This window comes from Pseudonocardia sp. DSM 110487, from assembly GCF_019468565.1.
Lineage (GTDB): Bacteria > Actinomycetota > Actinomycetes > Mycobacteriales > Pseudonocardiaceae > Pseudonocardia.
Map to the genome: position 1 here is coordinate 4932424 of NZ_CP080521.1, position 113346 is coordinate 5045769.

Below are 113346 nucleotides of genomic sequence, written 5' to 3' on the forward strand. Positions count from 1 at the left end.
CGAACCGTTGGCACATCTCCACGACCCTGCGGGCGCCGGTGCGGCACGCGGCGACGAGGCCGTCGAGGTCGGCGCGGTTCCAGTCCGGCGTCCGCACCTGGTTGAGGATGATCCGCAGGGCGTCGGTGTTGAGCTCGCCGCCCCGGTAGAGCTTGAACGGCGGGATCACCACGCCCTCTTCGTAGATGGTGCGGGCGTCGGTGGGCATCGAACACGGCGTCTTGCCGCCCACGTCGGTCATGTGGCCGAACATCGAGGCCCAGCCGACCACGCGGCCCTCGTGGTAGATCGGCATCACGAGGAGCCAGTCGTTGGCGTGGCTGATCGCGGCAGCGCAGGCGTACGGGTCCGAGGTGAGCAGCACGTCGCCCTCGCCGACGGTGTCGCCGAAGCCGGCGAGGAAGTCGGGGACGGACAGGCCGAACTGGCCGACCACCATCTTCCCGCTCGGGTCGGCGATCAGCGGGAACTCGTCGTGCTGCTCGCGGATCCCCGGGGAGAGCGCGGTGCGCAGCAGCACGCCGTCCATCTCGTATCGGGCGTTGCGGAGGCCGTTCTCGATCAGGTCGAGGGTGACCGGGTCGACCTCGACCCGGTCGACGTGGCCAGTGGCGGTCTCGATGATGCGGGCCATGGCTCACCCCTGCGCGGACGGGCGGATGAGGAGGCTCCCGGAGAGGTGCACGGTGGCGGTGTGCCGGGGCGGCAACAGGGTGGTGGAGTCCATCTCGGTGACGATGGCCGGCCCGGGCACCACGTCGCCCGCGCGCAGCTTCGCCCGGTCGTAGACCAGCGCCTCCACCCATTCCCCGAGAACGTGGATGGCGTGCGCGCCGACGACGGCGCCGGCCGGATCGCCGTCTCCCTCCGGCACTTCCACCGGCGTGACGGACGGGCGCGGGCCGGTGACGGTGGCCCGGGCGTTGACCAGCTCGTGGTCCACGGCCGGCAGGAACGAGAAGAGGCGTTCGTGTTCGGCGTCGAACGTCGCGGCCAGCCGGTCCAGCACCGAGTCCGGCTCGTCCAGCCATGTGGGGTCCAGGTCGACGGCGATCTCGTAGCCCTGCCCGTGATAGCGCACGTCGACCTGATAGCCGACGACCTGTTGATCGCGAGGGAGTCCCTGCCCGGCCAGCCGCGTGCCGGCCTCGTCGGCCAGCTGGCCCACGATGGTGGCCAGATCGCCGCCGGAGAGGTCGACGAACCGGCGCAGCACCGTGCGTGCGGCCTCGTCGCGCAGGCTCGTGGTCGCGTCCCCCAGCGCGGACAGCACGCCGGGCGATGGCGGCACGACCACGGGCCACGCCCCGGTGAGCCCGGCGAGAGTCGTGGCGTGCAACGGACCGGCGCCGCCGAACGCGACGAGCGCGAACCCGCGCGGGTCGAAGCCCTGCTGCACCGAGACCAGCCGCAGCCCGCCCAACATGTTCTCGTTGACGATGTCGACGATGCCGGCCGCGGCCGCCTCCACCGAGTCCAGTCCCATCGCCTCGGCGACCCGTCCGACGGCCGCCCGCGCGGCCTCCACGTCCAGGGTGATCTCACCGCCCGCCAGGGTGGCCGGAAGGTAGCCGAGCACCAGGTCGGCGTCGGTCACGGTGGGTTGCGTGCCGCCTCTGCCGTAGGCGGCGGGGCCCGGGTCGGCGCCGGCCGACTGCGGCCCGACGCGCAGCGCCCTCGTCAGCTCCGGCACGTGTGCGATCGAGCCGCCGCCCGCGCCGACCGTGCGGACGTCCACGCTGGAGGCGCGCACGGTGAGGTCGCCGACCGTGGTCTCGCGACCGATCCGTGGGCGTCGGCCGCGCACGAGGGCCACGTCCGTGGACGTCCCACCCATGTCGAAGCTGATGAAGTCGGAGATGCCGCACTGCTCGGCCACCCACAGCGCCCCGGTCACCCCGCCGGCCGGCCCGGACAGCAGGAGGGTCACCGGCGCGGCGATCGCGGCCCCTGCGGCGGACAGCCCGCCGTCGCTGCGCAGCACGGCCAGCTCACCTGCCGCCCCTTCGGCGCGCAGGCGGCGATCCAGCGCCTCCACGTAGGACTTGACCTGCGGTTGCACGTACGCGTTTGCCACCGTGGTCAACGTGCGCTCGTACTCGCGAAGCTCGGGAAGCACCTGCGAGGAGAGCGACACCGGTATCCCGGGCAGCTTCTCGGCGGCGATCTCGGCGACCCGCCGTTCGTGACCCGGGTCGGCGAAGGAGTTGATCAGCGACACGGCCATGGCCTCGATGCCGCGCCCGGACAGGCGTGCGACCTGCGTGCGCGCGTCCTGCTCGTCGAGCGGCCGGATCTCGCGGCCGTCCGACCCGATCCGCTCCTCGACCTCCACGGTGTGCTCGAGCGCGGCGAGCGGCTCCGGCTTGGGCCAGATGATCCACCCCGCGAGCCCGCCGGGAACGAAGGAGCGGGCGATCTGCAGGACCTGCCGAAAGCCCCTCGTGGTGACCAGCCCGACAGTGGCCCCCTTGCCTTCCAGGATCGCGTTGGCGGCCACCGTGGTCCCGTGCAAGACCTGATCCACCTGGGCAAGGTCGATGTTCGCCTCGGCGCAGATCCGACCGATGCCGGTCAGCACCCCGATGGCCTGATCGGCGGGCGTGGATGCGGTCTTGGCCCGCCAGGTCCGGCCGGTGGCCCGGTCGACCAGCAGAAGGTCGGTGAAGGTGCCGCCGACGTCCACGCCGAGCCGGTAGCCGGCCGGCCCGGTGACCGGTGTGCTCACGTCGCCTCCAGCTGGCGGTAAGCGAAGGGTTTCGCAACGTAGCGACGAGCAGTGCATCCGACAAGGCTCGGGCGCGTGCGGGTCTCCACGGCCGCGACTTCGGAATAGGCTGACGGGGTCGGCCGGCCGGTCCGAGCCCGCCCAGTCGGATGGGCGGCGAGGACCTACGGAGAGCGGAGGCCGTCATGGCGGCTCGCAGGCCCGCTCGGCGGCGCACTCCGCGGGGTCAGGCCCTGTGGACGATGTCGCTCCCCGCGTCGATCGCGGTGTCGATCGCGGCGGCGAGCGGGCTGGTCGTCCGTGAGCGGGCGAGGCGGGAGCTGCGGGGCTTCGCGGCCGAGCAGGCCGCGCTGCGCCGGGTGGCGACGCTGGTCGCAAGGGCCGCCCGGCCGGAGGAGGTCTTCGGTGCGGTCGTCTCGGAGGTCGGGCAACTTCTCGCCGCCCCACTGTCACAGCTGAACCGGTACGACCCGGACGGCTCGGCCACCACGGTCGTGGGTGCGTGGGCCAGCCCGGGCTCCGTCGTGGCCTTTCCGGTCGGAACCCGGTGGCATCTCGGCGGGCGGAACGTGTCCACACTCGTGAGGGAGACCGGCCGGACGGCGCGGATCGACGACTACGGCGACGCCGCAGGCGAGCCCGCCGACGCCGCCCGCGTGCGCGGCGTCCGTTCGTCCGTCGGGGTGCCGATCACGGTCGAGGGCCGGTTGTGGGGCCACATGAGCGTGGCCTCCACGCAGGAGCAGCGCTTCCCGGCGAATACCGAGGCGCGGCTGGGCAACTTCGCCGAGTTGGTCGCCACTGCGATCGCCAATGCCGAGAGCCAGGCGCAGCTGACCGCGTCGCGGGCGCGAATCGTGGCCGCCGCCGACAACACCCGGCGCCGCATCGAGCGAGACCTGCACGACGGCGCCCAGCAGCGGCTGGTCGCGCTCGCGATGCAGCTGCGCGCGGTGCAGGCCGCGGCGCCGCCTGACGCCGACGGCCTGCGCGGACAGCTCGACGATCTGGTCGACCAGGCGACCGCCGCGGTGGACGAGCTGCGCGAGCTCGCCAGGGGAATCCACCCGGCGGTCCTCGCCGAGGGCGGGCTGCGCCCGGTGCTCAGGGCGCTCGCCCGCCGCTCGACCGTCCCCGTGCGCCTCGACGTGCGGGGCGAGGGCCGGCTTCCCGAGCAGGTCGAGATCGCCGCCTACTACGTCGTCTCCGAGGCGTTGACCAACGCCGCGAAACACGCCGCCGCGTCGGTCGTCGACGTGTCGGTCGAGGTCTCGGGGGACGTGCGCAACGGGACCCTGCACCTTCGGATCTGCGACGACGGCAGGGGCGGGGCCGACCTCTCGGGCGGGTCCGGCCTCGTGGGGCTCAAGGATCGGGTCGAGGCGCTGTCCGGGCGGCTCTCGGTGCGGACGGCCATCGACTCGGGCACGTGCGTGGAGGTCGACCTCCCGCTGGATCTCCGCTCCGGCTTCGGCTGACTCCGATCTACGGCCGGAGCTAGTGCTCCCCACTAGCGCAGCAGCTCCGGCGTCTGCCAGTCCTTCCCGAGGACGTGGTGGTCGAGGAACGCGGTGACGGTCTCGTACCAGACGGCCGCGTTCTGCGGCGTGAGGACCCAGTGGTTCTCGTCCGGGAAGAGCAGGAACCGGTGCGGCAGGTCGGCGGGGTCACCGGTGTGCCGCGCCACGAGGTCCCACCACAGCCGCAGCGCCTCCCCGACGGGAACGCGGTAGTCGCGGTCGCCGTGGATCACGAGCATCGGGGTGGCGATCGCGTCGGCGAAGCGGTGCGGGCTGTTGCGCTCGGCCATCTCCGGGGTCATCTCGCGCAGCCAGTAGGACGGCATGTCGGTGGTGGGGCCGAACTGGTCGAGCGCCCAGAGGCTCGCGTGCGTGACGATCGCGCGGAAGCGGCCGGTGTGGCCGGCGATCCAGTTGGCCATGTAGCCGCCGAACGAACCACCCATCGCGGCGGTGCGCCCGGCGTCCAGATCGGGCCGCGCGAGCGCCGCGTCCGTGATCGCCATCAGGTCGGTGTAGGGCGCTGCGCCCCACTCACCCCAGCCCCTTGCCACGAAGTCCAGCCCGTAGCCGGTGGACAGGGCCGGGTCGGGGAGCAGCACGGCGTACCCGCGGGCCGCGAGCAGCCACGGGTTCCACCGCCAGTGCCACGAGTTCCAGCTGGACAGCGGCCCACCGTGCACCCAGAGCAGGAGCGGCGCCTGCGAGTCGGCGGATGCCCCGGCGGGCAATACGAGCCACGCGCGCAGCGGCGTGCCGTCGGCCGCGGACGCGTGCACCTCGGTGAGCGAGCCCGGAAGGGCGGGCTCCGGTGCGGGGCCGGGTAGCGCGACCGGTTGCTGGCCGGGGGTCGCCGGGTCCAGCCGGACCGGGGCGGGCGGGGCGTCCACGCTGCTGCGCAGCGCGTAGACCGCCTGCCCGTCCGGAGCGACGGCGAGATCGCTGTACGCGGCGTCGTCGCCGGTGAGCCGGGTGACGCCACCGTCGGCGACCTCGACACGGAAGACCGGGGCGCGGCCGCCGTCGTCGGCGACCACGAGCAGGGCGCCACCGTCGGGCGTCCATCGGGGTCCGCCGGCCCAGCGATCCCAGCCCGGGGCGACCTCGCGCGCCTCTCCGCCCGCGAGCGGGAGCACGACCAGCCGGATGTCCGTCGGTGACGTCGGCGTGGACAGCGACTCCCGCCAGCACACCACCCGTGTGCCGTCCGGGCTCACGACCGGCCCGCCGAACTCGTACCCGGGGTCGTCGGCGAGGACCCGCCGCTCGCCCGTGGCCACGTCGATCGCGACGAGGACGCCGCGGGTTGCGCCGCGCGGCTCGGCCACCCGCCAGCCGGTGACGACCGTGCGGCCGTCCGGGGTGATGTCGTGGTCGGTCTCGACCAGCGCGTCGCCGGGGGCCGGGGTGAGGTCGCGCCACTCCGCGGGACCGTCCGGTGGCAGGTCGGCCGCCACCAGCCGAGGCTCGTCCGGGCCGATGTCGGCGTCCCAGAACCGCACCGGGTGGCCGGCGTGCAGGATCCCGCTGACCTTGCGGTCGCGGCGGGCCTTGCGCCGCTCGGCGTCTTCGTCTCCCGATGCCGCCCCGGGCAGGGTCATCGACGTGGCGACCACCGTGCCCGCGCCGCGGGCGACGGCGGGCGCCGCGAGCCCGCCCGGCCGGGTGCCTGCCACCTTGGCCTCACCGGCCGCTGGCAGCCGCCACAGCGCCGCCGGGGCGTCCGGCGGCGGCTCCTTGCCCTCGGGATCGGGTCGGGCGGAGGCGAACAGCAGGTCACCGTCCGAGGTGAAGACGGGCGCGGACTCGCCCGCCGCGCCGCGGGTGAGCCGGCGTGCGGGCCGGGCCCCGGCCGGGTCGATCTCCCACAGCGCGGTGCGAAGTCGGCTGCGCTCCGGGTCGAGGGTCGCGACGGTGGTGACGAGGCGGGTGCCGTCGGGGGAGAGAACCAGGCCGCGGAGCCGGGGGAGGGCCAGGAAGTCCTGCAGGTCGTGGAACGGCGTGCCGGTCACGGGATCAGCAGCAGCTTGCCCGTGGTGCGCCTGGCCTGCAGGTCCTCGTGGGCGGCGCGGGCCTCGCCGAGTGGGTAGCGCCGGCCGATCCGCACGTCGAGCGTTCCGTCGGCCACCGCGGAGTAGACGGCCGCCGCGCGGGCCGTCAGCTCCTCGCGGGTGGCGACGTAGTCGAACAGCTTGGGACGCGTGAGGTACACCGAGCCCGCCGCGTTGAGCCGCTGCGGATCGACCGGCGGCACGGGGCCGCTGCTCGCCCCACAGAGCACGAGCATCCCGCGGCGGCGCAGCGAGGCGAGGCTCGCGTCGAACGTGGTGGCTCCGACGCTGTCGTAGACCACGTGCACGCCCGCGCCGCCGGTGAGCTCCCGGACGGCGGCGGCGAGATCGTCCACCTCCGTGTAGCGGATGACGTCGGCGGCGCCTGCCCCGCGGGCCAGCTCCTCCTTCTCCGGCGTGGACACCGTGCCGATCACGCGGGCGCCACGGCCCACGGCGATCTGGGTGAGCATCAGCCCGAGGCCGCCCGCGGCGGCGTGCACGAGCACGTCCTCACCGGCCTGCACCGCGTGCGTCTCGGTCGCGAACGAATGGGCGGTCATTCCCTGCAGCAGCGCGGCCGCCGCCACCTCGTCGGACAGTGCGTCGGGCACGGGCACGGCCTTGTCGGCGGCGACGGCCACCAGCTCGGCGTAGCTGCCGAGGTTCTCCGACCACGCCACGCGGTCGCCCACCGCGAACTCGGTGACGCCCTCGCCGACCGCCCTTACCCGGCCCGCGCCCTCCAGGCCGGGCACGTAGGGCAGGGACATCGGGTAGATGCCCTCGCGCTGGTAGGTGTCGATGTAGTTGACGCCGGCCGCCGCCACCTCAACGAGGAGCGTGCCGGGCCCCGCCTGCGGGTCGGGCAGCTCTGCCTGCGTCAGGACGTCGGGGCCACCTGCCGAGCTGATCTGGATCGCGCGCACGGCCCGATCATGCCCCGCGATCGGCCAGTGCGGGCGCGCGGGCCGGGGTGGGCGCGGGGAGCGCGGTCCGCTCGGTGAGCGAGGCCCAGAGCGCGGCCGCGGCCACCGTGACGAGCGCGGCGCCGAGCACGTGCAGCGAGACGAGGACCTCCGGCACGCCGAGCGCGTACTGGATGCCGCCGAGCAGCCCCTGCGCGAGCACGACCGCCACCAGCACGGCGTACCGGCGCAGCACCCGGGCCGGGGCGGCGACGGCGCGCAGTGCGAAGCCCAGCCCGACGAGCAGGCCGAGGTAGCCGACCAGTAGCTCGGAGTGCACCTGCGCCACGGTCTCGACGCTCAGCTGGAGCCGCGGGGTCTGCGCGTCGCCTGCGTGGGGACCCGCCGCCGTGACGAACGATCCGGCAACGAGCACCGCGGCGAGGACGGCGGTGCTCGTGGCGGCGAGCCCGCGGACGGGGCCCGGCACCAGCCTGCGCGGGGGGCCCGCACCGTCGGATGCGGCCGCCACCAGCTGCATCGCGAGCCAGACCAGGATCATCGAGACGAGCAGGTGCACGCTGACGCTCCACCACACCAGGCCGAGCAGCACCACACCGCCGCCGATCACGGCCTGGGCGATCACGCCGAGCGGCTGCACGAGGGCGAGCCGGGTGAGCCGGGCCCGCCGCGGCCGGGTGGCCAGCGCGGCGAGGAGGCATGCGCCGGCCACCAGCACGACGACGCCGGTGAGCATCCGGTTGCCGAACTCGATCCACTGGGTGAGGGGTTCGACCTCGGGGTGCGGGGTGGGGACCAGGCTGCCGGGGAAGCACTCCGGCCACGTCGGGCAGCCCAGCCCGGAGCCGGTGACCCGCACGACCGACCCCGTGACCGCGATACCGGCCTGCGCCACGACGGCGGCGATCGCGAGCGCTCGCATCACCGGAGGGCTGACGGCCGGCAGGCGGTCGAGCAGGGTGGAGCGGGTCATCGACACATCGTAGAAGACGGGTGCGGAAGATCGGCGTGGACGGTGCATGGGGCGGTGCTCGGCCGGGCACCCGTCGATCGGGGGGCTGACAGGCCGGTCGCCGGGTCCTACCGTCGTTCCTGCAGCCCACCGTGGGGAGGCACCGATGACCGCCGTCGAGCCGAAACCGATCACGCCGCCGTATCCGGCCCGCAAAGTGCCGAAGGGCGCGACCTTCGCGAAGATGCTGCGCACGACGGACCCGAAGGACATCGCGATCCTGTACCTGGTCACGTCGTTCGGGTTCTTCATGGTCGGTGGGGCGATGGCGCTGCTGATCCGCGGTGAGCTGGCGGTGCCGGGCCTGCAGTTCCTGTCGAACGAGCAGTACAACCAGCTGTTCACCATGCACGGCACGATCATGCTGCTGCTGTACGCGACGCCGATCCTCTTCGGTTTCGCGAACTACATCGTGCCGCTGCAGATCGGCGCCCCCGACGTGGCGTTCCCCAGGCTGAACGCGTTCTCGTACTGGCTGTTCCTGTTCGGCGGGCTCATCGTGATGTCCGGGTTCCTCACCCCGGGCGGGGCGGCCGACTTCGGCTGGTTCGCCTACGCACCCCTGCACAACGAGTCCTTCTCACCGGGCAGCGGCGGCGACCTCTGGGCCGTCGGGCTGATCGTCTCCGGGCTCGGCACCATCCTCGGCGCGGTCAACTTCACCACGACGATCATCTGCATGCGGGCGCCCGGGATGACGATGTTCCGGATGCCGATCTTCTGCTGGAACATCCTCGCGACCGCGATCCTGATCCTGATCGCGTTCCCGGTGCTGACGGCCGGGCTGTTCGGGATACTGGCCGACCGGCACCTCGGCACCCACGTGTTCGACCCGGCCAACGGCGGCGCGATCCTCTGGCAGCACCTGTTCTGGTACTTCGGCCACCCCGAGGTCTACATCGTCGCGCTGCCGTTCTTCGGGATCGTCACCGAGGTCATCCCGGTGTTCAGCCGCAAGCCGCTCTTCGGCTACAACGGCATGGTCTTCGCGACGATCGCGATCACCGCCTTGTCCTCCGTGGTGTGGGCCCACCACATGTTCGCCACCGGCGCCGTGCTGCTCGCGTTCTTCTCGCTCACCACGTTCCTCATCGCCGTGCCGACGGGCATCAAGTTCGTCAACTGGATCGGCACGATATGGCGCGGGCGGGTCACGTTCGAGACGCCGATGCTGTTCAGCGTCGGCTTCCTCGCCACCTTCCTGTTCGGCGGGCTGACCGGCATCCTGCTGGCCTCGCCGCCGCTGGACTTCCACGTGTCCGACACCTACTTCGTGGTGGCGCACTTCCACTACGTGCTGTTCGGCACGATCGTGTTCGCCACGTACGCCGGCATCTACTTCTGGTTCCCGAAGATGACCGGCCGATTCCTCGACGAGACGTGGGGCAAGGTCCACTTCTGGCTCACGTTCGTCGGCTTCCACCTGACGTTCCTGGTGCAGCACTGGCTCGGCAACGAGGGCTTCCCCCGCCGCTACGCGGACTACCTGCCGATCGACGGCTTCGGCGTGCTGAACGCGATCTCCTCGATCGGCGCGTTCGTGCTGGGCGCGTCGGTGCTGCCGTTCGTCTGGAACGTCTTCCGCAGCTACCGCTTCGGCCGCGTGGTCACGGTCGACGACCCGTGGGGCTTCGGCAACTCCCTGGAGTGGGCGACGTCCTGCCCGCCGCCGCGGCACAACTTCACCGAGCTGCCGCGGATCCGGTCGGAGCGCCCAGCGTTCGAGCTGCACTACCCGCATCTCGTCGAGCGCTACCGGGGGGAGGCCCACATCGGATGGCGGCCTGCCCCATCCGAGGAACTCGCCCACTCCGTCGCTCGGGAGACGCACCCGGACGAGGACCCGCGGTCGCGTTGACCTGAGACCGCTCTGCCGACACGGCGCTACCGGAGGCGGACTATGCGGACGGCGAGCGCGCTCGCGGCCGCCGTCCATACGAGCAGCACCAGCACCGTGGCGGCGGCCGGGGGCGCGCCGGTGGCGAGGGTGTCGCGCAGGCCATCGGCCAGCGCGCCGGACGGCAGGGCCGCCGCCACGACGGCGAGCGGGCCCGGCAGCTGGTCGACGGGGATCACGATGCCGCCCGCGAGCAGCAGCACGAACCACACCAGGTTGGCCACGGCAAGGGTGATCTCGGCGCGCAGCGTCCCGCCGAGCAGGATCCCGAGCGCGGCGAAGGCGGCGCAGCCCAGCAGCACGAGCAGCAACCCCCAGCCGACGCCCGCAGGCGCGGGGCGCCAGCCCAGCGCGGCGGCGATCGCCCCGAGCACGACGATCTGCACCGCGACCACGCCGAGCACGGCGACGAGCCGCCCGGCCACGAGCAGCCAGCGGGGGAGCGCCGTGGCGGCGAGCCTGCGCACCACCCCGTAGCGGCGGTCGAAACCGAGTGCGATCGCCTGCCCGGTGAACGCGGTGGACATCACGGCGAGCGCGAGCACCCCCGGCGCCACGGCGTCGATCCGCGGCTCCGGCAGCGGCACCACGGCCAGCAGGGTGAGCCCCACCAGCAGGACGATCGGGATCAGCACCGTGAGCAGCACCTGCTCGCCGTGGCGCAGCGCGAGCCGCAGCTCGGTGGCCGACTGGGCGGCGAGCATCCGCAGTGGTGACCCGGGCCCTGGCCGGGGCGTGAACGTGCCCGCGGGGAACAAAGGTGGCGTCATGAGCGCAGCTCCCGCCCGGTGAGCTCGAGGAACACGTCTTCGAGGCTGCGGCGCGCGACCTGCACGTCGTCGGCGAGTGCGCCGTGTGTGGCGCACCATGACGTGATGGTGGACAGCACGTGCGGGTCGATGCGGCCCTGCACGACGTAGCGCCCTGCGACCGGCTCGTCGGCGCCGTACCCGGCGGGGAGCGCCGCGGCGAGCTCGGCGACGTCCATGCCGGGCCGGGCGCGGAAGCGCAGCTCCTGCTGGCCACCGGTGGCGGTGAGCGCGGCGGGGGAGCCCTGCGCCACGACCCGCCCGGCGTCGACGATCACGACGTGATCGGCGAGCGCCTCCGCCTCCTCCATCAGGTGCGTGGTGAGCAGCACGGACACGCCGTCGCGGCGCAGCGCGCGGATCAGTTCCCAGACCAGCCTGCGGCCCTGCGGGTCCATCCCGGCTGTCGGCTCGTCGAGGAATACCAGCTCGGGCCGGCCGACGATGGCGCAGGCCAGTGCGAGGCGCTGCTGCTGCCCGCCGGACAGCCGTTTGTACGGGGTGCGTGCGCAGGAGTCGAGCCCGAGCACTGCGGTGAGCCAGCCGACCTCGAGGGGGTGTGCGGAGCATGCGGCGACGAGGCGGAGCATCTCGGCGGCGTGCACGCCCGGGTAGGCACCGCCGCCCTGCGGCATCACGCCGATGCGGGCGCGCAGGGCGTCGGGGGCGCCCGCGGGGTCGACGCCCAGCACGCGCACCTCGCCCGCGTCGGCGCGCAGGAATCCCTCGCAGACCTCGACGGTGGTGGTCTTGCCCGCGCCGTTGGGTCCGAGCAGCGCGAGGACGGACCCGGTGCCCAGCTCGAGGTCGAGGCCGTCGACCGCGGTGGTGCGGCCGTAGCGTTTCACCAGGCCCCGAACCGTCACGGCGGGCGGCCCGGCAGTCGACCGCACGGTACTCACGATCGACGAGCTTAAGGCGTGGTCTCGCGCACGGGGACAGGGGCGGGAACGGGGGCCCGGCCGGGCAGCACGTCGATGTCGTGGCCGCTCTGGCCGGCGAGGTGGCGGCGCAGCACGAGCAGGAAGACCAGCAGGATCCCGATCCCGGCGATGATCGACATCGGGAGCTGGAACGCGCGGAACTGGAAGTCGGCGCCGGTGGGCGGTACCAGTACGGCGAGGACGGCCGACGCGGCGAGCGCGGCGCGCCGGTAGCGGGGCAGCCCGCGGGTGGCGGCGAGCGGGATGGCGGCCCAAAGCAGGTACCAGGGGTGCACGACCGGGCCGAGCAGCACCACGGCGCCGAGCGCCGTGCCCATGCCGGTGATCGGCTCGACGCGGCCGCGCAGGACGGCGAAGAGCAGCACGACGAGGAGCACGGCCGACGCCGCAAGGCCGATGTTGCGGGACACGGCGAGCACGGCGTCGGTGTGGTCGCCCAGCCGTGCCAGGATGCCGACCTGCCCGCCGATCATGCCGAGGTCGGTGGTGACCGACATCCAGCTCCGGATGAGCTGGGGGATGTCGAGCGTCGTCAGCCAGCCGATCCCGACGCCCATGCCCACCGACATCGGGAGGTAGCAGGCCACGGCGAGGAGGCCGAAAAGCCCGGCGACGGGGACGACGTGCGTGATCCGCCCGCCCCGACGGCGGGCCCACTCCATGCCGAGGAAGCCCAGCGCGAGGATGGCCGGCAGCTTGATCGCCGAGGCCGCGATGATGAGCAGCGCGCCTGCCAGCAGGTTGCGGTCGAGCAGCCGGTCGCCCGCGCGCAGCCCGATCTCGAAGCCGGCGAGCATCAGGCCGACCATGAGCGCCTCGTTGTGGATGCCGCTCACGAGGTGGAACAGGACGAGGGGGTTGGCGAGGCCGAGCCACATCGCGAGGCCGGTGTCGAGCCCGCAGCGCCGGGCCAGCTTCGGCAGCGCCCACACCATGAGGCCGAGGCCGGCGAACGCGAGCAGCCGGTACTCGAAGATGCCGAGCACGATGTCGTTGCCCGACAGGGCCGTGATCCCGCGGCCCATGATCAGGAACAGCGGCCCGTACGGCGCGGGGGTGTCGCGCCAGATCGTGGGGATGCTGCGGGTGAGCGGGTCGTCGACGCCGAGCGCCTCGGCCGGCCCGAGCACGTACGGGTCGAGGCCGCGGGCGAGGGTGGCGCTCTGCGCGAGGTAGCTGTAGACGTCGCGGGAGAAGAGCGGCGGGGCCAGCGCGAGCGGCACGGCCCACATCACGGCGGTGCGGGCGAGCTGTGCCGGAGTGGGCGCGGGCGCTACGGCGCCGCGTGCGCGCAGCATCTTGCCGACCCACAGCCACGCGAGCACCAGCAGGCAGATGCCGGTGTAGGTGACGGCGATCGCGATGGTGGTGTTGCGGCTGGGCAGGCCGAGCAGCCGCAGCCCGAACAGGGGGTTGGGCACCGGCAGCGCACCGGCCCCGAGCCCGCCGATCGCCATGAGGAGGGTGCCGGTGAGCCCGACCAGTCGCGGCATCCGGCTGGGGTCGCGAACGCGCGACGGAGCGGGCACCGCTGCAGTTTCTGCGGTGTCGAGCTCCCGGGCGACCATGGAGGGCAGCGTATCCAGTGCCGCACGCGGGTTGGTCACCCCGTGTCCGAACGGGTGTGACGGGTCAGACACCCGGCAGGGTGAGGAAGTTGTACTCCCAGGCCACTGCCAGGAAGGCGACGCCCGCGAGCGCGACCGCCGTGTAGTGCAGGCGGGCCGGCGCCGACCACCACCGGTGCCGCCACGCGAGCGCGGCCGACACCAGCACCCCGAGCGCGCAGACGGCGGCGAGGAAAGGCAGGGCCTGCAGCACCGTGAGGGCAGGAGTGCCGCCGATGAGCGCGTCGATGAACCGGTCGAGCGGCATCGCCAGCCACGCCGCGAAGCCGAGGAACGCCACGATCAGCACGGCCATCGCCCCGGCGAGCCACCTAGTGTCCCGAACCGGAAGTCCACCACATAACTCGACGGCCCAGCTTCCCGCTGGGCGCACCGGCGAACCGGCCGAGTACGCCCGGTACGAGGCCGGCCCGCCGGCGCACCCAGCGGAAACCTGGATCCGCCGATTTATGCACCGGACTTCCGGTTCGGGACACTAGCGAGTCGCGCGGCGCCCACCGGCACCCGCCGACGGCGGACGAGCGCAGCGGCAGGCCACGCCAGCGTCGACAGCAGCCCGGCCGTCGCGGCGAGGGCGAGCCCGAGGTGCAATGTGGTGTCCTGCCACCACGACACGCGTTCCCACGCCACGGTGGCGTCGTCACCGGTGGCGAGGTAACTGCCGTCCGCGCCGAACGTGAGCAGCTCCGTGCGGCTGTCCGCCCGGTAGAGCCGTTCCCCGACGGGCACCCAGCGGACGCGGTCCGGGAGGTCGTGGAGCACCGGGCCGACGGTGGTGAGCGAACCGTCGGGGCCCGGCTCCACCCGCACGTCGGTCAGCGCCTTCGCGAGCAGGCGGGACGGGTCGGACGTGCTGATTCGGGTGTAGCGGTAGAGGCCGGCCGCCTCGGTGGCGGGCGCGGCGGCCACTACCGGATACGTCGAATGGCCGATCGGGCCTGGCGGGAGGAGCTCGTCGGCGAACCGCCGGAGCAGTTCGTGGAGCCCCGCGGCGCCACCGACGTCGATGCCGTCCCCGTTCACCGCCGCGAACACCCCCACCCCGAGCGTGGGGAACAAGGCCATCACGCTGTGCGAGCCGAGGCCGTCGCCGTCGTGCCCGACCGTCGGGTGCCCGCCGAGCACGCCGCGCTGGAACGCGTAGCCCATGCCGGGCAGCCGGGGGTCGACCGCGAACTGCCGGTCCTGCATCGCGCGGAGCGCGCCGTCGTCCAGTAGCCGGGCGTCGCCCTGCAGTTCGGCGAGCATGAACCGGGCCATGTCGGCGGCCGGTGCGATGGCCGAACCGGACGGGAACATGAAGTCGTACGACGGTGGGACCGGGGCTTGGACGACCGACGAGCCGTCGCCGTCCGGCCGGTGGTTGCGGGCCACATCGGCCCGCAGCGGGTGCGTGGCGGACTGGTCGAACGTGCTGCCGGCCATGTCGAGGGAGCGGAAGACGTGCTCCTCGACGTAGCGCTCGAACGGCACGCCGGCGCGCAGTTCCACGATGTGACCGGCCAGTGCGATGCCGTAGTTGGAGTAGGAGGGCAGCTGGCCGGGCGGGCGGACCCGGGCGGGCTGGTGTGCGGCGAGGTACTCGCCGAGCGGCCTGCGGGTGGCACCCGTGTTGCCCGCGTTGCGCTCCTCGAATCCCGCGGTGTGCGTGAGCAGGTGCGCCAGTGTGACCGGCCGGCCGGGAAAGGTGTCCGGCACCTCGAACCCGGTCAGGTAGCCGTTCACGTCGCTGTGCAGGTCGAGCTCGCCGCGGGCGACGAGCTGCATCGCCGCCGTGGCCGCGAACAGCTTGCTGATCGAGTCGAGGTGGACGGGGGTGCGGTCGTCGAGCGGACGGCCCGTGTCGAGGTCGGCGACGCCGTAGCCCCCGGCGAACACCTGCCGCCCGCCCGCCACGACGGCGACCGAAGCCCCGGGCAGCCGCAGCCGGTGCAGCTGCTCGGGCACGACGCGGTCCATGAACGCCCTGACCGCGCCGGGATCGAGCGCGTTGGGGGGCGCGGCCCACGCACTGCCGGCCGTCCCGACCCCGCCGACGAGCAGACCGAGGACCACTGCGAAGACAACCCGGATTCGCACGTGAGCAGCGTCACGATCAGGGTCTGGAACGATCAATCCGGCCAGCCGCCGGGAGTGCGGGGGGTCAACCCCCCTTCCGACCTGCGGCGACCCCGACCGCGCGCCGGGCGTGAGTGTCCTCACCTGGGGTGGGGGCGGCTTTGCCCTGGCGGGGGATATACGCAAGACTGGTGTTGTGAAAAGCGCCCGGCCTGCCGTGCCGGTCGACGTCCGCCCGCTGGAGGGTGCGTCGACCGGTGAGGGCCGCACGCGCGAGGCCGTTTCCCGGCTGCTGATGGAGCAGGGCCCGATCACGGCGGCGGCCGTCGCCGCGGAGCTGGAGCTGTCGGCCGCTGCCGTGCGGCGCCACCTCGACGCGCTGCTCGCCGACGGGGAGGCCGAGGTACGCGAGGCGCCCCGGCGGGGCCCGCGGGGGCGAGGCCGCCCGGCGCGGGAGTACCTGCTCACCGATGCTGGCCGGGCCCGGTTCGGCCACGGGTACGACGAGCTGGCCGTAGCCGCGCTGCATTACCTCGCGGAGCACGGTGGCGAGTCCGCGGTGCGCGGGTTCGCCCGCAGCCGGGTGGACGCGCTGCTCGCGTCCGGTGCGCAGCAGGTCACGGCGGCGGCCCGGCCGGACGAGCGGGCAGAGGCCCTCGCCGCGCTGCTCACCGCGCGCGGCTACGCGGCGCAGGCCCGCGAGTCGCGCACCGGCGTGCAGCTGTGCCAGCACCACTGCCCGGTGGCCCACGTCGCGGCCGCGTTTCCCGAACTGTGCGAGGCCGAGACCCAGGCGTTCGCTGCCCTGCTCGGCACCCACGTGCAGCGATTGGCCACCATTGCCCGCGGCGACTCCGCGTGCACCACCCACGTTCCGCTGGACTCTCCCGACGTCCGGCGGAAGCTCGATCCCACCACCGTCCCCGCAGGGAGGCAGCCCGAATGACCACCGCTCCTGAGGCACTCACCCAGGAGGAGACGCTCGCGACGCTCGGCCGATACGCATTCGGTTGGGCGGACTCCGACGTCGCTGGCGCCTCCGCCCGTCGTGGCCTCTCGGCCGACGTCGTGGCCGACATCTCCCAGATGAAGAACGAGCCGAAGTGGATGCTCGACTTCCGGCTCAAGGCCCTCGACCTGTTCGAGCGCAAGCCGATGCCGCGCTGGGGCGCCGACCTGTCGGACATCGACTTCGACAACATCAAGTACTTCGTGCGGTCCACGGAAAAGCAGGCCACCTCCTGGGAGGAGCTGCCCGAGGACATCAAGAATACCTACGACAGGCTGGGCATCCCAGAGGCGGAGAAGGCCCGGCTGGTGGCGGGTGTCGCGGCGCAGTACGAGTCCGAGGTCGTCTACCACCAGATCCGCGAGGACCTGGAGCAGCAGGGCGTCATCTTCCTGGACACCGACACCGGGCTGCGCGAGCACCCGGAGCTGTTCAAGGAGTACTTCGGCTCGGTCATCCCGGCGGGCGACAACAAGTTCTCCGCGCTGAACTCGGCGGTGTGGTCAGGCGGGTCGTTCATCTACGTGCCGCCTGGCGTGCACGTCGACATCCCGCTGCAGGCCTACTTCCGGATCAACACCGAGAACATGGGCCAGTTCGAGCGGACGCTGATCATCGTCGACGAAGGTGCCTACGTGCACTACGTCGAGGGCTGCACCGCGCCGATCTACAAGACCGACTCGCTGCACTCCGCGGTCGTCGAGATCATCGTGAAGAAGGGCGGCCGCTGCCGCTACACGACCATCCAGAACTGGTCGAACAACGTCTACAACCTGGTGACGAAGCGGGCCAAGGCCGAAGAGGGCGCCACCATGGAGTGGGTCGACGGCAACCTGGGCTCCAAGGTCACCATGAAGTACCCAGCCGTCTGGCTGATGGGTGAGCACGCCAAGGGCGAGGTGCTCTCGATCGCGTTCGCGGGCGAGGGCCAGCACCAGGACGCCGGGGCGAAGATGGTGCACCTTGCGCCGCACACGTCCTCGACGATCATCTCGAAGTCGGTGGCGCGCGGCGGTGGCCGCACCTCCTACCGCGGCCTCGTGCAGGTCAACCCGCGGGCCCACCACAGCCGGTCCACGGTGAAGTGCGACGCGCTGCTGGTCGACACGATCTCGCGGTCCGACACCTACCCGTACGTCGACGTGCGCAACGACAACGTCACGATGGGCCACGAGGCCACGGTCTCGAAGGTGAGCGACGACCAGCTCTTCTACCTGATGAGCCGCGGCCTCACCGAGGACGAGGCCATGGCCATGGTCGTGCGCGGGTTCGTCGAGCCCATCGCGCGCGAGCTCCCCATGGAGTACGCGCTGGAGCTGAACCGGCTGATCGAGCTGCAGATGGAGGGCGCTGTCGGATGACGGCTCCAGAAGTTGCCGGCCTCGCACCCGAGCTGAAGGGCGCGAAGAAGGGCCAGGGAGAGTCGCCGATCGCGTCGGCGATCGATCGCTTCACGTCCTACGACGTCGAGGCGTTCGAGGTCCCCGGCGGTCGCGAGGAGAACTGGCGGTTCACCCCGCTGCGCCGGCTGCGCGGCCTGCACGACGGGTCGGCGTCCCTCGACGCCTCGACGAAGGTCGAGGTCTCGGCTGGGGACGGCGTCACCGTGGAGACCGTCGGCCGCGACGACCAGCGCCTCGGTGCGGGCGGTGTCCCGGCCGACCGGGTCGCCGCCGCCGCGTGGTCGGCCTTCCGCGAGGCCACCGTCGTCACCCTCGACGGCACGCCAGGGCCCGTCACGATCACGGTCACCGGACCGGGGGAGGGGCGCAGCGCCTCGGGCCACCTGCAGCTGCGCACCACCCTGCACACCGAGGCCACGGTCGTGGTCGAGCATCGCGGTTCGGGCACCGTCGCCGACAACCTCGAGGTCGTGCTCGCCGAGGGCTCGCGCCTGGAGCTCGTGGTCACCGAGGAGTGGGCCGACGACGCCGTGCACTTGGGCGCCCGCCACCTGTCGGTGGGGCGCGACGCCACCCTGCGTTCCACGGTCGTGTTCCTCGGCGGCGACCTGGTACGGGTCGGCGAGACCGTCAGCTACACCGGCCCCGGCGGCGACGCCGAGCTGCGTGGGCTCGGCTACGCCGACGCCGGCCAGCACCTGGAGCAGCGGCTGCTCGTCGACCACTCGGTGCCGCACTGCCGCTCGGACGTGCTCTACAAGAACGCGCTGCAGGGCGACGGGGCGCACACCGTCTGGATCGGTGACGTGGTGATCCGGGCCGCCGCCGAGGCCACCGAGACGTTCGAGTTCAACCGCAACCTGGTGCTCACCGAACGCGCCCGTGCCGACTCGGTGCCCAACCTGGAGATCGAGACCGGCGAGATCACCGGCGCCGGCCACGCCAGCGCCACCGGCCGGTTCGACGACGAGCAGCTGTTCTACCTGCAGAGCCGCGGCATCCCCGAGGACGTGGCCCGCAGGCTCGTCGTCCGCGGCTTCTTCGGCGAGATCCTGTCCAAGATCACCCTGCCCGAGCTTCGCGAGCGCCTCGAAGCGGCCGTCGAGGCCGAGCTCGCAGTGACCGGCGTCTGACCCCACCACCACGGAGCATCCACAGAACATGTCCACCCTGGAGATCAAGGACCTGCACGTCTCGGTCGCGACCGACGACGGTGCCAAGGAGATCCTGAAGGGCGTCGACCTCAGGGTCAGCACCGGCGAGACGCACGCGATCATGGGACCCAACGGGTCCGGCAAGTCCACGCTCGCCTACGCCATCGCCGGCCACCCGAAGTACGAGATCACCTCGGGCACCGTCACGCTCGACGGTCAGGACCTATTGGCCCTCACCGTCGACGAGCGCGCCCGCGCGGGCCTCTTCCTCGCCATGCAGTACCCGGTCGAGGTGCCCGGCGTGTCGATGTCCAACTTCCTGCGGTCGGCCGCCACCGCCGTCCGCGGCGAGGCGCCGAAGCTGCGCACCTGGGTCAAGGAGGTCAAGGGCGCGATGAGCGACCTCGACATCGACCCGGACTTCGCCGAGCGCTCGGTCAACGAGGGCTTCTCCGGCGGCGAGAAGAAGCGCCACGAGGTGCTGCAGCTCGCGCTGCTGAAGCCGAAGTTCGCCATCCTCGACGAGACCGACTCCGGCCTCGACGTCGACGCGCTGCGCGTCGTGTCCGAGGGCGTGAACCGCTACAGCGAGGGCAGCGACACCGGCGTGCTGCTGATCACGCACTACACCCGGATCCTGCAGCACATCCGCCCCGACCGCGTGCACGTGTTCGCAGGCGGCCGGGTCGTCGAGTCCGGCGGCCCCGAGCTCGCCGACGAGCTCGAGCGCAGCGGGTACGTGCGGTTCACGGGCGGGAAGGCCGAGGCGGCGGTCTGATGACCGCTCTCGAGGCCCCCGATCTGGCGGGGCTGGACATCGGGAAGATCCGGGCGGACTTCCCGATCCTCACCCGCACCGTCCGCGACGGGAGGCCACTGGTCTACCTCGACTCGGGGGCCACCTCGCAGCGGCCGCGACAGGTGCTCGACGCCGAGCGGGCGTTCCTCGAGCAGCACAACGCGGCCGTCCACCGTGGCGCCCACCAGCTCGCCGAGGAGGCCACCGACGCCTACGAGTCGGCGAGGGCGCGGATCGCCGCGTTCGTCGGCGCCGACCCAGGCGAGGTGGTGTTCACCAAGAACGCCACCGAGGCGATCAACCTCGTCGCCTACGCGATGAGCAACTCGTCGGTGCGCACCGGGCTCGGCCCCGAGACCGAGCGGTTCGCGCTCGGCCCCGGCGACGAGATCGTGATCACCGAGCTGGAGCACCACGCCAACCTGGTGCCGTGGCAGGAGCTCTGCCGCCGCACCGGTGCCACGCTGCGGTGGTACGCGGTCGACGACGATGGCAGGCTCGACCTCGACTCGATCGAGCTGTCCGAGCGCACGAAGCTGGTGGCGTTCGCCCACCAGTCCAACGTGCTCGGCACGATCCTGCCGGTGGCGGAGCTGGTGCGGCGGGCGCAGGCGGTCGGTGCGCTCACTCTGCTCGACGCGTGCCAGTCCGTGCCGCACATGCCGGTGCACCTGACGAACCTGGGCATCGACTTCGCCGCCTTCTCCGGGCACAAGATGCTCGGCCCGTCCGGCATCGGCGTGCTGTACGGCCGCGCGGAGCTCCTTGCCGCGATGCCGCCATTCCTCACCGGCGGGTCGATGATCGAGCTGGTGCGGATGGAGGGCTCCACCTACGCGCCGCCGCCGCAGCGGTTCGAGGCGGGCGTGCCGATGACGTCGCAGGCCGTGGGCCTGGGTGCCGCGGTGGACTACCTGTCGGGCATCGGCATGGGCCGGATGCACGCCCACGAGTTGCAGCTCGCCCAGGCCGCCCTCGACGGCCTCGCCGAGGTGCCCGGCGTGCGGATCATCGGGCCCCGGTCGCTGGAACAGCGCGGCGGCACCGTGGCGTTCGTCGTCGAGGGGGTGCACGCCCACGACGCCGGCCAGGTGCTCGACGACCGCGGGGTCGCCGTCCGGGTGGGACACCACTGCGCGTGGCCGCTGCACCGGCGCTTCGGCGTGGCGGCCACCGTGCGGGCGTCGTTCGCGGTGTACAACACCCCCGATGAGGTCGGCGCGCTGATCGACGGCGTGCGCGCGGCCCGCGAGTTCTTCGGGGTGAGCTGACGCTATGCAGCTGGAACAGATGTACCAGGAGATCATCCTGGACCATTACCGGTCACCGCACGGTGCCGGCCTGCGCGAACCGTTCGACGCCGAGTCGTTCCAGATCAACCCGACCTGCGGCGACGAGATCACGCTTCGGGTCAAGCTGGACGGCGAGAAGATCGCCGACGTCTCGTACGAGACCCTCGGCTGCTCGATCAGCCAGGCCTCGGCGTCGGTGCTCACCGACCTCGTGGTCGGCCGGTCGGTCGAGGAGTCCCGCGACGTGCTCGCCGCGTTCCAGGAGATGGCGCAGGGCCGCGGCCAGGTCGAGCCCGACGAGGACGTGCTCGGCGACGGCGTCGCGTTCGCAGGCGTGGCCCGCTACCCGGCGCGCGTGAAGTGCGCGCTGCTCGGGTGGATGGCGTTCAAGGACGCAGTCGCCCGTGCCGAGACCGGTCCCGCGAACGGCACGGCGGGTACCGTCGTGGCGGAGGAGGCAACCACATGAGCGAGACGGAAGAGGTCGTGCGTGGCGCGGCCGGGATGCCCGAGCCGCCCCCGTCGTCGGACGCGGTGTCGATCGACGACCTGGAGGAGGCCATGAAGGACGTGGTCGACCCCGAGCTCGGCATCAATGTCGTCGACCTCGGGCTCGTCTACGGCATCCAGGCCGAGAACGGCGTCGCCACCATCGACATGACGCTCACGTCGGCGGCCTGCCCGCTGACCGACGTCATCGAGGAGCAGGCAAGGGGCGCTCTCATCGGGCCCGGCCTCGTGGACGACATCAAGATCAACTGGGTCTGGATGCCGCCATGGGGCCCCGACAAGATCACCGACGAGGGCCGGGAACAACTCCGCGCCCTGGGTTTCCGGGTATAGGCGTCAACTTCACACACGCAGTCCCCGCTTCACACAGGGCCGGCCCTGTGTGAAGCGGGGACTCGGTGTGTGAAGTCGGGCTGATCATGCTGCCAGGGCGCGCTCGGCGGCCGCCAGGGCGTGGGTTCGGGCCGTCGCGATCAGCGGCACCTTGGCGGTCATGACCGCCAGCTCCAGTTCCGTGCATGCCAAGGCCACTGCCTGCGCCCCGTCTGCGGCGAGACCTTCCACGGCGGCCAGCAGCTCGGCCTGGGACTCCGGGCGCACCTCGCCCACCGTGAGCTCGTCGAAGATGATCTCGTCGAGCCGCGCCCTGGTGGGCGCGTCGGGCACGACCGTGCCGATGCCGTGGCGGGCCAGCCGCTCGGTGTAGAAGCCGTCCGTCAGGACCGGGCTCGCGCCGAGCAGGCCGATCTGCCGCGCGCCCAGCCGCGTCGCCTCATGGCCCACCGCGTCGGCGATGTGCAGGAACGGGACCGGTATCGCGTCCTCGATCGCGCCCGCCGCCTTGTGCATGAGGTTGGTGGCGAGCACCACCAGCTGCGCGCCCGCCCCGGCGAGGCCCGCCGCGCTCGTCGCCATGATCTTCCCGGCCCGCTCCCAGTCGCCGTCGATCTGGCACTGCCGGATCTCGGCGAAGTCGAGCGAGTGCACCAGCAGGTCGGCGCTGTGGTGCCCGCCCAGCCGCTCCTGCACCCGCTCGTTGATCACCCGGTAGTACTCGGCCGTCGAGTACCAGCTCATCCCGCCTATCACGCCGATTCGTCGCATGCGCTCATCGTGCGGCGGCGGGCACGCCATAGGAAGCCGTGTTCTCCTTGGAGCATCCATCGGCCATGCTTATGGCGTGGATCCCAGGCGATTGCTCACCTTCCGTGCGGTCGTACGCGTGGGCTCGATCAGCGCGGGTGCCCGTGAGCTGGGCTGGACGCAGCCCGCGGTGAGCCAGCAGCTCGCCGCGCTCGAGCGCGAGGCGGGCACGCCGCTCCTGGTGCGCGGTCCGACCGGCGTCGTCCCGACCGAGGCGGGGGCGGCCGTGCTCCGGCACGCGGACGCGGTGGACGCGGCCCTGCGGTCGGCCCGCGAGGAGGTCGATGAGCTGGTCGGGCTGGGTGTGGGGACGGTCCGGATGGCGGCGTTTCCCTCCGCTGGAGCGGTCGTCGTGCCCGCAATCGCCGCTGAGTTGCGCGCATGCGCTCCTGGCGTACAGCTGCGTGTGGAGGAGGCCGAGCCGCCGGAGGCCGCCGCGCTCGTGCGATCCAACGCGGTGCATCTCGCGCTCGCATTCCGCTACCCGGGGCAGGCCGCGGAGCCGGATCTCGCGTGGCATCCGCTCGGGACGGACCCGGTGCGGATCGTGCTCCCCGCCGCCCATCCCGGCGTCGAGAACCTCGCCGCGCTACGCGACGAGGTGTGGGTCGCCGGGTGCGAGCGCTGCCGCGCGAACCTCCTCGCGGCCAGCGCGGCCGCCGGCTTCACCCCGGACATCCGGCACGTCACCGACGACTACGTCGCGGTGCAGGCGCTCGTCGCCCGCGGGGTGGCCGTGTCACTCCTGCCGGAGATGGCGCTGCGCGCCGCCACCGTCGACGGCGTGCGCGCCCACTCCGACCCCGCGCTCGCCCCGCGGACGGTGGGCGTGCTCCACCGCCCGGGGGTCGAGTGGGTGCCCGCGGTCGCGGCGGTGCTGGCGGCGCTCCGGTGAGCTGTCCGGGCGGCCTCTCGTGGGGCGACGGGCGCTCAGGGTTCCGGCGACCGCGGAGGTCGGGCGCCAGCGGTGGGGCAGATCATGAGCCATGCGAGGGCTGGGACGGGGTAGAGCAGCAAGAACAGGTTCGGGGCCCACCACGTGATGTCGAACTCCCCGCGCAACGCCCAGTACGCGAGCGCCATCAGCCCGGCCGTCGCGGTGAGGGTGAGCGAGACGAGCATCAACGGGTGCCACGCCCGTGAGCCGCACCGCCGGAGCGCGACAGCGGCGATCCCGGTGGCGCTGACCAGGAGGTCGAGCGGGAGGAACGACCAGTTCCAGGCGATCACCCGTGGATCGTGGTGGTCGGCGAAGAGCACCTCGTCCGGCAGGAGCCGCAGGGCCGTGACCGTCCAGTAGGCGAGGAACCCGAGGTCGGTGACGATCATCGCAGTCTCGATGGCCCGCAGCGGTGCCGGCGTGCGGGCCCGGTGGGGATGCCGTGCTCGAAGGGCCGTCGGGCGAGTCACGGAGCGTCGCAGGCTCGTTTTTGCATCACAGCTGTGATGTTACCGGGAGTGGCCGTATTGTCGGACCGTGCCTCGAGTCGTGGACCACGCGCAGCGCCGCACCGACCTGGCGCGCGCCGCGTGCGCGGTGATCGCCAGGAGTGGCGTGGACGGAGCCACGATGCGCGCGGTCGCCGCGGAGGCGGGGTGCACCACAGGCATGGTGAGGCACTACTACGCGGATCGGCAGGAGCTCGTCGTCGCAGCGCTCGACGCCGCCACCGCGGCGGCGGGAGAACGGATCCTGCTCCGGGAGCAGGACTCTCCTGACGACCTGCGCGGCGCGCTGGCGGAGTCACTACCCCTCGACACGCGACGCCAGGAGGAGTGGCGGGTGTGGACGGCGTTCTGGGGCGCCGCGATGGGGGACGCGCGCCTTGGCGACGAACACCGGCGCCGCTACGACGCATGGCGCGCGGTGCTCGTCAGGCTGCTTCGACGGCGCGGGATCGCGCATGGGGCGGAGGTTGCGGAGTCGCTGATGGCAGGGGTCGACGGGATCGGCCTGCACGCGGCCCTCGACCCGCAGGCCTGGCCGGCCGAGCGCCAGCTCGCGCACCTCGACCGGCTGCTCGAGGCCGCGTTGACGCCCGGCCGGCCGGACCTCACGGGCCCGGCCACTTCTCACCCCTTGACGGCGCCCCCGAACGCGAAGGCCCCGCCGAGGCGGCGCGACAGCATCAGGTACAGCAGCAGCGCAGGCAGCGAGTAGATCACCGAGTACGCCGCGAGCTGGCCGTAGACGACCTGGCCGTACTGGCTGAAGAACGAGAAGATGCTGACCGACGCCGGCAGGTTGTCGTTGGACTGCAGCAGGATGAAGGGCACGAAGAAGTTGCCCCACAGGTGGATGAACGTGTAGATCGCCACCACCGACATCCCCGGCCACATCAGCGGCAGCACGATCCGCCGTAGCGCCTGCATCGGGGCGGCGCCGTCGGTCCAGGCGGCCTCCTCCAGCTCGATCGGCACGGCGTCCATGAAGTTCTTCGTCAGCCAGATCGCGATCGGCAGCGAGGTGGTCGCCATGAACAGGATCGTGCCCATGTACGTGTCGATCAGGTCGACCTGCACGAACATGCCGTACACCGGCACCATGATCGCGGTGATCGGGAGGCCGGTCGTGAACAGGATCGTGAGCAGGAACGGCCGCTTGTACCGGGACTGGTAGCGCGAGAGCGGGTACGCCGCCAGCACCGAGGCCGCGATCGTGACGAGGGTGGCGGTGCCGCACAGGATGAACCCGTTGAGCATCGGCCGGAACGTCGTGTCCTCGTCGAGGACGGCCCCGAAGTTGCCGAGCGACCAGGGATCCGGCCAAGTCACCGACAGGGTCGCCGACTCGTTGAACGCGGCCAGCACCACCCACAGCAGCGGCACCACGAAGCAGGCCGCGATCAGCAGCAGGACGAGGTTGACGGTCAGCTTGCTCACCACGTGCGACGAGCGACGGCGGCGCACGACCCGGTGCGCGCCGGCGCGGGCAGCCGCCGGGGGAGCGGTGAGCTCCGGGGTATCGGTGGTCACGACATGGACTCCCCGAGTCGCAGGGCACGCAGGTAGACCAGCGAGAAGACCCCGCCGATGAGCAGCAGGACCAGAGCCAGCGCGGTGCCGTAGCCGAGGTCGCCGAACTGGAACGCCTGCTGGTAGGCGTAGATCGGGAGCGTGGCGCTCTGGTTGCTCGGCCCGCCCCGGGTCATCGTCCAGATCAGGCCGAACACCGACAGCGTCTGCAGCGTGATGAGCATGAGGTTGGTCGCGATGGACCGCCGCACCATCGGCAGCGTCACCGAGAACAGCCGTCGCCACGTGCCGGCCCCGTCGACCCTCGCGGCTTCCTCGATCTCCTTCGGCACCTCCGAGAGTGCGGCCGAGTACACGAGCATGGAGAACGCGGTGCCGCGCCAGATGTTGGCAATCGAGACCGCGAGGATCGGCGCCGTGAAGAGCCAGTTCTGGGCCGGCAGGCCGACCGCGGTGAGCAGTCCGTTGAGCGATCCGCCGTCGCCGAGCAGCGCCGTCCACAGGTAACCAGCCACCACCTCGGGCAGCACCCACGCCCCGATCACGATCGCGCTGACGATCGCGCGCACCACCCGGTGCCCGGAGCGCATGAGCAGCGCGAGCACCATCCCGAGCACGTTCTGCCCGATGATCGCCGACATCACCGTGAACGCCACGGTGAGCAGCGCCGACTGGTGGAATTCGGCGCTGGTGAACGCCCGGGTGAAGTTGTCGAACCCGACGAACTCGTACCCCGAGGCGCCGGTCAGCTTCATGTCCGTGAAGGCCGTCCAGATGCAGTACACCACCGGGTAGCCGAGGAACAGCACGAGCAGGACGACGGCCGGCGCCAGCGGCAGGCCACGCAGCAGGGACGCAGGCGCCGGGGCGCGGCGAGCGCCGCGCCCCGTGCCTGCGGTGAGCGTGCTCACGACCCGGATGCCACGATCACCGCGTCGCCGGCGATCGCCCGTACCTGGTCGTCGTAGCGCTGCGCCGCGCCGGCCGCATCGGCGTTGCCGGTGATGACCGACTCCGAGGCGACCTGGATCTCCTTGGACACGCGCGGGTACTGCGCGTACGCCGGCCGGTAGGTCGTGATCGGCACGAGCGAGGCGAAGAACTCGTTCGACGGGTTCGCTGCGGCGTACGTCGGGTCGGCGGCGACGTCCTTGCGCACCGGGATCTGCACCTCGTCGATCGCGAACTTCAGCTGGTGCGCCTTGTCGTTCAGCATCTTGCTGAACTCCCACGCCAGGTCCGGGTTGTCGGCGTTCTGCGGGATGGCCCATGTCCAGCCGCCGGACATGCTGACCTTCCCGGGAGCCTGGCCGTTCTGCGTCGGCATGGCCGTCCAGCCCATCACCGTGCTCCACTGCGGCCAGGGGTTCGCGCCGCCCTCCCCCCACTTGTTGGACAGCCACGAGCCCTCGACGGCGATCGCGACCTTGCCCTGCGGGATCTGCTCCTGGCCGACGGTGTTGTTCCAGTCCGTCGTGAGGACCTGCTGCGGCGTCGCGCCGAGGCCCTCGGAGTAGACGGTCTGGATGAACTGAAGGGCGTCGCGGAAGCCCTGGCTGCCCACCACCCACTTCTGCGCGCCGTGGTCGTAGAGGGTGTCGCCGGTGCCGTAGAGCAGCATCTCGAAGCCCTGCATCGACGATGCCTCACCCAGGGTCGCGCCGGCGTAGATGCTGAGCGGGATGACGCCCGGCACGGTGGCCTTGATCGTGCGGGCGGCCGTCAGCAGGTCGTTCCAGTTCGCGGGCTGCCAGTCGGCGGGCAGGCCGGCCTTGGCGAGGATCTCCTTGTTGAACCAGACGCCCCGGGTGTCGGTCCCGGTCGGGATGCCGTACGTCTTGCCGTCGAGGGCCCGGCCCGCGTTCTTGGCGGTGTCCTCGAAGTTGGTCCAGTCCGGCCACGCGGCGATGTAGTCGTCGAGCGGGCGCAGGTAGCCGGCCTCGATGTCGGAGTTGATGAGGAAGGTGTCCTCGTAGACCAGGTCGGGCGACGTGCGCGGCGAGCGCATCTGCAGCTGCAGCTTCGTGGGGTAGTCGTCGTTCGAGGCGATGATGGGCTGCAGGTCGATGGTGGTGCCCGGACGGGCCTGCTCGAACTCGGCCTTGGCCGCCTTGAGGAAGTTCTCCTGCACGTGGTCGTCGCCGAACTGGCGGAAGGTGACGGTCACGGTCGACGCGTCAGCCTCGTCCCCACCGCCGCACGCGGCGAGGGTCACCGCCATGAGTCCCGCCGCGGCGAGCGCGCCCGCCCTCCGCCATCGCTGCCCTGCACTCGTTCCCAGCACTGCGCTACCTCCGTCTTCCCGCCGTTGGTGAAGTCGTCCGGGCGTCACTGCTGATCCCCGCCCGGGAGGGAGAACCTCAGGGTTACGACCTGGAACGGTCGCACGGTGAGCTCGAGCGTGTCGCCGTCGAGCGGGATATCGCCCGCGAGCGGCCGCTCGAGCAGGTCGGTCTCGGTGCAGGTGGTGGCGGCGAAGCCGAGCGCCAGCCGCACGGTCGCCCGCGCGCCGAGGGCCTCGTACAGGCGCACGACCACGTCGCCCGACCCGTCGTCGGCGAGCTTCACCGCCGAGATCACGACGCCGTCGCGATCCGTGCGCACGAGCGGTTCCACGTCGGCATCGCCCGGCACGCGCCGCTCGCGCAGGTTGATCCGGTAGCCCTCGCGCGTGGCGTCGGTGAGGTCGGCGCCCGGGACGAGCGCGAAACGCATCCGGTGCACGCCCTGGTCGGTCTCCGGGTCCGGGAACCGCGGCGCGCGCAACAGCGACAGGCGCACGGTGGTGGTCGTGCCGCCGTCGCGACGCACGGTGCGGGTGACGTCGTGGCCGTAGGTCGAGTCGTTCACCAGCGCGACGCCGAAGCCGGGCTCGGTGACGTGCAGGTACCGGTGCGCGCAGATCTCGTACTTGGCGGCCTCCCAGCTCGTGTTGGTGTCGGTCGCCCGGTACACGTAGCCGAACTGGGTCTCCGCCGCCGAGCGCTCCGCGCGCACGTCGAGCGGGAACGCCGCCTTGAGGAACGTCTCGGTCTCGTGCCAGTCGACGTCGGTGGCGATGTCGACGCGGCAGGCCCCCGGAGGCAGGGAGATCACCTGCGTCACCCGGGAGCGGCCGAACGCCCTGACCACGCGCACGGCCGCATCCGCCACGGGCTCCACGGCCTCGACGTCGGTCAGGTCGGTGACGGTGCGGCGGTACGCGTGGTCGACGTCCCACGCGTCGTACTTCGCGGGCAGGTCGGGGTGCAGCTGCAACAGGTTGGCCGGGCTGCCGGGGGCGATGGCCTCCCGCCCGGTCGCCAGGTCGACGACGGACACGAGCAGCCCGCGCGCATCGACGACGGCCCGGACGAGGCCGTTGTCCAGCACGTAGCCGCCGTCCGCCGCGCTGCGGGTGGCGGGCGCGGGTGCGTGCGGCACGCGGATCGCCCCGCGGGCGGGAACCCCGCCGCGCGCATGCGGGGCCGCGTTGAACACGACCTCGCCGCCGGACGCCCGGCCTGGTTCCGGGTCCCCGGCGAGCGCCCGCTGCGCTGCGGTGATGATCGCCTCGAGCTCGGCGGTCAGTCGCGCGTAGGTCTCGCGGCTCTCGCGGTGCACCCACGCGATCGACGAGCCGGGCAGGATGTCGTGGAACTGGTGCAGCAGGACCGACTTCCAGATGCGGTCCAGGTCCTCGTAGGGGTACGGGTGCCCGGCGCGCACGGCGGCCGTGGCCGCCCACAGCTCGGCCTCGTACAGCAGGTGCTCGCTGCGGCGGTTGCCCTGCTTGTTCCCGGCCTGGCTGGTGTAGGTGCCGCGGTGGGTCTCCAGGTAGAGCTCCCCGACCCACACCGGTGGCTGCGGGTAGTCCGCGTATGCCTTCGCGAAGAACCGGGCGGGCGTCTCGACCTCGACCCGCGCCGATCCCTCCAGGTCGCGCAACCGCGCGGCCCGCGCGAGCATCTCGCGGGTGGGCCCGCCGCCGCCGTCGCCGTGGCCGAACGGCACGAGCGAGCGGTTGGCCACGCCCTTGTCGGAGAAGTTGCGCACCAGGTGGGCCATCTCGGCGCCCGAGAGGGTCGCGTTGTAGGTGTCCACCGGCGGGAAGTGGGTGAAGACGCGGGTGCCGTCGAGGCCTTCCCACCAGAACGTGTGGTGCGGGAATCGGTTGAACTGGCTCCACGAGATCTTCTGCGTGAGGAACCAGCGGGAGCCCGACAGGCGCACGAGCTGGGGGAGTGCTGCGGTGTAGCCGAAGGAGTCGGGCAGCCACACCTCCTCGGTCTCCACGCCGAGCTTGTCGAGGAAGAACCGCTTGCCGTGCACGAGCTGGCGGGCCAGCGCCTCCCCGCTCGGCATGTTGGTGTCTGACTCCACCCACATGCCGCCGACCGGCACCAGCTGGCCGTCGGCGACCTTCTTGCGCATCCGCTCCCACACGTCGGGGCGGTGCTCTTCCATCCACGCCCACTGCTGTGCCGACGACATCGCGAAGACGAAGTCCTCGTCGTCGTCCATGAGCGTCAGGACGTTGGACGCCGTGCGTGCCACCTTGCGGACGGTCTCGCGCAGCGGCCACAGCCACGCGGAGTCGATGTGGGCGTGCCCGATGGCGCTCACCCGGTGGGCGCTCGCGGCGGCGGGGACGGCGAGGGCGGGCGCGAGCGCCGCCCGGACCGCGGCCGCGCTGCCGGGGACGTCCTGGAGGTCAAGGGCGTCGAAGGCGTGCTGGAGAGCGCGCAGGATGTTCCAGCGTCGCGGGTCGTCCACGGACAGCTCGTGCATGAGCTCGCCGAGCACCTCGACGTCCTGCACGAGCTCCCACACCTGCTCGTCGAACACCGCGAGGACGACGCTGCGCACGTGGTAGAGCGGGTCCCGGCCGGCCGTGCCGACCTCGCCCAGCGGCGTGCCCACGCCCTCGACGAGCGGGTTGGCCGCGGCCTCGACGTAGAGGTCGACGGGCTCCCCGCCCTCGGCGCGATCGGCGATGCGCAGCCATGTGTTCGTCGGGTTGAGGCCCTTGAGAGCCGTGCCGTCGGCGCGGTGGACGAGCGCCTCGGCGGAGAAGCCGGGGCGGTCGGTCGCGAAGCCGAGATCGATCACGGCCTCCACCGGGCGACCGGCCCATGCAGCCGGGACCGATCCGGTGAGGTGGAACCAGCTCGTGCCCCATGCCGGGCCCCACGCCTCGCCGGCCGGCGCAGGGCGGTAGGCCGCCTGCAGCGCCTCGCCGACCGCGACCGGCTCGCCAGGGGCGTGCCAGACCTCGACCGTGAGGGGGACGTCCGCGCCGTGCACCGCGGGTCGCAGCCGCTCGCGCAGGATGCGCTCGATGCGCCGCTCGATCAGGACACGGTCGTCGTGCATGCAGTGACTCCTCGGCGAGCCTTTAGTCCATCGTTTGGAGCAAGAACCTAGATTCAACGCTTTAATGCGTCAATACTGTGGCGCAACCGGGTCGACGGGGACGAGGAGGACGTGCACTCCGATGGCATCTGGGACGGACGGGCCGCCTTCGGGCGTCGCGTTGTTCGCGTGGGTCAAGCAGGAGCTGCTCGACTCCATCGGGCGTGGAGAGTTCTCCTCCGACGAGCCGTTCATCACGCAGCGCGAGATCGTCGAACGCTTCGGGGTGTCCACGACCACCGCCGTCCGGGCGCTGAACGAGCTGGTGGCGGACGGTGTGGTGGTCCGGCGTCGCGGCCGTGGGACGTTCGTCGCGGAGCGCGCCACCGCCCGCCGGGAGACCGCGTCCGGCACCCCCGTGCTCGCCTACGTCAGCCCGGACCGGCGAGCCGGCATGCACGATGCGGAGCTGCTCTCGGGCCTCTCCGTCGAGGCTGCCGCGCTGGGTTACCAGCTCACGGTCGCGCACACCCGTAGCCGGGCCCACGAGGAGCAGGTCCTGCGCGCGATCGCGGCCGGTTGGGCGCAGGCGGTGGTGCTCTTCGCGCACGACCGGTCCAGCGCGGCGGGGGTGGTGGAGGAGCTGCAACGCGCAGGCGTGGTGACGGTGCTCGTCGACCGGTACCTGCCCGGCGTCCCCACCGACTCGGTCCTCTTCGACGACTTCGCCGTCGGCTACGACGTGACCACCGCGATGATCGACCGGGGGCACCGCTCCATGGCGGTGCTGTGGAGCGAGACGGAGGTGACGAGCGTGCGGGACCGGCTCGCGGGCCACCGCCGCGCGCTGCGCGACCGCGGGTTGCCCGAGCTGCCCGAGCGGTCGGCCCTGCTCCCCTTCTCGCGCCTCGATCCCCCTGGCCGGCAGCGCCGGTTGCGCGCACTGCTCGCGTCCGGCGAACCGCTCACGGCCCTGCTGTTCGGCAACGCACCCACGCTCGCGATCGCCGTGTCGGACCTACTGGCCATGGACGTCGACGTACCGGGCTCGATGGAGCTGGCGAGCATGGACCAGTCCAGCCCGGACGGCGTCGGGCCGCTCTCGGTGGTCTCGGCGCGGTTGCCGGTCCGGGAGATGGGGCGGCGGGCCGCGCGGCTGGTGCACGAGCGCCTCGAGGTCGCAGGCGGTCCGGCCCGCCACGTGGTGCTGCCGGCCGAGGTGCAGGTGGCGGCGCCGGGGCGCAAGACGCTCGTCGTCAGTGCCACACCACCCGGCTGACGTCGTGAAGCTCCGCTCCGGGCGACGGCGTCATGGCAGAAGGTCGTCGCGGGCGAGCAGCGGTGCGACCGCCTCGCGCATCACGGCGGTGGGGTCGGCGAGGCCGGTCCACCGGACCCACGCCGTCGCCGCCTGCGCGACGAGCATGCGGTCGCCGTTCGCGGCGTGCATGCCGCGGGCGCGGGCGCGGCGCACCAGCTCGGTCTCGGCCGGGATGTAGACGACGTCGAACACGGCGGCGGACGGGTTGAGCAGCTCGACGTCCACGACCGGGCCCGGCGACAGCATGCCGACCGAGGTCGCGTTCACGAAGACGTCCGCCGCGGCGAGCCGCTTCTCGACCGCGGGCTCCCCGAGCGCGAGGGGTTCGATCGAGGCGATGTCGGCGAACTCCTCGGCCAGCCGCCGCGGCATGGCAACGTCCAGGTCGAGCACGGTGAGGTTGCCGACCTGGGCGGTCGCGAGCCCGTACGCCACGGCGTGGCCCACCCCGCCGGAGCCGGCGACCACGACCGAGCGCCCGGCCAGGTCGCCCGGGTGGCACGAGCGCAAGCCGGCCAGGAATCCCAGGACGTCGGTGTTGAAGCCGACGAGCCGACCGTCCGCGTCGGCGACGACGCTGTTGACCGCGCCGATGCGCCGGGCGTCCGCTTCGACCTCGTCGAGCAGGCCCATCACGCGCTGCTTGTGCGGGGCGGTGATCTGGAAGCCCATCCAGCCGTCGCGCCGGGCCTCATCCACCTGGGCGACGAGCCCCGCCTCGTCGACCTCGCGCAGCTCGTACCGGGCGTCGACCCCGGTGGCGGCGAACGCGGCGTTGTGCATCACGACCGAGTGCTGCCTGCGCAGGGGGTTGCCGAAGAGGGCGACTGTTCTCATCTGTCCGTCCTGGATCTCGTGGTTCAGCGACCGGTGAACCGGGGGGTCCGCTTGCCGAGGAACGCCCGTGCGCCCTCGAGGACGTCGTCGGTGGCGAACACGACCTCGGACCCGTCCGTCTCGAGCGCCAACCCCTCGTCGAGGGTGGTCTCGGTGGCGGCGTCGAGCAGTTTCTTCGCGATGCGCACGGCCACCGGGCCGCGCTCGGCGAGCGTGGCCGCCATCTCCCGCGCGGCCGCCACGGCCCCGCCGGGGTCGACGACCCGCGTGACGAGCCCGAACGACAGTGCCGTGGCGGCATCGAGGGGCTCTCCGAGCAGGATGATCTCCTTGGCCCGTGCCGGGCCGACGATGCGGGGGAGCCGCTGGGTGCCGCCGCTGCCGGGGGTGACGCCGAGCTTCAGCTCCGGCATGCCGAGCTTGGACCGGGTGGTGGCGATGCGGAAGTCGCAGCACAGCGCGAGCTCGAGCCCGCCGCCGAGGGCGTGGCCCTCGATCGCCGCGATCGTGGGTACCGGCAGCTGCGCGAGCTGGCGGTAGACCAGCTTCTCCAGCAGGAGCTTGCCCTCGGCGGCGCGTCCGTGCAGCGACTCGAACTCCCCGATGTCCGAACCGGCGCAGAACGCCCGCCCACCGGCGCCGGACACGACCACCGCGCGGACCTCCTCGTCCGCCGCGATCCTCCGCAGCGCCGAGCGCAGCTGGGCCGTCAGCTCGGTCGTGACGACGTTCATCGGCGGGTTGTCCAGGACGATCTCGGCGCAGGCGCCACGGGTCAGGTGCACCAGCTCGGTCACGGCGTGGCCCCCGCGAAATCGGCGGCCAGCCCCATCGGCCCGGCCGCGAACAGCCGCGGATCCATCACCGCGAGCGACGCGCTCACGGCGGGCTTCAGGTCCATGTGGGCCAAGACGTCCCGCTCGACGTCGATGCCGGGGGCCACCTCGATCAGCTCCAGGCCGTCGGGGGTCAGCTCGAAGACGGCCCGCTCGGTCACGTAGCGCACCGACTGGCCCTTCCGGACCGCCAGCTCGCCGTTGAAGCTGATCTCGGTGACCGCGTCGACGAACTTGCGGTTGCGCCCCTCCCGCACGATGGTCAGTACGCCGTCGTCGACGGACACCTGCAGGCCACCCGCCGTGAACGTGCCCACGAAGCAGAGCCGCTTCGTGCGGGTGCTGATGTTGATGAAGCCGCCCGGCCCGCGGGGGTGCTCGTCGAAGGCGTGCACGTTCACGTTGCCGGCGCGGTCGACCTGAGCGAACGACAGGCTGGCGATGTCCAGCCCGCCGCCGTCGTAGAAGTCGAACATCGACGGCTGCTCGAGCCGCGCCTGGTAGCCGTACCCGGCGCCGCCATCCGCGCCGAACGCGGGGACGCCGCCGAAGATCCCCTGCTCCACGGTCAGCGTCAGCGCTCCGGCCACCCCTTCCTCGGCCGCGATCGAGCCGATCTGCTGGGAGATGCCGAAGCCGAGGTTGCAGATGTCGCCGCGGCGGAACTCCAGCAGCGAGCGGCGTGCGATGACCTTGCGGACGTCCAGCGGAGTCCGCGCCAGCCCGGTCGAGGGCGCCCGCAGCTCGCCGGAGTAGTACGGCGAGTACCGGGTGGCGTAGGTCTGGCGTTGCGCGGCGTCGACGTAGACGAGGTCGACCAGTGCGCCGGGGATGCGGACGTCGCGCGGGCGCAGCGACCCGCGGGCGGCCATGCGCTCGACCTGGACGATCACCCGGCCGCCGTTGTTGTGCGCCGCCATGGCGAGCGCCAGCGAGTCGCCGAGGATCGGCTCGTGCTCGAACGTCAGGTTGCCGTCCTCGTCGGCTGTGGTCGCGCGGATGACGGCGACGTCGATCGGCGGCGGGTGGTAGAGCAGCCACTCCCGCCCGGCCAGCTCGACGACCTCGACGATGTCCTCGGTCGTGCGGTCGTTCTGCCGTCCCCCGGTCTGGCGCGGGTCGACGTACGTGCCCAGCCCGACGTGCGTCACGTGGCCGGGCCGGCCCGCCGCCATGTCGCGGCACAGCCCGGACAGGACGCCCTGGGGCAGCGAGTAGGCCTCGAGGGCGCCCGCGCGGACGAGGGCACCGAGGCGCGGCTCGTTGCCGATGTTGCTGCCGATGGTGCGTCGGGCGAGCCCGGGCAGCGCCAGCTGGGAGAACCCGACGTCGCCGAAGTCCCCGATCCCGACGACGCGCACCGTGGTCAGGTCGCGAGGTCGGCCTACGCGCTCGAACGTCGCCGCCAGCTCGTCGATGAAGGCCTGCGGGACGCCGTGGCCGGCGCCGGAGCCGCCGACCCAGACGGCCGCGCCGTCCTGGACGAGCGCCACGGCGTCCTCGACGGTGCCGATCATCATGGCATCAGCCCGCCGCTGTTGGGGTTGAGTGTTTGCCCGAGCAGCAGCGACGACGCGTCCGACAGCAGGAACACGACGCAGTCGGCGACCTCGTCGGGCTCGCCGAAGCGCCCCAGCGGGAGCTCGGCCATCCGCCTGCGGCCGACCTCGCCCTCCATGACGGTGCGGCCCATGTCGGTGTTGGTGACGCCGGGAGCCACGCAGTTGGCCCGGATGCCGCGCTGGCCGAACTCCCGGGAGATCGACTTCGCGAGCGCGACCAGGCCCGCCTTGGCGCTCGCGTAGTGGGCAACCCCCGGCCAGCCGACGAGCCCGAGCCGGGACGCGATGTTGACGATCGTGCCGCCGCCGCGCGCGAGCATGCCGGGAAGGACGGCCTGGCTGGCGTGGAACGCGCTGGTCAGGTTGGTCGTGATGACCCGATCCCACTCCTCGGGCGCCATCTCGAGGAACGGTGACGTCGGCATGATCCCGGCGTTGTTGACCAGGCCGTCGAGGCGCCCGAACCGCTTTTCCGTGTCCCGGACGAAGGAGAAGATCTGCTCCCGGTCGGTGACGTCGCATGCGAACGTCTCGGCCTCGTGGCCGTACCCGCGCACCAGGTCCGCGACCGCCTTCGCGCCCGTCTCGCTGTCGCGGTAGGCCAGCGCGACGCGCGCCCCCTTCGCCGCGGCGGCCAGTGCGACGGCGCGGCCGATCCCTCTCCCGCCCCCGGTCACCGCGATGACGCGGCCGCTGAGCGAGCCCGTCAGATCCCGTTCGGCCATGCCACTCCTCTGTAAGCGCTTTCAATTTCTGCGTATGCTCGCACACCATGACGGACACCTCAAGGCGCGATCCGGGAGCGCGCGTCGTCGACGTCCACGCGCACGGCGTCCCGCGCGAGCTGCTCACCGCGCTGCGGTCGGCTCCCGGCTCGTCGTCGCTGCCCGAGCTCGGACCGGACCGGCGACTCCGCTTCGGCGTCCGATGGACGTCACCAGCGCCGGAGGCCCTCACCGACGTGCCCGCGCGGCTCGCGGAGATGGACCGCACGGGCGTCGACGTGCAGGTGGTCTCGCCATGGATCGAGCTGAGCCCGGACGAGCTCGAGCCCGCCGCGCGGGCGGCGTTCCTGCGCCTGCTCAACGACGGGATGGCGGAGCTGGCGGCCGACCACCCCGACCGGCTGCGGGCCCTCGCGCTCGTCGACCGGCACGACCCCGCGTCGGCCGCGGCAGAGCTGGTGCGCACGGCCGCTCGTCCCGGTGTCGTCGGCGTCGAGCTCGCCGCAGGCGGGTCCGCGGCGCCGCTGCACGACCCGGCATGGGACCGGCTCTGGGCTGCGGCGTCGGAGTGCGGGTCGTTCGTCCTGCTGCACCCGTGGCGGGCCGGGTCGCCCGCCGGGATCTCCGGACTCCGCCTCGGCGACATCGTGGACAACCCGGCGCAGTCCACAGCGGTGGTGGGCGCGATGGTCCTCGCGAGCGTCTTCGACCGGTTCCCCGACCTGCGGCTCTGCGTCGTGCACGGCGGCGGGTTCCTGCCGTACCAGGCAGGCCGGTTCGACGCCATCGCGCGCCTGGAGGGTGAGCGGTCTCCTGGCTCTGTGCTGCGCCGCCTCTACTACGACTCGCTGACCCACTCGCCCGAGGCGCTGTCCTGGCTGGTCGGTTTCGCCGGGAGCGACCGCGTGCTCCTCGGCAGCGACTTCCCCTTCGCCACCGGCGACCCCGCGGCCGTCCGCGCCGTCGAGCGCGCCCCGCTGACCGCGGCCGCCCGCGCCGCCGTGCTCGGCGCCAACGCGTGCCGGCTGCTCGGTTGCTGAGCGCGCTCCTTGACACTCCGAGAAGCGCCACAGTAGAAAGCGCTTACAGAAAACTGGAGGGTTGGACATGGATCAAGTTCGCGTCGGGATCATCATGAACGGCGTCACCGGCCGGATGGGGACGCGCCAGCACCTGGACCGCTCGATCGTGGCGATCCGCGATCAGGGTGGCATCGCGCTGAAGGACGGGCGGCGGCTCGTGGTCGACCCGATCCTCGTCGGGCGCAACCCGGCGAAGCTCCAGGACCTCGCCGAGCGCTACGGCATCGACCGGTGGACGACGAGCCTCGACGAGGCCCTCGACGGCGCCGACGACAGCATCTACTTCGACGCGCAGACCACCAAGGAACGCGCCGGCTCGATCCGGAAGGCCATCGCAGCGGGCAAGCACATCTTCTGCGAGAAGCCGACCGCCACGTCCCTGCAGGACGCGCTCGAGCTCGCGCGCATGGCCACTGCGGCTGGGGTCAAGAACGGCGTCGTACAGGACAAGCTCTTCCTCCCCGGAATGCGCAAGCTCAAGCGGCTCATCGACGCCGACTTCTTCGGCACCCTGCTCAGCTTCCGGCTGAACTTCGGCTACTGGGTCTTCGAGGGCGACTGGCAGCACCTGAACCGTCCGTCGTGGAACTACCGCAGCGAGGACGGCGGCGGGCTGATCCTCGACATGTACCCGCACTGGCGGTACCTGATCGACAACGTCGTCGCGCCGATCAGGTCCGTGCTCTGCCACGCCGAGATCCACATCCCGAAGCGGTGGGACGAGAACGGCAACGCGTACACCTCGACCGCCGAGGACGCGGCGTACGGCATGTTCAAGCTGGACAACGGCGTGCTCGCGCAGTTCACGACCTCGTGGGCCACCCGGCCCTACCGCGACGAGATCGGCGAGTGGCAGCTGGACGGGACGAGGGGCAGCGCGATCGCAGGGCTGCGGGACTGTCGCACCCAGGAGCGGGCCAACACGCCGATGCCGGTGTGGAATCCCGACATCCCGAACCCGCTCGACTTCCGTGCGGGCTGGAGCGAGGTGCCCGACAACGAGGAGTTCGGGAACGCGTTCCGCATCCAGTGGGAGATGTTCCTCCGCCACGTCGTGGAGGACGCCCCGTTCACCTGGGACCTGCTGGAGGGCGCCAAGGGCGTGCAGCTCGCCGAGCTCGCCCTGCAGTCGTCGCGGGAACGGCGCTGGATCGACGTCCCCGAGCTGACGCTCGAGCCCGCATGAACACCCGGCTGTCGATCAACCAGATCACCGTGAAGAGCTGGACCTTCGAGGAGACGGTCCGGGGCCTTGCCCGGCACGGGATCGGCTGGCTGGGGGCCTGGCTCGGCCCCGTGCAGGACTACGGCGTCGAGCGCGCGGCGAAACTGCTGCGCGAGCACGACGTCCGGGTCTCGAGCGTCTGCCGGGCCGGCTTCTTCACCGGCAAGAACCCCGACGGGGGAGGGCTCGACCCCGCTGCCAACGAGCGCGCCGTCGACGTGACGGCCGCGCTCGGTGGCGACGTGCTGTACCTGGTGGCAGGCGGGGTACGGGACGACCTCGACCTCGCGAGGTCGCGGCAGGCCGTGGTCGACGGCATCGCCGACCTGGTGCCGTACGCCGCGGCGGCGGGGGTGCGCCTGGCGGTCGAGCCGCTGCACCCGACGATGTGCGCGGAGCGCTCCGTCGTCGTCACGCTCGACCATGCGCTGGACATCGTGGAGCGGTTCGACCCGGCCCACGTCGGACTGGCGGTCGACACGTACAACGTGTGGTGGGACCCGAACCTGCACGCGGCGCTCGACCGTGCAGGCGACCGCGTGATCAGCTACCAGGTGTGCGACTGGCTTGTGCCGCAGCCGCACCCGCTGTTCGGCCGCGGCATCCCGGGGGAGGGCTCGATCGACATCCCGGAGATCACGCGGGCCATCGACGCCGCCGGGTACGGCGGCCCGATCGAGATCGAGATCTTCAACGAGGCCGTGTGGGCGGCCGACCCCGAGGACGTCCTGCACTCGATCACCGCCGGCTTCGAACGATCGGTGCTGGGCTGAACAGGCGGATCAGCGCAGCGCCGCGACGCTGTCGCGCCGCACGACGGTGCCCTCGACCTCCACGACATGGCGCGGGGAGGCGGGCTTGAGCGCGAGCTCCATCGCGTTCTCGCCCACCTTCCCGAGCGGCAGCTCCACCGTGGTGAGCGAGGGCACCGCGTCGATCGCGGCGGGTATCCCGCCGAACCCGGTGACCGACACGTCGCCGGGGACGCTGATCCCGTTCGCGCGGAGCCAGGACAGCGCGCCGACGGCGACGACGTCGGCGACGGCCAGCAGGCATCGGGGCGGCTCCCGCCTGCTCATGAGCGCCTGCGCGCCGACCAGTCCGCCATCGCGCGACACGTCCCCGTAGACGACATCGTCGCGGCCGAGCGTGATGCCGTGGTCCTTGAGGCCCAGCTTGATGCCCTGCAGCCGGTCGCGCACCGCGAGCAGCCGCTGCGGGCCTGCGAGCACGCCGAAGGAGGTGTGGCCCAGCCCCACCACGTCGTGCACGAGCTTGCGCATGCCTCCGACGTTGTCGATGTCGACCACGTGACCGACCGTCCGCCCCCTGGTCACGGACACCACCGATCCGCCGGACCGCTGGTACGCGTCGAGCTCGGCGTGCATCGCCGCGTTGTGGGCGCTGTCGCGGACCGGGCTACCGGCCAGGACGATGGCGCGCACGCGCTGATCGGCCAGCCGCTTGACGTACTCCAGCTCGCGGCGGGGGTCGCGATAGGTGCACACGATGGTGACCAGCAGGTCGTGCCGCTCCGCCACGGTGATGACGCCTCCGCTGAGGGTTGCGAAGTACGCGTCGCGGACGTCGTGGATCACCAGCCCGACGTTCATCGAGGTGGCCGTGGCGAGGGCACGGGCATACGGGTTGGGCCGGTACCCCAGCTCGGCGGCCGCGGCGAGGACGCGTTCGCGCAGGGCCGCCCGGCCGCCGTACTCCGGGTCGCTGAGCATCCGGGAAGCCGTGGCCAGCGACACCCCGGCGTGCTCGGCGACGTCCTGCAGGCGCACGGGGGGCCGTTCCGCCATGTGTGAATCTCCCGTCGGTCCGATCGATGCGGGGATTGTAAGCGCTTGCAACCTGGCGCCTTGACGCCTGTGCGCTCCTCTCGTAGCTTGGCCGAGCCGGCAAACTGAAAGCGCTTACTGTTAGGAACGGCTTGATCACTACAAGGGCGCGCGACCGCCCGGTGCGCAGCGGTGAGCACCGTGCACCCGCTCGCGCGCTGAAGAGGAGGAGGCCATGCACATCTGGACGCGGCACATCTGGACGCGTACGAGACGACTCACCGCCATCGCGCTCCTGTCCGCCCTGACCGCGACGGCATGTGGTGGCGGGGGCGTCGAGACCAACGCGGACGGGACGCTCTCGTTCACCGTGGCGGTCATCGAGCCGGACATCACGGCCGTGCCGATACTGGCGGCCGTCGACGCCGTCCGCCAGGCGGGCCACCAGGTCGAGGTCGTCGAACTGGCGGAGCCGGAGCTGGCCATCGAAGGCCTGGCGAAGGGCGACTACGCGATCTCGGCCGAGGCGACGAGCGCAGCGTTGATCGCCATCCAGCAGGGTGCGCCCATCAAGATCATCGCCGATGTCATCGGCAACCAGTGGGCCATCTACGGCAAGCCCGGCATCTCGTCCTGCGACGACCTGAGCGGGCGTCCGTTCGGGATCTTCAGCGAGGGCGCGGTGGCGACGGCCATCACGAAGGACTGGGTGGACAGCACGTGTGCTGACGGCAAGCAGCCCGACTACCTGACGATCGGCGGCTCGGACGTGCGCGCTCAAGCCCTCCTCACCGGTCAGATCGACGCGACGCCGCTGGAGCTGTCGGACGTGGTCACCCTGGAGTCGTCCGGCACCTCGGGGTTCGCCGAGGTCGTGAACTTCGCCGAGAAGATGCCCCACCTGCATCCGCAGACCGTCTACGCGAACGCCGAGTTCCTCACCGAGCACCGGGACGTGGCGCAGGCGTTCGTGACCGCACTGGTGCAGGAGCACGCGAGGATCAACGCCGATCCGCGGCACCTCGCCGACCTGGTCACGAAGTACCTGCCGGAGGAGGACCCGGCCACCGTGGCCCGGATCGCCGAGCGGTACGTCGAGGCGAGGCTCTTCGACGCGGCGGCCCTGACGGAGCAGAACGTCCAGGGCACCATCAACTTCTTCGCACGGGCCGGCGTGATCGAGCAGGGCTTGACCGCGAAGGACGCCGCCGACCTCAGCTTCATCGAGGCCGCCGGATGACGGCCGCGACGACCCCCCGACACTCGCTCGCGCCCACCGTGTCCCGGTCCGGGCCCAGACCCAGGCAGCGCCCCGGGCCGCTGCGCCGGGTTCTCGACGCGAACCTGACCTACCAGCTGCTGACGTTCGTCGTCTTCGCGGTGGCATGGGAGATCTACGCCCGGGAATGGGGCGGCCTGCTCATCCCCACGTTCACCGAGACGGTCATGGCCACCGTCGAGCTGCTGGGCAGCCCCGAGCTGTGGCGGGCGATGTACGTCAGCAACCAGGCGTTGGTGCTCGGGTTCTGCATCGCGGTCGTCGTCGGCGTGCCGGCGGGCATCCTGCTGGGCCGGTTCCGCCGCCTGGAGCGGTTCGCCGACGTCTACCTCAACATCCTGCTGGTCACGCCGATGGCGGCGATCATCCCGCTGCTGGTGATGTCGGTGGGCTTCGGGCTGGCGTCGCGGGTCATCCTCGTCACGATCTTCTCGATCGTGATGGTGGTGGTGAACTGCCGGGCCGGGGTCCGGCAGGTGGATCCGTCGCTGATCGAGATGGCCCGCTCGTTCGGGGCCACCGAGCGGCAGGTCTGGTCCCGGATCCTGCTGCCCGGCGCCCTTCCGGCGATCATGACGGGCATCCGGCTGGGCGTCGGGCGCGCGGTCACCGGCATGGTGCTCGTCGAACTCCTCATGGTCTCCGCGGCGCTCGGCGGGCTGATCCTGGAGTACCGCGGCCTGTTCAAGGCGCCGCTGCTCTACGGCACCATCGTGATCATCTTGGCCGAGGCGCTCCTGCTGATCTCCGCCGCTCGATGGGCCGAACGCAAGCTGACCGGATGGGTTCGGACGAATACGGCAAGGAGCACTCAGTGATCGAGATCCGGGGGATGAGCAAGACCTTCGTCGGCCAGGACGGCGGCTTCGTCGAGGCGCTGCGGGACGTCGACCTCGACGTCCGCGAGAACGAGTTCCTCACCGTTCTCGGGCCGAGCGGATGCGGGAAGACCACCTTGCTGAAGGCCGTTGCCGGGCTCATTCCCTGGGACCGCGGCGACATCCTCATCGACGGCATGCCGGTGCGCGGCCCGGGTCCCGATCGCAGCATGGTCTTCCAGAACTTCGCGCTGCTGCCGTGGGCCACCGTGCTGGACAACGTCGCCTTCGGGCTGCGGATGCGCGGGGTCGGCCGGGCCGAGCGCGAGGAGCGCGCCCGCTCGTTGATCGCGATGGTGGGGCTGTCGGGTTTCGAGACCAAGCGGCCCGGGGAGCTGTCCGGCGGCATGCAGCAACGCGTGGGTATCGCCCGCGCGCTCGCCGTCGAGCCGCAGGTGCTCCTGATGGACGAGCCGTTCGGCGCGGTGGACGAGCAGACCCGGCGCCTGCTGCAGGAGGAGCTGCTGTCGATCTGGGAGGAACACCGGCTGACCGTCGTGTTCATCACCCACAGCATGGAGGAGGCCGTGCTGCTCGGGGACCGCGTCGTGCTGATGAGTGCCCGCCCAGGGCGGATCGCCGAGATCGTGCCGGTCCCGCTGCAACGGCCGCGTTCCAGCGACGTCGGTGCCCTCGAACGCTCCGGGCAGTACGTCGAGATCACGGCATATCTGTGGGACCGGCTCCGGGACATGCACGAGGAGCACCGTCCGGCCGGGGTGTCCGGATGAATGCGCTGACCGTGTCCCGTTCCGGCGGGCAGCCGTCATGGCGGCGGCTGCCGGACGCGCCGCTGAGCCTTGCCGCCGGTGCCGTGGCCTGGGAGCTGGTCGGGCACCTTGCGGGCGTGCCGTTCTTCCCACCGCTGAGCACGGTGCTGGTCCGGCTCGCCGAGATGGCATCGGGCGGGCTGATCTTCAGCAGTCTCGGCGACAGCCTCGTCAACCTGGCGCTCGGGTTCGCCATCTCGCTCGTCGCCGGGCTCGTGACCGGCGTCGCCATGGGCCGTTACCGCAAGGTCGAAGCCGCGCTCGGCGTGTACGTGTACTCGCTGCTCACCGCCCCGTCGCTGGTCTTCGCGCCCATCTTCTTCTCGGTGCTGGGAGCAGGCCGCGGCTCGATCGTCGCGGTGGTCGTGATGTACGCGATGTTCGTGATCATCATCAACACCGCGTCGGCGATCCAGTCCGTGCCCGCCCACCTGGTCGAGATGGCGCGCTCCTACGGCGCGAGCGAGCGCCAGGTGCTGCTGCGGGTCATGCTGCCTGCCGCCGCGCCCATGATCATGGCGGGCGTCCGGCTCGGCGTCGGTCGCGCCGTCACTGGAATGATCAACGGCGAGATGTTCATCGCCGTCGTCGGCCTCGGTCACATCGTCACCGAGGCGAGCGGGCGATTCGACGGCGCGAGCGTACTGGCCGTGCTCCTGATCATCATCGCCGTCGCGCTCGGGGCCGTCGCGCTGGTCCAGGCCGTCGACCGCAGGGTCACCGGCTGGGTTCCGAAGACATCGAGAGGAGAACAGTGAAGGTCGACGCGTACAGCCACATCCTGCCGGCCCCGTACTTCGAGCGCATGCGTGAGCTCGCCGTGGATCCGGGCGCCCTCAAACGATGGCTGGAACTGCCCGCACTGCACGACGTGGACGAGCGGCTGCGGATGATGGACGAGTTCGGCGACGACTACCAGCAGGTGCTCACCCTGTCCTCGCCGCCGATCGAGCTGCTCGCCGGCCCGTCCGAGTCGCCGGCGCTGGCGCGCCTTGCCAACGAGTCGATGCGCGAGCTGTGCGAGAAGCACCCCGACCGGTTCCCCGCGTTCGTCGCCTCGTTGCCCATGAACAACCCGGATGCGGCGCTCGACGAGCTGGCCTCCGCGATCGACGACCTCGGCGCTCGCGGCGTGCAGGTGTTCACCAACGTCAGCGGGAAGCCGCTGGACGACCCGGCGTTCCGCCTGGTGTTCGACGAGATGGCCAGGCGGGACCTGCCGATCTGGATGCACCCGGCCCGCGGCCCCGGCTTCGCCGACTACACCACCGAGGACACCTCGAAGTACGAGATCTGGTGGGCGCTGGGCTGGCCGTACGAGACAAGCGTCGCCATGGCCCGGCTGGTCTTCTCCGGCCTCCTCGAGCGGCACCCGAACATCAAGATCATCACCCATCACCTCGGGGCGATGATCCCGTACCTGGAAGGCCGGATCGGGCTGGGCTGGAGCGACCAGCTCGGCAGCCGCACCGCGGACGAGGACTACGACCGAATGCGCCGCGAGCGGCTGCCGAGACCGTTGCTCGACTACTTCCGCCGGTTCTACGCCGACACGGCCCTGTCCGGCTCGGCTATCGGCATCCGTTGCGGCCTGGACTTCTTCGGCTCCGACCACGTCCTGTTCGGCAGCGACTGCCCCTTCGACCCCGAAGGCGGGCCCATGTACATCCGGGAGACGATCCGCGTGATCGACGCGCTCGACGTCACGGACGAGGTGCGGGACGAGATCTACCAGCACAACATCCGACGCCTGATGCGGCTGCCCGACGGACGGGCCTAAGGAGCGCCCTGAACAACTCAGGCCTACTGCGCGCCGCCCAGGCGGCGCCCTCGCCGCGTTGGACGATCGGGCCGATACAACAGCGGTATCGGCCCGATCGTCCGCCTTACGAGGACACCACCTGGACGCCGCTCGCTACGGCCTGAGTTGTTCAGGACCCTCCAAGGCGCTCTCCCGTGGCGTCCTACCCGCCTGCGGCCCGGCGGGCCCGCTCGCCCAGCGTCCGCAGGTGTTCGCGCAGCTCCGGCGGCTCGTGGACCTCGAAATCGCACCCCAGCCGCAGGAGCGCGAAGGCCAGCCACTCGAGGGTGTCGGTGTGGCTGCGCAGGCGGCAGCTACCGGCGTCGATCGGCTCCAGGTCGCCGGACCCGTCGCCGATCCGGCCGCGCACCTGCTCGATCGGTGCGTGCAGGGTGGCCACAGCGGAGTGGACGGGCACGCCCGAGTACAGCTTGTCCGTGACGTACGCGGCGGCGTCAGGGGCGGGCAGCTCGCGGGGCGTCACCCGGGCGCCGGTCGGCTGCGGGCCGTCGATCCGGTCGACGCGGAAGATCCGCCAGCCGTCACGGTCCAGGTCGTAGGCCACCAGGTACCAGCGCCGCCCGGAGGGGACGAGCCGGTTCGGCTCGACGTGCCGCCTGGACTCGACGCCGTCGGCCGCGGTGTAGCGCAGCCGCACCCGCTCGCGGTTGGTGATCGCGGCGGCGAGCGTGGTGAGGTGGGCGGGGTCGACGGGGGTGGCGTAGGCGTCCGGCGCGGGCACGGTCGCGGCACCGAGCGCGCCCACCCGGTAGCGCAGCCGTGACGGCAGCACCTGCTCCAGCTTGGCGAGCGCGCGGACGGCGGCCTCGTCGATGCCGGTGACGGCCTGCCCCGCGGCGGTCCGGAGCCCGACGGCGATCGCGACCGCCTCGTCGTCGTCGAGCAACAGCGGCGGCATCGCGGTGCCCGCCACGAGGCGGTAGCCACCGAGAGCGCCCATGGTCGCCTCGACGGGGTAGCCGAGGTCGCGCAGCCGGTCGACATCGCGCCGCACCGTCCGCAGGCTCACGCCGAGCCTGCGGGCGAGCTCGCTGCCCGGCCACTCGCGGGGCGTCTGCAGCAGGGAGAGCAGCGTGAGCAGGCGGGCCGGGGTGTCGGTCACGGCGGAAGAATGCCATCGATGTGTGCCAGAAGCTGACCTATATGGGCCGTAGCGTTTCCGACATGACACAGACGATCAAGCCCGTTCCCGACGGCTACACCACCGTGACACCCTGGATGATCTCGAAGGACACCGCGGGCCTCATCGACTTCCTGACGCGGGCCTTCGGCGCCGAGGAGCTGGCGAGGGTCGAGAACCCCAACGGCCCCGGGATCGGCCACGCGGAGGTCCGGATCGGGGACGCGGTCGTGATGATGTTCGACGTGCTCAGCCCCGAATGGCCGTACACACCCGCGTTCCTGCGGCTCTACCTGCCCGATGGCGACGCGGCCTACCAGCGCGCGGTGGACGCGGGCGCGACCCCGCTGCACCGGATGACGGAGATGTTCTGGGGCGACCGCGTGGGCCGCGTCCGCGACCCGTTCGGCAATGTCTACTGGATCCAGACCCGGGTGGCCGAGCTGGAGCCGGAGGAGATCGAGCGCCGGATGGTGGCGCCCGAGTTCGTGGCGGCGATGGAGTACATGCAGAGCGGGGAGCTGGTCCTCCGCGACCCTACGATCCCGGTGTGACGCGGACCCACCTCGACGAGCGGTTCCCCGGCCGCGACCTGGACCGCTCGGTCTGGTTCCCCTACTACCTGCCGCACTGGAGCTCGCGGGCGGAGTCCGCCGCCACCTGGGAGGTGCGTGACGGCGAGCTGCGCCTGACCATCCCGCCGGGCCAGCCGCTGTGGTGCCCCGACCTGCACCCGGAGCCGCTGCGCGTGTCCTGCGTGCAAACGGGGAGCTTCACCGGGCAGCAGCCGTTCGCCGACGGTCTGGTCGTGCGCGAGGAGCAGCCCACGTTCTTGGGCTACACCCCCTGCTACGGCTCGGTGGAGGTGCGGATGCGGGCCACCGTCTCGCCGCGGTCGATGTTCGCGTTCTGGATGTCGGGCATCGAGGACGAGCCGCACCGTAGCGGTGAGATCTGCGTGGCGGAGGTCTTCGGCGACACCGTCGACGGTCATTCGGCGGCGGTGGGGATGGGGGTGCACCGTTTCCGCGACCCCGGGCTGGTCGAGGAGTTCTCCGCCGAGCGGTTCGACCTCGACGTCAGCGAGTTCCACCGGTACGGCGTCGACTGGCGCGCGGACGGGCTCACGTTCTCGGTCGACGGCACCGTGGTGCGGCGGGTGCGGCAGAGCCCGTCCTACCCGATGCAGCTCATGATCGGCGTCTTCGACTTCCCCGCGAAGGCGACCGGCGCCGACGTGCCGGTGCCGGAGCTGGTGGTCTCGCACGTCACCGGTCTGTCATGACCCGTTCAGATCTCCGCGGCTCGTTCCAGCAGCCACGGGTGCAGGTGCCGGTAGCCGCGCACGGCGACCGAGCGCAGCGGCCGCAGCGCGAAGCGGGGGTCGTCGGACAGCGCGTCGGCCACCCCGCGGTCGGCCAGCACGCTGCCGGGCCGGGCGTGGGCGGTGAGCCGCGCGGCGATGTTGACGATCTCGCCGTAGACGTCGCCGTAGCGCACCAGCACCGGGCCCGCGGCCAGCCCGATGCGCAGCTCGGGCAGCGCGGGCTCGGCCCGCACGCGGTCCTGGAGCGCGAGCGCGATCGCCGCGCCGTGCGCGACGTCGTCGGCGACGAAGAGCACCTCGTCGCCGACCGTCTTGACGATCCGCCCGTGCCCGTCCGCGATCACCTCGGTGGTCGTCGAGCCGAAGCGTTCGATCATCTCGCTCAGTTCGGCGGTGGAACGGCGCCTCGTGGTGCGGGTGAAGCCGACCATGTCGGCGAATCCGACGACGAGCTGCCACGTGCCGGGCTCGTCGACCGGGCCGGACGTCACGACCATCCGGCGGACGGCCGCGGCGAGGTGCCTGCGCCACACGTAGCTCTGCAGCTCTTCGAGGGCGGGCAGGACGGCGGCGGCGATCTCGCGCGAGCCCTGCGGCGTGACCTCGCCGCCCTGCCCCTCGATCACGCGGACGAGCATCCCGACCTGCCACTCCGCGAGCCGCGAGAGCGATTGGGCCATGGCCCGCGCGACGGCCTCGCGGACGTCGGGGTCGAGCACCCCGGCGTCGGTGAGGTGGGTCATCAGGCGCACGGCCTCGAGGTCGCGCTCGGTGAAGAGGACCTCGTCGTCGCTGGTCTCGGCGAACCCGAGCGCGCGCCACAGCCGCCGCCCGGTCTCGAGGTCGAGCTCGGCGGTCTCGGCGATCTGCTGACGGGTGTAGCGCCGCGGGGCACCGAGGATGAACTCTTCGAGGGCGTCCTCCGGTGTGGTCACGTCACGTCGTGTGGACGATCAGCACGTCGATGCCTGCGCGGCGCGCCACGTCCGACGGCACGGAGCCGAGCAGGCGCCCACTGAGGGTGTTGAGGCCGCGGTTGCCGACGACGAGCAGGTCGGCGCCGGTGTCACGGACCGCCTTGCGCAGCACGTCGACGGGCGGGCCGTCGACGGCGAGCGTCCGGATCGTGCGCGCGCCCGCCGCCGCGGCGCGCTCCTCGGCGGTGCGCAGCGTCTCCTCGGCGGGCGTCCAGCCGACCACGAGGTAGGCCTCGTCCTTGAGGGCGTCCTCGGCCTCGGCCGTGTCCTCCCGGGAGGGGGGCGTGAAGGCGCAGACGATGACGAGCTCGGCCTCGCTGTCGCTGGCGACGGCGGCGGCGCGGTCGACGGCGTTGAACGACGTGGCGGAACCGTCGGTACCGACGACGATGGTGCGGTAGGCGGGCATCGGAAGCCTCCGGCATCGGGGAACGTGGGCAGGAGGTTACCGCTGGTAGTGGAACGGCCGCGCACGCCGTCACACCCTGGTCGGGGGAAGCACGGCTGGTGCGATCAGCCGGGCGCGCATACGCCAGTCGGCCCTGCCGTAGAGAGCGCGCATGGTGGCCGCGGTGCCGCGCACGTTCGCACGCTCGGTGAGATAGCACCAGCGATGCCGCGCCGGGAGCGCGAAGAACGTCTCGAAGAACGCCGGCACCTCGGCAGGCGGCATCCGCAACAGCGCTTCGAGGCCGACCCGCCGGAACCGGTGCACGGCGGCCGCCCCGCGCGGCCAGACGACCGAGCGCGCGGCGGCGATGCTTTTCGCGGGGCTCATCGCGGGCGCGGCGGCGATGGCGTCCGCGACCGCCGGCGCGAGCCGTAACGAGGTGGCCACGGAGAACCCGCTCGCCGGGTGCACGAGCGGGGCGGCCGCGCCGAAGGCGAGTACGCCATGGGTGCGGTGGCGGGGGGAGTCGACCGGGAAGCGGACGGACTCGGTGGCCGCGTCCGGGGGAGCGGCGATGCCGTGCCGCGCGAGCCGCGCGTGCAGCCGCCTGCGCAACACCGGGAGCGGCAGGCCCGGGCGGCGGGCGAGCGAGGTCTCCTCGAGAAGCACGGCGCCGCCGCCGAGCGGGATGCCGTAGAGGAAGGTGGGCCAGCCGTCCTCCCCGTGGTCGGGGCGCCAGTCCATGAACAGTGCCTCGCCCGGTGTGACGAGCGGCGCGGCCGTCGCCTCGTCGACGACCACGCCAGCGGCGGTCTGTTCGGCCGCGCTCCCGCGCCGGTCACCGGCGCGCAGTGGCTGGCGGTGCCCGCCCGCGTCGACGACGACCGCGGCCCGCAGCTCCTCGCCACCGCCCAGCCGGACGGCGCCGGCCTCCCATCCGGTGGCGCGTCCCGCGCGGACCTCCACGCCGTGCCGGGCCAGCTCGCCGTCGAGGTGGGCGCGCAGCGCGGGGACGTCCAGGACCGCGTAGTCCCAGCCCAGCCGGTGCTCGGAGAGCGCGATCGCCCGTCCCGCTGCGCGGGCCGCCAGCACCGAGGCAGGCAGGTGGGCGGGCAGCTCCTCGGCCCAGCAGCCATAGGTGGCCCGCCACGGCGCCTCTGGAGCGGGGTCGAGCAGCACCGTCCGCAACCCGCGCTCGGCGACGGCGGCGGCGAGGGCCCGCCCGGCAGGCCCGCCGCCGACGACGAGCACGTCGGGATCAGGGTGCACGCGGAGCATCCTGCCCGCCGCGGCCCATCCCCGGGCGCCTGCGCCGCCTGCCGGGCCGTGCGCACTAGCCTTCGCCTGTGGCGGATCACTCCGTGCTCGAACAACCAGTCCGCCCATCCGCGCGCGCGGATCGGCGTTCCGGGGTGGGGGAGAGCGGCGCAGGGCTGGCCGCCAGCCCGTTCCGCGTCGACCGGGACCGGATCGCGGCGTCGCCGTACTTCGCGCGCCTCGCCGGCGTGACGCAGGTGGTGAGCCCGACCGGCGGCGGGCTGTTGCTGCACAACCGGCTCACCCACAGTCTTCAGGTCGCGCAGGTGGCGCGGGCCATCGCCGAACGGCTCGCCGCCGAGGCCGGCCCGCTCCTCGACCGGCTCGGCGGCTGCGACCCCGACGTCGTCGAGGCGGCCGCGCTCGCCCACGACCTGGGCCACCCGCCGTTCGGGCACCTCGGTGAGCAGGTGCTCGACCGGGTCGGCCGCGAGCTGCTCGGGCTGCCCGACGGGTTCGAGGGCAACGCGCAGAGCTTCCGCGTGATCACGACGATCGACCTGCACGGACCGGGCGGCGCAGGCCTCGACCTCACCGCCGCCGTCCGGGCGGCCGTGCTCAAGTACCCGTGGGCCCGCCGCGGCCACCCGGATCCGCATCCGAGCGCGGCACCGACCCCGCCGCGCGGCGCCGGCCCGCTGCCGGGCGCACCGGACGCGGGGTCGGCCAAGTTCTCCTGCTACCTCACCGAGCTCGACGACCTCGTCGACAGCCGGGACGCGGTCGCCCGGGCGGTCGGGCCCTGGCAGCAGACGGTCGAGGCCGCCGTGATGGACACCGCCGACGACGTCGCGTACGCGATCCACGACCTGGAGGACTTCCACCGCGTCGGCGTGCTCGCCCAGCCGGGCGTCGCGGCGGAGCTGGGCGGCTGGCTGCGCGATCGCGGCGGGCTCGCCGCGGCCGACCCGTCCGCGCTCGGGTCGCTGCGCCCCGGCGCCGACCTGGAACGGCTGCGCAGGCGGCTGCACACCAAGGACGCGTGGGCGTTCGACGACGAGGCGTTCGCCGCCGCCGTCGCCGTCGTGCGCGAGGAGCTGGTGGACGGGCTGCTCGCCGTGCCGTTCGACGGGTCGATGGCCGCCGAGCGGGCCGTCGCCGAGTTCTCGGCGCGGTGGACGGCCCGCCTCGTCGCCGGGGTGCGCGTGCTGCCCGAACCGCCGGTGCGCGCCGCTCCCGTCGCCCTCGCCACCGGGCCGTGGCACGAGGTGGCGGTGCTGAAGTTCGTGCACCGCCGGTTCGTGCTGCAGCGTGCCGATCTCGCCTCCCACCAGCGGGGCCAGGCGACGGTGCTGACCGGGCTGGTCGGCGCGCTCGCCGATTGGCTGAGCGGCGACGACGAGGTCCGCCTCCCGCCCCGGCTGCACGACCTCGTTGCGCTCGCCCACGCCGAGTACCGCGGGCTCGCCGCGGACGAGCGGCTCGGGCCCGATCCGGACGTCGACGCCCTGGCCCGCGGGCGGGCGGTGGTCGACTACGTCGCCTCGCTCACCGACGGCCAGGCCGGCGCGCTGCTCGACGTCCTCACCGGCCGCTCCGCGCGGCTATGGGTGGACGCCGTCGCCCTCTAGCCGGCTGGTCCTACTAGGCCGAGCCGAGGGAGCCGGTCGAGAGGATGCCGCCATCCACACGGACGGTCTCGCCGGTGATCCACGACGCCGCGTCGGAGACGAGGAAGCCGACGAGGTGGGCGACGTCCTCGGGCGTGCCAAGGCGCTTCATCGGGTAGGCGGCGCTGACCTTCTCCTCGCCCTGGGCGTAGAGGGCCGTGGCGAACTTCGTCTTCACGACGGCGGGCGCCACGGCGTTGACGCGGATCGACGGCCCGAGCTGCCACGCCAGCTCCTCGGTGAGCCGGATCAGCGCGGCCTTCGACGCCCCGTACGCGGCGATCACGCCGGAGGAGCGGATGCCGGCCACCGAGGCGAGGTTGACGATCGCGCCGCCGTGCTCGCCCATCCACGCCTTGTAGGCCAGCTGCACGAACCCGAGCGCCGCGACGACGTTGGTGTCGAACGTCTTGCGGACGGCGTCGAGGTCGGCGTCCATGAGGAAGCCGTAGGTCGGGTTGATCCCCGTGTTGTTGACCAGGATCGCGAGGTTGCCGAACCGCTCGACGGTGCGGGCGACGGCCTCCTCGCGCGCCTCGGCGGATCCGGCGTTGCCCGGGACGGCGAGCACCCGGGCCGGGTCGCCGCCCGACGAGAGCTGCTCGGCCGCCGCGTTCAGTTCGTCCGGTTTCCGCGCGGTGATCGTCACCGACGCCCCCCTGCCGAGGAGCTCGCGCGCGATGGCGAACCCGATGCCGCGACTCGCGCCCGTGACGAGGGCAGCGCGACCGGCAAGATCCTGTGGGATGTCGGCGGTGACGTCGGTCATGCTCGGGACCCTACTTCCCGAAACCGCTCGACCGGGCCGGTACTCTGGTTGGCGTGATCATGATCCGGATCGAGTAGCGGCGGCGCGTGCCAAGTCCTTGGGTGCCGTCCCTTCCGCTCGTCCTGGAGTACTTCTCGTGATCACTGCCTCTGACCTGGAACTGCGTGCCGGGTCCCGGATCCTGCTGTCCGGGGCCGCCCTGCGCGTGCAGCCCGGCGACCGTATCGGCCTCGTCGGCCGCAACGGCGCGGGCAAGACCACCTCGATGCGGGTGCTCGCGGGCGAGGGCGAGCCCTACGGCGGCGTCGTCAGCTCCACCGGCCCCGTCGGCTACCTGCCGCAGGATCCACGCGAGGGCGACCTGTCCGTCACGGCCAACGACCGCGTGCTGTCCGCCCGCGGGCTCGACGTGCTGCTGCGCAAGATGGAGAAGGCGCAGACGGCGATGGCCGAGCTCGTGGACGGCGCCGAGAACGCCAAGGCGGTGCGCGAGTACGGGCGCCTCGAAGAGCGGTTCTCCGCGCTGGGCGGGTACGCCGCCGAGAGCGACGCGGCACGCATCTGCACCCACCTCGGGCTGCCCGAGCGGGTGCTCTCGCAGTCGATCGCCACGCTGTCGGGTGGGCAGCGCCGTCGCGTGGAGCTGGCCCGCATCCTGTTCGCGGCGTCCGACGGCGGCTCGCAGAGCGCCACCACGCTGCTGCTCGACGAGCCCACCAACCACCTCGATGCCGACTCGATCACCTGGCTCCGCTCGTTCCTGTCCTCTCACGAGGGCGGCCTCGTCGTGATCAGCCACGACACGGAGCTGCTCGCCGACGTCGTCAACAAGGTGTGGTTCCTCGACGCCACCCGCGGCGAGGTGGACGTCTACAACATGGACTGGCGCCGGTACCAGGAGGCGCGGGCCACCGACGAGAAGCGGCGCCGCCGCGAGCGCGCCAACGCCGAGAAGAAGGCCGCCGCGCTGCACATGCAGGCGGCGAAGATGGGCGCGAAGGCCACCAAGGCCGTTGCGGCGAAGAACATGGCCCGCCGCGCCGACCAGTTGCTCGCGGGGCTGGAGCCAGAGCGGCAGGCCGACCGCGTCGCTCGGATCCGCTTCCCCGACCCGGCGCCGTGCGGGCGCACCCCGCTCACCGCGGAGGGCCTGTCGAAGTCGTTCGGGTCCCTCGAGGTGTTCACGGGCGTCGACCTCGCCGTCGACCGCGGCGCGAAGGTCGTGGTGCTGGGCCTCAACGGCGCGGGCAAGACCACGCTGCTGCGGCTGCTGGCCGGCACAGAGGATCCGGACTCGGGCCGGGTCGTGCCGGGGCACGGGCTGCGCACCGGCTACTTCGCCCAGGAGCACGACACGCTCGACATGGAGGCCACGGTCTGGGAGAACGTCCGGCACGCCTCGCCGGACACCCCCGAGCAGCAGCTGCGCACGCTGCTGGGGGCGTTCATGTTCTCCGGCGAGCAGCTGTCGCAACTCGCCGGCACCCTCTCCGGCGGCGAGCGCACCCGGCTCGCGCTGGCCGGGCTGGTCTCCAGCGCCGCCAACGTGCTGCTGCTCGACGAGCCCACCAACAACCTCGACCCGGCCAGCCGCGAGCAGGTGCTCGATGCACTGCGCCGGTTCTCCGGGTCGGTCGTGCTCGTCACCCACGACCCGGGTGCGGTCGAGGCGCTCGACCCGGACAAGGTGATCGTGCTGCCCGACGGCACCGAGGACCACTGGTCCGCCGACTATCTCGAGCTCGTGCAATTGGCCTGATCGGGCGATTTCTCCCGGCGTGTCCCGCCACCCGATCGGGTTGCGATCACGCCAGGGGCTGGTGGAGCGGCCCGGGCCGAAACGTTCCAACAGATCGGCGCTCCGCTTCCGGGGTGACGTGCAGGTGGCGACGGGGTGACGTTCGGATGTGCGGCATACGGCAATGATCACCCGTACGCGTGATCCATTTGGCCGAACCGTTCGCCGATCATTGAGTGGATCTCCTGGCACGGGGTAGTTCCGTGGACGATCATTGCCGCACCGGGGGGAGCCGGAAACGATCTGCCTGCGGTCCGCGCAGGTGGGCGAAGGAGATCAGGTGTCATGGCCGACCTGAAGAAGGGTGCTCGCATCACCGGCACCCAGCGCGACAAGCTCGCTACCGACTTGAAGAAGAAGTACGAGAAGGGCGCCAGCATCCGCGCGCTCGCGGAGCAGACGGGCCGGTCCTACGGGTTCGTGCACCGCGTGCTGTCCGAGACGGGCGTCACGCTCCGCGGACGCGGTGGGGCTACTCGTACCAAGAAGAAGTAGGCGGCGAAGAAGTAGGCGAAAGCCGCTTCCTACCCCGGGGTAACCTGCCGCCATGACAACGGCGGCGATCGACCCGGAGCTTCTCCAGCGTGGCGGCCTGGCGCTCGACGTCGACGGTCCGCGGGCGACGATCACGCTCGCGCGACCCGAGGCGTTGAACGCCCAGACCCCGCACACGTGGGAGGCGCTCCGGGCGATCGGGGAGTCGCTACCCGGCGACGTTCGCGTCGTCGTGGTGCGAGGCGCGGGCCGTGCCTTCTCGGCCGGTCTCGACAAGCGCTTCTTCGCGGCCGCCGAGGTCGACGGCCAGCCGGGCATCACCGGCATCGCCGCCCTGCCCGACGAGGAGGCCGACGCCACGATCGCCGCCTTCCAGGCTGGTTTCTCGTGGCTGCGCGACCCGGCGCGGCTCACCGTGGCCGCGGTGCATGGCCACGCCATCGGCGCAGGCTTCCAGCTCGCACTCGCCTGCGACCTGCGCATCGTCGCCGACGACGTGCAGTTCTGCATGGCCGAGACCACCTTGGGCATCGTCCCCGACCTCGGCGGTACCTACCCGCTCGTGCACGCCGTCGGCTACGCCCGTGCCGTCGAGATCTGCCTGTCCGGGCGCCGGGTGGGCGCCGACGAGGCGGTCGCCATCGGTCTCGCGCTGCGCGCCGTGCCGACCGCGGAGTTCGACGGCGCCGTCGACGCAGGCGTCGCCTCGCTGCTCGCCGCCCCGCCGAAGGCAGCCGCGGAGACTCTTCGCCTGCTGGCGGGCGTCGCGGAGGGCACCGACCCCGCAGCGGCACTGGCGGCCGAACGCGCGGCCCAGCTGCGCCGGCTCCGCTCACTCGCGGCGGGCGAGGGCTGAAGCCGACTGGGCCCGACCCGACCCGACTCCGGGTGGTTCCGACGAACGGCGCGTTCGTCGGAACCTATGCGACGAACGCGCCGTTGGTCGGAATCAGGTGTGTGCGGCGGCCGTGTGCGGCATCGCGAACCCGCCCACCGCCTGCTCGAACGTGTGGGCCACGCGGAGCACGTCGGCATCGGCGAAGTGCTTCCCGATGATCATCATGCCGGCAGGGAGGCCGCCGGCGAGGCCCGCGGGCACGGAGCACGCCGGGTGGCCGGTCACGTCGGTGACGCAGGTGTTGGCGATCATCTCGAGGGCCCGCGGGATCACCTCCTCGCGCGGCGCGTCGGCCTGCGGGATCTCGGTGGCCCGCAGCGGCAGCGTCGGCATGACGAGCACGTCGTAGCGGGCGAGCGCCTCGTCGTAGGCCGCGCGCAGCCGCGGCACCAGGTTGCGCGCCATGGCGTAGAAGCGGCCGTGCTGCCGGTCGACGGCGTGCCCGCCCGCCAGGAGCACGAGCTTCACGGTCTCGGAGAACCGGCTCCCGTCGGCGCGCCACGTCCGCCCGTAGTGCTCGATCACCTCAGGGTCGTAGAGGCCGTCCCAGTTCATGCCGTAGCCGTTGCCGTGGACCATCTGGACCATCGCGCCCTCGGTGGCGATGACGTCCCAGATGCGCGCGCCGTGCGCGTGCCACGGGATCGACACCTCCTCGGCGGTGAGGCCCGCGCCACGCAGGACGTCGACGCCCGCTCGCACCGCGTCGTCCACCTCCGGCTCGGAGTTGGGGTGGCCGAAGCCCTCGGTGACCACGCCGATCCGCATTCCCTCCGCGCCGCGGGCGAGTGCACCGACGTAGTCGTCGGGCACGAGGTCGCGGGGCTGGCGCGGATCGAGGCCGTCCGGGCCCGCCATGACGGACAGCATGAGCGCGGCGTCGCCAACGGTGCGGGTGATGGGCCCGATGTGGTCGATGGTCTGCTCGATCGGGAACGCCCCGGTGTAGGGGACGAGGCCGAAGGTGGGCTTGTGCCCGACCGTTCCGCTGTAGGCGGACGGGATGCGCACCGACCCGCCCTGGTCGCCGCCGGTGGCGAGGTCGACGACGCCACCGGCGACCAGCGCCGCGCTGCCCGAGGACGAGCCGCCCGCCGAGCGGGTCTCGTCCCACGGGTTGCGCACCGGCGCGGGCCGGGAGGTGTGCGAGCCGCCGGAGAAGCAGAGGTCCTCGCAGACCGCCTTGCCGGCGATCGTCGCGCCCGCGGCGAGCAGGCGGCTGACGACGGTGGCGTCGCGCAGCGGGACGTAGCCCTCCAGGTACGGCGAGCCGTTCATCATCGGGACGCCCGCGACGGCGGTGTTGTCCTTCACCGCGACGGTGCGCCCGGCGAGCGGGCCCTGCCCGCCCTCGGAGATGGCGGTGGTGACGTACCAGGCGCCGTACGGGTTGTCCGCGTCGTCCGGGCGCCGCCACGCGCGCTCGGGGGCGACGGGGGCGGACTCGCCGTAGAGCTCCTCCACGACGTTCCACGAGGACAGCAGCCCGTGGACGAACGGGCCGAACGATTCGATGTCTGCGTCGGAGAGTCCGAGGCCGTAGCGCTGGGCGACGGCGTGGAGCGCGGCGCGGTCGGGCGGGTCGAGGGCCATGGTCGGACCGTAGTACGGGCGGGGAGTACAGGGGGCTCTCGTCGTGTTGCAACCATGGGTTGCAACGGTGTAAGTGAAAGGGGCCGCGGATGGATCGGCCGATGGGGATGCTGCGGGGGGTCGTGCGCGGCGCCGACGCGCCGGAATCGATCAAGAAGGGCACGATCCCGCGGATCTGGGCGTTCGCGCGCCCCCACCGCGGCCGGCTGCTCGCCTACCTGCTGCTCACGGTCGTCTCGGCCACGGTCGGCGTGCTCACGCCCGTTCTCGCCGGGCGGGTGGTGAACGCGATCGTCGCCGGCGGCGACGTGTCGGTCGCGGTCGTCACCGTGGTCGGGCTGGCCGGGGGGATCGCGGCGCTCGCGATCGTCGAGGCCGTCGTCGGGCTGGCCTCGCGCTGGTTCTCCTCCCGCGTCGGCGAGGGCGTGATCGTGGACCTGCGCCGGGCGGTCTTCGAGCACGTGCAGCGCATGCCGGTGGCGTTCTTCACCCGCACCCGCACCGGCGCGCTCGTGAGCAGGCTCAACAACGACGTCATCGGGGCGCAGTCGGCGATCACCTCGACGCTCGCCAGCGTGCTGAGCAACAGCATCCAGCTCGCGCTCGCCCTCGCCGTGATGATCACGCTCGCGTGGCAGGTCACGTTGCTCGCGCTCGTGCTGCTGCCGATCTTCGTGATCCCCGCGCGCCGCTTCGGGCGCCGCCTCGCCGACCTGCGCCGGGAGGCCGCGGACCTGAACGCCGGCATGGGTAACCAGATGACCGAGCGGTTCTCGGCACCGGGCGCCACGCTCGTGAAGCTCTTCGGCCGGCCGGACGAGGAGGCCACCGAGTTCGGTGAGCGGGCCGAGCGCGTCCGCGACATCGGGGTGCGCACCGCGATGGTCTCGCGGGTGTTCGTCACGGCGCTGTCGCTCGTGTCCGCGCTGGCCCAGGCGCTGGTGTACGGCCTGGGCGGCTGGCTCGCCGTCACGGGCCGGATCGAGGCGGGCACGGTCGTCACGCTCGCGCTACTGCTCACCCGCCTCTACACGCCGATGACCGCGCTCGCCAACGCCCGCGTGGACGTGATGACCGCGCTCGTGTCGTTCGAGCGCGTCTTCGAGGTCCTCGACCTGAGGCCGATGATCAACGAGCGGCCGGGCGCCGTCGCGCTGCCGGACGGGCCCGTCGACGTGCGGCTGTCCGGCGTGCGCTTCGGCTACCCGAGCGCCGACCGGGTTTCGCTCGCCTCCCTCGAGGAGGTCGCCGTGCTCGACAGCCGCGGCGGGGAGGAGGTGCTGCACGACGTCGACCTCGACGTCGGCGCCGGGCAGCTGGTGGCGCTCGTCGGGTCGTCAGGGGCGGGGAAGTCGACGCTCGCCTCCCTCGTCCCGCGGCTCTACGACGTGGACGCCGGCTCGGTGCGCCTGTCCGGCGTCGACGTGCGGGACCTGACGTTCGCCTCGCTGCGTGGCGCCGTCGGCGTGGTCACGCAGGACGGGCACCTGTTCCACGACACCATCCGCGCCAACCTGCGCTACGCCGCGCCAGAGGCCAGCGACCCCGAGATCGTCGACGCGCTGCGCCGCGCCCGGCTCGGCGACCTCCTCGACTCGCTGCCCGACGGCCTCGACACGGTGGTGGGGGAGCGCGGCTACCGGCTCTCCGGCGGCGAACGCCAGCGCCTGACGATCGCCCGCCTCCTGCTCGCCCGCCCCCGCGTGGTGATCCTCGACGAGGCCACCGCCCACCTCGACTCCGAGTCCGAGGCAGCCGTCCAGGAGGCACTGGCCGAGGCCCTCGACGGCCGCACCGCCATCGTCATCGCACACCGGCTGTCCACCGTCCGTGCCGCCGACCAGATCGCCGTGCTGGAGCACGGCCGGATCGTCGAGCGCGGCACCCACCACGAGCTGCTCACCCTCGGCGGGCGCTACGCGCGGCTGTACCGCACGCAGTTCGCGCTCGGCTCCTTGGAGGAAGGCCTCGACCAGGAGGGCGTCGAGTGCGGGATCCCGGGGTGCACGGTCCTGCATCGGGAGGAGCACCTGGTGGGGTGACGTCGCGTGGCCAAGATCGGCCCTGCAGCGCGGTCTGGCCGACCGCTCCTGGCGGCGTCGGGTTTGATCGTCAGGTCCTCGTGTCTGGCCGCTGCGGCGGTGATCAAGGGCATATGGTCGCTGTTGAAGATCATCTGGCGACCATTTCGCCTTGATCGCCGATCGTCATGGGTTGGGCGGAGGGGTGGCCCCGCACCATGCGCGGCGCCAGCGAAGGCCACCGAAGGCCTGCGCAGAGGCCCTCACCTCCGCCGCACCGAGCCCTCCACCACGTCGAGCACCTGCTCGAGGTGGTCGGACCGCAGGCCCATGGCCAGCTGGGACACCAGGCCCTCGAGTACCAGCTCCAGGTAGCGGGCCAGCACGGGCACGGGGACGTCATCGCGCAGGGTGCCGGCGGCGGCCTGGCGGGCGAGGCGCTGCTCGGTGGCGGCGGTGAGCGCCTCGGCGTGGGCGCGCCAGCGGGCCCGGAAGCCGGGGTCGGTGCGGCCGCGGCGGGCGACCTCGAGGAAGGAGCCGGTCCAGCCGGCGTCCAGGGGCTGTTGCGACGACAGCAGCTCGCGCATCACCTGGACGAGGCCCTGCGCGGCCACCACGTCGGCCATCCGCTCGGCGTCCTGCTCGGCGAGGGCGAAGAACAGCGCTTCCTTGTCGCGGAAGTGGTGGAAGATGGCTCCCCTCGACAGGCCCGTGGCCTGCTCGAGCCGCCGCACCGTTGCGCCTTCGTAGCCGTGGCGGGCGAAGCAGCTGCGGGCACCGTCGAGGATCTGCTGCCGCCGCGCCGCGAGATGGTCGGTACTGACCCTGGGCACCCGGACGACGATACCGCCATCTCCAGACGTACGTACGGCTTGGGAAAGCCGTCAGATTCTCGTCACCCGAAAATGTCAGGGCCCGAGGGTAGCGTCGCTGCCATGTCGGAGAAGGCCGCGATGATCACGATTCCCCAACAGGACTCGGGTCCGGAGGCGGATGCCCCGGACGCGGGGCCGTCGGTCCTGCGCGACTGCGCCGACGCGGAGACCCACGTCGGGTCCGTGTGCTTCAAGCACGGGCCCCCGCGGCTCTTCGGCGTCGAGCTCGAGTGGCTCCTGCACCGCCCGCCCGAGCCGCGGTCGGCCCCGGACGCCGCTGCGCTCGCCGCGGCACTCGGCCCGTACACCCCGTCCAGCCTCTCTCCGTCCTCACCCGCAGACCCGCTTCCCTCCGGTTCCACCGTCACGGTCGAACCCGGCGGCCAGATCGAACTGGCCAGCCCGCCGAGCCCTGACCTCGCCACCCTCCTGCATTCCGTCAGCGCCGACACGGCCACCCTCCACGGGCGCCTCGCCGCCGCAGGGCTTCATCCCACGCCCCGCGCCACCGACGCGATCCGCCCACCGCGCCGCATCCTGCAGCTGCCTCGCTACCAGGCGATGGAGGAGTCGTTCGACCGCCGCGGGCCGTTCGGCCGCAGCGCGATGTGTTCCACCGCGGCCGTCCAGGTCTGTCTCGACGCGGGGGAGGCCATCGACACCGGCGGCCGCTGGGCCGCGCTGCACGCCCTCGGCCCGGTGCTGCTGGCAGCGTTCGCCAACTCACCGACGCTGCACGGCAGGCGCACCGGCTGGAAGTCCTCCCGCTGGGCGTGCTGGCAGCGCGCCGACCCGGCCCGCACGGCGCCGCCGCCCGCCGCCGACGTCAGCGGGGCCGACCCCGCCGCTGCGTGGGCGCGCCGGGTGCTCGACACGCCGGTGCTGGCCGTGCGTAGACCGGGCCGGTGGACGGTGCCCAGCGGCGTCACGTTCGCCGACTGGGTGCGCGGCGCCCTTCCGGAGCCGCCCACCACGGCCGACCTCGACTACCACGTCACCACGCTGTTCCCGCCGGTCCGCCCGCACGGGCACCTCGAGGTGCGCTACATCGACGCCCAGCCGGGGCGGCGCTGGGCGTTGCCGGTCGCGGTGCTGGTGGCGCTGCTGTCCGACGCCACCACGATCGACCAGGTGCGCGCGGCCTGCGCACCCGCGGCCGGGCGCTGGACCTCCGGCGCCCGCCACGGCCTGTCCGACCGCGTGCTCGCCCGCGCTGCCGCGAGCGTCTTCGAGCTGGCGATCGGCCGGCTGCCCGCCGTCGGCGCCCCGCAGTGGGTGCTCGACGACCTCACCGCCATGCACGAGCTCCAGGTACTTCGCGGGCGATGTCCCGCCGACGATCCGGACGTCCCGGAGGGAACGCTGTCATGACCACCGACTCCGACACCGCACTCACCGCGGAGCAGCTGCGCACCCGTGTCGCCGACCTGCTCGCCGAGTCCCGGGCCCGCAGCACCGCCCTCACCGACGTCGTCGACGAGGCCGACCTCGTGGCCCAGCACTCGCCGCTGATGTCCCCGCTGGTCTGGGACCTCGCCCACGTCGGCAGCCAGGAAGAGCTGTGGCTCGTGCGCGACGTGGGCGGCCGCGAACCGCTTCGCCCGGAGATCGACGGGCTGTACGACGCGTTCCAGCACTCCCGTGCGAGCCGCATCGACCTGCCGCTGCTCACCCCCGCCGAGACGCGGACGTACGTCGCCGAGGTGCGCGACAAGGCCCTCGACGCGCTCGAGCGCAGCCCGCTTACGGGGCGCAGGCTCGTCGAGCACGGGTTCGCGTTCGGGATGATCGTGCAGCACGAGCAGCAGCACGACGAGACGATGCTCGCCACCCACCAGCTGCGCGCCGGGGCGCCCGTACTGCACGCGCCACCGCCACCGCCCGGGCGGCCGCCCGCGGTGCGCGAGGTGCTGGTGCCGGGTGGCCCCTTCACGATGGGCACGTCCACCGAGCCGTGGGCGCTGGACAACGAGCGACCCGCCCACGTCGTCGACGTGCCCGCCTTCGTGATCGACACCGCGGCGGTCACCAACGGCGAGTACGCCGCGTTCATCGAGGCGGGTGGCTACGACGACCCGCGGTGGTGGAGCGAGGAGGGCTGGGCGCACCGGGTCTCGGCCGGGCTGGTCGCGCCCCAGTTCTGGCAGCGCGACTCGTCGGGGACCTGGTTCCGCCGCCGGTTCGGGGTGGTGGAGCCGGTGTCCGCCGACGAGCCGGTCGTGCACGTCTGCTTCCACGAGGCCGATGCCTACGCGCGCTGGGTGGGCAAGCGGCTGCCCACCGAGGCGGAGTGGGAGAAAGCGGCCCGGTACGACCCGGCCACCGGCCGCTCGCGCCGCTACCCGTGGGGCGATGACGATCCCACGCCCGCCCACGCCAACCTCGGCCAGCGCCACCTGCGGCCCGCCGCGGCCGGCGCCCACCCGCTCGGGGCCTCCGCGCTGGGCGTCCAGCAGCTGATCGGCGACGTCTGGGAGTGGACGAGCTCCGGCTGGCACCCGTACCCGGGCTTCGAGGTGTTCCCGTACCCGGAGTACTCGCAGGTGTTCTTCGGCGGCGACTACCGGGTGCTGCGCGGCGGCTCCTTCGGCACGGCGCCCGCGGCGATCCGTGCCACGTTCCGCAACTGGGACCACCCGATCCGCAGGCAGATCTTCTCGGGCTTCCGGTGCGCCCGCGACGCCCGGCCCGAGGACGGGCCCGCCTAGTGTGCAGACACCTCGCATACGTCGGCCCGCCCGTCACACTGGCATCGCTGGTGCTGGAACCGCCCCACTCGTTGCTGCACCAGAGCTACGCACCCGCCGACATGCGGGGCGGGGGCACGATCAACGCCGACGGCTTCGGCGCGGGCTGGTACCCGGAGCCGGGAGGGCCGGCCGCGCGCTACCGCAGCATGCAGCCGATGTGGTCCGACGCCTCGTTCGCCGCGGTCGCGGCGGCCACCCGCTCGGGCGGGGTGCTGGCCGCTGCGCGGTCGGCCACGGTCGGCATGCCCGTTGTCGAGACCGCCGCGGCGCCGTTCGCGGAGGGGCCGTGGCTGTTCAGTCACAACGGCGTCATCCGCGGGTGGCCGCACTCGGTGGCCGCCCTCGCGGAAGCGCTGCCCGTCACCGACCTGCTCACCCTCGACGCGCCCACCGACGCCGCCCTGCTGTGGGCGCTGGTGCGCCACCGACTGCGGGCCGGCGCCGAGCCGGGCGACGCGCTGGCCGGCGTGGTCACCGATGTGGCCGCGGCGGCGCCGGAGTCCCGGCTCAACCTGCTGCTCACCGACGGCACCTGCATCTGGGCCACCGCCTGGTACCACGCGCTCTCCGTCCGCATCGACGAGCGGAGCGCGCTCGTCGTATCCGAACCCCTCGACATCGATCCGGGCTGGCGTCCGGTGCCCGACCGGCACCTCGTCACGGCCGTGCCCGGCTTCCACCGCTGCATCCCGCTGGCGGCGTCCCCTGCGCTGCCCACGATCCAGGGAGTTCGATGACCGCCCTGCTCGACATCCACCTCACCGGCGCCGACGCCGACGCCGCCCTGCGCGCCGACGCGCGGGCGGGTCTCACGGCCGCGCCGAAGTACCTGCCGCCCAAGTGGTTCTACGACGCGCGCGGCAGCGCCCTCTTCGAGCAGATCACCGAGCTGCCCGAGTACTTCCCCACGCGCACGGAGCGCGACTTGCTGGAGCGCACCGCCGACGCCATCGCGATCACCTCGGGCGCCGACACGATCGTCGAGCTCGGCTCCGGGTCGTCGGCGAAGACCCGCCTGCTGCTCGACGCGTTCGGGCGGGCGGAGTCGCTGCGCCGCTACGTGCCGCAGGACGTGAGCGAGGCCGCGTTGCGGGAGGCGATGGCGGCACTGGTGGCCGACTACCCCGGCCTGGAGCTGCACGGCGTGGTCGGCGACTTCACCGCACACCTCGACCGGCTGCCCCCGGAGGGCCACCGGATGGTCGCGTTCCTCGGCGGCACGATCGGCAACCTGCTCCCGCCGGAGAGGGCGGGGTTCCTGCGGGCGCTGCGTGCGGCGCTGCGGCCTGGCGAGCAATTCCTGCTCGGCACCGGGCTCGTCGTCGACCCGTCCCTGCTCGTGCCCGCGTACGACGACGCCGCGGGGGTCACCGCCGAGTTCAACCGCAACGTGCTCCACGTGCTCAACCGGGAGCTGGGCGCCGACTTCGACGTCGACGCGTTCGACCACAAGGCGGTGTGGAACGCCGAGAACGAGTGGATCGAGATGCGGCTCGTGGCACAGCGGGCGATGACGGTCACCCTGGCCGAGCTGGATCTCACCGTCGAGTTCGCGGCGGGGGAGGAGATGTGCACGGAGGTGTCGGCCAAGTTCCGGCTGCCCGGGGTGCGCGCGATGCTGGAGGCGGCCGGATTCATCGTGGTCGGGAGCTGGACCGATCGCGACGAGCGGATGGCGCTCACACTGGCTGCCGCCGTGTGAGGCCTGACGAGGCCATTTCACGAACGTCGAAGCTCTGCCGATGCCCCGGCTCCCACTCTCTGCTGCACCGCCACCGCCGGCAGCAGGGAGAACACGATGGGGCGCCTGGACACCACCGCCGAAGAGCGCATCACCGTGCGCGAGCTGCGATGCGACGAGGGTGACGTGCTGGATGCGCTCGTTGCTGGGCTTTCGCCGCGCAGTCGCTACCTCCGCTTCCACGCGCCGATCCCCGCGTTGAGCGCCGGCCTGCGTCGTGCGTTGCTGGACGTCGACGGCCGCGACCGCATCGCACTGGTGGCGGAGGGGGTGGACGGCAGCCCGGTCGGGATCGCGCGCGTGTCCCGCGGCCCCGAGCTCCGGGAGGAGGCGGAGATCGCCGTGTCGACGATCGACGCATGGCACCGCCGGGGCGTCGGGCGACTGCTCGTGGCCGCCGTCGCCGAGCGCGCACACGCCGTCGGGGTGCGGCGGTTGACCGCCATGGTGCTGCCGGAGAACCGTGCGGCGATCGCACTCTTCCGGTCCGCCTTCCCGGTCTGCCTCACGCGCCGGAGCGCCGATGCCGTCGTGCTGGTCGCCCTGCTCGGAGCCGGGATCGACGACTGGACGGTCACCACGGAGGACGTCTTCGCCGACCTCGCCGACATGGCGAGCTAGTGTCCCGAACCGGAAGTCCGGTGCATGAATCGGCGGATCCAGGTTTCCGCTGGGTGTGCCGGCGGGCCGGCCTCGTACCGGGCGTACTCGGCCGGTTCGCCGGTGCGCCCAGCGGGAAGCTGGGCCGTCGAGTTATGTGGTGGACTTCCGGTTCGGGACACTGGCCTTCGGATGGTCCGGCGCCGGCAAGCGGTGCAGGATCGGGTGGGTGAGTCCTGACTGGCGTTCCGAGGGGGTCCGGGTCATCCCCGGCGACGCCCTCGACACGAACACGCCGCAGACGCCCGGGATGCACCGGGCCGCGGCGATCACCGCGGCGCGGGCCGGCGCACAGAAGTTGTGGGCGGGCACCGTCACGATCCATCCGGGCGCCCGCACCGGCGCCCACCACCACGGTGAGCTGGAGAGCGTGATCTACGTGGTGCGCGGCCGGGCGCGGATGCGGTGGGGCGAGCGGCTGGAGTTCACCGCCGAGGCGGGTCCGGGCGGGTTCATCTACGTGCCGCCGTTCGTACCGCACCAGGAGATCAACGCCCTCGACGACGAGCCGCTCGAATGCGTGCTCACGCGCAGCGGACAGGAGCCGATCGTCGTCAACCTCGACATCGAGGGGGCCGCCGAGCCGGAGCACGTGCCGTGGGTCGACCCCACCCACCCGGCACCCTGACCGTCAGCCGAAGGCGGCCTGCCCGAGCAGTGCCAGCGCGCCGCCTGACGCGAGGGCGAGTACCGCCGGCCGGGTCCAGCCCCGGTCGAGGAGGCGCCGGGCCGGCCCGGACAGCGCGAAGCCGACGATCATGAACGGCACCATCAGCGCGGCCGCGCTCAGGGCGTCGCCGCTGAACTGGCCGCCGAGGAGCAAGCCGCCGAGCGAGAGCAGCGAACCCACCGCGAAGTAGGCCCCGAGCGTGGCGCGCACCCGGGCGCCGTGCGCGTCCTGGTAGAGCAGCGCGACCGGCGGCCCGCCGATCGCCGACGCGGTGCCGCCCGCCCCGGACACGACGCCTGCTACGAGCAGCGCGGGCACGGTCGGGCGGGGCCGCCAGCGCACCACCGACAGTGCGACGCAGGTCAGCACGGTGACGGCCACCGCCACCCCGAACCAGCGCGGCGGCAGCAGGGCCACCGCGGCCACGCCGAGCGCGATGCCCGGGAGGCGCCCGAGCAGCGCCCAGCCCACGCCGGGCCAGTCGGCGTGGCGGTATTCGCGGCGCAGCATGAGCATCGCGTGGGCCGTAGCGAGGAGGAGCATGGGCACGGGCACCAGGCGCGGGTCGATGATCGCCAGAAACGGGGCGGCGACGAGCGCGAGCCCGAACCCGACCGCACCCTGCACGAGCGCTCCGAGTGCCACGACGAGCCCTGCGAGCGCAATCGTCACGTCCCCGACGATAGTCCGTACATTAGGTCAATGATTCGTTGACGCCATCGAATCGGCAACGGATCGTTGACGCGGGCAGCGGGGGAGTGGCCGTTCCGACGAACGGCCCTTCCGTCGGATAGGTACCGACGGGAGGGCCGTTCGTCGGAACGGTGTGGCGGGACCTCAGGCGGTGCGGCGGAGACGGATCTCCAGGCTCAGGCCGTCGACGCGCACCTCGCAGGTGCCGAAGGCGCTCGCCGCGGCGGCGATGCGGAAGTGGTCGGCCGCGTAGGCGCGCCGGCGCAGGCCGGAGAGCGTGATCCACGTGAGCACCGCGTTGAGTCGGCCCAGTTCCATGCGGTCCACCTCGCGGCGGATGTCCTCAGGAGTGGCGTCGCGGTTCATGTCGCCGATCACCGCGGCGCCGCCCGGGCGCAGCACCCGGTGCATCTCGTCGAGCGCGGCGACCGGGCGCCCGAAGTTCTTGAACGCGGCCTGGCAGACGACCAGGTCGACCGAGGCGTCGGGCAGGGGGAGGTCGGCGGCGTCGGCGCGGAGGAACCGGGCCTCCACGCCGGCGCGGCGGGCCGCGTCGGTGGCGAGCTGGACGAAGGTGGCGCTCAGGTCGACGCCGGTGATGTCGAACCCGGGGCGGGCCATCTCGACGGCGAGGTAGCCGGGGCCGGGGGCGACCTCGAGGACGCGGGCGCCCTCCGGAAGGCCGGCCGTGAGCTGGGCGGCGTGTGCCCGCGCGGCGGCGAGCTGCGGTCCGGTGCCGCGGATGCGGGCGTACCAGCGGGCGATCGGGCCTTCCATGCCCAGCGCCTGTGGGCGGTACGGGCGGATGTCGGTCATGACTTCTCCGTTTTCTCGGGACGGGTACGTGCCCGAACGGCGGAGGAGCCCCGGCTATCCTGATCAGTGCCACCTCGTGGCCGGTGCCCATCCGCGGTTCGGTGCGGGGTACGGGGCCCCGGCGCGGTGTTGCCGCACCCGCCGGGGCCGATCTCTCAGTACGGCCTAGGTCGCGGCTCCTCCTTCCGCGTGCCACTCGCGCCATCGCTGCAGGTCGGGGAAGGTTTCGCGCGCGAGCTCGTCGAGCAGCGCGCGGGTGAACTCGGCGTCGGCCTCGCGGAGTGCGAGGTCGTACTCGGCCTCGACGAGGAACATCCGTGGGACCTCCCGCCGGTACTCGTCGAGGGCGGCGCGATGGGCGGAGTTCTCCTCGTCGAGGCGGGCCAGCCGTTGCCGCAGCAGTGAGGTGACCTCGTCCGGGTCGAGCGCGGCCCACACCGAGAGTCCGGCCTTGAACCGGGGAGGCTCCCGCTCGGGCACGGCGATCAGCTCGCGCACCCAGTCCTGCAGCTCGGCGCGGCCGGCGTCGGTGATCCGGTAGACGGTGCGCTCGGGACGCCCGCCGTGGCGGGCGCTCTCCACGACCTCGATGAATCCGTGGCGGTGGAGGTTGCGCACGACCGTGTACAGCGAGCCCCACTTGAGGACCATGTCCTGGTCCTTGCCCCGTTCGCGGATGACGGTGGCCATCTCGTACGGGTGCATGGGCCGCTCGACGACGGCCGCGAGCACGGCGAGGCCGAGCATGTTGCTCACCTTCCGAGCCAAACGCACCCCTCCTTACTCGTGCGCGAGTATACGCATGCGAGTACCTCGGAGAAACGACAACGCCCCCGCCCACGAGAGGGGCGGGGGCGTCGGGGACGGACGTGTCAGTTGCGCAGCATGCCGCGCAGCACGTACTGCATGATCCCGCCGTTGCGGTAGTAGTCCGCCTCGCCAGGGGTGTCGATTCGCACGGTTGCGTCGAACTCGGTCTTCTCGCCGGTCTCCTTGGTGGCCGTGACGTGGACGGTGCGGGGCGTCGAGCCCTCGTTGAGCGCCGTGACGCCGCTGATGTCGAACGTCTCGGTGCCGTCGAGGCCGAGCGACCTGGCCGACTCGCCCTGCGGGAACTGCAGTGGCAGCACGCCCATGCCGATCAGGTTGGAGCGGTGGATGCGCTCGTAGCTCTCCACGATCACGGCCTTGACGCCCAGCAGCGCGGTGCCCTTCGCCGCCCAGTCGCGCGACGAGCCGGAGCCGTACTCCTTGCCGCCGAGTACGACGAGGGGAGTGCTCTGTGCTGCGTAGTTCTGCGCGGCGTCGTAGATGAACGCCTGCGGCCCGCCGTCCTGCGTGAAGTCGCGGGTGTAGCCGCCCGAGACCCCGCCGTCGACGATCGCGTCGAGCAGCTGGTTGCGCAGCCGGATGTTGGCGAACGTGCCCCGGATCATCACCTCGTGGTTGCCGCGGCGGGAGCCGTAGGAGTTGAAGTCCCGCTTCTCCACACCGTGCCCGCGCAGGTACTGCCCGGCGGGCGTGTCCTCCTTGATGGAGCCGGCGGGGGAGATGTGGTCGGTGGTGACGGAGTCACCGAGCAGGGCGAGCACCCGGGCACCGGAGATGTCCTGCACCGGCGACGGCTCCGGCTGCATGCCCTCGAAGTACGGGGGCTTGCGGACGTAGGTGGACTCGGGATCCCACTCGAAGGTGTTGCCCTCCGGCGTGGGCAGCGAGCGCCACCGCTCGTCGCCTGCGAAGACGTCGGCGTAGTCCTTGGTGAACATCTCCTGGCTGATCGCGTTGTCGATCGTGGACTGCACGTCCTGCGGCGAGGGCCAGATGTCGCGCAGGAAGACGTCGTTGCCGTCGGTGTCCTGGCCGAGCGGCTGGTTCTCGAAGTCGAAGTCCATCGTGCCGGCCAGCGCGTACGCGATGACCAGCGGCGGCGACGCCAGGTAGTTCATCTTGACGTCGGGGTTGATGCGGCCCTCGAAGTTGCGGTTGCCCGAGAGCACCGACACGACCGTCAGGTCGGCCTCGTTGACCGCGGCGGAGATCTCGTCCGACAGCGGGCCGGAGTTGCCGATGCAGGTGGTGCAGCCGTAGCCGACGAGGTGGTAGCCGAGCTTCTCCAGGTACGGCCAGAGGCCGGCCTTCTCGTAGTAGTCGGTGACGACCTTCGAACCGGGAGCCATCGACGTCTTCACCCACGGCTTGACGCTGAGGCCCTTGTCGACGGCGTTCTTCGCCAGCAGGGCGGCGCCGAGCATCACCGACGGGTTGGACGTGTTGGTGCACGAGGTGATCGAGGCGATCACGACGGCGCCGTGATCGAGCACGAACTCGCCATGCGACTCGGACGTGACCTTCGTCGGCTTGGACGGGCGGCCCTCGCCGCCGTTCGCGGCGGAGAACACGACAGGCTCGGCGTCGTCGTCGACGAACCCGACGGCGGGCGCGTCGCTGGCCGGGAACGACTCGTCGCCCGCCTCGTCGACGTGGCCGCGCAGCAGCGGCTCGGCAGGCGGGTCGTCGGTGTAGTCGTGGATCGACTTGCGGAACGCGGACTTCGCGTCGGTCAGCTCGATGCGGTCCTGCGGGCGCTTCGGCCCCGCGATCGACGGGACCACCGTCGAGAGGTCCAGCTCCAGGGTCTCGGAGAACACCGGCTCGCGGGCCGGGTCGTGCCACAGGCCCTGCTCCTTGGCGTAGGCCTCGACGAGCGCGATCTGCGCGTCGGAACGGCCGGTGAGCGTGAGGTAGCGGATGGTCTCGTCGTCGATCGGGAAGATCGCCGCCGTGGAGCCGAACTCGGGGCTCATGTTGCCGATCGTGGCGCGGTTGGCCAGCGGGACGGCGCCGACACCCTCGCCGTAGAACTCGACGAACTTGCCGACCACGCCCTGGCGGCGCAGCATCTCGGTGATCGTCAGCACGACGTCGGTTGCGGTGGCGCCGGGCGGGATCTCGCCGGTGAGCTTGAAGCCCACGACCTTCGGGATGAGCATCGAGACGGGCTGGCCGAGCATGGCCGCCTCGGCCTCGATGCCGCCGACGCCCCAGCCGAGCACGCCGAGGCCGTTGACCATCGTGGTGTGCGAGTCGGTGCCCACCAGGGTGTCCGGGTACGCCTGCCCGCCCCGGGTCATCACCACGCGGGCCAGGTGCTCGATGTTGACCTGGTGCACGATGCCGGTGCCGGGGGGCACGACCTTGAACTCGCTGAACGCACCCTGGCCCCAGCGCAGGAACTGGTAGCGCTCCTTGTTGCGCTGGTACTCGAAGTCGACGTTGCGCTCGAAGGCGTCCGCGCGGCCGAAGATGTCGATGATCACCGAGTGGTCGATCACCAGCTCGGCGGGGGCGAGGGGGTTGACCTTCGCCGGGTCGCCGCCGAGCTCGGTGACGGCCTCGCGCATGGTGGCGAGGTCGACCACGCAGGGCACGCCGGTGAAGTCCTGCATCACCACGCGCGCGGGCGTGAACTGGATCTCGGTGTCCGGCTCGGCGGCGGGGTCCCAGCTGGCGAGGGCGCGGATGTGGTCGGCGGTGACGTTGGCGCCGTCCTCGGTGCGCAGGAGGTTCTCGAGCAGCACCTTGAGGCTGAACGGCAGGCGTTCGGCCCCCTCGACGGCCGACAGCCGGAAGATCTCGTGCTCCGACCCGCCGGCCTGGATGGTCCCTTTCGCTCCGAAGCTGTCGGTGCTCACGTGGTCTGTCCTCCTGGCGGTGGTGGGCGCTGGGATCGGGTTGCCCGGAGTCTCGCGCACCGACACGTCAGCGGCACGGCAGGCCCCGCACCTATAAACAGTACGCTTGTCCTGCTAGAAGGTCGAGGTCGCCCCCTCGTTCACCGATGTGGTGGAAGTTGGCCCCGTTACGGGTGTGGCGCCGGGTGCATCTGCGCCGGAAGTGGCACAGTTCGATCGCTCGCAGAGATCACGAATACGGCGATCATTCGTTCGGCGCTCTTACGGGGATGGAGGTCGGTCTCGTGCGGCTCGTGCGGTCTCGACGCACGCTCGTGCTGGCCCTGCTCGTGGTCGTGGGATTGCTGACCGGGACGGGCACGGCTCTCGCGCAGCCGGCGCCCCCGCCCAACCCCAGCGACGACGACCTGCAGCGCAGCCGCCAGGCCGTGGACGCCCGCGCGGGGGATGTCGCCCGCCTCACCGCGACGCTCGCGGAGCTGGACGCGAAGACCGACGATCTGCAGGCTGCCCTCGCGGCGCAGCGCGAGACCGCCGAGGCGGCGCTCGTCGACCTGCAGAACGCGCGGGACGCCGCCGCGGCGGCGAAGAGGCGGGCCGAGTCGGCGCGGATCGAGACGCAGGCGGCCACCGTCGCGATCGACCAGGCGCGGGCCCGGCTCGACGAGATCGTGTCCACCACCTACCTGCAGGGCCTGGATGCGGGGCCGCTCGGGCTGCTCACCGAGGCCACGAGCCCCGAGGACCTGCTCGCGCGCGCCGAGTACACCGACATGGTCGCGCGCACGCAGCTGCAGGCCCACGAGGGGCTGGAACGCGCACGTGTCGACAAGGCCAACGCCGACTCCGCCGCGCGGGCGGCCCTCGACGAGGCGAAGGAGGCCGAGGACGGCGCCGAGGCGGCCAAGGCGGTGGCCGACGACGCGGTCGCCGCCGCCCAGGCGGCCGCCCGGGCCCAGGCCGAGCAGCTGGCCCAGGTGGCGGCGCAGCGGGCGGGCGTGCAGCGGCAGCTCGACGCCGCGCAGTCGGCCGATGCGGGCCTGCGCACCCAGCGCCAGCGCTTCGACGACTGGCAGCGCCGGATGGCCGAGGAGCGTGCGTCGCGGGAGCGTGTCGAGCGCGATGCCGCGGCCGCGCGGGTGGCCGTCGAGGGCAGGGCGACGAGCCTGCGCGGTGGCGCCGCGGTACGGCGTGTGATCGACAGGGCGATGTCGCAGATCGGGGTGCAGTACGTGTGGGGTGGCGGCAACGGCCGCGGCCCGAGCACCGGCATCCCCGACGCGTTCGGCTCGCCGCTCAACCGGGTCGGTTTCGACTGCTCCGGCCTCATGCAGTACGCCTACAGCGGCGCCGGGGTCTCCCTGCCGCGGGTGAGCCGCAACCAGTTCCACGCGGGGGAGAAGGTGCCGGTCTCCTCCGTCCGGCCCGGCGACATGATCTTCTACCAGAACCAGGGCGCCCCGATCCACCACGTCGCGATGTTCATCGGCGACGGCAAGATGGTCGAGGCCCCGTACACCGGCGGGAACGTGCGCGTGGTCCCGATGCGGACGAGGGGCCTCCTGCCGCACGCCGCCCGGGTGCTGTGACAGGTGCTCTGACGGCACGCGTCAGCGGGCGGCGAGGCCGCGCGCGATCGCGCCGGTGACGGTGCCGATGTAGCGGGCGAGCTGGTGGCCGGTGGGGTCGTGGCCGGGGTTGACCTCCGTCAGGACGACGGCGGCGAGCGTCGGTGCCCCGCACAGGACGGCCAGCACCTCGCCTGCCGCGGCGAGGGAGATCCCGGTGCCGTAGTGGGGGTAGTTGGCGAGTGGGAGGTCGCGGGAGTCCACGGCGTCCACGTCGAAGTGGACGACAAGGCTCGACGCGTTCGGCTGCAGCGCGGTCAGCGCCGCCGTCGCGCAACCGGCCGGGTCGGCGCGGACCTGGTGGTCGGCGAACCGGACCAGGCCGGGACGGTCGTGCAACACCTCGGTCTTGAAGGTCTCGGGGTCGGTTTCGTCGTAGCCGATGAGGGCGAGCCGGTCGTCGGTGAGCATCGGCGGCCCCGCGCCCAGCCGGGCCAGCTCGGTGTCGGCGAGCCCGAGCAGGTGGGCGATCCCCATGGCGTCGAGCACGCCGCTCCCGGTGGTCTCCGGGGTCGCCAGGTCGGCGTCCCCGTCGAGGTAGAGCAGTCCGGCGGTGGGGTCCCGGCGCTGGGCGCCCGCGACGACGCCGAGGGTGATGGTGCAGTCGCCACCCAGAACCAGGGGTAACGCGCGCTGGGCGAGCGCGTCACCGACGGCGTCGGCCACGGCCCTTGCGACGCGGACCACCGCGTCCAGGTTGCGGGCGGTCGAGCCCATCTCGTCGGCGACGAAGACCTCGTGCAGGAGGTCGCCGCGGTCCTCGACGGCCACGCCCGCGGCCCTGAGCCGCTCGACGAAGCCGCCTGCCCGCAAGGCCGCGGGCGCCTGGTCCTGGCCGGCATGGTGAGTCCCTGCGCTGCTGGCCACTCCGATCACGGCCACCCGAGCACCCGTCATGACGGGATCCTCTCACCGTCAATGAGTCGTTGACGCCATCCGATGGTCCACCTTTCGGCGACCTCCGCTGCGAACGGCACCGGATCTTCCTATGTCAATGAATCATTGACGCCTTCGAATCGTCCATCTTTCATTGACCACCCGCCGCTAACGCGGCGTTCGTCAATGACGGCGGAAGCGCCGGTTCACCGGCGTCTCACGGCCGGCAGGGTGGGATGGGCGCGTGAGCGTGCAGGAGTCCGTCCCGAGCCCGGCGAGCGAAGGGGAGCGCCTCGAGCGCGTCGTCTTCGAGATCAAGCGTGTGATCGTCGGTCAGGACCGGTTGGTCGAGCGGATGCTCGTCGGCCTCCTGGCCCGCGGCCACCTCCTGCTGGAGGGGGTGCCGGGTGTCGCGAAGACCCTCGCGGTGGAGACGGTGGCGAAGGTGGTGGGCGGCAGCTTCTCGCGCCTGCAGTTCACCCCGGACCTCGTGCCGGCCGACATCCTCGGTACCCGCATCTACCGGCAGGGGCGCGAGGAGTTCGACGTCGAGCTCGGGCCCGTCGTCGCCAACTTCGTGCTCGCCGACGAGATCAACCGCGCGCCGGCGAAGGTGCAGTCGGCGATGCTCGAGGTGATGGCCGAGCGGCACCTGTCGATCGGCGGCCAGACGTTCCCGATGCCCGACCCGTTCCTGGTGCTCGCCACGCAGAACCCCATCGAGAACGAGGGCGTCTACCCGCTGCCGGAGGCCCAGCGCGATCGGTTCCTCTTCAAGATCATCGTCGAGTACCCGGGTGTGGAGGAGGAGCGGGAGATCGTCTACCGGATGGGCGCGGAGCCGCCCGTCGCGCAGCAGGTGATCGATCCCGTAGAGCTCACGCGGCTGCAGAAGGTGGCCACGCGGGTGTTCGTGCACCACGCGCTCGTCGACTACGTGGTGCGCCTCGTGGTCGCCACCCGCACGCCGGGGGAGCACGGGCTGTCCGACATCGCGAGCTGGGTGTCCTACGGCGCATCGCCGCGCGCCACGCTCGGCATCGTCGGCGCCGCTCGGGCGCTCGCGCTGGTCCGCGGCCGTGACTACGTGCTGCCGCAGGACGTGCTCGACGTGGCGCCCGACGTGCTGCGCCACCGGCTGGTGCTGTCCTACGACGCGGTGGCCGACCAGGTGCCGATGGACCACATCATCTCCCGGGTGCTCGCCACGGTGCCGCTGCCGCAGGTGAGCGCGCGGCCCCAGAGCGGCCCGGCGCCGTTCCCGGCGGGCAGCTCGGCGTGAGCCGTACGGACGTCCGCGAGAACGGCCCACCCGAAGGCGGCGGTGCGCCGCTGACGCCCCCCTCGTTCCGGGAGGGGCGGATGGAGGCCGCGCTGCGCACGCTGGAGCTCACCGTGCGCGGCCGGCTGGACGGGCTGCTGCAGGGCAACCACCTCGGGCTCGTGCCAGGGCCGGGCAGCGAGCCGGGGGAGTCGCGGCTCTACGTGCCGGGCGACGACGTGCGGCACATGGACTGGGCCGCGACGGCCCGCACCACCGCGCCGCACGTCCGCGAGACGATGGCCGACCGGGAGCTGGAGACCTGGGTCGTCGTGGACCTGTCCGCCAGCCTCGACTTCGGCACCACCACCTGCGAGAAACGCGACCTCGCGATCGCGGCCCTCGGCGCCGTCACCCACCTCACCCGGGGCGGGGGCAACCGGATCGGTGTGCTCGTCGCCACCGGGGAGAAGCTCGTGCGCATCCCGGCGCGCGGCGGCCTCGCCCACGCGCAGGGCATGCTGCGGCGCGTGGCGAGCACCCCGCGTGCGCCCGAGGGCACCCGCGGGGACCTCGCGGCGGCGATCGAGCAGCTGCGCCGCCCACCGCGAAGGCGCGGGCTCGCGGTCGTGATCTCCGACTTCCTCGGCGAGCCGGACTGGGAGCGTGCGCTGCGCGCACTGTCGGCGCGGCACGAGCTGCTCGCCGTCGAGGTCCTCGACCCGCGCGAGCTGGAGCTCCCCGACGTCGGCACGGTGGTGCTGGCCGATCCGGAGAGCGGCCGCCAGCGGGAGGTGACGATCACCCCGCTGCTGGCGCGCGAGTTCTCCGCGGCGGCGGCCGAGCACCGCGAGCAGGTCGCGGCCGCGCTGCGCCGGTGCGGGGCGGCGCACCTCATCCTGCGCACCGACTCGGACTGGATCGCCGACGTGGTTCGGTTCGTCCTCGCCCGCAAGCGCGCCTGGTCCGGAGGGCGGTAGATGTTCTCGCACCCCTGGTGGCTGCTGCTGCTGGCCGTGGTGGCGGCCTTGGTGGCCGGCTACGTGCTGCTGCTGCGCAGGCGCCGCCGCGACACGATCCGCTTCACCAACCTGGAGCTGCTCGACCGGGTGGCCCCGAAGCGGCCGGGCTGGTACCGGCACCTCCCGGCGGCGGCGCTCATCGTCGCGCTCACCGTGCTCACCATCGCGCTGGCCGGCCCGCAGGCGGAGGCGCGGGTGCCGCGCAACAGGGCCACGGTCGTGCTGGTGATCGACGTGTCGCTGTCGATGCAGGCCACCGACGTCGAGCCGAGCCGGTTGGCCGCGGCGCAGGTGGCCGCGAAGGCGTTCGCCGACCAGCTCACCCCCGGGATCAACCTCGGCCTCGTGTCGTTCGCGGGCACGGCGGCCGTCCTCGTGTCGCCCACGGTCGACCGGGATCCGATCAAACGGGCCGTCGACGGGCTGAAGCTGTCCGAGTCCACCGCCACCGGCGAGGCGATCTTCGCGGCGATCCAGTCGGTGGAGACGTTCTCGCAGGCCATCGCGGGCTCGGCGGAAGGGCCGCCGCCTGCACGGATCGTGCTGATGAGCGACGGCAAGCAGACCGTGCCCGGTGGTGTGATGCCCGAGGAGGAGCCGCGCGGGGCGTTCACCGCGGCGCGGGCGGCTGCGGAGGCGTCGATCCCCGTGTCCACGATCTCGTTCGGCACCGACTACGGCACGATCGAGATCAACCCGGGGGAGCGCACGCCCGTAGCCGTCGACGACGCGTCGATGCGCCAGATCGCCGACCTGTCCGGCGGCCAGTTCTTCACGGCGGCGAGCGAGGGCGAGCTGCGGCAGGTCTACGCCGACCTGTCCGACCAGATCGGCTACGAGGTCCGCCGGGTGGACGTCAGCAGGCCATGGCTCGCGGGCGGCGCCCTGCTCCTGGTGGTGGGCCTCGGTGCCGGCATCGCGCTGGGGCGCCGCCTGCCCTGACGGGCCCGCCGGATTCGGCTGTGGCACGCGGTGGAACATCCCCCGGGCGTCCGTGGTTGGATACACGAGGTCGTTCGGTTTCCGTGTTCGTGTCTTATGCACGCCGCAGGGATCTGACTCGGGGCCACGGGCTCGGCATCACAAGGACGCCGACCCGTAGCCACGAGCCCGGCCGGGCCCGCAATCAGCGGGCCGATCAACCTGCGAGGAGCAGAGCAGTGGCACAGGGAACTGTGAAGTGGTTCAACGGCGAGAAGGGCTTCGGCTTCATCGCCACCGACGGGGGCGGCGCTGACGTCTTCGTGCACTACTCCGAGATCGACGCTGGCGGATTCCGCAGCCTCGAAGAGGGGCAGCGCGTGGAGTTCGAGGTCGGCCAGGGCGCCAAGGGCCCGCAGGCCACCGGCGTGCGCGTCATCTGACGTAACCCGTTCGCACAGGAGCCCGCCCCCTTACCGGGGGCGGGCTCCTGTCGTTCCGGCGGGTTCGGAACACTAGGTTTCGGCGTTCAGCTGGCGGCGCAGGCCGCCGATCACCACGTCGAGGCCCTCGTCGAGTTCCTGGAGCCCGTCGTAGGCGGCCAGCTCGGCGGCGAGCGAGCGGATACGGGGGAACTCCCGCGCGGGGAGCCGGTGCAACCCGAGCCGCAGCAGATCGTCGGTCTCGTCCGGGTCGTGCATGCGTTCCTGCAGCTCGTTGAGCACGTGCCCCTGCAGGAATCCCATGTAGAGCCGGTAGGCGTGCAGCGCGCTACGTGGGTCGAAGCCTGCCCCGATGAGCAGTTCGAGCAGCTGCTCGAGCGGGCGCAACGTCCCGAGCGGGCGCAGCGCGAGGGGCGTGGCGAGCGGACGGGTCACCAGCAGCGGCACGACGTGGGGGTGCGCCCGCGCGATTTCCCGGAAGCTGCGTGCCGCGCGGCGCAGTACGTCTTCCCAGCCCGCGCCCTCTGCAGTGGGGATGTACAGCTCGCCGAGTACGAGCTCGACGACGCCGTCGAGCAGCGCGTCCTTGCTCGACGCGAACCGGTAGAGGCGCATCGGGTCGCGGTCGAGCGCTTTGCCGATCCGGCGCATGGACAGCGCGTCCACCCCGTCGGCGTCGATGAGGGCCAACGCCGTTTCGAGCACCTCGTGACGGGTCAGCGCGGGTCGCCGTCGGACGTGGCGTTGCGTGTCGGCCGTCATCTCACCCCTTGGCCCGTTGAGGAACTTGCCGCTACAGCGTAGCGTCTACACCGTAGCGCTACGGCGCTGCTTACCTGTGCCCCGATACTCGAGGAGAACCGCCGAACGTGACGACCACGACCGCCCAGGAGCGCCCGGCGCGCGACGGCGGCCCGAAACCCACCCTCGACGGACGTCGCCCACACGGCGAGAGCACCCTGGTGTACGTCTTCGTCGTCCTCCCGATGCTCGCGCTGCTGGTCGCGGTGCCTTTCGCTTGGGGGTGGGGCCTCAGCTGGCTGGACATCGGCCTTGCGATCGGCTTCTACCTCCTCTCCGGCTTCGGCGTCACGGTGGGGTTCCACCGGCACTTCACCCACCGCTCCTTCGCGGCCAACCGGGTGCTCCGCAACGCCCTCGCCATCGCGGGCAGCCTCGCGCTGCAGGGCGACGTCGTCACCTGGGTCGCCGACCACCGCCGCCACCACGCCTACTCCGACAAGGAGGGCGACCCGCACTCGCCGTGGCTGTTCGGCACGACGCCGGCCGCGCTCGCGCGGGGTTTCTGGCACTCCCACACCGGTTGGTTGTTCGGTCGCGACCGCACCAACGCCGCCCGGTTCGTCCCCGACCTGCTCGCCGACCGCGACATCGCCCGCATCGGCCGTCAGTTCGCGCTCTGGACGGTCGTCAGCCTGCTCGCCCCCGCCCTCATCGGCGGTCTCGTCACGATGTCGTGGTGGGGTGCGCTCACCGCATTCTTCTGGGCAGGGCTGGTGCGCGTCGGGGTGCTGCACCACGTCACCTGGTCGATCAACTCGATCTGCCACATGCTGGGCGAGCGCCCGTTCGCGAGCCGTGACAAGGCCGGCAACGTCTGGCCGCTCGCGATCCTGTCGATGGGCGAGTCGTGGCACAACCTGCACCACGCCGACCCGACCTGCGCCCGCCACGGCGTGCGGCGCGGCCAGATCGACATGTCCGCCCGGGTGATCTGGGCCTTCGAGAAGCTCGGCTGGGCCACGCAGGTCCGCTGGCCGACCGCGGCTCGCCTGACCCGCCTCGCCCGGCCCGCCTGATCGCGGACCGCGACTTCACAAGCAGGGAGACGCCCGTGCAGCTTCCCGAGGACGTCATCGAGTCGTTCGCCGCGCTCGACCGGGCCAGGCTCACGAGGATGGACGACGGCGCCCGCGCGGAGCAGCTCCATGCCCGGCAGGCGCTCCTGGAGTACCTCGAGGCGCTCTGGCAGGACGTGCGGCGGTCCGGCGAACATCCCGATGTGGGCGAGAAGTACCACGCGCTCGCGATCGTCCGGGAGATGACCCGCTCGCTGACCGCGGTCGCATTCGACGCGGTCTACGACCGCCAGACGCCGTGACCGGCGCCTTGAGCAGGCCCACCGAGTCCCAGGCCGCCGTGGACCCGGTCCGCGCCTACCTCCAACGCATCGGCAAGGTCGCCCTGCTGACGGCGGCGGAGGAGGTCGACCTCGCCAAGCGCATCGAGGTGGGGCTCTACGCCACCCGGCGGCTCGATCACCCCGACGGTGATCTCCCGAGCGCCACCGTCTCCCGCCGGGACCTGCAGTGGCTGGCCCGCGACGGCGACCGGGCCAGAACCAGGCTCCTCGAGGCGAACCTGCGCCTCGTGGTGTCGGTGGCCAAGCGCTACGCCGGCCGCGGCATGGCCTTCCTCGACCTCATCCAGGAGGGCAACATCGGCCTGATCCGCGCGGTCGAGAAGTTCGACTACGCCAAGGGCTACAAGTTCTCCACCTACGCCACCTGGTGGATCCGCCAGGCGATCAGCCGGGCCATGGCCGACAAGCGCCGCACCATCCGCCTCCCGGCACACGTCGCCGAGGCCGTGACGAAGCTCGAGCGGCGCAGGCGCGAGCTGCTCGTCCAGCTCGGGCGCGAGCCCACCGCCGCCGACCTGGCCACCGACCTGGCGATGACGGCGGAGCAGGTCGTGGAGTTGCAGCGGCTCGCGCGGGAACCGGTCTCCCTCGACGACACCGTCGGTGCCGACGGAAGCGCCTCGATCGGCGACCTGATCGAGGACACCGCCGCGGTCGTCGCAGCGGACGCTGCGATCGCGGTGCTGCTCGAGGACGAGATCAGGGCCGTCCTCGCGACGCTGACCGATCGGGAGGCGAACATCGTCCGCCTCCGGTTCGGCCTCACGGGCGGGCGACCCCACACCCTCGACGAGATCAGCCGGGTCCACGGCGTCACCCGCGAGCGGATCAGGCAGATCGAAGCCAGGACGATGACGAAGCTGCGCCATCCGTCCCGGGCCCGCGTCCTGCGCGACTACCTCGGCTGACCGAGGCATCGCCGCGGGCCGCGGCCCGATCGGTTAACGCCGGGACGCCGACGAGCGAGACAGTGGCATCCGAGCGGTGCTCGGGTCGGCCTCGAGTTGCAGGCCGGAGCCGATGCCATCGACGTCATCCTCTCGATCCACGGTGTGGTGCAGGGCCGAAGGCGCCCCTGCCGGGACAGCGTTGTTCACACGTCGCCGTCCCCCGCAGTTCCCGCCGCCCGGGATTCGGAGGTCACCTCGATGACCCCTCTGACCATCACACCCGCCGACACCGCGCCTGCCGACACCGCGCCTGCCGAGACCCCGCCCACGCCGCGCCTCACGTCGATCGTCAAGGCCTACGACGTGCGTGGAATCGTCGGCGAGCAGCTGACGTCCGCCGTCGCCGAGGCCATCGGCTGGGCCTTCGGCCGCTTCGTCTACGACGAGGCGGACGACCCGGCCGAGCCGCGTAGCTCGGCGGTCGTGATCGGGTACGACATGCGTGACTCGTCGCCGGTACTGGCCGCCGCGTTCGCGGAGGGGGTGACCGCAGCGGGACTGGACGTGGTGATGCTCGGGCTCGCCTCGACCGACATGGTGTACTTCGCCTCCGGCACCCTCGACCTGCCCGGTGCCATGTTCACCGCGTCGCACAACCCGGCCCGGTACAACGGGATCAAGCTGTGCATGGCGGGCGCGGCGCCGCTCAGCCTGGACACCGGCCTGGCCCGGGTGCGGGACGTCGCCCAGGCGGTCCTCGACGGCGTCGTGCACCGTCCGATCCTCCCGTCCGGTGTCGTCACCGAGCGGAACCTGCTGGCCGACTACGCGGACTACCTCAACGAGCTGGTGGACCTGTCGTGGATCCGCCCGTTGCACGTCGTCGTGGATGCCGGCAACGGGATGGCCGGCTACACCGTCCCCGCCGTCCTGGACCACCCGCGGCTGCAGGTCAGCGGCATGTACTTCGAGCTCGACGGCACCTTCCCGAACCACGAGGCCAACCCGCTCGAGCCCGCGAACCTCGTCGACGTCCAGGGGGCCGTGCGCCGCGTTGGCGCCGACGTCGGCCTCGCCTTCGACGGCGACGCCGACCGATGCTTCGTGATCGACGAGCTCGGCAGGCCGGTGTCGCCGAGCGCGATCACCGCACTGGTGGCGTCGCGCGAGCTGGCGCGCTCTCCCGGCTCGACCGTCCTCTACAACACCATCTCCTCACGGGCCGTGCCGGAGATCATCGCCGAGTCCGGTGGCCGAGCCGTCCGGACGCGGGTCGGGCATTCCTTCATCAAGGCGGAGATGGCGGCGACCGGGGCGGTGTTCGGGGGCGAACATTCCGCGCACTACTACTTCGCGGACTTCTTCAACGCCGACACCGGCATGCTCGCGGCCCTGCACGTGCTGGCGGCGCTGGGAGGGCAGGAGCGACCCCTGTCCGAGCTGGTGGCCGAGTTCGAGCGGTACAGCCGCTCCGGAGAGATCAACACGCCGGTGGCCGACGCCCTCGCCGTGCTCGGGCGGATTCGCGGGTGGGCCCGGGAGCGCGGGGCGGAGGTCGACGAGCTCGACGGCGTGGAGGTGCGCCTGCCCGACGGGCAGTGGTTCAACGTCCGGGCGAGCAACACCGAACCCCTGCTGCGGCTGAACGTCGAGGCGCCGACGAGCCAGGCCATGGGTGGGCTGCGCGACGAGATCCTCGCCCTGATCCGGAGCTGAGCCGTGGACGTGATGATCCTCGGCTGTGCGGACGATCGGGCGGACGATCGGGCGGACGGTGGGCCGCCCGCCGAGGCGATCGCCCTCGACCCCGTGGCCGCCCTCGGCGCCGACGTGGCCGCCGAGTTCGGCCCCCGGCTGCCGTTCCTGCTGAAGCTGGTGGCGGACGCGCCGCTGTCCCTGCGGGTTCACCCCTCAGCTCGGCAGGCGCGCGCAGGCTTCGCGCGTGAGGAAGCGAGCGTGGTGCCGATCGACCCCGGCAGCCGCAGCTACCGGGACCCGTACGCCAAGCCGGTGCTCGTCTGCGCACTCACCGAGTTCCACGCGCTGTGCGGGTTCCGGGACGCCACCGGCACGCTCGCGCTCTTCGACGGTCTCGACGTCCCCGCGCTGCGTCCGTGTCGGGGGCTGCTCGCCGCGCACCCCACGCGGGCCGGCATGCGGCTGCTCTTCTCGGCGATCATGCAGATGCCCGACGAGCGCCGCGTCGCGCTGCTGGAGGCGCTCCTGGTGGCCTGTGCCGCCCGCCTGGAGGTCCCCGAGTACCGCACGGCCGTGGAGCTGCACGAGCGCTATCCCGGCGACCGGGGCGTGCTGGCGTCGCTGCTGCTCAACCGGGTCGCGCTGGCGCCGGGTGATGCGCTGTTCGTGCCGCCCGGGACCCTCCACGCCTACGTGGCGGGCGTCGGTGTCGAGGTCGCGGGCAGCTCCGGCAACGTCCTGCGCTGCGGCCTGACACGTGAGCACGTCGACATCGCGGAGCTGGTGTCGGTCGTCGACTTCTCGACGGGACCGGTGAACGTCGTGCGGGGCCGCCCCGTCGAGAGAGGCGAGCTCGCCTACCCGGCGCCCGCGGGGGAGTTCCGGCTGTCGCGGATCGACCTGGGAGCCGAACGCGTCCTGCGGCACAGCGGCCCGCAGGTGCTGCTCGTCGTGGCCGGCGAGGTCACCGCCGTCGACGCGGCCGGGGTGACGCGGCGGGCCAGGCGCGGTCAGTCGCTCTGGGTGCCCGCGGGCGCAGGGCCGGTGCGGTTGTGCACCGCGGGCGGAGCGCCGAGCACCGCCTTTCGCGCCACCGACGGGCTCGCCGGCCAGTGGCGCCTGCCCGGCGGGCGCTACGCGGGCGCGGCACCCGCCGCGCGATCCGCAACCTGACCACCAGTCCGATCCCTAGCAGTCCGATCCCTATCGGACCACGGACAGGACGAGGTCGGAGATGACGCGATGGCCAGCATCGGACGGGTGCCCGCCGTCGGTACCCGAGGTCGTCGGGTCGTTCTCGTTGCCGGCGCGGCCCAAGCCGCACCAGACCGACCACGGCTGCTGTGTCTCCGCCTGCACGTCGATGTACGCGGCACCGAGGGACGTGGCGAGCGCCCTGCTCGCGGCCTTGAGCTGCTCGTAGCGTTCCTCGATCGCCGGGGTGGCGCTCGCGGGCGCCCACACGAACACGAGGTCGGGTACGAGGGTGCCGTCCGGGTGCCGGTCGAGCCCTTCGAGGTAGCCCTGGATGTTGCGCTGCCAGCGTGCGCTCACGTCCGGGTTCGTGACGACCAGCTCGCCGGTCGCGGTGGCGGCCGGGGCCGCTGACAGCGTCGCGGTGCCCGTTTCGGTGTCGACGGCGGTCACGGTCGTCCCGGGGCCGATCCCCGGCCCGGTCACCAGCCGGCCGACGTCGGTGCCTTGCCAGGCGCCACTGGTGACGGCGGGTTGCCCGGCGACGGTGGCGGCGACCACCGTGCGCACCGCTTTGAGGGCGTCGTTGCCCCCGAGTTCGTAGATCACGAGGTCGGCGGGCGCTCGCCGGCCGCCGACCAGCTCCCCTGACCGCCACTGGTCGGTGTTGTTCCAGGCCCCGGACTCGAGTCCGGCGATGGAGTAGTTGTCCACGAGGACGCCGTCCTGTGCGCTGCCCTCGACCCCGGTGAGCCACGGGCCGTCGACGTCGTCGGCCGTGACGTGCAGTGCGTGGGAGCCCGGCGGGAGGCCGGTGAGCTCCACGTGCGCGGGCCCGCCCGAGTCACCGGGGGTGACCCGCTGCTCCCGTCCGCCGTCCACGCTGAACGTCCACGCGGTGCCGCGGTCGACGTAGGACAACACGAGCCGCGTGCCGGTGAACGGGATGGTGGCGGTCGAGCCGGACTCGGTGCCGACGAGGGCTCCGTACGCCGGCCCGTGGGGCCACTGCGGGGTCCGCCACCCGCCGGTCTGCACCCACGTGTTGCCTGCGGTGCCGGAGTAGTGCTCGAACGCGGCCCGCGGGAATCCCTCGACGAAGGTCTGGGAGCGTTGCATCCCTTCGAAGCCGCTCCCGCCGTGGCCCGCGTCCTCCTGCAGGGTTGCCGTCAGGATGGCGGCCCACGAGGTGCGGGTCAGATCCGACGCGTAGAGCCCTTCCCCGACGGAGTCGCCGACGATGGCGACGCGCGCGAGCGACCGACCCGCTCGGGCGGAATCGAGTGCCGGGAACCACCGCGCACCCCAGCCCGGTGGCCGCCCAGGTGGCGTCTGCGCCGCCTGCGTCGTTGTCGGCAGAGGCGGAGCGCACAGGGATGCGTCCGGGTTGGCTCGGGTGGTACCGCTGCGCGCGATGAGCAGCCCGAGTACCAGCGCGGTCGCGACGACGACGGCGAGCGCTGCCCTCATCGCTGCTGTCAGCGCCGCTCTCATCCCTGCCCTCATCCCGCGGGCCGGATGCGCGCGGCGAGCTCGGGGAACGCGACGAGACAGGCGCCGACCGCGGCGACGAGGGCGCAGGCGAGCCACGCGACCGGGTGGTCGACCACGACGAGGACCGCGGCGAGCGCCGCGAGGAGCAGCGCGGCCCGGGGGCTGGCGCCGCGCCGGGCCAGCGTGGCGACGGCGGCCCGCTCGGTCGGGAGCGCCGCGAGGAGGGCGACGGTGCACCACACCCCGATGACCCCGCCCCATGCCAGCCCGCTCAGCCCGGCGTACTGCGCACCTGCGACCAGGAGCGCGGTGTGCAGGACGAATCCGGCGGCGAGGAGCGCCTGCGCAGCGCGGATGCGGTCCTCGGTCTGGATGAAGGTCGTGAGCATGTTCAGCATGCCGATGCCCGCCCCACCGAGCGTCACGATGGGCAGCCACCCGGCCAGCGCGCCGAAGTCGGCAGGGAAGACCAGCTCGACGGCCGCCGCGGGCACGCTCGCCATCGCGATCATCGCGACCGCGCTCACTACCGCCAGCGTCCACAGCGCCTCGGCTCGCCGCCGATTGTCGCCGCGGTGTGCCAGCAGCGCGGGGAACACGGCCGTCGAGACGGCGACCGAGACGAACAGCGGAGCGCGGCCGAGCGCAGCGGCGGCCTGGTAGGGGCCCGCGCCGGCGCGGGTCGAGGCCAGCGCGGCGACGAGGACCGTGTCGAGCGCCGTGAACAGCGCGACGACGATCTGAACGCTCCCGATCCGCCCGGCCGCCCGCCACAGCCCATCTGACAGGCGCACCCGGCGTGGCCTGCCGATCGCGCGCAGGCAGGTCAGGCACGCGGCGAAGGGGACGATCGCCCCGAGGGTGCCGGCGAGGAGCGAGGCTGTCGCGCCGAGACCCAGCACGAACACGAGGACGACGCCCGATCCGAGCTTCACGGCGAACTCGCCGAGGAGCACGAAGCCCAGGAGGGTGACGCGCTGGGTGCCCTGCAGGTAGCCGAGCGCCGTCGAGCCGACGGCGAGCAGGAACGTCGTGGCCGCCATGACGAGCGCCGTCGGCGGGGAGCCGAACGTCAGGGTGACGGCGGCGACCGCGCCGGCGAGCACGGCGCCGGCGCCCACGTTGATCCAGAATGCGAGGTTCACCGCGGCGCGCTGCCGGTCCGGGTGCGCGGCCTGCACGACGATCTCGCGCGCCAGCACCCACGGCACGGCGACGGCGCCGAACGTGCCGAGCACCAGCAGGACACCGTTACCGGCGGCGAACACCGCGTAGTCGGCCGGCGCCAGCCCGTAGGTGAGGAGCAGGGAGTAGGCGTAGTTGGCGACGGCCGACCCGCCCATCGCGAGGGTCAGCCACGCGGCACGGACGGGCCGCCTGCCGGCGGTCGAGGCGGTGTCGCCAAGGCTGGTCCTGGTCACGGTGTCTCCTCCGATTCACGGTGGCGCTGGCGCCGGGCACCGACGAGCGCGGCGGCGGAGAGGAGCGCGACGGCGGCCCCGAGCGGGATCAGGAACGGTGCCGCGCTCGCGGACGCGACGGCGCCGGGGAGGGGCATCGCGCACTGCTGCCCGTCGGTTCCCTCGGCCGCGCCCACCTGCCAGACGCTGAGCTCGCCGTAGGTGTGCGTCGACGCGGCGAATAGCTCCGTTCCCGCCCCGCGCACCCACGCGTCGAGCTGCGGATTGCTGTTGCCGTACAGGAACTGACTGTCCTTGGTGGACAGGATGAAGACGTGGACGCCGCCCGCGACGGCGTCCGGTCCCGCCGGGTAGGCCGCGACCGGGTGGGAGCGCAGGACGTAGCCCCAGCGGAACTGGTCCCCGCTGCCGTTGACCGGCACGCAGTGCGGCACCTCGGCGGCGAGGAAGTCGCGGGTGGCCACGGTGCCGTCGTCGACCGTGAGCAGCTGGTACTGCACCCAGCTGACGCTGCTCGTCACCGCGGCCGCGACGAGCAGCCCCGTGGCGGCGATGCGCAGGTAGCGCCCTGCGCGGCGCCACCACGTGCCCGGACGCAGCTCGAACCGTTCCCACACGGTGACCGCGGCCAGTGCGGCGGCCGGGAAGGCGTAGCAGAACAGCTGCTCGTTGGACTGCCCGAACAGCACGTTGTAGGCGAGGGTGCCGAATGCGAGCGCGCAGTAGCTCACGAGATAACTCGTCTGCTCCGGCCACGGGCGAGTGCGCAGCAGCGTGCGGAGCAGGCCGAGGCCGCCTGCGAGCAGCATCAGGTAGGCGCCCGCGTACTGGCCGAGGGTGCCCAGCAGCGCGTCCAGGGCGGAGACGCCGGGTCGGTTCAGACCGCTGAGCTGCAGCAGGCCGAGCAGGCGACGGATGCTGATGCTCTGCTCGCTGAGGAACTCGAGCGTCTCGCCGTTGCTCACCGCCCAGATGGGGAACGCCAGCCAGACCGTGGCTGCGACCCCGAGCGCCCCGATCTCCCGCCGGATCCGATCGGTGCGTCGCCCCACGAGCGCGGCGACGAGCGGGGTGATGATGACGAACGCGGTGACGCTCTTGGTGAGCAGCGCGAGCCCGCCGACCAGGCCGACGGCCGGGAGGTAGACGGCTGCGCGGGACGTCCGCAGCCGCCACGCCGCGAGGACCGCGCAGAGGGCGAGGGAGAGCGCGAGCGGCTCGATCATCACCATCCGGCCGAACCGGATGCTGATCGGGTTCACCGCCACGAGCAGGGCCGTGACACAGCACGCGACGAGGCGGATCCGGGGCGAGGCCAGTGCCGCCGCGAACGCGCCTGCGAGGGCGGCGGCGAGGCAGGACAGGATCGCGTTCAGGTGGCGCAGCGTGTGGATGTCGCCGAGGACGTCCTGACCTCCGGGGGCGAAGGCGGAGAGCCACGCGCCCGCGAGCAGGAAGTAGCCGGGCGGGTGCACGAAGATCGGGTTGCCCCATGCGATGTCGCCGTGCTCGGCCACCGTCCGGCCGGCGATGGCGTACAGCGCCTCGTCGCCCGTGAAGTCGGGCGCCTGCCGCAGCCGGATGAGGTACAGCGCCGACGCCGCGGCGGCGAGCAGGACGGCGACGACGACCGGGGCGGCCCGCCGGCTGCGGGTGGGGGGCCGTGCCGTCAGTCCGGGCGCAGTCGTAGGGCGCAGCGCGACGTCGATGGTCGTTCCTCCGATCGCGACCCGGACGGACACTCCAGGCGCTGTGGCGCGAGAATGGCGCAGCCGGATTGTGCATGGCGACCCCGAGAGCTGGGCGACGAATACGTTTCCCGCACGTTTCGAACACGGAACTTCGGCCACCTTGCACCCGTACCGCGTAACGGCCGTGCCCGGCAGTTCGACTCCTGCGACGACCAGGTCCAGCAGAACCAGTCGAAGGGTGGAGACGAACGATGCCCGAGTCCATTACGGGGTCCTTTGCCAGGTCCATTGCCGAGCCGCCTTCCGATCTGTCGCGGCGCCGCCTCGCCATTCCCGAGAACCCCCGGGTCGCCATCCTCGGCTGCAGTCTCGCGTCCGGGCTCGGTGTCCGGGAGCATTCCGTGGGACGTATCGCGGCTAAGCGCCTCGGCGCGAGCAAGGTGCTGTTCAAGGCGAAGGCCCGGCAGCTGATCGACGATTCTCTCGAGCTGGTACCGCGCGTTCTGGAGTCCCGGCCCGACCTCGTCGTGATCAGCACGGGCAGTGCGGAGGCCCTCGTCCACCCGAGCAAGCTGGTGGAGCACCTCCTGACGAAGTACGGCCCGAAGAGCTGGCAGGGCGAGGTCGGGCTGGACGCCCGTCCGTACTACTCGAAGGAGCCCGACAAGCAGCGGCGGGAGCGGCTCACGTCCGTCTTCAAGGTGATCTTCAAGAACGTCACGATCTGGATCGGCGGTGGGTACACGCGGATGTCGCTCGAGGACTACGTGCCGCACTTCGAGCTGGTGCTGGACACGCTCACGGCGCACGGGTGCGCGGTCGTCGTGCTCGGCACCGGCGACCCGCACCCGCTGCTGTTCCCCAAGTCCCGCAAGAGCCTCGCGCGCTTCGATGCCGCCCAACAGCGCAGCGTCGCCGCCCGCCCCGGCACCACCCTCGTGCGCCCGAGCACGATCATCGACCGGCGTTCCGAGGTGCAGGCCGACAAGGCGCACCCGAACGTCAAGGGCCACGAGCACCTCGCGGAGGCGGTGCTCGCGGTCCTGGACATCCAGCCGCGGGTGACGGCCTCCGCGTCCTGACGGATGGCACGGCGCCGGCAGGGGCAGCACCGGCGACACCGGGGGCGCCGGGAGGGTCGCCGCGCGTTCCACGTGCTGCTCGTGCTGTTCGGGCTCGCCGCCTGCGCCGGTGCGAGCGCCCCCCGGCCGGCCGATCCACCGCCCGCTCGCGTCGAGGCAGCGCCGGTGCCGGGGCCGGCACAGTGGGGTGTCGCCGGGCCGCTCGCGGAGCCGTACGGGTCGTTGCGGGCCGCGGGCGCAGAGGCCACGATCCTCGAGCTGGCGTGGCGCGACGCCCAGCCTGCCGCCGGCGTTTGGAACGAGGCGTACTTCGCCGCGCAGCGCTCGCGCATCGCCGCGCTCCGGGCGGCCGGTATCGCCGTCGTCCTGAACACCGGGATGCACGAGCCGCCCGCGTGGGCGCTCGCCCTGCCGGGAGCGCGCTACGTCGACCAGTCCGGCCGGGTGAGCAGCGACGAAGCGGGGCTCAACCTGGTGTGGAACCGGGAGCTGCGCCCGCTGGCGGCCGCCTACCTCGCGAAGCTCTTCGACGAGCTCGGCACGGACTTCTCCTACGTCCGCGTCGGCGGGGGCGAGCTCGGCGAACTGACCTACCCGCGTACGTCCGGGGCCGCCGACTCGTACTGGGCGTTCGACGCCGCGGCGCAGGGGGTGAACCCGGTACCGGGGTGGCGGCCGGGGCGCGCGGCGGCGTCCGGCGAGGCCGCGGTCTTCCTCGACTGGTACCTCGACGCGCTCTCGGACTTCCAGAACTGGCAGATCGCCACCGTGCGGCGGCATTTCGCCGGGCCCGTCGCGGTGCTCTACCCGGACGTCGGCGTGCCGTCCGGCGAGCTCGCCGTTGCGGCGCAGGGCGGGCTCGCCGGATCGGCGCCCTCCGAGCGCACCAGGCGGGTGCAGGCGGGCCAGGACCACGCGCGGCACATCGCGGCGATCACCGATGCGGCCGTGGCGGCGTGGTGTACGTGGGCGAACAACGCCGCCGCCGTCGCCTCGGTGGCCGGGCCGGCCCACGCGCGCGGGCTCCCCGTCGTGGGGGAGAACAGCGGCGACGAGACGTCGCTCGCCGACCTGGAGGCGTTGGCCGCGCACGTGCGGGCCTACGACCTCCGGCTCGTCATCTGGGTGAGGTACACCGACCTCGTCTCCGGTGCGCGGGGGAAGGCGAGCCTTGCGGACTTCACCCGGGTCACCCGGACCTGAGCGGACGCGGGGGGCGCACTCATCTCGGTACGATCGGGCGGACGGAGCGCCGAGAGATCGGATGACCCATCCCACCGCACGAGTGCCCCATGCCGAAGCCGACAGCAGCAGGTGAGGAGCGGACCTGCGTCTGCGGGGCCCGCTACGTCGCGGTACGGGCCGGTGTGTGGCGGCGGCTCCACTGGCGCCGGAATCTCTTCACACTTCCGTTACACCTCGACCAACCGGACGTCGAGGACGACGACGAATCCGCGTGACGAGGGCGGGCGTTGCGCCGTTCGGACGCAAAGCTCGCGGATCGCGTTTCGGGGGATCGCCGCACATTTCCGTGAAGTGACCGGCCCGCGTCCACTGCGGCGGGACCCGCTGGGTCGCCGGGTAACAGGGCTTCGGGCAGCGGCGAGAGCACGAACGGCTCCCTGGTAGCCACTGGCCCGATGCCGCGCCACGAACGCAGACCGGATTCGACGGGAGAACGACACGTGGCGACGTTCGCGGGAACAGCGATGCGAGTGCACGAATTCGGCCCGGCAGTCGGCGGTGCGGTCGGTGGGCCGGCGCCGGACCTGTCGGTGGTGATACCGACCTACAACGAGGCCGGGAACGTCCGCGAACTGCTCTGGCGGCTGGTCGCGGAAACGGCTCAGGTGCGCGCGGAAATCATATTCGTCGACGACAGCACCGACGACACCGCGGCCGTCGTCGAGGCGGCGGCGGCGGAATTCCCGGTGCGGATCGTGCTCGCGCGACGAGAGCGCGCCGTCGGAGGCCTCGGTGGCGCGGTCGTGGAAGGACTCAAGCTCGCCGCCGCCCCCTGGGCCGTCGTGATGGACGGGGACCTGCAGCATCCGCCGTCGCTCGTGCCGGTGCTGCACCGCCGCGGCGTGCAGACCGACGCCGACATCGTGGTGGCGACCCGCTACACCACCGGCGGCAGCCGGGAGGGCCTGGGCAGCGCATACCGGCTGGCCGTGTCGCGCAGTCTCACCGCGCTCGCATCCGGCGTCCTCGGCCCGTCGGTGGCCCGGATCTCCGACCCGCTCAGCGGCTTCTTCGCCGTCCGGCTCGCGGCGTTGCGGCTCGAGGAGGCCCGCCCTCTCGGCTACAAGGTGATGCTGGAGTTGGTCGTCCGGTACGACCTGCGCAACGTCGTGCAGGTCCCGTACGAGTTCGGCCACCGGCACGCGGGCGATTCGAAGTCGACCTACCGGGAGGGTCTGCGGTACCTGCGGCATCTCGGCCAGCTGCGGCGGCTGCAGGGGCGGCGGCGGGACCAGCCCCGGCCGCTCGGCCCCGGCGCGGCGGCGCGGCTGTCGGTCCTCGTCGTCACGAGTGAGGCGCCTCCGGTCGTCTCGGGGATCTCGCGCTGCGTCGACCGGGTCGCCGCCGGACTGCGCGAGCGCGGCCACCAGGTCGACGTGGTGTCCTCGGTGCAGATCCCGCGGTTCATGCTCGGCGAGTACCGGTTCAGCACGATGCTGCTGCACTGGCCCCGGCTCGCGCTCCGATTCCGGCACTACGACGTCGTCAACCTGCACGGCCCCGTGCCGACGCTCAGCGACGTCTTCCTGAGCCTGTGGCGGATCTTCTCGGCCGGCTCCCGACCCCTCGTGTACACGCACCACTCGGCGTTGGAGATCCGAGGGGCCGAGCGGCTCTGCGCGCTCTACAACCGGCTGCACCGGCGCCTCGCGAAGAACGCATCGCTCACGATGGTGACCTCGCAGTACTACGCCGCCGACCAACGGGTCGACGGCGGGCCGCCGGTGCGGGTCGTCCCGTGGGGGGTCGACATGCGGGCCGAGCCGCTGCGCTCGGACTGCGACGACGATCGCCCGCTGCGGGTGCTGTTCGTCGGCCAGATGCGCGGCTACAAGGGCGTCGACTGGCTGCTGCCCGCCGTCGCAGGCATGCCGCAGCTGGAGCTCCGGCTGGTCGGCGATGGCGCGGAGCTGCCGCACTACCGCAGGCTCGCCGCCCGGATCGGTGCGACGAACGCCGTGTTCCTCGGCCGTGTCCCGGACGAGGAGCTGCACGCCGAGTACGACCGCAGCGACGTGATCGTGCTCCCGTCGGTGACCCAGGCCGAGGCGTTCGGGCTCGTGGTCGTCGAGGGGATGGCCGCCGGGTGCGTCCCGGTAGTGTCCGACCTCCCCGGGGTTCGGGACGTCGTCGCCGACGCCGGGCTGGTCGTCGCCCCGCGCAACCACGACGCCCTGAAGGACTCGCTGCTCGGGCTCGCCGCCGACCGGGAACGGCTCTCCGCGCTGCGGGCGGCCGCCCGCTCACGCGCGAAGGAGCTCAGCTGGGACACCTGCGTGAGCCGATACGAGGACGCGTACCGCGATGTTCTGGACACGAGCGCCACTGCGGTCCGCGCGTGATGGCGGGCCGCCTGTTGCGCGTCGGCGTCGACGGCAGGGTGATGCAGGACCGCTACCACGGGATCGGGCGCCACACCTTCGAGCTGCTCCGGCGGCTGGCCGTCCGGGACGTCGAGCTCGTCGTCGTGACGGACTCGTCGCGGCTGGGCCGGATCGCGTTCCCCGCGCTCTCGCGGCACCCGAACGTGGCGCTGGTCGATCTCCCGGTTCCCGTGGTCTCACCCGCCGCGCAGCTCGCGCTTCCTCGGCTGCTGGCGCGCATGCGGCCGGACGTGTTCCTCTCGCCCTACCACCTCGCCGCGCCCCTGCTGCACCCGCGCGTGCCGACGGTGACGTTCGTGCACGACTGCATCTTCGAGGCCGACCCGCGCTACCGGCCCGGCGGCGCGGGCTTCGGGCTCCGGTACCGCGCGGCGACCCGAGCGGTCATCGCCACGACGACGGCGATCGCCACGATCTCCGAGGCCACCCGGGCCGATCTCGGGCGGCACTACGGGCTCGCCCTCGACGATGCCGCCGTGGTGCCGCACGGCGTCGGCGACGAGTTCCTCGCGCTCGCAGGCGCGAGCGACGCCGCCGAGTCGGCTGGGCACGCCGCTCGCTACGTGCTCCACGTCGGCGTGCACCGGCCGCACAAGGACCACGCGGTGCTGATCGAGGGGTTCGCACGGGTGGCGCGCGACCTGCCGGACGTGCGGCTGGTGCTCGTCGGCCAGCCGGATCCGCGGTTCCCGGTGTCGGTCTCGGAGCTCGTGCGGGAGCACGGCGTTGCGGATCGGGTGGACGTCCTCGCCCACGTCGACGACGCACGCCTGCTCGAGCTCTACCGCGGCGCTTCGGCCTTCGCGTTCCCCTCGCTGGTGGAGGGCTTCGGTCTGCCGGTCCTCGAAGCCATGGCGGCAGGCGTGCCCACCGTCACCAGCGCCCACCCGGCCGTCGTCGAGGCTGGCGGCGGGGCGTCGCTCGTCGTGCCGCGGCGCGACCCGCAGGCGTGGGCGGCTGGGCTCACCCGGGTGCTGACCGACAGAAGGGCCGCCGCCGACATGATCGCGCACGGGCGCGCCGTCGCCGCGGCCCACACCTGGGAGCACGCCGCCGATCGGACGCTGGCACTGCTTCGCGCGGTGCACCACGGCGCAGCGGTCACGGGAGCCGCCGCTCACTAGCGCCGGGAGAACGCAGCCCGCCATGGCCTCGTGCACTAGGTTCTCCGCCGTGGGACGCAGCGTGTTGGTCACCGGTGGAAACAGGGGAATCGGTCTCGCGATCGCCAAGGCGTTCGCGGCCCAGGGCGACCAGGTGGCGGTGACGTATCGCAGCGGCAACGCCGAGGACCTGCCCGGTGACCTGCTGCCGGTACGGTGCGACGTCACCGACGCCGACGCCGTGGAGGCGGCGTTCACGACGATCGAGGAGAAGCACGGCCCCGTGCAGGTCCTCGTGTCCAACGCGGGCGTCACCCAGGACACCCTGCTCATGCGGATGAGCGAGGACCAGTTCACCCAGGTCATCGACGCCAACCTCACCGGCGCGTACCGGGTGGCGAAGCGGGCTTCGCGAGGGATGCTCCGCGCCCGCAGCGGACGGATGATCTTCGTGGGCTCGGTCGTCGGGCTCGCCGGTTCGCCCGGGCAGGTCAACTACGCGGCGTCCAAGGCCGGCCTCATCGGAGTGGCGCGCTCGATCGCGCGCGAGCTCGGCTCGCGAGGCATCACCGCGAACGTCGTCGCGCCCGGATACGTCGAGACCGACATGACGCGCGCGCTGTCGGAGGCGCGCAAGACCGAGATCAGCAGCCTCATCCCGCTCGGTCGCTACGCCGACCCGGACGAGATCGCCTCCGTCGTCGCATGGCTGGGTTCGGACGGCGCGTCCTACATCACCGGCGCCGTCATCCAGGTCGACGGCGGCGTGGCGATGGGCAACTGATCCGCCGAACTCCCCGAACCCCCCACCACGAAAGGCACCCATGGGACTGCTCGACGGCAAGCGCCTACTCATCACCGGTGTGATCACCGACGCCTCGCTCGGCTTCCACGTCGCGAAGGTGGCGCAGGAGCAGGGCGCGCAGGTCGTGCTCACCGGCTTCGGCCGGCTCAAGCTCGTCGAACGGATCGCGCAGCGGCTGCCGCAGGCCGCGCCCGTCGTCGAGCTGGACGTGGCCAACCAGGAGCACCTGGACACGCTCGTCGATCGGGTCTCCCCGCACCTGGGTGACGATCCGAAGCTCGACGGGGTGCTGCACTCCATCGGCTTCGCACCGGCGTCCTGCCTCGGCGAGGGTGCGTTCCTGGGTGCACCGTGGGAGGACGTCGCGCAGACGATCCAGGTGAGCGCCTACTCGTTCAAGTCGCTGTCCACCGCGCTGCTGCCGCTGCTCGGGCCGGGGTCGTCGATCGTCGGGATGGACTTCGACAACCGGCAGGCATGGCCCGCCTACGACTGGATGGGCGTGGCGAAGTCCACCTTGGAGTCGGTCACCCGCTACCTGGCGCGTGACCTGGGGCCGAAGGGCATCCGGGTCAACCTCTGCGCCGCCGGGCCGGTGCGCACGATGGCCGCCAAGTCGATCCCCGGCTTCGCCGCCTTCGAGGACGCATGGGACGGCCGCGCGCCGCTGGGCTGGGACGTCAACGACCCGGTGCCGGTGGCGAAGACCGTTTGCGCGCTGCTCTCGGACTGGATGCCGGCCACCACGGGCTCGATGGTGTGGGCCGACGGCGGCTTCCACGCCATAGGTGTCTAATGCGTGCGTGAGCGAGTTCGACGCCCTGCTGGTGCTGTCGTTCGGCGGCCCCGAGGGCCCCGCCGACGTGCGCCCTTTCCTCGAGAACGTCGTCCGCGGCCGTGGCGTGCCACCCGAGCGGCTCGACGCCGTCGAGGAGCACTACCAGCACTTCGGCGGCGTGAGCCCGCTGAACGCGCGCAACCGCGAGATCATCGCGGCCGTTCGGGAGCGGATCGAGCTGCCGGTGTACTTCGGCAACCGCAACTGGCACCCGATGGTGGAGGACGCGGTCGCGGAGATGGCCCGCGACGGGGTGCGGCGCGGGCTCGTGTTCGCCACCAGCGCCTACGGCGGCTACTCGGCCTGCCGGCAGTACCAGGAGGACATCGCCCGCGCCCGCAAGGCCGTGGGGGAGAGCGCCCCCGAGCTGGTGAAGATCCGCCACTTCTTCGACCACCCGCTGTTCGTCGCGGCGAATGCCGACGCCGTGCGCGCCGCGCGTGCCACCCTGCCCGAGGGCGTGCGGGACGCGGCGCGGGTCGTGTTCACCGCCCACTCGGTGCCCGTCGCCGCCGACGCCGCCGCGGGTCCGCTGGGGGAGGGAGGGCACCGGTACTCCCGGCAGGTGGCCGAGGCCGCCCGGCTGGTGGCAGCCGATCTGGGTGCCGCGGAGTACGACGTGGTGTGGCAGTCGCGCTCCGGACCGCCGCAGGTGCCGTGGCTGGAGCCGGACATCGTCGATCACATCGACGCCCTGCACGCGCGCGGCGTGCCTGCTGTCGTGGTGGCGCCGATCGGGTTCGTGTCCGACCACGTCGAGGTGATCTGGGACCTCGACACCGAGGCCCGTGAGCGGGCCGAGGAGCTCGGCATGGGCTTCGCCCGCGCAGCGACGGCCGGGCCGGACCCGCGGTTCGCCGACATGGTCGCCGAGCTCGTGGCCGAGCACCTGCACGCCGCCGCACCGCGCTCCCTCGGTGGCATCGCGGCCGGCGGCTCCACCGTGAACGGCGTCCCGTGCGCCGTGGACTGCTGCCAGCCGGCGCGGCGCCCACGCTAAATCCTCTTGTAGTTATATAGCCCATATGGGATGCTCTGTGTGGGAGCCGGGGACTACGCGAGTTGGGGCGACAGGTTCGCCGAGGTCGGTGCGAGGCTCGTGGCCGAGGTCGGGGTGGAGGGACTCGACGTCCTGGACGTCGCCACCGGCCACGGCCCCACGGCGATAACCGCCGCGCTCGCAGGCGGCCGCGTCACCGGGCTTGACCTCACACCCGAGCTGCTGGCGCTCGCCCGCCGTCGAGCGGCCGAGGCAGGGGCACCTTATGCGGTCGCGATCGCGACCCGGCCGGGGTAGGAAGCGATCGTGAGCCGCAGCTTCGACGACCTGGTGTCCGAGGCCGAGGCGGCCCCGATGGAGGGCTGGGACTTCTCGTGGCTCCACGGGCGCGCCACCGAGGAACGTCCGCCGTGGGGCTACCAGCGCCTGCTGGGCGAGCGGCTGCCGCGGGTGTCGGCCGCGCTCGACGTGCAGACCGGCGGCGGGGAGGTGCTCGCCGGGGTGGCGGCGTACCCGCCGCTGATGGTGGCCACCGAGTCGTGGCCGCCGAACGTCGCGCGGGCAACTCAGCTGCTGCACCCGCGCGGTGTGGCCGTGGTCGCCGACCCCGACGAGCCGCCCCTCCCGTTCGGCGACTCCGCGTTCGATCTGGTGACCAGCCGCCACCCGGTCACCGTGTGGTGGGAGGAGATCGCCCGCGTGCTCCGGCCGACTGGCAGCTACCTCGCCCAGCACGTGGGGCCGGCGAGCGTGTTCGAGCTGGTCGAGTACTTCCTCGGGCCGCAACCTCGGCACGGCCGTCACCCCGATCACGCCCGTGAGGGCGCCACCGCCACCGGACTCGAGGTCGTGGAGCTGCGGACGGCGCGGCTGCGCATCGAGTTCCACGACATCGGCGCGGTCGTGTGGTTCTTGCGGAAGGTGATCTGGATGGTCCCCGGGTTCACGGTGGCGGCTTACCGGGACCGCCTGCGCGAGCTGCACGGGCTGATCGAGTCCGACGGCCCGTTCGTGGCGCACTCGTCCCGCTACCTCATCGAGGCGCGGAAGCCGCGAGGGCGGTGAGGGTGCGTTCCCCGCCCGGATCGCCGGCAGTGGCGGGGACCAGCGTCACCTCGTCCAGCCCAGCGGCGGCGTAGGCGTCGAGCCGTTCGTGCACGGAGTCGAGGTCGCCGACCAGCCCGATCCGGTCGGCGGCTTCTGGTGGAACCGCGGCGAGCAGTTCGTCACGGGTGGCCCCGGCCAGCGCCATCCGGACCGCGTCGCCGAGGCCCGCCGCAGTGAACATCTCGCCGTACCCGGCGACCTCCAGGTAGCCGACCAGGCTCTGCAGCACCTGCGCCCTTGCCTCCGGTCCGGGGTCGACGGCGGCGGGGAGCCACGCCGCCAGCCGTGGCGCGGGCCGGCCTACCTGCCGTGCCGCCGCATCGAGCTTGTCGCGGTAGTGCCGGACCTGCTCCGGAGAGACGAGGTCGAGCACCATGCGGTCGGCGTGCTCGGCGGCGACCGCGATCGCCCGGTCGCCGAACGCGGCGAGCGTGAGCGGCCCACCGGGTGCGTCGAGCCGCAGCCGGTAGCCGTGGGTCGAGACCATCTCGCCCGCGAAGTCGGCGACCTCCCCGCGGAACAGTGCCCGCAGCGCCTGCGCGCTCTCGGCCATCGCGGTCACCGCGCGCTTGCGGGAGCGGCCGTGCATGCGCTCGACCACCCGCACACTCGACGTGCCCAGCGCCACCCCGACCGGCCGGCCGACGAGCGCGGCCGTCGACGCGGCGGCGCGGGCGATCGACGCCGGATCCCGGACGGACACGGGGATCGGGCCGACTGTGAGCGCGATCCGCTCTGTCGCCAGGCCCGCCGCCGTGGCCAGTGCGAACGCGTCCCAGACGAAGCCCTCACCGATCCAGAGGTCCCGGTAGCCGAGCCGGTCGGCCACGACCGCGGTCCGCAACTCCTCCTCCGGCGGGACGTCGGGGCGCGACGCGATGACCACGGTGATCTCCATGGCGAGGGCCAACGTCGCCGGGTCCGCGTGTTGTTCCTGAGTCCCGCAACGGGACGGCCGGGTCAGCGGCCTGGCTAGGCTCGCCACGTGGTCCGGACTCGGGGTCGTGCGATCGTCCGCGGCGCCCCGAAGGCCGCCCGCGTTCATCGGCGCGCGTCCGGCTGGCTGCTGGTCACGTCGTTCCTACTGCTCTCGGGCGCCGCATGCGCCCGCCAGGGGGTGTCGCAGGTGGACGCGCAACAAGCGTTTGCCGATCCGAGGGTGGCGGAGCTCGCCACCGCCGCCGTGGACGGCGACGTCGCGCGGGTGCGCGCGCTGGCGCAGGCAGGCGTCGACCTCGACGCGCACGGCGACAAGCAGGTGACTCCGCTGCAGTGGGCGCTGTTCAACCTGTCCACCCGTGGCATGGAGACCCTGCTCGACGCGGGCGCCGACCCGGCCGAGCCCGGTATCGGCGGGGACACCGCGATCCACCTGGCCGCGATGGCCGACGACCCGAAGTACCTCACCCTGTTGCTGGCGCGCGAGGCAGACCCGAACGCGCGCAACGGCACGACCGCGGCACCGGCGCTCTTCTCCGCGTTGAAGGGTGGTCGCGACGCGCAGTTCGACACGTTGCTCACCGCGGGCGCCGACCCCAACACCACGGATCGCGTCGGCAACACGGCCCTGCACCAGGCCGCCAAGTACAACGACGTGCGCAGTGCGCTGGTGCTCCTGCAGGCCGGCACCGACCCGGCGGCGCGGAACGCGCAAGGCGTGACGTTCCAGCGCTACCTGTTCATGACCCCGGAACGGGTGCTGAACGCGGAGGCGAAGCGGGGTCGCGAAGCGATCCGCGACTGGCTGCGTGCCCACGACGTGCCGATCGAGGGATGAGCGGGAGTCAGTAGAGGATGGACGGCAGGCAGGCGCCCTGCGAGTCGCGTCGCACGCCGGCAGGCGGCGACTCGTGCTCCCGGTACTGCACGGTTCAGGCGGAGACCGCGGGGGCCGGGTGCAGCGGGAGCTCGGCGTACACGGTCGTACCGGCGTCGGAGGCGCTGTGCACCCGGAGCCGCCCGCCCAGCGCTTCCACACGGTCGGCAAGGCCGACCAGGCCGGATCCGGCGGAGACGCGGGCGCCACCGCGGCCGTCGTCGCGTACCTGGACCCGCAGCACATCGTCGGCTTCGCTGATGCCGACCTCGACGTGGACCATGGTGGCGTTCGCGTGCTTGGCGGCGTTGGTCAGCGCCTCGGCGATCAGGTAGTAGGCGGCGATCTCGATCGGTTCGGGCAGCCGCCGGTCGGCGCGCACGTCCAGCTCGACCGGGACGGGGCAGCGGCGGGCCAGTGCCTTGAGCGCAGGCGGCAGGCCGCGCTCCGCGAGTAACGCCGGGTGGATGCCGCGTGCCAGCTCGCGCAGCTCGTCCAGCGCGTTGGTGGCCTCGACGACGAGGTCATTCAACTTCGCGGCCAGCTCGGGGGTTTCGGGCGGCACCGTGGCCTGCGCCGCTTGCAGCTGCAGCGCCATGGTGACCAGCCGCTGCTGGGCGCCGTCGTGCAGGTCCCGTTCGATGCGGCGCCGGGCGTGGTCGGCGGCGGCGACGATCCGGGCGCGGGACGCAGTCAGCTGCGCCTGGCTCTCCGCGTTGGCGATGGCGGTGGCCACCAGCTCGGTGAAGGTGGCCAGCCGCGCCTCGGTGTCGACCGGCAGCGGGCGCTCGCGCGTGGACGAGACCACGATGACGCCCCACAGCCGGCCGTCGACGCTGATCGGCACGCCGACCGACGAGTGCAGGCCCCATCGCCGGACGACGTCGACGACCGCCCCTGATGTGTCGGCGTAGTTGTCGATCCGCGCGGGCCGCCCCGTCTCCTGCACCAGGGTGGTCACGTTCCGTCCGCCGACGGTGGCGCGGGCGGGTAGCCGCTCGTCGCCGTTCGCGCTCCAGATCCCGACGCCGGTGACGAGGCCGCCGGGCTCGTAGCGACCCAACGCCGTCAGGTCCGCGTCCAGTAGCCGGCCGACCTCCTCGCTGACGGCGGCGAACACCTCCTCGGGCCGCGCCGGCCGGGCGACCAGGGTGGCCACCCGGCGCAACGCGGCCTGTTCCTCGGCGAACCCGCGCAGCTCCATCCGCGCCTGTGCGTCGGCGATCGCCGTCGCGACCAGTTCGGTGAACCCGGCCAGGCGTGCCTCGTCGTCCGCGGGCCGCGGCTGCTCGGACCTGGACAGCGCGCTCATGACGCCCCACACCCGGCCCTCGATGGTGATCGGCACGCCGGCCGCCGCCCGACCGCCCCATGCGCGGGCGATGTCGGCCGCAGGCCCCGTCGCGTCGGCGTAGTCGTCGATCCGCGCCGGCCGGCCCGTCTCGTACACCGCGGTGGCCAGGTTCGACCCGCCGAGGGGCACGCGGTCACCGACGGACACGGGCCCGGGCGCGCCGGCGCTGGTCCACGCGCCGACGACGGTCCCGGTGCCGTTCGGGCCGAACCGGATCATGCTCGTGTGGTCGGTGCCCAGCACCCGGCCGGCCTCCGTCGTGACCGCGGCGAAGATGTCCTCGGGTGCTGTTCCGCGGGCGACGAGCGTGGCCACTCGCCGTAGCGCGGCCTGCTCATCGGCGATCCGGCGAACGTCCGGCTCGCCGCTGCGCCGGCGAGCACGCATGGCCCAGCCCGCCACGAACCCGGTCACCGCGGGAATCGCCACGGCGGCCAGCGACTGCGCTCGGGTCATGGCCCCTGCCGCCTCCTCGTCGGCGCCCCCCGGAACACGAGGCTAACCGGGAACGATCGCGGTGGACACCGCTGCGACCAGCGTGACCAGGGCCTCACGGGGTGCTCGCACACCGATTTCGGGGCATACCGTCCGGCGGCGCGGGCAACCGTGCGAGCGGTGTGGCGGGCCGAGGCGGCTTCAGGATCGGTCGAACTCGCGCGCGCGGACGGCGGCGAGGAACTCCGCCCAGCGGGTGGTGGGGTAGCGGTGCGGGGCCAGGGCTCGGTCCTTCGTGTCGCGGACGGCCACCTCGTCGGGCAGGAACGCCACCTCGACACAGCTGCCACCGTTGCCGCCGCTGAAGCTGCTCGTGAACCAGCGGAGCTCGTCGTCACGCACGGCCACTCCTTCTGACGAACTCACCCCCCGACCAGCCGACGAACCAACGCGAGGGACTCGGCCGGGTCGAGCGCATCGGACAGCACGCGCTCGAATGTCAGCCTAGCCCGCGCGACGTCACCGGCCTTGTCGAGACTCAGCGCGCCGAGGGTGTGCTCGACGTAGGCCATGTCCGGCTCGTCGAGGTCACCGAAGTTGAGGACCATGAAGCCGGAGGGCAGAGCGGCGTGCGCGCCCACGGCGGTGGGCAGGATGTGCAATGCCACCGTGTCGAGCTCCGCGAGCGCCGCGATGTGTGCGAGCTGATCGCGCTGGACCGTTGCGCCGCCTATCGGGCGGTGCAGAGCCGACTCGTCGATCGCAGCGATCACTTCCAGCGGGTTGTCGTCGGAGGTGAGCCGTTGCTGGCGGTAGATGCGTGCCGCGACCTCGTTCTCCAACTGCTCCTCGGTGCGCCGCAGCGGGACCGCGCGCATCAGGGCCCGGGCGTAGTCAGCCGTCTGCAGAATCCCGGGAACGTAGGAGACGGTGAATTCCAGGAGTCGGGTCGCCTCCGTCTCGAAGGCGATGTAGCTGTTGTTGCCCAGCCCGTAGGCCCGCCACCACCCGGGCTGGAGGGCTTCCTCGGCCAGTTCGAGCAGTTCGGTCCACCGCGTCCCGCCCACGTCGTAGACGTCGAGCATGCTCTTCACCCAGTGGATGTCGATCACGACCTGGGCGTTCTCGATCCGGCTGAGCTTGCTCACCGAGAAGTGCAGCTTCGGCGCCGCTTCCTCAAGGGTGAGCCCGGACTGCTCGCGCAGCAGCTTCAGCTGGCGGGCCAGCACCCGCCGGCGGACCATCGATCCCTCGCGCCGCGTCACGTGACCCCCCGCTCCGACTCGATCACGGATCGTGGCACACGAGAAGCCGGGTGCGGGAATCCCGCATCCGCGCTTCTCGCGTCGACGGTCTCGATCTCCGAGGTCCGTCCGGATCCTCGCCGCCATGACTTCCGCGGCGAGACGCCACGAGACCTTTGCCCAGCGCAACTTCCGCCTCATCGGGGAGGCCGCCGAGATCATCACCGGCTGGCCGCAGGTCCGGGAGCGCCTGCGCGCCGTCCACGTCCCCGACTCCGACGGCCGCTGCCGAGGCTGCACGAGCCAGACCCGGAGGGCGCCGGAGTGGCCGTGCGCGCTGACCCTGGTAGCCCACGGCGAGGAGCCGCGGCGGGACTTCACAAACCCAGCACCCGCTTCACACAGGGCCCGCCTTGTGTGAAGCCCGGGCTGGGTGTGTGAAGTGGCTCTAGTGTGGGTCGGGGGCTGCGGCGATCGCTGCGGCCACCAGGTCGGCCGCGGTGCTCTCCCTCGTGCGGCGGCCCCGGTCGTAGTGCTGCGTGGTGGCGATCGTGGCGTGTCCGACGTCGGCCTGGACGTGCTGGATGCGAGCGTCCTGCTCCAAGGCGATGGTGACGTAGGCGTGGCGGAGGGCGTGCGGGTGCACGCGCTCGGCCACGCCGTCGAGGGCCGGGCCCGCGTGGGTGGCGATGCGGCGCAGCAGCGTGTAGAGGTCCACGCGGGAACAGCGGCCGCCGTCGCGAGTGGCGATCATCGGCGTGGCACCGGACGTGGTGCGGCCCCTGCGCGCGGGCACGGCGGTGCCCGCGAGGCGGTCGCGTTCGGCCAGGTAGGCCGTGAGGGCCTCGCGCACGAGGTCGGTGATGTACACCTCGCGGTGCAAGCCACCCTTGCCCAGCACGCGCAGGACGTCGTCGCCACCGGTGCGGTAGAGGTCGTCGCGGTCGAGGCCGACGAGCTCGGAGATCCGCAGCCCGAGCGTCAGCAGGGCGACCACGGCCACCGCGCGCAAGGCGTAGAGCCGGGCGAGCCGGGGGCTGCGTGAGTACGGCAGGCGCGCCGCGGCCATGAGCAGTGCCTTGAGCTGCTCCGCGGTGAGCCGCACGGTGGGCGACGCGTCGCGGGCGCTGGACGAGAGGCCGAGCCGGGCCCGGTTGAGCGCCGCCGGGTTGGCCGCGACGACGCCGGTCTCGGCGAGGTGGCCGTAGAGCGCGGAGAGGGTCGACAGCATCCGCTGCCGGGTGCGCCGCTGCGCGCCGGCCGCGTCGAGCGCGTGCAGCCACGCCTTGACGTGCCCGGCCGTGGCGTCGCGGGGGTCGAGGGTGCGGCGGGCGCACCAGCGGAACCAGGCGAGGTCGTGCAACGGGCCCGGCGCGGCGGCCGGTGGCCCGCCGCGCCGCGGCTCGTCGGTGGGGTCGACCCAGGAGATCGGGAGCCCGAGCGCGTAGGCGTAGGTGCGGCGGGTGCCGGCGTTCGCGTACTGGGACAGCCAGTCGAGGAGCTGGGCCCGCAGCACCTGCGGGTCGGCGACGCCCGGCCAGACCGACTCGTCCACGGCGGGGATCGCGGGGGAGCGGTCGCGGGCGGCCTCGAGCACGACGAGCGGGTCCAGCTCCATTCGCAGGACCGTACGGCATGATCATCCGGCGGGATCGAGGTCGATCCGGATCGTGAGCATGTCGCCGTCGGCCAGCTTGCGCAGCAGCACGCCGTCGAGACGGTAGCCCGGTCGGCCGCGTCCGAGGGCGCGGTGCCGGGCGCGGGCGTCGTCGTCGGGCAGCGGGTGGGCGGTGCCCGTCCGCCAGCGGCTGTGCCACGCGGGGAACGACCGTCCGGCTGAACGGCGGGGCATCTGCGGCTTGCCGAGGGTATGGGCGACGACCGTGTCGTGCGGCACGGCGGCGGCGCGCCGCCGGTCACCTTCAGGTGTTCTGAAGCTGTCCTACGGGTGTCGCGGACGAGGTCCTCCTGCCATACGCGAGAGCGCGCAGCAGCCACTCCGCGGGTCCTCGCCTGCCGGTGCGGTCGAGCAGCACGGCGAACGCCATCGAGACGAGCCACGTCGCGACCGCCACGAACGCGGCTTGCCACTCGTCGAGGACGCCGCCGAGGCCGAAGCCCCATGCGCACAGGAGCGGCGCGAAGACCACCGACTGCAGCAGGTAGCACGAGAGCGACCGCTTGCCGACCGCCGTCAGGCCTCGCGCGAGCCCGCCGGGCGACCCTGTCGTCGCGAAGCGCGCGGCGAGGAGGGCGAACACCGCCGCGTACCCAAGCCCAGCGAACAGGCCGGTCAGCAGGTGGAGCGGGGTCGTCGACCACGCGGGGACGTCCCAGATCCCGTGCTGCACGAGCGCGGACGGCACGGCACCGGCCCAACCGACGGTGATGCCGAGGACCGCGGTACGCACGAGCAGCGGCCGATGCGCCTCCGGGGATTCGAGCACGCGACGACGCGCGCAGGCGATCGCAACGAGCACGGCCATCGGCACGGCGAAGCCGAGGACGCCCTGCGCGATCGTCGCGGGAACCCAGAACAGAACCCGGGGCACGATCGAGGCGACGTACGGTGTGATTGCGCTCAGCTGCGGCGCCCCGCCCGCGGTCGCTGGCGCGATGACCATCCCGGCGACCAGGACCGATGCCGCGATCAGCACGAAGACGCCGCCGAGCGCGATGGCCCACCTGTGAAGGGTTCTGCTCCTGCGGTGCAGGAACAGGCCGACCACGACGAAGCCGATGAGACCGTAGGCACCGAGGACGTCCCCGTACCAGAGCAGCGCGCCGTGCACCGCACCGAAGACGAGCATCCAGGCGTGGCGCCGCTGCAGCAGGCGTCGCGCGGACCTCTCGTCCCGTCCGGCCGCCTGCTGCCTCGTGTAGAGCTGCCAGATGCCGTATCCGAAGAGGAAGGCGAAGAGGGGGTAGCTGCGCCCGTCGATCGCGACGATCGCGACGGTCTGCCACACCGCGTCGAGACCGGTCGCGCCGGTGCGGTGCGCACTGACGGGCGAGGTGGGCGCTCCGTAGAGGTACCAGGGCACGTTGGCCAGCGCGATGAGCAGGAGCATGAGCCCGCGCGCAAGGTCCGGCGCGACGGCACGCGTCGTCATCGAGCCTCGCCTGCGTGGGCCAGCGCGCTGGGGGAGAGACGCCCGACGATCGCAGGCGCCTCCTGGATGAGCGTGTCATCCGTGAGCGCCGCCACCATGAACAGCGCGAAGTCCACGCGTCGGGTCAGATTGCTCGCGAGGATCGGGTCGCCGACGTGCCGGCTCCACACGGGCAGGCCCTGGCTCTCGCCCTCGTCGAGGTCACTGCCGCGGACCACGGTCCACCGCCGGTCGCTGGCGAAGATCCGCCGGCACGCCTCCACCTGGTCGTCGACCTCGACCGCGCGCACGAGGCGGGCCAGCCAGGTGACGATCCGGACCGTCGCCGTGAACCTCCACGAGTAGCGGTCCTCGCTGTCCCGGCTGATGTGCCAGCCGCACGAGAAGACCAGGCGTGCGTTGGGCTCGGCCTGGTCGAGCACAGCCTGCGCCGTGCCCGACGAGTACTGCTGCACGCCCCATGGCGCCAGCACGGTCAGCACGCCGTCGCATCCGGCGACCGCCCTTCGGATCACCTCCCGGTCGTTCGTTGGTCCGGGAACGATCGTGATTCGATCCGCGAACGCGGCGAGCTTGCCGACGCTGCGCTCGCGGCACACGCCGACGACCTCGTACCCGGAGTCCAGCGCGTGCCGAACCATGTACTGCCCGAGCTTCCCCGAGGCGCCGACGATGCAGACCTTTCGCATCCGGTCCGTGCCCATGTCCCGCTCCCGTCACTCGGACTTACACCGTAAGTCACGGTAGGCTTACAGTGTAAGCTGGTCAAGTCGCAGCGGGAGGGATCCATGCGCGAGCGCAGCGCGGCACCTGGCCGGGCGCCGCTCAGCCGAGAGCGGGTGGTCGCCGCCGCGATCGAGCTGGCCGACGAGAAGGGCGAAGCTGGGGTCACCATGCGGGCGATCGCCGCCCGGCTGGGGGTCCAGGCGATGTCGCTCTACAACCGCGTGGAAGGCCGTGAGGATGTCCTCGACGGGATGGTCGACTCGGTGTTCGGCGAGATCGATCTCCCGGCGCAGGCTGCGGACTGGAAGGTGGCTATGCGCGAGCGTGCCGCCTCGTCGCGCGCGGCGCTCCGGCGCCACCCCTGGGCCGTCGGCCTCATGGACTCCCGCAGGCGGCCCGGCCCCGCCACCCTGCGCCACCACGACGCCGCCCTGGGCGCTCTCCGTGCGGGTGGCTTCTCCGTCGCGATGGCCGCGCACGCCTTCTCGCTGATCGACAGCTATCTCTACGGGTTCGTCCTGCAGGAGCTGAGCCTGCCGTTCGCGAGCCCGGCCGAGCTCGAAGAGGTCGCAGACGGCATCCTGCGCGACCTGCCGGCCGACGCCCACCCACACCTCACGGAGCTCATCACGGAGCTCGCCATCCGCCCGGGCTACGACTACGGCGCCGAGTTCGAGTTCGGCCTCTCGTTGATCCTCGACGCGCTGCGCCCCGACGAGGTGTAGCGCTCGACTCTGCGGAGCCCCGGCGACGCCCGGCCAGACCGACTCGTCGCCTCACGGAGCGGGGGAGTGGGACGCGCCGAGTGACTCGAACACGGCGAGCGCCGGTCTGGTCGTCAGCTAGTTGTACTGCCCCGAGAGGTTGGGGACGCGGATGGCGGGAGGGCCGCCGATCGCGGTGTGTCCGCGATGATGGTTGTAGTGGTGCATCCAGTCAGGCAAGGCGGCGCGCCGGGCGGTCTCGCTGGGGTAGGGCTGGGCATAGGCCCATTCGTCGAGCAGGGTGCGGTTGAACCGCTCGACCTTGCCGTTGGTCTGGGGTCGGTACGGGCGGGTGCGCTTGTGCGTGGTGCCGGTCGCGACCAGCGCGGCGGCGAAGTCGCGGGAGCGGTAGCAGGAGCCGTTGTCGGTCAGAACGCGTTCGATCCGCTCGATTCCGCAGGAGGCGAACCAGGCCGCGGCACGGGCCCAGAACGCGGCGGCGGTGGTCTTGGTTTCGTCGGGCAGGATCTCGGTGTAGGCCAGCCGGGAGTGGTCGTCGATGGCGTTGTGCAGGTAGGCGTAGCCCAGCTTGGCGCGGGGGCTGGTGCTGTTGTTGGTGACCGGGGCGCTGCGGGTGCTGTTACGTGACCCGCTGGCGCGGCCGTGGATGCGGTGCCCGCCGCCGTCGGGGATGTTGCCCAACTTCTTGATGTCGACGTGCACCAGCTCGCCGGGGTGGTCGTGTTCGTAGCGGCGCACCCGCTGACCGGTGGCGCGGTCGAGGTGGGCCAGGCGAGCGATCCTGTAGCGGGTCAGGACGCGGTGCACGGTAGAGGCGGCGATGCCGAGCAGGAACCCGATGCGGGCGGGTCCCCACCGGCGCAGGACCCGGACTTTGATGATGCGTCGTTCGGTGCGGGTCGGGGTCTGGCGGGGGCTGTGGTGTGGGCGGGAGGAGCGGTCGTGCATGCCGGCTGGCTCGTCCTCGCGGAACCGGTCGGCCCAGCGGGCCGCGGTGCCAACCGAGACCTGGAACCGTTGCGCGGCCGGGCGCAGCGGCCAGCCGTCCTCGACGATGCAGCGGGCCAGCCGCTCACGCCCGAGCGGGGTCAGCGGGGCGTTACGGTGGAGCACGAGGGCCTCCTTGGTCGGTGCAGATGTCGCAATCCACACCGGACCTGGAGGCCCTCCCTCACATCAAGATCATCCGACTCGCGTCGTCCCTAACCTCTGTGGTCAGTACAGCTAGTCGTCGATGACGTCGGCCTGGTCCTGGGGCAGCACGAGCTCCGGGAGCTGGGCGAAGTGCCAGCCGTCGGCCGTCTTGGTGAAGGTCCAGACCACGTCGAACCGGTCGTCCGGCCAGTCCTTCGGCGGCGTGGGCGTCACATCGGGGAAGGCGTCGGCGATGGTGGGCAGTTCGCCGTGCGCCCAGCAGATCAGGGTGGGTCCCGGCTCCGCGGTCAGCTGGTCGACGAGCTTCTCTTCGTCGCCCTTGCCGTAGTCGGTGTTCACCGCGATCCCGAGCCGCTCGGCGAGCGGTGCGACCGTCTCGCGGGTGCGTGCACCCTCACCGTCGTCGTTCGCTCCGGCCGCGTAGATCGCCGCGGGGCGGACGAGCCCCGTACGGGGCTGCCCCGACTGCGGATCGAAGAGATCCGCCAGCCGTTCCGCCCGCTGCCAGCCGACCGCGGTCAGTGAGCTGTCGTCCTTGTTTCCTTGTGCGTCGAAGCCGGGTTCCGAGCCTTCCGGCTTCTCACCGTGCCGGATCACCATCACCACGGTGCCCGGCGCTGCGGTGCCCGACGCCGAGGTGCCCGACGTCTGCGGGGAGGCAGCACAGGCGGCCAGCATCACTGACAGCGCCACCGCGACGACACCCACGAGCACTCGCCGCACCGACCGACCCGATCGCGGCCTCGACATAACCGGTACCACGGTCGTACCTCCGTTCTTGTCGTTCACTCCACCCGATCCGACCGGTTCTCGCCGCTGTCGCGAGCACCGGTGGGAACGAGAACCTCCATCCGATCCGACCGGTTCTGGGCGTTGTCGCGAGCACCGGTGGAGACGAGATGCTCCGCCCGCTCGGCGGGAAGCTCCGGCGGCGCGACCGGCTCCGAGGCAAGCGCCTCGAAGCGTCCCTGCCGGCTGACGCCGGCCCCGGGCCGGTACCGCACGTCGACGGTGGTGTGCTGGCGCCCCAGGTCGATCTCCGTGACCTCGTGGTACATGATCCGCCCGCCCAGCTCGCGCTCGAGGTCCGCCACGAGTGCCGCGTCGCTGTCGTACACGCCCTTCAGGTGGACATCCAGGCGGCGGGACCGGTCGCGCAGAGGCTTGCTGTCGAACACGGCCATGACCACCAGCAGCAGGACGTTGAGGGCGATGACCAGCGCGCGGTCGGCCACGTCCAATCCGTTGATCAGACCCATGACGAGCGCGACGAAGTAGTAGGCCACCTCCTGCTGGGTCACCGCGCTGGACCGCAACCGGATGATCGACAGGATCGCGAAGAGTCCGAAGCCGATGGCGATGTCCACCCGCACGGTGCTCAGCACGGACATCACGACGAAGATGCCGATGTTGAGCGTCACGTAGGACAGCAGCAGGTCCGCCCGCCAGTGGCGGCGGAAGTACAGCACGTAGGCCATCAACAGGATGCCCACGAGGTCGATCGCGAGCTCGATCCCGAAGCCGGAGTACTGCGCGATGGCCTGGCTGATCAGATCATTGACATTCACCGGTCGGCTCCCAACGTCATCCACGGTGAGCGGGTCGAAGGGTGCCGCTCCGGCCGTCGCCGATGCGCGGGGCGGGCAGCCGCGGCAAGCGGCGCTCTCCCCGCGCTGTAGCAGCTCCTCCTTCAAGCACCACATCAACGTAGCGCTTAGAATTGCCGGGTCCACAGTGGTGTGACGAGCGAGTCAGTAAGTGCCGCGCGGACGGCAGGTCAGCTGGAGCCGACGCCTCCCAGCAGGACCTCGACGGCGAGGTCGGCGGCGCGGCCGGTCTCCAGGTCGGAGAACTGGCGGGCCACCAGGTTCACGATTTCGTACAGCAGGGCCCATGCCATCCCGTCCGGCAGGTCGGCCCGGATCAGCCCCTCGTCCGCGGCCCGCCGCAGGAAGGCCTCGACCCGCGCGCGCTGCTCGACGAACCTCTGGAAGACGCTCGACGAACTGTCCATCTGGTCGTTGCTCACCGGGTAGCTGCGGACGACCGCGACGGCACCCTCGACGAACTTGTGCAGGGCCACACCGACCGGCGCCTCCGTCAGTCGGCTCTGGGTGAGGACGTCGTCGAACGCGTCCAGCTTGGCCTGGAACACCCCGCAGAGCAGTGCGTCCCGGTTGGGGAACCGCCGGTACACGGTGCGCCGGTCCACCCCGGCGGCCGTCGCGATGGCGGCGACGCTCGCTCCGGGATCCTCGGCCAGTAGCCTGGCTCCGGCCTGGAGAACTGCGTCGAGGTTGCGTGCAGCATCTGCGCGCATCGGGCACCTCCTGAGCGACACCTACACGCTTCGCGTGTGGCAGGTGTTGACTCTTACGTCACAGGCATGAGCCTACCCCAGGCCAAAGCGCTACGTTTCTGTGGTGGTTCTCGATAGACCTGTCACGGAGGCGGACGAGCCGGTCGAGGACTGCCGCTGACCGCGTCGGGCGGCGCGAATGACCCATGCATCGGAGTGACGACATGTCCGTGTTGGTGATCGCGGTCATCCTGATGGCGCTGCTGTTCGACTTCACGAACGGTTTCCACGACACGGCCAACGCGATGGCGACCTCGATCGCCACCGGGGCCCTGCGGCCCCGGGTCGCGGTGCTGCTGGCCGGAGCGTTGAACCTGATCGGGGCGTTCCTGTCGGTGCAGGTGGCTCTGACGATCTCCAGCGGCCTGGTCGACGAGGCCCGCATCACCCCGCAGGTGATCTTCGGAGGGCTGGTCGGGGCGATCCTGTGGAACCTGCTCACCTGGCTGGCCGGGCTGCCGTCGAGCTCGTCCCACGCCCTGCTCGGCGGCCTGATCGGCGGGACGTGGGTGTTCGCCGGAACCAGCGCCATCCACTTCTCCACGGTGGTCGGCAAGGTGCTGGTGCCGCTGGCGCTCTCGCCCATCGTGGCCGGGCTGGTGGCGCTGGCCGCGACATGGCTCGCCTACCGCATCGCCGCGCACGGCGACCCACGCACGACCACCCGGGGCTTCCGGAACGCACAGGTCGTGTCGGCGTCGATGGTCGCGCTGGCGCACGGGACGAACGACGCGCAGAAGACCATGGGCGTGATCACCCTGACACTGATCACCGTCGGCCTGCTGCCGGCGCACTCCGCTCCGCCGCTCTGGGTGATCCTGCTGTGCGGGCTGGCCATCGCGGCGGGCACCGCGATGGGGGGCTGGCGGATCATCCGGACCCTCGGCCACCGGATCAGCAACATCGAGAGCACCCAGGGTTTCGTGGCCGAGACCGCGAGCACCGCGGTCATCCTCAGCTCGGCGCACCTCGGCTTCGCCTTGTCGACCACGCAGGTCACCGCCGGAGCCGTGCTCGGAAGCGCGGCGGGCCGCCGCTCGGGCACCGTGCGCTGGCGGGTGGCGGCCGAGATGCTCGTCGGCTGGCTGCTGACCCTGCCCGCCGCGGCCGTCCTCGGGGGGCTGGCCGCCTGGACGGCATCCAGTGGCACCACCGGAACCGTGCTGGTCGCCGTCGTCCTCGTCGTACTGGCCGGTGGCATCTACCGGCTCTCCCGGCGCAGGCCGGTCACCGCCACCACCGTCAACGACGAGCCCCTCGCCCGGCGCGCCGTCGTCGCGCCCGCCCGAGCGGTCGCGTAACCAGGAGGAGCCAGCACAATGATCGACTGGGGATCACTGCTCATCGTTCAGCTCGTCTCGTTCGGCTCGACCATCGCCGTCGTCGGGCTGATCTCCCTGGCCGTCGTGGGTCTGTCGGCACGCGGTGCCCACCGCGCACCGGCCTCGGCGTCAGGACAGTCCATGACCGCCTTCTCCGCCCGATCCGGCACGGCCGTCGGCGCGATCTGCCTCCTCGTGGCGGCGATGATCGTGCTGTTCGGGCTCTGGCAGATCGTCGCCTGACAGCGCCTGGAGATCGATCCTCATGACAGTCGTCGACGTCGGGTCGGCCCCCCGGCGCCCCGCGGACCACCCACTGACGCCGGTCCCACCTCAGCCTCTCGGAGGGTCGGTTCGCCGGCAGGTCCTCATGATCATCCGGCACGCGGAGAAGCCGTTGCCGACCGGACCCGTGTCGGGCATCAGTCCGTCCGGGCGGCGGGACAAGCGCTCCCTGACCATCGACGGCTGGCAGCGGGCCGGGGCACTGGTCGAGCTCTTCGCCCCGATGCGCGGCGGGCCGCCGACGGGCCTGTGGCGCCCGGACGCCGTCTACGCCGCCGCGGCGCGGCACGGCCGCAGCAGGCGCTCGATCGAGACGGTCGAGCCGCTGGCGAGGCAGCTCGGACTCGAGGTGGACGACCGCTACGAACCGGGCCAGGAGGCGCAGCTCGCCGCGGAGCTCGTCGACCGCCCCGGCGTCACCCTCGTGTCCTGGCACCACAAGTCGCTCAGCAAGATCGTCGACCTCCTCGAGGAGATCACCGCCGCGATCACCCCGGCCCCGCCGCAGCATTGGCCGGCAGATCGCTACGACATGGTCTGGGTCTTCGTCCGCGCCGGCGACGGCTGGCGGTTTGCGCAGGTCCCGCAGCTGCTCCTGCCCGGAGACCAGCCCGTACCCATCGCCGCTCGAGCGTCGAACACCAACGAGCCGCCGCAAACCCTGTTGGCGGACCACGGCGACCACTGCTAGCTTTCCGGCGGCCGTGCGAGAGAACGAGGAGGTGGTACCCGTGAACGCTGTATCGACATGGGTGCTCCCCTCCGGGGTCACGGTCGGACGATAGGTCGTCCGGGAGCGCCGTTCAGAGCACTCCCGAAAGGCACGGCCATGCGATTCACCTCCGAACAGCGCCTCGACGAAGGCGTACTCGAACGCGAGTTCGCCCTCGGCGAGATCCCCGGCATCCTGTGGACGCCCGGATCCGCATCCGCACCGGCCCCGCTGATCCTGCTCGGCCACCCCGGCGGACTGCACAAGATGTACCCCCGGCTGGTGGCCCGGGCCCGA

At 72.3% G+C, this 113346-nt stretch carries 108 protein-coding genes (2 of these 108 cut by a window edge); 59 read left to right on the forward strand and 49 right to left on the reverse strand.

Annotated features, from left to right (window positions below; genetic code table 11):
• Positions 1 to 634, reverse strand: the beginning of a protein-coding gene (locus tag K1T35_RS23005; RefSeq protein WP_220262161.1) for a hydantoinase B/oxoprolinase family protein. The gene continues 1256 nt to the left of window position 1, outside the view; 634 of the gene's 1890 nt are visible here — the first part of the coding sequence; the start codon lies at positions 632 to 634; the stop codon falls past the left edge of the window.
• Between the two features lie 3 nt (positions 635 to 637).
• Positions 638 to 2728, reverse strand: a complete 2091-nt coding sequence (locus K1T35_RS23010; protein ID WP_255622455.1) for a hydantoinase/oxoprolinase family protein — start codon at positions 2726 to 2728, stop codon at positions 638 to 640.
• Between the two features lie 185 nt (positions 2729 to 2913).
• Between K1T35_RS23010 and K1T35_RS23015 the strand changes: the two genes are divergently transcribed.
• Positions 2914 to 4206: a GAF domain-containing sensor histidine kinase gene (locus tag K1T35_RS23015; protein WP_220262163.1), complete on the forward strand. Its 1293-nt coding sequence runs from the start codon at positions 2914 to 2916 to the stop codon at positions 4204 to 4206.
• Positions 4207 to 4238: 32 nt separating this feature from the next.
• On the opposite strand, the gene K1T35_RS23020 is transcribed toward K1T35_RS23015, so the two are convergent.
• From K1T35_RS23020 to K1T35_RS23030, 3 genes are read right to left on the reverse strand one after another with little or no spacing between them, the layout of a single operon-like run.
• Positions 4239 to 6260, reverse strand: coding sequence for a prolyl oligopeptidase family serine peptidase (locus tag K1T35_RS23020; protein WP_220262164.1), 2022 nt, complete (start codon positions 6258 to 6260; stop codon positions 4239 to 4241).
• A complete protein-coding gene (locus K1T35_RS23025) occupies positions 6257 to 7228 on the reverse strand; it encodes a quinone oxidoreductase (protein WP_220262165.1) in 972 nt (323 codons plus the stop codon). Before K1T35_RS23025 ends, K1T35_RS23020 begins: the two co-directional genes overlap by 4 nt.
• A gap of 7 nt (positions 7229 to 7235) precedes the next feature.
• Positions 7236 to 8201, reverse strand: coding sequence for a heme A synthase (locus K1T35_RS23030; RefSeq protein ID WP_220262166.1), 966 nt, complete (start codon positions 8199 to 8201; stop codon positions 7236 to 7238).
• Positions 8202 to 8346: 145 nt separating this feature from the next.
• Between K1T35_RS23030 and ctaD the strand changes: the two genes are divergently transcribed.
• The gene (ctaD, locus tag K1T35_RS23035; RefSeq protein ID WP_220262167.1) at positions 8347 to 10098 is read left to right on the forward strand and encodes a cytochrome c oxidase subunit I; all 1752 of its coding nucleotides are present in this window, start codon (positions 8347 to 8349) and stop codon (positions 10096 to 10098) included.
• 26 nt (positions 10099 to 10124) lie between these two features.
• On the opposite strand, the gene K1T35_RS23040 is transcribed toward ctaD, so the two are convergent.
• From K1T35_RS23040 to K1T35_RS23060, 5 genes are all read right to left on the reverse strand, one after another.
• Entirely contained in the window at positions 10125 to 10907 is a 783-nt protein-coding gene (locus tag K1T35_RS23040) for an ABC transporter permease (protein ID WP_220262168.1), read from the reverse strand.
• Positions 10904 to 11848, reverse strand: a complete 945-nt coding sequence (locus K1T35_RS23045; RefSeq protein ID WP_370645485.1) for an ABC transporter ATP-binding protein — start codon at positions 11846 to 11848, stop codon at positions 10904 to 10906. The genes K1T35_RS23040 and K1T35_RS23045 overlap by 4 nt, the downstream gene beginning before the upstream one ends.
• A gap of 11 nt (positions 11849 to 11859) precedes the next feature.
• Positions 11860 to 13458 carry a polyprenol phosphomannose-dependent alpha 1,6 mannosyltransferase MptB gene (gene mptB / locus K1T35_RS23050; protein ID WP_220262169.1) on the reverse strand — a complete coding sequence of 533 codons (1599 nt, stop codon included), beginning with the start codon at positions 13456 to 13458 and terminating at the stop codon, positions 11860 to 11862.
• A 64-nt stretch (positions 13459 to 13522) separates the two neighbouring features.
• Complete coding sequence (locus tag K1T35_RS23055; protein ID WP_220262170.1) at positions 13523 to 13813, reverse strand: hypothetical protein; 291 nt, start codon at positions 13811 to 13813, stop codon at positions 13523 to 13525.
• A 152-nt stretch (positions 13814 to 13965) separates the two neighbouring features.
• Positions 13966 to 15597, reverse strand: a complete 1632-nt coding sequence (locus K1T35_RS23060) for a serine hydrolase (RefSeq protein WP_220262171.1) — start codon at positions 15595 to 15597, stop codon at positions 13966 to 13968.
• Between the two features lie 175 nt (positions 15598 to 15772).
• Between K1T35_RS23060 and K1T35_RS23065 the strand changes: the two genes are divergently transcribed.
• Genes K1T35_RS23065 through K1T35_RS23095 form a run of 7 tightly spaced genes read left to right on the forward strand, consistent with a single transcriptional unit; the run spans position 15773 to position 22076 of the window.
• A complete protein-coding gene (locus K1T35_RS23065) occupies positions 15773 to 16522 on the forward strand; it encodes a helix-turn-helix transcriptional regulator (protein ID WP_370645486.1) in 750 nt (249 codons plus the stop codon).
• Positions 16519 to 17946: a Fe-S cluster assembly protein SufB gene (sufB, locus tag K1T35_RS23070; protein ID WP_220262173.1), complete on the forward strand. Its 1428-nt coding sequence runs from the start codon at positions 16519 to 16521 to the stop codon at positions 17944 to 17946. Before K1T35_RS23065 ends, sufB begins: the two co-directional genes overlap by 4 nt.
• Positions 17943 to 19121 carry a Fe-S cluster assembly protein SufD gene (sufD, locus tag K1T35_RS23075; RefSeq protein WP_220262174.1) on the forward strand — a complete coding sequence of 393 codons (1179 nt, stop codon included), beginning with the start codon at positions 17943 to 17945 and terminating at the stop codon, positions 19119 to 19121. The genes sufB and sufD overlap by 4 nt, the downstream gene beginning before the upstream one ends.
• A 28-nt stretch (positions 19122 to 19149) precedes the next feature.
• On the forward strand, positions 19150 to 19920 hold the full coding sequence (gene sufC, locus K1T35_RS23080) for a Fe-S cluster assembly ATPase SufC (RefSeq protein ID WP_220262175.1): 771 nt from the start codon (positions 19150 to 19152) through the stop codon (positions 19918 to 19920).
• Positions 19920 to 21212 carry a cysteine desulfurase gene (locus tag K1T35_RS23085; RefSeq protein ID WP_220262176.1) on the forward strand — a complete coding sequence of 431 codons (1293 nt, stop codon included), beginning with the start codon at positions 19920 to 19922 and terminating at the stop codon, positions 21210 to 21212. Before sufC ends, K1T35_RS23085 begins: the two co-directional genes overlap by 1 nt.
• Positions 21213 to 21216: 4 nt before the next feature.
• A complete protein-coding gene (gene sufU / locus K1T35_RS23090; RefSeq protein WP_220262177.1) occupies positions 21217 to 21702 on the forward strand; it encodes a Fe-S cluster assembly sulfur transfer protein SufU in 486 nt (161 codons plus the stop codon).
• Positions 21699 to 22076: a metal-sulfur cluster assembly factor gene (locus tag K1T35_RS23095; protein ID WP_220262178.1), complete on the forward strand. Its 378-nt coding sequence runs from the start codon at positions 21699 to 21701 to the stop codon at positions 22074 to 22076. The genes sufU and K1T35_RS23095 overlap by 4 nt, the downstream gene beginning before the upstream one ends.
• 84 nt (positions 22077 to 22160) lie before the next feature.
• Here K1T35_RS23095 and K1T35_RS23100 read toward each other — a convergent pair whose 3' ends face one another.
• Positions 22161 to 22847, reverse strand: a complete 687-nt coding sequence (locus tag K1T35_RS23100) for an aspartate/glutamate racemase family protein (RefSeq protein ID WP_220262179.1) — start codon at positions 22845 to 22847, stop codon at positions 22161 to 22163.
• 76 nt (positions 22848 to 22923) lie between these two features.
• Between K1T35_RS23100 and K1T35_RS23105 the strand changes: the two genes are divergently transcribed.
• Positions 22924 to 23781, forward strand: a complete 858-nt coding sequence (locus K1T35_RS23105) for a LysR family transcriptional regulator (protein WP_220262180.1) — start codon at positions 22924 to 22926, stop codon at positions 23779 to 23781.
• A 35-nt stretch (positions 23782 to 23816) separates the two neighbouring features.
• On the opposite strand, the gene K1T35_RS23110 is transcribed toward K1T35_RS23105, so the two are convergent.
• The gene (locus tag K1T35_RS23110; protein WP_220262181.1) at positions 23817 to 24215 is read right to left on the reverse strand and encodes a DUF5360 family protein; all 399 of its coding nucleotides are present in this window, start codon (positions 24213 to 24215) and stop codon (positions 23817 to 23819) included.
• Between the two features lie 148 nt (positions 24216 to 24363).
• Between K1T35_RS23110 and K1T35_RS23115 the strand changes: the two genes are divergently transcribed.
• A complete protein-coding gene (locus K1T35_RS23115) occupies positions 24364 to 25047 on the forward strand; it encodes a TetR/AcrR family transcriptional regulator (protein ID WP_220262182.1) in 684 nt (227 codons plus the stop codon).
• Here K1T35_RS23115 and K1T35_RS23120 read toward each other — a convergent pair.
• Genes K1T35_RS23120 through K1T35_RS23135 form a run of 4 tightly spaced genes read right to left on the reverse strand, consistent with a single transcriptional unit; the run spans position 24960 to position 31217 of the window.
• Entirely contained in the window at positions 24960 to 25862 is a 903-nt protein-coding gene (locus K1T35_RS23120) for a carbohydrate ABC transporter permease (RefSeq protein WP_255622470.1), read from the reverse strand. The genes K1T35_RS23115 and K1T35_RS23120 overlap by 88 nt on opposite strands.
• Complete coding sequence (locus K1T35_RS23125) at positions 25859 to 26773, reverse strand: carbohydrate ABC transporter permease (RefSeq protein WP_255622473.1); 915 nt, start codon at positions 26771 to 26773, stop codon at positions 25859 to 25861. Before K1T35_RS23125 ends, K1T35_RS23120 begins: the two co-directional genes overlap by 4 nt.
• Positions 26770 to 28146, reverse strand: coding sequence for an extracellular solute-binding protein (locus K1T35_RS23130; RefSeq protein WP_220262183.1), 1377 nt, complete (start codon positions 28144 to 28146; stop codon positions 26770 to 26772). Before K1T35_RS23130 ends, K1T35_RS23125 begins: the two co-directional genes overlap by 4 nt.
• 44 nt (positions 28147 to 28190) lie before the next feature.
• The gene (locus K1T35_RS23135; protein WP_220262184.1) at positions 28191 to 31217 is read right to left on the reverse strand and encodes a glycoside hydrolase family 38 C-terminal domain-containing protein; all 3027 of its coding nucleotides are present in this window, start codon (positions 31215 to 31217) and stop codon (positions 28191 to 28193) included.
• Positions 31218 to 31338: 121 nt separating this feature from the next.
• On the opposite strand from K1T35_RS23135, the gene K1T35_RS23140 reads away from it, so the two are divergent.
• A complete protein-coding gene (locus K1T35_RS23140) occupies positions 31339 to 32475 on the forward strand; it encodes a substrate-binding domain-containing protein (protein ID WP_220262185.1) in 1137 nt (378 codons plus the stop codon).
• 30 nt (positions 32476 to 32505) lie between these two features.
• Here the strand turns inward: K1T35_RS23140 and K1T35_RS23145 are convergent, their stop codons facing one another.
• The 4 genes from K1T35_RS23145 to K1T35_RS23160 are packed head-to-tail and all read right to left on the reverse strand — an operon-like array spanning position 32506 to position 36477.
• A complete protein-coding gene (locus K1T35_RS23145) occupies positions 32506 to 33354 on the reverse strand; it encodes a shikimate dehydrogenase (RefSeq protein ID WP_220262186.1) in 849 nt (282 codons plus the stop codon).
• Between the two features lie 23 nt (positions 33355 to 33377).
• On the reverse strand, positions 33378 to 34151 hold the full coding sequence (locus K1T35_RS23150) for an enoyl-CoA hydratase/isomerase family protein (RefSeq protein WP_220262187.1): 774 nt from the start codon (positions 34149 to 34151) through the stop codon (positions 33378 to 33380).
• The gene (locus K1T35_RS23155; protein ID WP_220262188.1) at positions 34148 to 35710 is read right to left on the reverse strand and encodes an acyl CoA:acetate/3-ketoacid CoA transferase; all 1563 of its coding nucleotides are present in this window, start codon (positions 35708 to 35710) and stop codon (positions 34148 to 34150) included. Before K1T35_RS23155 ends, K1T35_RS23150 begins: the two co-directional genes overlap by 4 nt.
• Positions 35707 to 36477, reverse strand: a complete 771-nt coding sequence (locus tag K1T35_RS23160; RefSeq protein WP_220262189.1) for an SDR family NAD(P)-dependent oxidoreductase — start codon at positions 36475 to 36477, stop codon at positions 35707 to 35709. The genes K1T35_RS23155 and K1T35_RS23160 overlap by 4 nt, the downstream gene beginning before the upstream one ends.
• Before the next feature lie 47 nt (positions 36478 to 36524).
• Between K1T35_RS23160 and K1T35_RS23165 the strand changes: the two genes are divergently transcribed.
• From K1T35_RS23165 to K1T35_RS23175, 3 genes are all read left to right on the forward strand, one after another.
• Positions 36525 to 37517: an amidohydrolase family protein gene (locus K1T35_RS23165; protein WP_220262190.1), complete on the forward strand. Its 993-nt coding sequence runs from the start codon at positions 36525 to 36527 to the stop codon at positions 37515 to 37517.
• 67 nt (positions 37518 to 37584) lie between these two features.
• Positions 37585 to 38745 (forward strand): Gfo/Idh/MocA family protein, encoded by a 1161-nt coding sequence (locus K1T35_RS23170; RefSeq protein WP_220262191.1) that lies wholly within the window; start codon positions 37585 to 37587, stop codon positions 38743 to 38745.
• Complete coding sequence (locus tag K1T35_RS23175) at positions 38742 to 39557, forward strand: sugar phosphate isomerase/epimerase (RefSeq protein ID WP_220262192.1); 816 nt, start codon at positions 38742 to 38744, stop codon at positions 39555 to 39557. Before K1T35_RS23170 ends, K1T35_RS23175 begins: the two co-directional genes overlap by 4 nt.
• A gap of 9 nt (positions 39558 to 39566) precedes the next feature.
• On the opposite strand, the gene K1T35_RS23180 is transcribed toward K1T35_RS23175, so the two are convergent.
• Positions 39567 to 40592, reverse strand: a complete 1026-nt coding sequence (locus K1T35_RS23180; protein ID WP_220262193.1) for a LacI family DNA-binding transcriptional regulator — start codon at positions 40590 to 40592, stop codon at positions 39567 to 39569.
• A gap of 214 nt (positions 40593 to 40806) precedes the next feature.
• Between K1T35_RS23180 and K1T35_RS23185 the strand changes: the two genes are divergently transcribed.
• Genes K1T35_RS23185 through K1T35_RS23205 form a run of 5 tightly spaced genes read left to right on the forward strand, consistent with a single transcriptional unit; the run spans position 40807 to position 45278 of the window.
• Positions 40807 to 41811: an ABC transporter substrate-binding protein gene (locus K1T35_RS23185; protein WP_220262194.1), complete on the forward strand. Its 1005-nt coding sequence runs from the start codon at positions 40807 to 40809 to the stop codon at positions 41809 to 41811.
• Positions 41808 to 42668 (forward strand): ABC transporter permease, encoded by an 861-nt coding sequence (locus tag K1T35_RS23190; RefSeq protein ID WP_220262195.1) that lies wholly within the window; start codon positions 41808 to 41810, stop codon positions 42666 to 42668. The genes K1T35_RS23185 and K1T35_RS23190 overlap by 4 nt, the downstream gene beginning before the upstream one ends.
• On the forward strand, positions 42665 to 43459 hold the full coding sequence (locus K1T35_RS23195; RefSeq protein ID WP_255622482.1) for an ABC transporter ATP-binding protein: 795 nt from the start codon (positions 42665 to 42667) through the stop codon (positions 43457 to 43459). The genes K1T35_RS23190 and K1T35_RS23195 overlap by 4 nt, the downstream gene beginning before the upstream one ends.
• Entirely contained in the window at positions 43456 to 44256 is an 801-nt protein-coding gene (locus tag K1T35_RS23200; RefSeq protein ID WP_220262197.1) for an ABC transporter permease, read from the forward strand. Before K1T35_RS23195 ends, K1T35_RS23200 begins: the two co-directional genes overlap by 4 nt.
• Entirely contained in the window at positions 44253 to 45278 is a 1026-nt protein-coding gene (locus K1T35_RS23205; protein WP_220262198.1) for an amidohydrolase family protein, read from the forward strand. Before K1T35_RS23200 ends, K1T35_RS23205 begins: the two co-directional genes overlap by 4 nt.
• A gap of 184 nt (positions 45279 to 45462) precedes the next feature.
• Here the strand turns inward: K1T35_RS23205 and K1T35_RS23210 are convergent, their stop codons facing one another.
• Complete coding sequence (locus K1T35_RS23210; protein ID WP_220262199.1) at positions 45463 to 46422, reverse strand: YafY family protein; 960 nt, start codon at positions 46420 to 46422, stop codon at positions 45463 to 45465.
• Positions 46423 to 46484: 62 nt separating this feature from the next.
• On the opposite strand from K1T35_RS23210, the gene K1T35_RS23215 reads away from it, so the two are divergent.
• Together K1T35_RS23215 and K1T35_RS23220 are read left to right on the forward strand one after the other, a co-directional pair.
• Positions 46485 to 46994: a VOC family protein gene (locus tag K1T35_RS23215; protein ID WP_220262200.1), complete on the forward strand. Its 510-nt coding sequence runs from the start codon at positions 46485 to 46487 to the stop codon at positions 46992 to 46994.
• On the forward strand, positions 46991 to 47725 hold the full coding sequence (locus tag K1T35_RS23220) for a glycoside hydrolase family 16 protein (protein ID WP_220262201.1): 735 nt from the start codon (positions 46991 to 46993) through the stop codon (positions 47723 to 47725). The genes K1T35_RS23215 and K1T35_RS23220 overlap by 4 nt, the downstream gene beginning before the upstream one ends.
• A gap of 5 nt (positions 47726 to 47730) precedes the next feature.
• Here the strand turns inward: K1T35_RS23220 and K1T35_RS23225 are convergent, their stop codons facing one another.
• The 3 genes from K1T35_RS23225 to K1T35_RS23235 all read right to left on the reverse strand — a co-directional run bounded on the left by K1T35_RS23225 (position 47731) and on the right by K1T35_RS23235 (position 50404).
• Positions 47731 to 48702: an adenylate/guanylate cyclase domain-containing protein gene (locus K1T35_RS23225; protein ID WP_220262202.1), complete on the reverse strand. Its 972-nt coding sequence runs from the start codon at positions 48700 to 48702 to the stop codon at positions 47731 to 47733.
• A 1-nt stretch (position 48703) separates the two neighbouring features.
• Positions 48704 to 49153, reverse strand: coding sequence for a universal stress protein (locus K1T35_RS23230; protein ID WP_220262203.1), 450 nt, complete (start codon positions 49151 to 49153; stop codon positions 48704 to 48706).
• Positions 49154 to 49222: 69 nt separating this feature from the next.
• On the reverse strand, positions 49223 to 50404 hold the full coding sequence (locus K1T35_RS23235; RefSeq protein ID WP_255622487.1) for a lycopene cyclase family protein: 1182 nt from the start codon (positions 50402 to 50404) through the stop codon (positions 49223 to 49225).
• A gap of 77 nt (positions 50405 to 50481) precedes the next feature.
• On the opposite strand from K1T35_RS23235, the gene K1T35_RS23240 reads away from it, so the two are divergent.
• Positions 50482 to 52023: a deoxyguanosinetriphosphate triphosphohydrolase family protein gene (locus tag K1T35_RS23240; protein ID WP_370645488.1), complete on the forward strand. Its 1542-nt coding sequence runs from the start codon at positions 50482 to 50484 to the stop codon at positions 52021 to 52023.
• A 13-nt stretch (positions 52024 to 52036) separates the two neighbouring features.
• Here K1T35_RS23240 and K1T35_RS23245 read toward each other — a convergent pair whose 3' ends face one another.
• Positions 52037 to 52831, reverse strand: coding sequence for an SDR family oxidoreductase (locus K1T35_RS23245; protein WP_220262205.1), 795 nt, complete (start codon positions 52829 to 52831; stop codon positions 52037 to 52039).
• Between the two features lie 136 nt (positions 52832 to 52967).
• On the opposite strand from K1T35_RS23245, the gene K1T35_RS23250 reads away from it, so the two are divergent.
• The 3 genes from K1T35_RS23250 to K1T35_RS23260 all read left to right on the forward strand — a co-directional run bounded on the left by K1T35_RS23250 (position 52968) and on the right by K1T35_RS23260 (position 55980).
• The gene (locus K1T35_RS23250; protein ID WP_220262206.1) at positions 52968 to 54590 is read left to right on the forward strand and encodes an ABC-F family ATP-binding cassette domain-containing protein; all 1623 of its coding nucleotides are present in this window, start codon (positions 52968 to 52970) and stop codon (positions 54588 to 54590) included.
• Positions 54591 to 54914: 324 nt separating this feature from the next.
• Positions 54915 to 55124 (forward strand): helix-turn-helix domain-containing protein, encoded by a 210-nt coding sequence (locus K1T35_RS23255; RefSeq protein ID WP_028932228.1) that lies wholly within the window; start codon positions 54915 to 54917, stop codon positions 55122 to 55124.
• A 52-nt stretch (positions 55125 to 55176) separates the two neighbouring features.
• Complete coding sequence (locus K1T35_RS23260) at positions 55177 to 55980, forward strand: enoyl-CoA hydratase/isomerase family protein (protein ID WP_220262207.1); 804 nt, start codon at positions 55177 to 55179, stop codon at positions 55978 to 55980.
• Between the two features lie 93 nt (positions 55981 to 56073).
• Here K1T35_RS23260 and K1T35_RS23265 read toward each other — a convergent pair whose 3' ends face one another.
• On the reverse strand, positions 56074 to 57615 hold the full coding sequence (locus K1T35_RS23265) for an amidase (RefSeq protein WP_220262208.1): 1542 nt from the start codon (positions 57613 to 57615) through the stop codon (positions 56074 to 56076).
• Between the two features lie 89 nt (positions 57616 to 57704).
• Between K1T35_RS23265 and K1T35_RS23270 the strand changes: the two genes are divergently transcribed.
• A complete protein-coding gene (locus K1T35_RS23270) occupies positions 57705 to 59657 on the forward strand; it encodes an ABC transporter ATP-binding protein (RefSeq protein ID WP_220262209.1) in 1953 nt (650 codons plus the stop codon).
• Positions 59658 to 59899: 242 nt separating this feature from the next.
• Here K1T35_RS23270 and K1T35_RS23275 read toward each other — a convergent pair whose 3' ends face one another.
• A complete protein-coding gene (locus K1T35_RS23275; RefSeq protein ID WP_220262210.1) occupies positions 59900 to 60469 on the reverse strand; it encodes a TetR/AcrR family transcriptional regulator in 570 nt (189 codons plus the stop codon).
• 102 nt (positions 60470 to 60571) lie between these two features.
• Here K1T35_RS23275 and egtA point away from each other — a divergent pair, with 102 nt between their 5' ends.
• The 6 genes from egtA to K1T35_RS23305 all read left to right on the forward strand — a co-directional run bounded on the left by egtA (position 60572) and on the right by K1T35_RS23305 (position 66290).
• Positions 60572 to 61882, forward strand: coding sequence for an ergothioneine biosynthesis glutamate--cysteine ligase EgtA (gene egtA, locus K1T35_RS23280; protein ID WP_255622495.1), 1311 nt, complete (start codon positions 60572 to 60574; stop codon positions 61880 to 61882).
• Positions 61879 to 63219, forward strand: coding sequence for an ergothioneine biosynthesis protein EgtB (gene egtB, locus K1T35_RS23285; protein ID WP_220262211.1), 1341 nt, complete (start codon positions 61879 to 61881; stop codon positions 63217 to 63219). Before egtA ends, egtB begins: the two co-directional genes overlap by 4 nt.
• On the forward strand, positions 63219 to 63998 hold the full coding sequence (egtC, locus tag K1T35_RS23290; protein WP_220262212.1) for an ergothioneine biosynthesis protein EgtC: 780 nt from the start codon (positions 63219 to 63221) through the stop codon (positions 63996 to 63998). The genes egtB and egtC overlap by 1 nt, the downstream gene beginning before the upstream one ends.
• Positions 63995 to 64963, forward strand: a complete 969-nt coding sequence (gene egtD, locus K1T35_RS23295) for an L-histidine N(alpha)-methyltransferase (protein ID WP_220262213.1) — start codon at positions 63995 to 63997, stop codon at positions 64961 to 64963. The genes egtC and egtD overlap by 4 nt, the downstream gene beginning before the upstream one ends.
• Positions 64964 to 65059: 96 nt before the next feature.
• Complete coding sequence (locus K1T35_RS23300) at positions 65060 to 65623, forward strand: GNAT family N-acetyltransferase (protein ID WP_220262214.1); 564 nt, start codon at positions 65060 to 65062, stop codon at positions 65621 to 65623.
• 208 nt (positions 65624 to 65831) lie between these two features.
• Positions 65832 to 66290, forward strand: coding sequence for a cupin domain-containing protein (locus K1T35_RS23305; protein WP_255622497.1), 459 nt, complete (start codon positions 65832 to 65834; stop codon positions 66288 to 66290).
• 3 nt (positions 66291 to 66293) lie between these two features.
• Here K1T35_RS23305 and K1T35_RS23310 read toward each other — a convergent pair whose 3' ends face one another.
• From K1T35_RS23310 to K1T35_RS23325, 4 genes are all read right to left on the reverse strand, one after another.
• Positions 66294 to 67004 carry a sulfite exporter TauE/SafE family protein gene (locus K1T35_RS23310; RefSeq protein ID WP_220262215.1) on the reverse strand — a complete coding sequence of 237 codons (711 nt, stop codon included), beginning with the start codon at positions 67002 to 67004 and terminating at the stop codon, positions 66294 to 66296.
• A gap of 165 nt (positions 67005 to 67169) precedes the next feature.
• The gene (locus K1T35_RS23315) at positions 67170 to 67841 is read right to left on the reverse strand and encodes a class I SAM-dependent methyltransferase (protein ID WP_220262216.1); all 672 of its coding nucleotides are present in this window, start codon (positions 67839 to 67841) and stop codon (positions 67170 to 67172) included.
• Positions 67842 to 68006: 165 nt separating this feature from the next.
• Complete coding sequence (locus K1T35_RS23320) at positions 68007 to 68588, reverse strand: PadR family transcriptional regulator (RefSeq protein ID WP_220262788.1); 582 nt, start codon at positions 68586 to 68588, stop codon at positions 68007 to 68009.
• Positions 68589 to 68713: 125 nt separating this feature from the next.
• The gene (locus K1T35_RS23325) at positions 68714 to 71536 is read right to left on the reverse strand and encodes an aconitate hydratase (protein ID WP_220262217.1); all 2823 of its coding nucleotides are present in this window, start codon (positions 71534 to 71536) and stop codon (positions 68714 to 68716) included.
• A gap of 269 nt (positions 71537 to 71805) precedes the next feature.
• Here K1T35_RS23325 and K1T35_RS23330 point away from each other — a divergent pair, with 269 nt between their 5' ends.
• Positions 71806 to 73125 carry an NlpC/P60 family protein gene (locus tag K1T35_RS23330; RefSeq protein WP_220262218.1) on the forward strand — a complete coding sequence of 440 codons (1320 nt, stop codon included), beginning with the start codon at positions 71806 to 71808 and terminating at the stop codon, positions 73123 to 73125.
• Between the two features lie 21 nt (positions 73126 to 73146).
• On the opposite strand, the gene K1T35_RS23335 is transcribed toward K1T35_RS23330, so the two are convergent.
• Complete coding sequence (locus tag K1T35_RS23335; RefSeq protein WP_220262219.1) at positions 73147 to 74061, reverse strand: arginase family protein; 915 nt, start codon at positions 74059 to 74061, stop codon at positions 73147 to 73149.
• Between the two features lie 223 nt (positions 74062 to 74284).
• On the opposite strand from K1T35_RS23335, the gene K1T35_RS23340 reads away from it, so the two are divergent.
• The 4 genes from K1T35_RS23340 (at position 74285) to K1T35_RS23355 (ending at position 77687) form a co-directional block, all read left to right on the forward strand.
• Positions 74285 to 75322 carry a MoxR family ATPase gene (locus K1T35_RS23340; RefSeq protein WP_220262220.1) on the forward strand — a complete coding sequence of 346 codons (1038 nt, stop codon included), beginning with the start codon at positions 74285 to 74287 and terminating at the stop codon, positions 75320 to 75322.
• Positions 75323 to 75402: 80 nt separating this feature from the next.
• Complete coding sequence (locus K1T35_RS23345; protein ID WP_220262789.1) at positions 75403 to 76281, forward strand: DUF58 domain-containing protein; 879 nt, start codon at positions 75403 to 75405, stop codon at positions 76279 to 76281.
• Entirely contained in the window at positions 76282 to 77265 is a 984-nt protein-coding gene (locus tag K1T35_RS23350; RefSeq protein ID WP_220262221.1) for a VWA domain-containing protein, read from the forward strand.
• A gap of 218 nt (positions 77266 to 77483) precedes the next feature.
• Positions 77484 to 77687, forward strand: coding sequence for a cold-shock protein (locus K1T35_RS23355; protein WP_220262222.1), 204 nt, complete (start codon positions 77484 to 77486; stop codon positions 77685 to 77687).
• A gap of 72 nt (positions 77688 to 77759) precedes the next feature.
• Here the strand turns inward: K1T35_RS23355 and K1T35_RS23360 are convergent, their stop codons facing one another.
• Complete coding sequence (locus tag K1T35_RS23360) at positions 77760 to 78449, reverse strand: TetR/AcrR family transcriptional regulator C-terminal domain-containing protein (protein WP_220262223.1); 690 nt, start codon at positions 78447 to 78449, stop codon at positions 77760 to 77762.
• A gap of 107 nt (positions 78450 to 78556) precedes the next feature.
• Here K1T35_RS23360 and K1T35_RS23365 point away from each other — a divergent pair, with 107 nt between their 5' ends.
• The 4 genes from K1T35_RS23365 (at position 78557) to manA (ending at position 83612) form a co-directional block, all read left to right on the forward strand.
• A complete protein-coding gene (locus tag K1T35_RS23365; protein WP_255622498.1) occupies positions 78557 to 79507 on the forward strand; it encodes an acyl-CoA desaturase in 951 nt (316 codons plus the stop codon).
• 166 nt (positions 79508 to 79673) lie between these two features.
• Positions 79674 to 80759, forward strand: coding sequence for an RNA polymerase sigma factor (locus tag K1T35_RS23375; protein WP_370645518.1), 1086 nt, complete (start codon positions 79674 to 79676; stop codon positions 80757 to 80759).
• Positions 80760 to 80999: 240 nt separating this feature from the next.
• Entirely contained in the window at positions 81000 to 82457 is a 1458-nt protein-coding gene (locus K1T35_RS23380; protein ID WP_220262226.1) for a phosphomannomutase/phosphoglucomutase, read from the forward strand.
• Positions 82458 to 82469: 12 nt separating this feature from the next.
• The gene (gene manA, locus K1T35_RS23385; protein WP_255622645.1) at positions 82470 to 83612 is read left to right on the forward strand and encodes a mannose-6-phosphate isomerase, class I; all 1143 of its coding nucleotides are present in this window, start codon (positions 82470 to 82472) and stop codon (positions 83610 to 83612) included.
• Between the two features lie 30 nt (positions 83613 to 83642).
• Here manA and K1T35_RS23390 read toward each other — a convergent pair whose 3' ends face one another.
• From K1T35_RS23390 to K1T35_RS23400, 3 genes are read right to left on the reverse strand one after another with little or no spacing between them, the layout of a single operon-like run.
• Positions 83643 to 85127, reverse strand: coding sequence for an SGNH/GDSL hydrolase family protein (locus tag K1T35_RS23390; protein WP_220262228.1), 1485 nt, complete (start codon positions 85125 to 85127; stop codon positions 83643 to 83645).
• A gap of 8 nt (positions 85128 to 85135) precedes the next feature.
• Entirely contained in the window at positions 85136 to 86548 is a 1413-nt protein-coding gene (locus K1T35_RS23395) for a lipopolysaccharide biosynthesis protein (RefSeq protein WP_220262229.1), read from the reverse strand.
• On the reverse strand, positions 86545 to 88290 hold the full coding sequence (locus K1T35_RS23400; RefSeq protein ID WP_220262230.1) for a glycosyltransferase family 39 protein: 1746 nt from the start codon (positions 88288 to 88290) through the stop codon (positions 86545 to 86547). The genes K1T35_RS23395 and K1T35_RS23400 overlap by 4 nt, the downstream gene beginning before the upstream one ends.
• Before the next feature lie 350 nt (positions 88291 to 88640).
• Between K1T35_RS23400 and K1T35_RS23405 the strand changes: the two genes are divergently transcribed.
• The 10 genes from K1T35_RS23405 to K1T35_RS23450 all read left to right on the forward strand — a co-directional run bounded on the left by K1T35_RS23405 (position 88641) and on the right by K1T35_RS23450 (position 97761).
• Complete coding sequence (locus tag K1T35_RS23405) at positions 88641 to 89321, forward strand: hypothetical protein (RefSeq protein ID WP_220262231.1); 681 nt, start codon at positions 88641 to 88643, stop codon at positions 89319 to 89321.
• A 3-nt stretch (positions 89322 to 89324) separates the two neighbouring features.
• A complete protein-coding gene (locus tag K1T35_RS23410; protein ID WP_220262232.1) occupies positions 89325 to 90524 on the forward strand; it encodes a hypothetical protein in 1200 nt (399 codons plus the stop codon).
• 89 nt (positions 90525 to 90613) lie between these two features.
• A complete protein-coding gene (locus tag K1T35_RS23415; RefSeq protein ID WP_220262233.1) occupies positions 90614 to 90781 on the forward strand; it encodes a hypothetical protein in 168 nt (55 codons plus the stop codon).
• 249 nt (positions 90782 to 91030) lie between these two features.
• Positions 91031 to 92908 (forward strand): glycosyltransferase, encoded by a 1878-nt coding sequence (locus K1T35_RS23420; protein WP_220262234.1) that lies wholly within the window; start codon positions 91031 to 91033, stop codon positions 92906 to 92908.
• Positions 92908 to 94074 carry a glycosyltransferase family 1 protein gene (locus tag K1T35_RS23425; RefSeq protein ID WP_255622647.1) on the forward strand — a complete coding sequence of 389 codons (1167 nt, stop codon included), beginning with the start codon at positions 92908 to 92910 and terminating at the stop codon, positions 94072 to 94074. The genes K1T35_RS23420 and K1T35_RS23425 overlap by 1 nt, the downstream gene beginning before the upstream one ends.
• A 49-nt stretch (positions 94075 to 94123) precedes the next feature.
• Positions 94124 to 94837, forward strand: a complete 714-nt coding sequence (gene fabG, locus K1T35_RS23430; protein ID WP_220262236.1) for a 3-oxoacyl-[acyl-carrier-protein] reductase — start codon at positions 94124 to 94126, stop codon at positions 94835 to 94837.
• A 40-nt stretch (positions 94838 to 94877) separates the two neighbouring features.
• Complete coding sequence (gene fabI / locus K1T35_RS23435) at positions 94878 to 95654, forward strand: enoyl-ACP reductase FabI (protein ID WP_220262237.1); 777 nt, start codon at positions 94878 to 94880, stop codon at positions 95652 to 95654.
• A 7-nt stretch (positions 95655 to 95661) separates the two neighbouring features.
• A complete protein-coding gene (locus K1T35_RS23440) occupies positions 95662 to 96696 on the forward strand; it encodes a ferrochelatase (protein WP_220262238.1) in 1035 nt (344 codons plus the stop codon).
• 99 nt (positions 96697 to 96795) lie between these two features.
• Positions 96796 to 96993 carry a methyltransferase domain-containing protein gene (locus tag K1T35_RS23445; RefSeq protein WP_255622503.1) on the forward strand — a complete coding sequence of 66 codons (198 nt, stop codon included), beginning with the start codon at positions 96796 to 96798 and terminating at the stop codon, positions 96991 to 96993.
• Positions 96994 to 97002: 9 nt separating this feature from the next.
• The gene (locus K1T35_RS23450; RefSeq protein WP_255622504.1) at positions 97003 to 97761 is read left to right on the forward strand and encodes a class I SAM-dependent methyltransferase; all 759 of its coding nucleotides are present in this window, start codon (positions 97003 to 97005) and stop codon (positions 97759 to 97761) included.
• On the opposite strand, the gene K1T35_RS23455 is transcribed toward K1T35_RS23450, so the two are convergent.
• Positions 97730 to 98701, reverse strand: coding sequence for an LLM class F420-dependent oxidoreductase (locus K1T35_RS23455; RefSeq protein ID WP_220262240.1), 972 nt, complete (start codon positions 98699 to 98701; stop codon positions 97730 to 97732). The two genes, K1T35_RS23450 and K1T35_RS23455, sit on opposite strands and share 32 nt — an antisense overlap.
• Before the next feature lie 87 nt (positions 98702 to 98788).
• Between K1T35_RS23455 and K1T35_RS23460 the strand changes: the two genes are divergently transcribed.
• The gene (locus tag K1T35_RS23460) at positions 98789 to 99580 is read left to right on the forward strand and encodes an ankyrin repeat domain-containing protein (protein ID WP_220262241.1); all 792 of its coding nucleotides are present in this window, start codon (positions 98789 to 98791) and stop codon (positions 99578 to 99580) included.
• A 94-nt stretch (positions 99581 to 99674) separates the two neighbouring features.
• Here K1T35_RS23460 and K1T35_RS23465 read toward each other — a convergent pair whose 3' ends face one another.
• The 3 genes from K1T35_RS23465 to K1T35_RS23475 form a co-directional block, all read right to left on the reverse strand.
• Positions 99675 to 101429 (reverse strand): GAF domain-containing sensor histidine kinase, encoded by a 1755-nt coding sequence (locus K1T35_RS23465; RefSeq protein ID WP_220262242.1) that lies wholly within the window; start codon positions 101427 to 101429, stop codon positions 99675 to 99677.
• A gap of 180 nt (positions 101430 to 101609) precedes the next feature.
• Complete coding sequence (locus K1T35_RS23470) at positions 101610 to 101810, reverse strand: DUF397 domain-containing protein (RefSeq protein WP_370645489.1); 201 nt, start codon at positions 101808 to 101810, stop codon at positions 101610 to 101612.
• A gap of 20 nt (positions 101811 to 101830) precedes the next feature.
• Positions 101831 to 102673: a helix-turn-helix transcriptional regulator gene (locus K1T35_RS23475; protein ID WP_220262243.1), complete on the reverse strand. Its 843-nt coding sequence runs from the start codon at positions 102671 to 102673 to the stop codon at positions 101831 to 101833.
• Positions 102674 to 102797: 124 nt separating this feature from the next.
• Between K1T35_RS23475 and K1T35_RS23480 the strand changes: the two genes are divergently transcribed.
• Complete coding sequence (locus tag K1T35_RS23480; RefSeq protein WP_220262244.1) at positions 102798 to 103073, forward strand: hypothetical protein; 276 nt, start codon at positions 102798 to 102800, stop codon at positions 103071 to 103073.
• Positions 103074 to 103100: 27 nt separating this feature from the next.
• Here K1T35_RS23480 and K1T35_RS23485 read toward each other — a convergent pair whose 3' ends face one another.
• The 4 genes from K1T35_RS23485 to K1T35_RS23500 all read right to left on the reverse strand — a co-directional run bounded on the left by K1T35_RS23485 (position 103101) and on the right by K1T35_RS23500 (position 106469).
• Positions 103101 to 104270 carry a tyrosine-type recombinase/integrase gene (locus tag K1T35_RS23485; protein WP_220262245.1) on the reverse strand — a complete coding sequence of 390 codons (1170 nt, stop codon included), beginning with the start codon at positions 104268 to 104270 and terminating at the stop codon, positions 103101 to 103103.
• 21 nt (positions 104271 to 104291) lie between these two features.
• Positions 104292 to 104504, reverse strand: a complete 213-nt coding sequence (locus K1T35_RS23490; RefSeq protein ID WP_220262246.1) for a hypothetical protein — start codon at positions 104502 to 104504, stop codon at positions 104292 to 104294.
• A gap of 70 nt (positions 104505 to 104574) precedes the next feature.
• The gene (locus K1T35_RS23495) at positions 104575 to 105765 is read right to left on the reverse strand and encodes a DUF418 domain-containing protein (protein WP_220262247.1); all 1191 of its coding nucleotides are present in this window, start codon (positions 105763 to 105765) and stop codon (positions 104575 to 104577) included.
• Positions 105762 to 106469, reverse strand: coding sequence for an NAD(P)-dependent oxidoreductase (locus K1T35_RS23500; RefSeq protein WP_220262248.1), 708 nt, complete (start codon positions 106467 to 106469; stop codon positions 105762 to 105764). The genes K1T35_RS23495 and K1T35_RS23500 overlap by 4 nt, the downstream gene beginning before the upstream one ends.
• An 84-nt stretch (positions 106470 to 106553) precedes the next feature.
• On the opposite strand from K1T35_RS23500, the gene K1T35_RS23505 reads away from it, so the two are divergent.
• Positions 106554 to 107216: a TetR/AcrR family transcriptional regulator C-terminal domain-containing protein gene (locus tag K1T35_RS23505; RefSeq protein ID WP_220262249.1), complete on the forward strand. Its 663-nt coding sequence runs from the start codon at positions 106554 to 106556 to the stop codon at positions 107214 to 107216.
• Positions 107217 to 107333: 117 nt separating this feature from the next.
• Here K1T35_RS23505 and K1T35_RS23510 read toward each other — a convergent pair whose 3' ends face one another.
• The 4 genes from K1T35_RS23510 to K1T35_RS23525 form a co-directional block, all read right to left on the reverse strand.
• Positions 107334 to 108329 carry an IS481 family transposase gene (locus K1T35_RS23510; protein ID WP_220262250.1) on the reverse strand — a complete coding sequence of 332 codons (996 nt, stop codon included), beginning with the start codon at positions 108327 to 108329 and terminating at the stop codon, positions 107334 to 107336.
• A 111-nt stretch (positions 108330 to 108440) separates the two neighbouring features.
• A complete protein-coding gene (locus K1T35_RS23515) occupies positions 108441 to 109094 on the reverse strand; it encodes a histidine phosphatase family protein (protein WP_220262251.1) in 654 nt (217 codons plus the stop codon).
• Positions 109095 to 109156: 62 nt separating this feature from the next.
• On the reverse strand, positions 109157 to 109939 hold the full coding sequence (locus tag K1T35_RS23520; RefSeq protein ID WP_255622506.1) for a DUF4956 domain-containing protein: 783 nt from the start codon (positions 109937 to 109939) through the stop codon (positions 109157 to 109159).
• A 209-nt stretch (positions 109940 to 110148) separates the two neighbouring features.
• Positions 110149 to 110691, reverse strand: a complete 543-nt coding sequence (locus K1T35_RS23525; protein WP_220262253.1) for a TetR/AcrR family transcriptional regulator — start codon at positions 110689 to 110691, stop codon at positions 110149 to 110151.
• A gap of 203 nt (positions 110692 to 110894) precedes the next feature.
• Between K1T35_RS23525 and K1T35_RS23530 the strand changes: the two genes are divergently transcribed.
• The 4 genes from K1T35_RS23530 to K1T35_RS23545 all read left to right on the forward strand — a co-directional run.
• Positions 110895 to 112031, forward strand: coding sequence for an inorganic phosphate transporter (locus K1T35_RS23530; RefSeq protein ID WP_220262254.1), 1137 nt, complete (start codon positions 110895 to 110897; stop codon positions 112029 to 112031).
• Positions 112032 to 112049: 18 nt separating this feature from the next.
• Positions 112050 to 112295: a hypothetical protein gene (locus tag K1T35_RS23535; protein WP_220262255.1), complete on the forward strand. Its 246-nt coding sequence runs from the start codon at positions 112050 to 112052 to the stop codon at positions 112293 to 112295.
• 127 nt (positions 112296 to 112422) lie between these two features.
• Complete coding sequence (locus K1T35_RS23540; protein WP_220262256.1) at positions 112423 to 113028, forward strand: hypothetical protein; 606 nt, start codon at positions 112423 to 112425, stop codon at positions 113026 to 113028.
• 138 nt (positions 113029 to 113166) lie between these two features.
• Positions 113167 to 113346 carry the 5' portion of a dienelactone hydrolase family protein gene (locus K1T35_RS23545; protein WP_220262257.1) on the forward strand. It continues 552 nt past the right edge of the window, so only the first 180 of its 732 coding nucleotides appear in the window; its start codon is at positions 113167 to 113169; its stop codon lies off the right edge, out of view.

Coding starts and splice junctions, on each gene's coding strand:
- K1T35_RS23380 (WP_220262226.1), top strand. CDS start 81,000: ATGACCCCTCTGACCATCACACCCGCCGACACCGCGCCTGCCGACACC.
- K1T35_RS23505 (WP_220262249.1), top strand. CDS start 106,554: ATGCGCGAGCGCAGCGCGGCACCTGGCCGGGCGCCGCTCAGCCGAGAG.
- K1T35_RS23490 (WP_220262246.1), bottom strand. CDS start 104,504: ATGCCCCGCCGTTCAGCCGGACGGTCGTTCCCCGCGTGGCACAGCCGC.
- K1T35_RS23180 (WP_220262193.1), bottom strand. CDS start 40,592: ATGGCGGAACGGCCCCCCGTGCGCCTGCAGGACGTCGCCGAGCACGCC.
- K1T35_RS23345 (WP_220262789.1), top strand. CDS start 75,403: ATGGAGGCCGCGCTGCGCACGCTGGAGCTCACCGTGCGCGGCCGGCTG.
- K1T35_RS23015 (WP_220262163.1), top strand. CDS start 2,914: ATGGCGGCTCGCAGGCCCGCTCGGCGGCGCACTCCGCGGGGTCAGGCC.
- K1T35_RS23535 (WP_220262255.1), top strand. CDS start 112,050: ATGATCGACTGGGGATCACTGCTCATCGTTCAGCTCGTCTCGTTCGGC.
- K1T35_RS23425 (WP_255622647.1), top strand. CDS start 92,908: ATGGCGGGCCGCCTGTTGCGCGTCGGCGTCGACGGCAGGGTGATGCAG.
- sufD (WP_220262174.1), top strand. CDS start 17,943: ATGACGGCTCCAGAAGTTGCCGGCCTCGCACCCGAGCTGAAGGGCGCG.
- ctaD (WP_220262167.1), top strand. CDS start 8,347: ATGACCGCCGTCGAGCCGAAACCGATCACGCCGCCGTATCCGGCCCGC.
- sufC (WP_220262175.1), top strand. CDS start 19,150: ATGTCCACCCTGGAGATCAAGGACCTGCACGTCTCGGTCGCGACCGAC.
- K1T35_RS23530 (WP_220262254.1), top strand. CDS start 110,895: ATGTCCGTGTTGGTGATCGCGGTCATCCTGATGGCGCTGCTGTTCGAC.
- K1T35_RS23390 (WP_220262228.1), bottom strand. CDS start 85,127: ATGAGAGCGGCGCTGACAGCAGCGATGAGGGCAGCGCTCGCCGTCGTC.
- K1T35_RS23255 (WP_028932228.1), top strand. CDS start 54,915: ATGGCCGACCTGAAGAAGGGTGCTCGCATCACCGGCACCCAGCGCGAC.
- K1T35_RS23260 (WP_220262207.1), top strand. CDS start 55,177: ATGACAACGGCGGCGATCGACCCGGAGCTTCTCCAGCGTGGCGGCCTG.
- K1T35_RS23350 (WP_220262221.1), top strand. CDS start 76,282: ATGTTCTCGCACCCCTGGTGGCTGCTGCTGCTGGCCGTGGTGGCGGCC.
- fabI (WP_220262237.1), top strand. CDS start 94,878: ATGGGACTGCTCGACGGCAAGCGCCTACTCATCACCGGTGTGATCACC.
- K1T35_RS23100 (WP_220262179.1), bottom strand. CDS start 22,847: ATGCGACGAATCGGCGTGATAGGCGGGATGAGCTGGTACTCGACGGCC.
- K1T35_RS23300 (WP_220262214.1), top strand. CDS start 65,060: ATGGGGCGCCTGGACACCACCGCCGAAGAGCGCATCACCGTGCGCGAG.
- K1T35_RS23410 (WP_220262232.1), top strand. CDS start 89,325: ATGGCACGGCGCCGGCAGGGGCAGCACCGGCGACACCGGGGGCGCCGG.
- K1T35_RS23040 (WP_220262168.1), bottom strand. CDS start 10,907: ATGACGCCACCTTTGTTCCCCGCGGGCACGTTCACGCCCCGGCCAGGG.
- K1T35_RS23270 (WP_220262209.1), top strand. CDS start 57,705: ATGGATCGGCCGATGGGGATGCTGCGGGGGGTCGTGCGCGGCGCCGAC.
- K1T35_RS23140 (WP_220262185.1), top strand. CDS start 31,339: ATGGCATCTGGGACGGACGGGCCGCCTTCGGGCGTCGCGTTGTTCGCG.
- K1T35_RS23455 (WP_220262240.1), bottom strand. CDS start 98,701: ATGGAGATCACCGTGGTCATCGCGTCGCGCCCCGACGTCCCGCCGGAG.
- K1T35_RS23175 (WP_220262192.1), top strand. CDS start 38,742: ATGAACACCCGGCTGTCGATCAACCAGATCACCGTGAAGAGCTGGACC.
- K1T35_RS23525 (WP_220262253.1), bottom strand. CDS start 110,691: ATGCGCGCAGATGCTGCACGCAACCTCGACGCAGTTCTCCAGGCCGGA.
- K1T35_RS23495 (WP_220262247.1), bottom strand. CDS start 105,765: ATGACGACGCGTGCCGTCGCGCCGGACCTTGCGCGCGGGCTCATGCTC.
- egtD (WP_220262213.1), top strand. CDS start 63,995: ATGACCGCCCTGCTCGACATCCACCTCACCGGCGCCGACGCCGACGCC.
- K1T35_RS23335 (WP_220262219.1), bottom strand. CDS start 74,061: ATGACGGGTGCTCGGGTGGCCGTGATCGGAGTGGCCAGCAGCGCAGGG.
- K1T35_RS23215 (WP_220262200.1), top strand. CDS start 46,485: ATGACACAGACGATCAAGCCCGTTCCCGACGGCTACACCACCGTGACA.
- K1T35_RS23095 (WP_220262178.1), top strand. CDS start 21,699: ATGAGCGAGACGGAAGAGGTCGTGCGTGGCGCGGCCGGGATGCCCGAG.
- K1T35_RS23360 (WP_220262223.1), bottom strand. CDS start 78,449: ATGACGGCCGACACGCAACGCCACGTCCGACGGCGACCCGCGCTGACC.
- K1T35_RS23135 (WP_220262184.1), bottom strand. CDS start 31,217: ATGCACGACGACCGTGTCCTGATCGAGCGGCGCATCGAGCGCATCCTG.
- K1T35_RS23420 (WP_220262234.1), top strand. CDS start 91,031: ATGCGAGTGCACGAATTCGGCCCGGCAGTCGGCGGTGCGGTCGGTGGG.
- K1T35_RS23230 (WP_220262203.1), bottom strand. CDS start 49,153: ATGCCCGCCTACCGCACCATCGTCGTCGGTACCGACGGTTCCGCCACG.
- K1T35_RS23160 (WP_220262189.1), bottom strand. CDS start 36,477: ATGGCCGAACGGGATCTGACGGGCTCGCTCAGCGGCCGCGTCATCGCG.
- K1T35_RS23330 (WP_220262218.1), top strand. CDS start 71,806: ATGGAGGTCGGTCTCGTGCGGCTCGTGCGGTCTCGACGCACGCTCGTG.
- egtB (WP_220262211.1), top strand. CDS start 61,879: ATGACCACCGACTCCGACACCGCACTCACCGCGGAGCAGCTGCGCACC.
- K1T35_RS23085 (WP_220262176.1), top strand. CDS start 19,920: ATGACCGCTCTCGAGGCCCCCGATCTGGCGGGGCTGGACATCGGGAAG.
- sufB (WP_220262173.1), top strand. CDS start 16,519: ATGACCACCGCTCCTGAGGCACTCACCCAGGAGGAGACGCTCGCGACG.
- K1T35_RS23245 (WP_220262205.1), bottom strand. CDS start 52,831: ATGACCGACGTCACCGCCGACATCCCACAGGATCTTGCCGGTCGCGCT.
- mptB (WP_220262169.1), bottom strand. CDS start 13,458: ATGGTCGCCCGGGAGCTCGACACCGCAGAAACTGCAGCGGTGCCCGCT.
- K1T35_RS23145 (WP_220262186.1), bottom strand. CDS start 33,354: ATGAGAACAGTCGCCCTCTTCGGCAACCCCCTGCGCAGGCAGCACTCG.
- manA (WP_255622645.1), top strand. CDS start 82,470: ATGATCCTCGGCTGTGCGGACGATCGGGCGGACGATCGGGCGGACGGT.
- K1T35_RS23465 (WP_220262242.1), bottom strand. CDS start 101,429: ATGACCCGAGCGCAGTCGCTGGCCGCCGTGGCGATTCCCGCGGTGACC.
- K1T35_RS23485 (WP_220262245.1), bottom strand. CDS start 104,270: ATGGAGCTGGACCCGCTCGTCGTGCTCGAGGCCGCCCGCGACCGCTCC.
- K1T35_RS23415 (WP_220262233.1), top strand. CDS start 90,614: ATGCCGAAGCCGACAGCAGCAGGTGAGGAGCGGACCTGCGTCTGCGGG.
- K1T35_RS23170 (WP_220262191.1), top strand. CDS start 37,585: ATGGATCAAGTTCGCGTCGGGATCATCATGAACGGCGTCACCGGCCGG.
- K1T35_RS23185 (WP_220262194.1), top strand. CDS start 40,807: ATGCACATCTGGACGCGGCACATCTGGACGCGTACGAGACGACTCACC.
- K1T35_RS23190 (WP_220262195.1), top strand. CDS start 41,808: ATGACGGCCGCGACGACCCCCCGACACTCGCTCGCGCCCACCGTGTCC.
- K1T35_RS23030 (WP_220262166.1), bottom strand. CDS start 8,201: ATGACCCGCTCCACCCTGCTCGACCGCCTGCCGGCCGTCAGCCCTCCG.
- K1T35_RS23155 (WP_220262188.1), bottom strand. CDS start 35,710: ATGATGATCGGCACCGTCGAGGACGCCGTGGCGCTCGTCCAGGACGGC.
- K1T35_RS23110 (WP_220262181.1), bottom strand. CDS start 24,215: ATGATCGTCACCGACCTCGGGTTCCTCGCCTACTGGACGGTCACGGCC.
- egtA (WP_255622495.1), top strand. CDS start 60,572: ATGTCGGAGAAGGCCGCGATGATCACGATTCCCCAACAGGACTCGGGT.
- K1T35_RS23265 (WP_220262208.1), bottom strand. CDS start 57,615: ATGGCCCTCGACCCGCCCGACCGCGCCGCGCTCCACGCCGTCGCCCAG.
- K1T35_RS23320 (WP_220262788.1), bottom strand. CDS start 68,588: ATGCTCGGCCTCGCCGTGCTCGCGGCCGTCGTCGAGCGGCCCATGCAC.
- K1T35_RS23500 (WP_220262248.1), bottom strand. CDS start 106,469: ATGGGCACGGACCGGATGCGAAAGGTCTGCATCGTCGGCGCCTCGGGG.
- sufU (WP_220262177.1), top strand. CDS start 21,217: ATGCAGCTGGAACAGATGTACCAGGAGATCATCCTGGACCATTACCGG.
- K1T35_RS23315 (WP_220262216.1), bottom strand. CDS start 67,841: ATGACCGACATCCGCCCGTACCGCCCACAGGCGCTGGGCATGGAAGGC.
- K1T35_RS23055 (WP_220262170.1), bottom strand. CDS start 13,813: ATGGCCGTGCTGATCGTGGCGTTCCTCGGCTTCGCGGCGTGGCTGGCG.
- K1T35_RS23165 (WP_220262190.1), top strand. CDS start 36,525: ATGACGGACACCTCAAGGCGCGATCCGGGAGCGCGCGTCGTCGACGTC.
- K1T35_RS23200 (WP_220262197.1), top strand. CDS start 43,456: ATGAATGCGCTGACCGTGTCCCGTTCCGGCGGGCAGCCGTCATGGCGG.
- K1T35_RS23480 (WP_220262244.1), top strand. CDS start 102,798: ATGACTTCCGCGGCGAGACGCCACGAGACCTTTGCCCAGCGCAACTTC.
- K1T35_RS23540 (WP_220262256.1), top strand. CDS start 112,423: ATGATCATCCGGCACGCGGAGAAGCCGTTGCCGACCGGACCCGTGTCG.